Source organism: Marinospirillum celere (genome assembly GCF_900112235.1).
Classification (GTDB): domain Bacteria; phylum Pseudomonadota; class Gammaproteobacteria; order Pseudomonadales; family Halomonadaceae; genus Marinospirillum; species Marinospirillum celere.
Map to the genome: position 1 here is coordinate 1 of NZ_FOLH01000005.1, position 115,343 is coordinate 115,343.

The 115,343-nt window shown below is 50.5% G+C and carries 101 protein-coding genes, 2 pseudogenes and 1 CRISPR repeat array (1 of these 104 running past the window's edge); of the genes and pseudogenes, 67 read left to right on the forward strand and 36 right to left on the reverse strand.

Translation table 11 applies throughout. The features are described from left to right. Nucleotides 1-395: a CRISPR direct-repeat array (repeat unit 29 nt; unit sequence GTCTTCCCCACGCCCGTGGGGGTGTTTCT). Between the two features lie 117 nt (nt 396-512). Beyond that, nucleotides 513-707 (forward strand): type II toxin-antitoxin system MqsA family antitoxin, encoded by a 195-nt coding sequence (locus BM185_RS15025; RefSeq protein WP_091963942.1) that lies wholly within the window; start codon nt 513-515, stop codon nt 705-707. On the opposite strand, the gene BM185_RS11700 is transcribed toward BM185_RS15025, so the two are convergent. Next, the gene (locus BM185_RS11700; RefSeq protein WP_091963945.1) at nt 692-1,432 is read right to left on the reverse strand and encodes a YdcF family protein; all 741 of its coding nucleotides are present in this window, start codon (nt 1,430-1,432) and stop codon (nt 692-694) included. The genes BM185_RS15025 and BM185_RS11700 overlap by 16 nt on opposite strands. Continuing rightward, nucleotides 1,429-1,986: a lactoylglutathione lyase gene (gene gloA / locus BM185_RS11705; protein ID WP_342713701.1), complete on the reverse strand. Its 558-nt coding sequence runs from the start codon at nt 1,984-1,986 to the stop codon at nt 1,429-1,431. Before gloA ends, BM185_RS11700 begins: the two co-directional genes overlap by 4 nt. A 207-nt stretch (nt 1,987-2,193) precedes the next feature. Between gloA and BM185_RS11710 the strand changes: the two genes are divergently transcribed. The 13 genes and pseudogenes from BM185_RS11710 to BM185_RS11765 all read left to right on the forward strand — a co-directional run bounded on the left by BM185_RS11710 (nt 2,194) and on the right by BM185_RS11765 (nt 14,302). Beyond that, nucleotides 2,194-3,849, forward strand: a complete 1,656-nt coding sequence (locus BM185_RS11710; protein ID WP_091963947.1) for a CTP synthase — start codon at nt 2,194-2,196, stop codon at nt 3,847-3,849. Then, complete coding sequence (gene kdsA / locus BM185_RS11715) at nt 3,846-4,700, forward strand: 3-deoxy-8-phosphooctulonate synthase (RefSeq protein ID WP_091963950.1); 855 nt, start codon at nt 3,846-3,848, stop codon at nt 4,698-4,700. The genes BM185_RS11710 and kdsA overlap by 4 nt, the downstream gene beginning before the upstream one ends. Nucleotides 4,701-4,725: 25 nt before the next feature. Next, on the forward strand, nt 4,726-6,018 hold the full coding sequence (gene eno / locus BM185_RS11720) for a phosphopyruvate hydratase (protein ID WP_091963953.1): 1,293 nt from the start codon (nt 4,726-4,728) through the stop codon (nt 6,016-6,018). 142 nt (nt 6,019-6,160) lie between these two features. Beyond that, complete coding sequence (locus BM185_RS11725; RefSeq protein WP_091963956.1) at nt 6,161-6,631, forward strand: hypothetical protein; 471 nt, start codon at nt 6,161-6,163, stop codon at nt 6,629-6,631. 96 nt (nt 6,632-6,727) lie between these two features. Then, entirely contained in the window at nt 6,728-7,048 is a 321-nt protein-coding gene (gene ftsB, locus BM185_RS11730; protein ID WP_091963959.1) for a cell division protein FtsB, read from the forward strand. After that, nucleotides 7,045-7,734, forward strand: a pseudogene (ispD, locus tag BM185_RS14745) (2-C-methyl-D-erythritol 4-phosphate cytidylyltransferase); the annotation flags it as partial. The gene ftsB and the pseudogene ispD, both read left to right, overlap by 4 nt. 27 nt (nt 7,735-7,761) lie before the next feature. Further along, nucleotides 7,762-8,235 (forward strand): 2-C-methyl-D-erythritol 2,4-cyclodiphosphate synthase, encoded by a 474-nt coding sequence (ispF, locus tag BM185_RS14750; RefSeq protein WP_218149444.1) that lies wholly within the window; start codon nt 7,762-7,764, stop codon nt 8,233-8,235. Then, complete coding sequence (truD, locus tag BM185_RS11740; protein ID WP_091963965.1) at nt 8,232-9,347, forward strand: tRNA pseudouridine(13) synthase TruD; 1,116 nt, start codon at nt 8,232-8,234, stop codon at nt 9,345-9,347. The genes ispF and truD overlap by 4 nt, the downstream gene beginning before the upstream one ends. Next, complete coding sequence (gene surE, locus BM185_RS11745; protein ID WP_091963968.1) at nt 9,316-10,080, forward strand: 5'/3'-nucleotidase SurE; 765 nt, start codon at nt 9,316-9,318, stop codon at nt 10,078-10,080. Before truD ends, surE begins: the two co-directional genes overlap by 32 nt. Next, nucleotides 10,059-10,730 carry a protein-L-isoaspartate(D-aspartate) O-methyltransferase gene (locus BM185_RS11750; RefSeq protein ID WP_091963970.1) on the forward strand — a complete coding sequence of 224 codons (672 nt, stop codon included), beginning with the start codon at nt 10,059-10,061 and terminating at the stop codon, nt 10,728-10,730. The genes surE and BM185_RS11750 overlap by 22 nt, the downstream gene beginning before the upstream one ends. Next, nucleotides 10,730-11,638, forward strand: coding sequence for a DUF368 domain-containing protein (locus BM185_RS11755; RefSeq protein ID WP_091963973.1), 909 nt, complete (start codon nt 10,730-10,732; stop codon nt 11,636-11,638). The genes BM185_RS11750 and BM185_RS11755 overlap by 1 nt, the downstream gene beginning before the upstream one ends. A 124-nt stretch (nt 11,639-11,762) precedes the next feature. Then, complete coding sequence (gene rpoS, locus BM185_RS11760; RefSeq protein WP_281247345.1) at nt 11,763-12,776, forward strand: RNA polymerase sigma factor RpoS; 1,014 nt, start codon at nt 11,763-11,765, stop codon at nt 12,774-12,776. A gap of 569 nt (nt 12,777-13,345) precedes the next feature. Continuing rightward, nucleotides 13,346-14,302, forward strand: coding sequence for a DUF3943 domain-containing protein (locus BM185_RS11765; RefSeq protein WP_091963976.1), 957 nt, complete (start codon nt 13,346-13,348; stop codon nt 14,300-14,302). Here BM185_RS11765 and BM185_RS11770 read toward each other — a convergent pair. Next, nucleotides 14,299-14,838 carry a porin family protein gene (locus tag BM185_RS11770; RefSeq protein ID WP_091963980.1) on the reverse strand — a complete coding sequence of 180 codons (540 nt, stop codon included), beginning with the start codon at nt 14,836-14,838 and terminating at the stop codon, nt 14,299-14,301. The two genes, BM185_RS11765 and BM185_RS11770, sit on opposite strands and share 4 nt — an antisense overlap. 114 nt (nt 14,839-14,952) lie before the next feature. On the opposite strand from BM185_RS11770, the gene BM185_RS11775 reads away from it, so the two are divergent. Genes BM185_RS11775 through BM185_RS11795 form a run of 5 tightly spaced genes read left to right on the forward strand, consistent with a single transcriptional unit; the run spans nt 14,953 to nt 19,066 of the window. After that, a complete protein-coding gene (locus BM185_RS11775; RefSeq protein WP_091963982.1) occupies nt 14,953-17,193 on the forward strand; it encodes a YgiQ family radical SAM protein in 2,241 nt (746 codons plus the stop codon). Nucleotides 17,194-17,243: 50 nt separating this feature from the next. Next, nucleotides 17,244-17,858 (forward strand): nucleotidyltransferase domain-containing protein, encoded by a 615-nt coding sequence (locus tag BM185_RS11780; protein ID WP_091963985.1) that lies wholly within the window; start codon nt 17,244-17,246, stop codon nt 17,856-17,858. Beyond that, nucleotides 17,848-18,288 (forward strand): hypothetical protein, encoded by a 441-nt coding sequence (locus BM185_RS11785; protein ID WP_091963989.1) that lies wholly within the window; start codon nt 17,848-17,850, stop codon nt 18,286-18,288. The genes BM185_RS11780 and BM185_RS11785 overlap by 11 nt, the downstream gene beginning before the upstream one ends. Next, nucleotides 18,288-18,590, forward strand: a complete 303-nt coding sequence (locus tag BM185_RS11790; protein ID WP_091963992.1) for a nucleotidyltransferase domain-containing protein — start codon at nt 18,288-18,290, stop codon at nt 18,588-18,590. Before BM185_RS11785 ends, BM185_RS11790 begins: the two co-directional genes overlap by 1 nt. Next, nucleotides 18,587-19,066, forward strand: coding sequence for a hypothetical protein (locus BM185_RS11795; protein ID WP_091963994.1), 480 nt, complete (start codon nt 18,587-18,589; stop codon nt 19,064-19,066). Before BM185_RS11790 ends, BM185_RS11795 begins: the two co-directional genes overlap by 4 nt. On the opposite strand, the gene BM185_RS11800 is transcribed toward BM185_RS11795, so the two are convergent. The 6 genes from BM185_RS11800 to BM185_RS11825 all read right to left on the reverse strand — a co-directional run bounded on the left by BM185_RS11800 (nt 19,052) and on the right by BM185_RS11825 (nt 25,370). Then, on the reverse strand, nt 19,052-19,459 hold the full coding sequence (locus tag BM185_RS11800) for an HIT domain-containing protein (RefSeq protein ID WP_091963997.1): 408 nt from the start codon (nt 19,457-19,459) through the stop codon (nt 19,052-19,054). The two genes, BM185_RS11795 and BM185_RS11800, sit on opposite strands and share 15 nt — an antisense overlap. 14 nt (nt 19,460-19,473) lie before the next feature. Beyond that, the gene (locus tag BM185_RS14695) at nt 19,474-20,715 is read right to left on the reverse strand and encodes a hypothetical protein (RefSeq protein WP_091963999.1); all 1,242 of its coding nucleotides are present in this window, start codon (nt 20,713-20,715) and stop codon (nt 19,474-19,476) included. A 50-nt stretch (nt 20,716-20,765) separates the two neighbouring features. Then, nucleotides 20,766-21,422: a PilW family protein gene (locus BM185_RS11810; RefSeq protein WP_091964002.1), complete on the reverse strand. Its 657-nt coding sequence runs from the start codon at nt 21,420-21,422 to the stop codon at nt 20,766-20,768. Continuing rightward, nucleotides 21,419-21,877, reverse strand: coding sequence for a type IV pilus modification PilV family protein (locus BM185_RS11815; protein ID WP_091964005.1), 459 nt, complete (start codon nt 21,875-21,877; stop codon nt 21,419-21,421). Before BM185_RS11815 ends, BM185_RS11810 begins: the two co-directional genes overlap by 4 nt. After that, nucleotides 21,874-22,461, reverse strand: coding sequence for a GspH/FimT family pseudopilin (locus BM185_RS11820; RefSeq protein WP_091964007.1), 588 nt, complete (start codon nt 22,459-22,461; stop codon nt 21,874-21,876). The genes BM185_RS11815 and BM185_RS11820 overlap by 4 nt, the downstream gene beginning before the upstream one ends. 665 nt (nt 22,462-23,126) lie before the next feature. Then, the gene (locus BM185_RS11825) at nt 23,127-25,370 is read right to left on the reverse strand and encodes a primosomal protein N' (protein ID WP_091964010.1); all 2,244 of its coding nucleotides are present in this window, start codon (nt 25,368-25,370) and stop codon (nt 23,127-23,129) included. 132 nt (nt 25,371-25,502) lie between these two features. On the opposite strand from BM185_RS11825, the gene rpmE reads away from it, so the two are divergent. After that, a complete protein-coding gene (gene rpmE, locus BM185_RS11830) occupies nt 25,503-25,715 on the forward strand; it encodes a 50S ribosomal protein L31 (protein ID WP_091964013.1) in 213 nt (70 codons plus the stop codon). A 288-nt stretch (nt 25,716-26,003) separates the two neighbouring features. Next, on the forward strand, nt 26,004-27,275 hold the full coding sequence (locus BM185_RS11835; RefSeq protein ID WP_091964016.1) for a malic enzyme-like NAD(P)-binding protein: 1,272 nt from the start codon (nt 26,004-26,006) through the stop codon (nt 27,273-27,275). A gap of 69 nt (nt 27,276-27,344) precedes the next feature. On the opposite strand, the gene BM185_RS11840 is transcribed toward BM185_RS11835, so the two are convergent. After that, the gene (locus BM185_RS11840; protein ID WP_091964019.1) at nt 27,345-29,912 is read right to left on the reverse strand and encodes a penicillin-binding protein 1A; all 2,568 of its coding nucleotides are present in this window, start codon (nt 29,910-29,912) and stop codon (nt 27,345-27,347) included. 167 nt (nt 29,913-30,079) lie between these two features. Here BM185_RS11840 and pilM point away from each other — a divergent pair, with 167 nt between their 5' ends. The 10 genes from pilM to BM185_RS11890 all read left to right on the forward strand — a co-directional run bounded on the left by pilM (nt 30,080) and on the right by BM185_RS11890 (nt 44,389). Further along, nucleotides 30,080-31,165 (forward strand): type IV pilus assembly protein PilM, encoded by a 1,086-nt coding sequence (gene pilM / locus BM185_RS11845; protein ID WP_245751757.1) that lies wholly within the window; start codon nt 30,080-30,082, stop codon nt 31,163-31,165. Then, nucleotides 31,162-31,704 carry a PilN domain-containing protein gene (locus BM185_RS11850; protein ID WP_091964022.1) on the forward strand — a complete coding sequence of 181 codons (543 nt, stop codon included), beginning with the start codon at nt 31,162-31,164 and terminating at the stop codon, nt 31,702-31,704. The genes pilM and BM185_RS11850 overlap by 4 nt, the downstream gene beginning before the upstream one ends. Continuing rightward, nucleotides 31,704-32,384, forward strand: a complete 681-nt coding sequence (locus BM185_RS11855) for a type IV pilus inner membrane component PilO (RefSeq protein ID WP_177203547.1) — start codon at nt 31,704-31,706, stop codon at nt 32,382-32,384. Before BM185_RS11850 ends, BM185_RS11855 begins: the two co-directional genes overlap by 1 nt. After that, nucleotides 32,381-32,917: a pilus assembly protein PilP gene (locus BM185_RS11860; RefSeq protein WP_091964029.1), complete on the forward strand. Its 537-nt coding sequence runs from the start codon at nt 32,381-32,383 to the stop codon at nt 32,915-32,917. Before BM185_RS11855 ends, BM185_RS11860 begins: the two co-directional genes overlap by 4 nt. 13 nt (nt 32,918-32,930) lie before the next feature. Next, nucleotides 32,931-34,721 (forward strand): type IV pilus secretin PilQ, encoded by a 1,791-nt coding sequence (locus BM185_RS11865; RefSeq protein ID WP_177203548.1) that lies wholly within the window; start codon nt 32,931-32,933, stop codon nt 34,719-34,721. 45 nt (nt 34,722-34,766) lie between these two features. After that, nucleotides 34,767-35,333, forward strand: coding sequence for a shikimate kinase AroK (gene aroK / locus BM185_RS11870; RefSeq protein ID WP_091964035.1), 567 nt, complete (start codon nt 34,767-34,769; stop codon nt 35,331-35,333). Then, the gene (gene aroB / locus BM185_RS11875; RefSeq protein WP_091964038.1) at nt 35,314-36,411 is read left to right on the forward strand and encodes a 3-dehydroquinate synthase; all 1,098 of its coding nucleotides are present in this window, start codon (nt 35,314-35,316) and stop codon (nt 36,409-36,411) included. The genes aroK and aroB overlap by 20 nt, the downstream gene beginning before the upstream one ends. Before the next feature lie 114 nt (nt 36,412-36,525). After that, a complete protein-coding gene (locus BM185_RS11880; protein WP_091964041.1) occupies nt 36,526-38,139 on the forward strand; it encodes an AAA family ATPase in 1,614 nt (537 codons plus the stop codon). A gap of 301 nt (nt 38,140-38,440) precedes the next feature. Next, nucleotides 38,441-42,943, forward strand: coding sequence for a glutamate synthase large subunit (gltB, locus tag BM185_RS11885; protein WP_091964044.1), 4,503 nt, complete (start codon nt 38,441-38,443; stop codon nt 42,941-42,943). A 27-nt stretch (nt 42,944-42,970) separates the two neighbouring features. Further along, nucleotides 42,971-44,389, forward strand: coding sequence for an FAD-dependent oxidoreductase (locus BM185_RS11890; protein ID WP_091964046.1), 1,419 nt, complete (start codon nt 42,971-42,973; stop codon nt 44,387-44,389). Between the two features lie 79 nt (nt 44,390-44,468). Here BM185_RS11890 and BM185_RS11895 read toward each other — a convergent pair whose 3' ends face one another. Genes BM185_RS11895 through BM185_RS14610 form a run of 3 tightly spaced genes read right to left on the reverse strand, consistent with a single transcriptional unit; the run spans nt 44,469 to nt 46,183 of the window. Next, nucleotides 44,469-45,356, reverse strand: coding sequence for a nucleotidyl transferase AbiEii/AbiGii toxin family protein (locus BM185_RS11895; protein ID WP_091964052.1), 888 nt, complete (start codon nt 45,354-45,356; stop codon nt 44,469-44,471). After that, nucleotides 45,350-45,883 carry a type IV toxin-antitoxin system AbiEi family antitoxin gene (abiEi, locus tag BM185_RS11900; RefSeq protein WP_091964055.1) on the reverse strand — a complete coding sequence of 178 codons (534 nt, stop codon included), beginning with the start codon at nt 45,881-45,883 and terminating at the stop codon, nt 45,350-45,352. Before abiEi ends, BM185_RS11895 begins: the two co-directional genes overlap by 7 nt. A gap of 30 nt (nt 45,884-45,913) precedes the next feature. After that, complete coding sequence (locus BM185_RS14610; RefSeq protein ID WP_143089515.1) at nt 45,914-46,183, reverse strand: hypothetical protein; 270 nt, start codon at nt 46,181-46,183, stop codon at nt 45,914-45,916. A gap of 191 nt (nt 46,184-46,374) precedes the next feature. Here BM185_RS14610 and BM185_RS11905 point away from each other — a divergent pair, with 191 nt between their 5' ends. The 4 genes from BM185_RS11905 (at nt 46,375) to BM185_RS11920 (ending at nt 55,110) form a co-directional block, all read left to right on the forward strand. Further along, nucleotides 46,375-48,201 (forward strand): phosphodiesterase, encoded by a 1,827-nt coding sequence (locus BM185_RS11905; RefSeq protein ID WP_091964058.1) that lies wholly within the window; start codon nt 46,375-46,377, stop codon nt 48,199-48,201. 408 nt (nt 48,202-48,609) lie between these two features. After that, nucleotides 48,610-53,223: a glutamate synthase large subunit gene (gene gltB, locus BM185_RS11910; RefSeq protein WP_091964061.1), complete on the forward strand. Its 4,614-nt coding sequence runs from the start codon at nt 48,610-48,612 to the stop codon at nt 53,221-53,223. Nucleotides 53,224-53,233: 10 nt separating this feature from the next. After that, nucleotides 53,234-54,718: a glutamate synthase subunit beta gene (locus tag BM185_RS11915; protein ID WP_091964064.1), complete on the forward strand. Its 1,485-nt coding sequence runs from the start codon at nt 53,234-53,236 to the stop codon at nt 54,716-54,718. Between the two features lie 107 nt (nt 54,719-54,825). Beyond that, the gene (locus tag BM185_RS11920) at nt 54,826-55,110 is read left to right on the forward strand and encodes a hypothetical protein (protein ID WP_091964068.1); all 285 of its coding nucleotides are present in this window, start codon (nt 54,826-54,828) and stop codon (nt 55,108-55,110) included. A 37-nt stretch (nt 55,111-55,147) separates the two neighbouring features. Here the strand turns inward: BM185_RS11920 and BM185_RS11925 are convergent, their stop codons facing one another. From BM185_RS11925 to map, 6 genes are all read right to left on the reverse strand, one after another. Beyond that, nucleotides 55,148-55,519 carry a hypothetical protein gene (locus BM185_RS11925; protein WP_091964070.1) on the reverse strand — a complete coding sequence of 124 codons (372 nt, stop codon included), beginning with the start codon at nt 55,517-55,519 and terminating at the stop codon, nt 55,148-55,150. Between the two features lie 126 nt (nt 55,520-55,645). Continuing rightward, nucleotides 55,646-56,683: a 2,3,4,5-tetrahydropyridine-2,6-dicarboxylate N-succinyltransferase gene (dapD, locus tag BM185_RS11930; RefSeq protein WP_091964073.1), complete on the reverse strand. Its 1,038-nt coding sequence runs from the start codon at nt 56,681-56,683 to the stop codon at nt 55,646-55,648. 40 nt (nt 56,684-56,723) lie between these two features. After that, on the reverse strand, nt 56,724-57,140 hold the full coding sequence (locus BM185_RS11935; RefSeq protein WP_245751758.1) for an ArsC family reductase: 417 nt from the start codon (nt 57,138-57,140) through the stop codon (nt 56,724-56,726). 180 nt (nt 57,141-57,320) lie between these two features. Continuing rightward, the gene (gene dapC / locus BM185_RS11940; RefSeq protein ID WP_091964076.1) at nt 57,321-58,520 is read right to left on the reverse strand and encodes a succinyldiaminopimelate transaminase; all 1,200 of its coding nucleotides are present in this window, start codon (nt 58,518-58,520) and stop codon (nt 57,321-57,323) included. A 21-nt stretch (nt 58,521-58,541) separates the two neighbouring features. Beyond that, nucleotides 58,542-61,238, reverse strand: coding sequence for a [protein-PII] uridylyltransferase (locus BM185_RS11945; RefSeq protein WP_091964078.1), 2,697 nt, complete (start codon nt 61,236-61,238; stop codon nt 58,542-58,544). 20 nt (nt 61,239-61,258) lie between these two features. Beyond that, nucleotides 61,259-62,038: a type I methionyl aminopeptidase gene (gene map / locus BM185_RS11950; protein WP_091964081.1), complete on the reverse strand. Its 780-nt coding sequence runs from the start codon at nt 62,036-62,038 to the stop codon at nt 61,259-61,261. 299 nt (nt 62,039-62,337) lie between these two features. On the opposite strand from map, the gene rpsB reads away from it, so the two are divergent. From rpsB to rnhB, 15 genes are all read left to right on the forward strand, one after another. Beyond that, nucleotides 62,338-63,069, forward strand: a complete 732-nt coding sequence (rpsB, locus tag BM185_RS11955) for a 30S ribosomal protein S2 (RefSeq protein ID WP_091964085.1) — start codon at nt 62,338-62,340, stop codon at nt 63,067-63,069. A gap of 71 nt (nt 63,070-63,140) precedes the next feature. Further along, nucleotides 63,141-64,013, forward strand: a complete 873-nt coding sequence (tsf, locus tag BM185_RS11960) for a translation elongation factor Ts (RefSeq protein WP_091964088.1) — start codon at nt 63,141-63,143, stop codon at nt 64,011-64,013. A gap of 114 nt (nt 64,014-64,127) precedes the next feature. Then, nucleotides 64,128-64,868, forward strand: coding sequence for a UMP kinase (gene pyrH, locus BM185_RS11965; protein WP_091964091.1), 741 nt, complete (start codon nt 64,128-64,130; stop codon nt 64,866-64,868). A gap of 33 nt (nt 64,869-64,901) precedes the next feature. Beyond that, nucleotides 64,902-65,459 carry a ribosome recycling factor gene (frr, locus tag BM185_RS11970; protein ID WP_091964093.1) on the forward strand — a complete coding sequence of 186 codons (558 nt, stop codon included), beginning with the start codon at nt 64,902-64,904 and terminating at the stop codon, nt 65,457-65,459. Next, nucleotides 65,459-66,211: a polyprenyl diphosphate synthase gene (gene uppS / locus BM185_RS11975; RefSeq protein WP_091964096.1), complete on the forward strand. Its 753-nt coding sequence runs from the start codon at nt 65,459-65,461 to the stop codon at nt 66,209-66,211. Before frr ends, uppS begins: the two co-directional genes overlap by 1 nt. A gap of 6 nt (nt 66,212-66,217) precedes the next feature. Further along, nucleotides 66,218-67,024, forward strand: a complete 807-nt coding sequence (locus BM185_RS11980) for a phosphatidate cytidylyltransferase (RefSeq protein WP_091964099.1) — start codon at nt 66,218-66,220, stop codon at nt 67,022-67,024. Further along, nucleotides 67,021-68,205: a 1-deoxy-D-xylulose-5-phosphate reductoisomerase gene (ispC, locus tag BM185_RS11985; protein ID WP_218149442.1), complete on the forward strand. Its 1,185-nt coding sequence runs from the start codon at nt 67,021-67,023 to the stop codon at nt 68,203-68,205. The genes BM185_RS11980 and ispC overlap by 4 nt, the downstream gene beginning before the upstream one ends. A 12-nt stretch (nt 68,206-68,217) precedes the next feature. Continuing rightward, nucleotides 68,218-69,573, forward strand: coding sequence for a sigma E protease regulator RseP (rseP, locus tag BM185_RS11990; protein ID WP_091964102.1), 1,356 nt, complete (start codon nt 68,218-68,220; stop codon nt 69,571-69,573). A 91-nt stretch (nt 69,574-69,664) separates the two neighbouring features. Next, entirely contained in the window at nt 69,665-72,025 is a 2,361-nt protein-coding gene (gene bamA, locus BM185_RS11995) for an outer membrane protein assembly factor BamA (protein ID WP_245751759.1), read from the forward strand. A gap of 13 nt (nt 72,026-72,038) precedes the next feature. Then, entirely contained in the window at nt 72,039-72,557 is a 519-nt protein-coding gene (locus tag BM185_RS12000; protein ID WP_177203550.1) for an OmpH/Skp family outer membrane protein, read from the forward strand. Between the two features lie 5 nt (nt 72,558-72,562). Then, nucleotides 72,563-73,597, forward strand: coding sequence for a UDP-3-O-(3-hydroxymyristoyl)glucosamine N-acyltransferase (gene lpxD / locus BM185_RS12005; protein ID WP_091964109.1), 1,035 nt, complete (start codon nt 72,563-72,565; stop codon nt 73,595-73,597). A gap of 73 nt (nt 73,598-73,670) precedes the next feature. Continuing rightward, nucleotides 73,671-74,111 (forward strand): 3-hydroxyacyl-ACP dehydratase FabZ, encoded by a 441-nt coding sequence (fabZ, locus tag BM185_RS12010; RefSeq protein ID WP_091964112.1) that lies wholly within the window; start codon nt 73,671-73,673, stop codon nt 74,109-74,111. Beyond that, nucleotides 74,108-74,881, forward strand: coding sequence for an acyl-ACP--UDP-N-acetylglucosamine O-acyltransferase (gene lpxA, locus BM185_RS12015; RefSeq protein WP_177203551.1), 774 nt, complete (start codon nt 74,108-74,110; stop codon nt 74,879-74,881). The genes fabZ and lpxA overlap by 4 nt, the downstream gene beginning before the upstream one ends. Further along, complete coding sequence (gene lpxB / locus BM185_RS12020) at nt 74,878-76,008, forward strand: lipid-A-disaccharide synthase (protein WP_091964118.1); 1,131 nt, start codon at nt 74,878-74,880, stop codon at nt 76,006-76,008. The genes lpxA and lpxB overlap by 4 nt, the downstream gene beginning before the upstream one ends. Before the next feature lie 8 nt (nt 76,009-76,016). After that, on the forward strand, nt 76,017-76,670 hold the full coding sequence (gene rnhB, locus BM185_RS12025; RefSeq protein ID WP_091964120.1) for a ribonuclease HII: 654 nt from the start codon (nt 76,017-76,019) through the stop codon (nt 76,668-76,670). Here rnhB and BM185_RS12030 read toward each other — a convergent pair. After that, nucleotides 76,606-78,021 carry a CYTH domain-containing protein gene (locus BM185_RS12030; protein ID WP_091964123.1) on the reverse strand — a complete coding sequence of 472 codons (1,416 nt, stop codon included), beginning with the start codon at nt 78,019-78,021 and terminating at the stop codon, nt 76,606-76,608. The two genes, rnhB and BM185_RS12030, sit on opposite strands and share 65 nt — an antisense overlap. Before the next feature lie 129 nt (nt 78,022-78,150). Between BM185_RS12030 and BM185_RS12035 the strand changes: the two genes are divergently transcribed. Genes BM185_RS12035 through BM185_RS12050 form a run of 4 tightly spaced genes read left to right on the forward strand, consistent with a single transcriptional unit; the run spans nt 78,151 to nt 82,909 of the window. Continuing rightward, nucleotides 78,151-78,831: a TIGR00153 family protein gene (locus tag BM185_RS12035; RefSeq protein WP_091964127.1), complete on the forward strand. Its 681-nt coding sequence runs from the start codon at nt 78,151-78,153 to the stop codon at nt 78,829-78,831. Nucleotides 78,832-78,869: 38 nt separating this feature from the next. Further along, nucleotides 78,870-80,132: an inorganic phosphate transporter gene (locus tag BM185_RS12040; protein ID WP_091964130.1), complete on the forward strand. Its 1,263-nt coding sequence runs from the start codon at nt 78,870-78,872 to the stop codon at nt 80,130-80,132. Between the two features lie 32 nt (nt 80,133-80,164). Continuing rightward, nucleotides 80,165-81,481: an amino-acid N-acetyltransferase gene (gene argA, locus BM185_RS12045; protein ID WP_091964567.1), complete on the forward strand. Its 1,317-nt coding sequence runs from the start codon at nt 80,165-80,167 to the stop codon at nt 81,479-81,481. A gap of 6 nt (nt 81,482-81,487) precedes the next feature. Further along, a complete protein-coding gene (locus BM185_RS12050; RefSeq protein WP_091964133.1) occupies nt 81,488-82,909 on the forward strand; it encodes a sensor histidine kinase in 1,422 nt (473 codons plus the stop codon). Here the strand turns inward: BM185_RS12050 and BM185_RS12055 are convergent. Then, on the reverse strand, nt 82,903-83,502 hold the full coding sequence (locus BM185_RS12055; protein ID WP_091964136.1) for an outer membrane beta-barrel protein: 600 nt from the start codon (nt 83,500-83,502) through the stop codon (nt 82,903-82,905). The two genes, BM185_RS12050 and BM185_RS12055, sit on opposite strands and share 7 nt — an antisense overlap. 175 nt (nt 83,503-83,677) lie before the next feature. Between BM185_RS12055 and BM185_RS12060 the strand changes: the two genes are divergently transcribed. The 3 genes from BM185_RS12060 to BM185_RS12070 are packed head-to-tail and all read left to right on the forward strand — an operon-like array spanning nt 83,678 to nt 88,171. After that, nucleotides 83,678-84,010: a hypothetical protein gene (locus tag BM185_RS12060; protein WP_091964139.1), complete on the forward strand. Its 333-nt coding sequence runs from the start codon at nt 83,678-83,680 to the stop codon at nt 84,008-84,010. Between the two features lie 2 nt (nt 84,011-84,012). Then, complete coding sequence (locus tag BM185_RS12065; RefSeq protein ID WP_091964142.1) at nt 84,013-85,380, forward strand: sigma 54-interacting transcriptional regulator; 1,368 nt, start codon at nt 84,013-84,015, stop codon at nt 85,378-85,380. Nucleotides 85,381-85,384: 4 nt separating this feature from the next. After that, the gene (locus BM185_RS12070) at nt 85,385-88,171 is read left to right on the forward strand and encodes a TolB-like translocation protein (protein WP_091964145.1); all 2,787 of its coding nucleotides are present in this window, start codon (nt 85,385-85,387) and stop codon (nt 88,169-88,171) included. On the opposite strand, the gene BM185_RS12075 is transcribed toward BM185_RS12070, so the two are convergent. Then, a complete protein-coding gene (locus tag BM185_RS12075; RefSeq protein ID WP_177203552.1) occupies nt 88,161-88,826 on the reverse strand; it encodes an alpha/beta hydrolase in 666 nt (221 codons plus the stop codon). The genes BM185_RS12070 and BM185_RS12075 overlap by 11 nt on opposite strands. A 12-nt stretch (nt 88,827-88,838) precedes the next feature. Next, complete coding sequence (locus BM185_RS12080; protein ID WP_091964151.1) at nt 88,839-89,030, reverse strand: hypothetical protein; 192 nt, start codon at nt 89,028-89,030, stop codon at nt 88,839-88,841. Between the two features lie 134 nt (nt 89,031-89,164). On the opposite strand from BM185_RS12080, the gene BM185_RS12085 reads away from it, so the two are divergent. Both BM185_RS12085 and BM185_RS14880 read left to right on the forward strand, forming a co-directional pair. Beyond that, nucleotides 89,165-89,917 carry a hypothetical protein gene (locus tag BM185_RS12085; protein WP_091964155.1) on the forward strand — a complete coding sequence of 251 codons (753 nt, stop codon included), beginning with the start codon at nt 89,165-89,167 and terminating at the stop codon, nt 89,915-89,917. 293 nt (nt 89,918-90,210) lie between these two features. Next, nucleotides 90,211-90,746 (forward strand): annotated as a pseudogene (locus BM185_RS14880) (GSU2403 family nucleotidyltransferase fold protein). 43 nt (nt 90,747-90,789) lie between these two features. On the opposite strand, the gene BM185_RS12100 reads toward BM185_RS14880, so the two are convergent. Next, nucleotides 90,790-92,673, reverse strand: a complete 1,884-nt coding sequence (locus BM185_RS12100; protein ID WP_091964164.1) for an Lnb N-terminal periplasmic domain-containing protein — start codon at nt 92,671-92,673, stop codon at nt 90,790-90,792. A gap of 18 nt (nt 92,674-92,691) precedes the next feature. Further along, complete coding sequence (locus BM185_RS12105; protein ID WP_091964166.1) at nt 92,692-93,180, reverse strand: DUF3015 family protein; 489 nt, start codon at nt 93,178-93,180, stop codon at nt 92,692-92,694. Between the two features lie 229 nt (nt 93,181-93,409). Between BM185_RS12105 and ilvD the strand changes: the two genes are divergently transcribed. The 5 genes from ilvD to BM185_RS12130 all read left to right on the forward strand — a co-directional run bounded on the left by ilvD (nt 93,410) and on the right by BM185_RS12130 (nt 98,293). Further along, nucleotides 93,410-95,242, forward strand: coding sequence for a dihydroxy-acid dehydratase (ilvD, locus tag BM185_RS12110; RefSeq protein WP_091964569.1), 1,833 nt, complete (start codon nt 93,410-93,412; stop codon nt 95,240-95,242). Then, on the forward strand, nt 95,220-95,921 hold the full coding sequence (locus BM185_RS12115; protein ID WP_177203553.1) for an MliC family protein: 702 nt from the start codon (nt 95,220-95,222) through the stop codon (nt 95,919-95,921). Before ilvD ends, BM185_RS12115 begins: the two co-directional genes overlap by 23 nt. Nucleotides 95,922-96,007: 86 nt before the next feature. Further along, the gene (gene rnk / locus BM185_RS12120; protein ID WP_091964172.1) at nt 96,008-96,424 is read left to right on the forward strand and encodes a nucleoside diphosphate kinase regulator; all 417 of its coding nucleotides are present in this window, start codon (nt 96,008-96,010) and stop codon (nt 96,422-96,424) included. A 78-nt stretch (nt 96,425-96,502) separates the two neighbouring features. Then, complete coding sequence (locus BM185_RS12125; protein ID WP_091964174.1) at nt 96,503-97,075, forward strand: hypothetical protein; 573 nt, start codon at nt 96,503-96,505, stop codon at nt 97,073-97,075. 99 nt (nt 97,076-97,174) lie between these two features. After that, nucleotides 97,175-98,293, forward strand: a complete 1,119-nt coding sequence (locus tag BM185_RS12130; protein WP_091964176.1) for a hypothetical protein — start codon at nt 97,175-97,177, stop codon at nt 98,291-98,293. A gap of 1 nt (nt 98,294) precedes the next feature. Here BM185_RS12130 and BM185_RS12135 read toward each other — a convergent pair whose 3' ends face one another. Further along, nucleotides 98,295-99,224 (reverse strand): DHH family phosphoesterase, encoded by a 930-nt coding sequence (locus BM185_RS12135; RefSeq protein ID WP_091964178.1) that lies wholly within the window; start codon nt 99,222-99,224, stop codon nt 98,295-98,297. Between the two features lie 70 nt (nt 99,225-99,294). Between BM185_RS12135 and pepN the strand changes: the two genes are divergently transcribed. Both pepN and BM185_RS12145 read left to right on the forward strand, forming a co-directional pair. Then, nucleotides 99,295-101,958, forward strand: coding sequence for an aminopeptidase N (gene pepN, locus BM185_RS12140; RefSeq protein WP_091964181.1), 2,664 nt, complete (start codon nt 99,295-99,297; stop codon nt 101,956-101,958). A gap of 215 nt (nt 101,959-102,173) precedes the next feature. Next, nucleotides 102,174-103,169 carry a hypothetical protein gene (locus BM185_RS12145; protein ID WP_091964183.1) on the forward strand — a complete coding sequence of 332 codons (996 nt, stop codon included), beginning with the start codon at nt 102,174-102,176 and terminating at the stop codon, nt 103,167-103,169. A 271-nt stretch (nt 103,170-103,440) separates the two neighbouring features. Here BM185_RS12145 and BM185_RS12150 read toward each other — a convergent pair whose 3' ends face one another. The 3 genes from BM185_RS12150 to BM185_RS12160 all read right to left on the reverse strand — a co-directional run bounded on the left by BM185_RS12150 (nt 103,441) and on the right by BM185_RS12160 (nt 107,569). Further along, on the reverse strand, nt 103,441-103,965 hold the full coding sequence (locus tag BM185_RS12150; protein ID WP_245751760.1) for a type II toxin-antitoxin system HipA family toxin: 525 nt from the start codon (nt 103,963-103,965) through the stop codon (nt 103,441-103,443). A 137-nt stretch (nt 103,966-104,102) separates the two neighbouring features. Beyond that, nucleotides 104,103-104,714 (reverse strand): YitT family protein, encoded by a 612-nt coding sequence (locus tag BM185_RS12155; protein WP_091964186.1) that lies wholly within the window; start codon nt 104,712-104,714, stop codon nt 104,103-104,105. Continuing rightward, the gene (locus BM185_RS12160; RefSeq protein ID WP_091964189.1) at nt 104,711-107,569 is read right to left on the reverse strand and encodes a valine--tRNA ligase; all 2,859 of its coding nucleotides are present in this window, start codon (nt 107,567-107,569) and stop codon (nt 104,711-104,713) included. Before BM185_RS12160 ends, BM185_RS12155 begins: the two co-directional genes overlap by 4 nt. Before the next feature lie 218 nt (nt 107,570-107,787). Here BM185_RS12160 and BM185_RS12165 point away from each other — a divergent pair, with 218 nt between their 5' ends. Further along, nucleotides 107,788-108,165, forward strand: coding sequence for a hypothetical protein (locus tag BM185_RS12165; RefSeq protein ID WP_091964192.1), 378 nt, complete (start codon nt 107,788-107,790; stop codon nt 108,163-108,165). A 12-nt stretch (nt 108,166-108,177) separates the two neighbouring features. On the opposite strand, the gene BM185_RS12170 is transcribed toward BM185_RS12165, so the two are convergent. The 7 genes from BM185_RS12170 to hfq all read right to left on the reverse strand — a co-directional run. Continuing rightward, nucleotides 108,178-108,960 (reverse strand): methyltransferase domain-containing protein, encoded by a 783-nt coding sequence (locus BM185_RS12170; RefSeq protein WP_091964195.1) that lies wholly within the window; start codon nt 108,958-108,960, stop codon nt 108,178-108,180. Nucleotides 108,961-109,098: 138 nt separating this feature from the next. Further along, nucleotides 109,099-110,394, reverse strand: coding sequence for an adenylosuccinate synthase (locus tag BM185_RS12175; protein WP_091964197.1), 1,296 nt, complete (start codon nt 110,392-110,394; stop codon nt 109,099-109,101). A 37-nt stretch (nt 110,395-110,431) separates the two neighbouring features. Next, nucleotides 110,432-111,601, reverse strand: a complete 1,170-nt coding sequence (locus BM185_RS12180) for an ATP phosphoribosyltransferase regulatory subunit (RefSeq protein WP_091964199.1) — start codon at nt 111,599-111,601, stop codon at nt 110,432-110,434. 86 nt (nt 111,602-111,687) lie between these two features. Continuing rightward, complete coding sequence (gene hflC / locus BM185_RS12185; protein WP_091964202.1) at nt 111,688-112,563, reverse strand: protease modulator HflC; 876 nt, start codon at nt 112,561-112,563, stop codon at nt 111,688-111,690. Beyond that, a complete protein-coding gene (hflK, locus tag BM185_RS12190) occupies nt 112,563-113,828 on the reverse strand; it encodes an FtsH protease activity modulator HflK (protein ID WP_091964205.1) in 1,266 nt (421 codons plus the stop codon). Before hflK ends, hflC begins: the two co-directional genes overlap by 1 nt. Nucleotides 113,829-113,895: 67 nt before the next feature. Continuing rightward, on the reverse strand, nt 113,896-115,191 hold the full coding sequence (gene hflX, locus BM185_RS12195) for a ribosome rescue GTPase HflX (protein ID WP_091964208.1): 1,296 nt from the start codon (nt 115,189-115,191) through the stop codon (nt 113,896-113,898). A 33-nt stretch (nt 115,192-115,224) separates the two neighbouring features. Continuing rightward, on the reverse strand, nt 115,225-115,343 hold the 3' end of the coding sequence (hfq, locus tag BM185_RS12200) for an RNA chaperone Hfq (RefSeq protein ID WP_091964211.1). Its footprint extends 121 nt past the window's final position; the window shows 119 of its 240 coding nt (coding positions 122-240); its start codon lies off the right edge, out of view; its stop codon occupies nt 115,225-115,227.

Below are 115,343 nucleotides of genomic sequence, written 5' to 3' on the forward strand. Positions count from 1 at the left end.
GTCTTCCCCACGCCCGTGGGGGTGTTTCCGTCTACACCCGCTAGTCGGGCACCAGTAGACCGTCTTCCCCACGCCCGTGGGGGTGTTTCTGTTAGTGTTTCAGTGTTCGCACCGCTGAACGGGTCTTCCCCACGCCCGTGGGGGTGTTTCTATCAAGAGCGTCAAGCTGGCCCGATGAACGCCGTCTTCCCCACGCCCGTGGGGGTGTTTCTGATGGCGGTGATGATGCAGCAAGCCGGACGCGGTCTTCCCCACGCCCGTGGGGGTGTTTCTGCTTACATTCGATAGTCCAGTATCTCCTGTTGGTCTTCCCCACGCCCGTGGGGGTGTTTCCATCGAAGTGCCAGTAAAACTGGTCGCCAACCAGTCTTCCCCACGCCCGTGGGGGTGTTTCCGATTAACGTCCTTGACGATTTCGTACTGAGTTGTCTTCCCCACGCCCGCAGGGCTAAGCTGGTTTGTGTTCCCTGCACCCGCGGGGCATAGCTGTGTTAATAAAAGGGAGGCTATTTATGAAGTGTGTCACTTGCAAAGTCGGTTCTACTCAACCAGGCAAAACCACTGTCCGTTTAAACAGGACAGGCATTCATTATGAATTCCATGGTATCCCTGCATTAATTTGCCAAAACTGCGGTGAGTATTACCTGGACGAGAAAACCACCAAAAAGCTTCTGGTTAAGGCTGAACAAAATCAAAGAAAACTATAAACCATTCTCCCCAACCATTCATGAATCGCCTGAGTACTTTTTCTCAGATGGTAAGCTCGTGGTATCCAGCCAATCAATCCTGGTGGTGGAGCTGTGGAAAACTCTAAGGGTGCAGGTAAAACTTCAAGTCCCTGGTTTTCAAAAGCGGGGACAGCTCTGGCCAGGTGCCAGGCATGACTAACCAAAATAATCTGGTTAATACCTTTCTGTTTTAAAAGCTCAGCTGTGAACACTGCATTTTCCTGGGTGGTGCGGCTTTGTTCTTCCAGCCAGCGGGCGGTCAGGCCAAAGGCTTCCTCGAGCATTTTCTGAATTAAGTAGGCTTCACTGTAGGTCTCGCCGTGTTTGCGTCCACCAGTGATGAGTAAAGGTAGGCCAGTTTGACGTTGTAACCAAGCCGCGTAGATCAAGCGGCTGCCGCTGGCTTCGCTGGGTGAATCCTTCCAGCCAAATTCGATGCCGGAATAAGAACGGCCACCACCTAGCAGAACAATGGTCTCTTGCTGCTGAGCGGCCTCCAAGCTAAGTGGCGGATACTTTTCCAACGGCTTTGTCAGCCAGTGACTGGTCACTGGAAGGGAAAGAATCAGCAAGCTGAGGCTGCCGGTCAGAATCAAACCGGCACCCCATTTTTTCCATTTCATTAACACCAGAATCAACCCCGCCAGCACCAAGAGAGTATTGGCTACTGGTGGCAGCACCAGGTATTTAAGCAGGTTTATCATCCCAAATGTTTTTCCAGTCCTTTGGGCAGGCGGCCGGGTTCGAAGATTTCGATCCAGTAGCCGTCCGGGTCGCGGATGAAGGCAATGTCGTTCATTTTGCCGTCTTCGGGTCGTTTGACGAAGCTGACGCCCAGTTCATCAAAACGTTGGCAGGCGGTATCCAGGTTGGGTACGGAAAAGCCGATGTGACCAAAGCCTTTGGGCTCATCGTTGCCGTTATGGTAGGTGAGGTCAGCATCTTTTTCGCTGCCCCAGTTGTAGGTCAGTTCCAGCAGTGCGGGTCGTCCGAAGGTTTGTACTGTACGTTCGGCGGTATCTTGTGACCAGTTGTTGAGTTCTTCCGGGTCTAGGGCTGCCAGGAAAAACAGGGAGAAGTTCATTTCCGGGAAGTCGAGTTTGCGTACCAGAGTCATGCCCAGGATGCGGGTGTAAAAATCCAGGGTGACTTCCGGGTCTTTAATGCGCAGCATAGTCTGGTTGAAGACATAGCCTTGGGTTGCTGGATCACGTTCTTCATTCAGGCCTGGGGCGGATTCAAAGTGGCGGCTCATCATTGATTCCTCTTGGGTTTAGTGGGTGTAAATAGGATTTTTCCTGTTTTTGGTTAGCGAATAGCTTAACAAGTTCCATGTTACAAAACTCCAAAACCTTTGGAATTCACCCCGCTTCTGTTAAACTGCGCCCCCATCTAAAACTTTTCCTCCCTGTACCTTATTATCGGCCTGCAAAGGCTGGTGCTGATCTATTTTTGGACGGTGTTCATGACGCGTTACATTTTCGTGACTGGTGGTGTGGTTTCTTCCCTTGGCAAGGGCATCGCCTCGGCTTCTTTGGCAGCCATTTTGGAGGCGCGTGGCCTGAAGGTCACCATCATGAAGCTGGATCCTTATATTAATGTGGACCCAGGCACCATGAGCCCTTTCCAGCATGGTGAGGTGTTCGTGACTGAAGATGGCGCAGAAACTGACCTGGATTTGGGCCACTATGAGCGTTTTATCCGTTCACGCATGACGCAGAAGAACAACTTCACCACCGGTCGTGTTTATGAGCATGTCCTGCGTAAAGAGCGCCGGGGTGATTATCTGGGCGGTACCGTTCAGGTAATTCCGCACATTACTGATGAAATCAAAAGCCGCGTGATTCAGGGTGCTGAAGGCTATGATGTTGCCCTGGTGGAAGTCGGCGGCACGGTCGGTGATATTGAGTCCCTGCCGTTCTTGGAAGCCATCCGTCAACTGCGCGTGGAAGTCGGTTCTCAGCGCGCCCTGTTTATGCACCTGACGTTGGTTCCTTATATCAAAACTGCGGGTGAAACCAAAACCAAGCCCACCCAGCACTCGGTGAAAGAGCTGCGCTCCATCGGTATTCAGCCGGATATTCTGATTTGCCGTTCTGATGTGGAAATCGAAGCCAACGAGCGCCGCAAGATTGCCCTCTTTACCAACGTGGATGAAAACGCGGTTATTTCTCTGCCGGATGCTGACACCATTTATCGTATTCCTTCCATGCTGCATGAGCAGAGTCTGGATGAAATCGTAACGGCCAAGTTCAATCTGGATTGCCCACCTGCGGACTTGTCCGAGTGGGTGCAGGTGGTTGATGGCAAGCTGAATCCACAAAAGACCGTGAAGATTGCCATGGTCGGCAAGTACATGGAGCTGCTGGATGCCTATAAGTCGCTGATTGAAGCGATTCAGCATGCTGGCATTCGCACCCGCACCAAGGTGGAAATTGATTATGTCGATTCTGAAGAAATCGAGCGTAAGGGTACTGACCGCTTGATCGACAAGGACGCCATTCTGATTCCTGGCGGCTTTGGTGAGCGAGGCGTGGAAGGCAAGATCTTGACCGCCAAGTTTGCCCGCGAAAACAAGATTCCTTACCTGGGCATCTGCCTGGGTATGCAGGTGGCGGTGATTGAATTTGCCCGCCATGTTGCCGGCTGGGAAGATGCCAATTCCACTGAGTTCACGATGGATACGCAGCATCCTGTGGTTGGCCTGATTACCGAATGGCTGACGCCCGAAGGCAAGATCGAAACCCGCGATACCAATTCTGACCTGGGCGGCACCATGCGCCTGGGTGGTCAAGTCTGCCATCTGGAAGAAGGCACCAAAGCGCGTGAAAGCTATGCTGCGGAAAATATTGTTGAGCGCCATCGCCACCGCTATGAGGTTAACAACCAGTTTATCGGTGAACTGGAAAAAGCCGGTCTGGTGGTTTCCGGTCGCAGTGCTGACAAGGCGCTGGTGGAAATGGTTGAGCTGCCGGATCACCCCTGGTTTGTGGCCTGCCAGTTCCACCCTGAATTCACTTCGACCCCCCGTGATGGTCACCCCTTGTTTACCGGCTTTGTAAATGCCGCCCTGGATCAGAAGGCACGCCGCAAGGCCGCCTCGGGTAGTCATCCGGCATGAAGAATTTGCAAGCGCTTCAGGTTGCTGATTTAACCCTGGCCAATGACCGCCCTTTTGTTCTCCTGGGCGGCATGAATGTGCTTGAATCCCGTGATCTGGCTTTAAAGATTGCCGAACACTATGTGGAAGTGACCCAAAAGCTGGGCATTCCTTATGTGTTCAAGGCCAGTTTTGATAAGGCCAACCGTTCATCCATCCATTCCTTTCGCGGCCCTGGTCTGGATGAAGGCTTGAAGCTGCTACAGGAAATCAAGGACACCTTTCAGGTGCCGGTGATCAGCGATATCCACGAAATCGATCAGGCTGCCCCGGCTGCTGAAGTGTTGGATATTCTGCAACTGCCTGCCTTCCTGGCCCGCCAGACAGATCTGGTCAAGGCCCTGGCCGCCACCAATAAACCGATCAATGTGAAAAAACCCCAATTTATGTCACCGGGGCAGGTGGGTAATCTGGTCGAGAAGTTTGCCGAATGCGGCAATGATCAGATTATGCTCTGTGAGCGTGGCAGCTGTTTTGGTTATGACAATCTGGTCGTGGATATGCTGGGCTTTGATGTGATGAAGAAAGTCAGCAATAACGCGCCACTGATTTTTGATGTCACCCATGCCTTGCAAATGCGTGATCCTACCGGTGCGGCCAGTGGTGGTCGCCGCCAGCTGACGCCAGAATTGGGGCGAGCAGGCATCAGCCAAGGCATTGCCGGGCTTTTTCTGGAAGCCCACCCCCATCCAGATCAGGCCAAGTGTGATGGCCCTTCGGCCCTGCCGCTGGATAAGCTGGAACCCTTCTTACAACAAATGAAAGCAGTGGATGACCTGGTTAAATCCCTGCCTGCACTGAATATTGATTAAAACTAAAATTTGGAGACTTCCACTGATGGCTAAAATTATCGAGATCAAAGGGCGTGAAGTATTGGATTCACGCGGCAACCCCACAGTGATGGCAGACGTCACGCTTGAAGGTGGCTTTAAAGGCAGCGCCTGCGCACCTTCCGGTGCGTCCACAGGTTCACGCGAAGCCCTGGAGCTGCGTGATGGAGACAAAGCCCGCTATCTCGGTAAAGGTGTACTGAAAGCCGTTGCCAATGTTAATGGTGCCATCCGTGATGCTCTGTTGGGTCAGGATGCCACCAACCAGCAAGCCATCGATCAGGTTATGCTGGATCTGGATGCCACCGAAAACAAAGCCAAGCTGGGTGCCAATGCTATCCTCGCGGTTTCTCTGGCTAACGCCAAGGCTGCTGCTGCGGCCAAGGGTGTTGAGCTGTTTGAACATATCGCCGATATCAATGGCACGGCGGGTCAGTATTCCATGCCCGTACCCATGATGAACATCCTGAATGGCGGTGAGCATGCCGATAACAACGTGGATATCCAGGAATTCATGGTCCAACCAGTTTCTGCGCCGACTTTTGCTGAGGCCCTGCGTGCCGGTGCCGAGATTTTCCATGCTTTGAAAAAAGTTCTGAAAGACAAGGGCCTGAGCACTTCCGTAGGTGACGAAGGTGGTTTTGCCCCTAACCTGGCATCCAATGCCGATGCCCTGGCCGTGATCAAGCAGGCCGTCGCTGATGCTGGCTATGAATTGGGCAAGGATATTACCCTGGCACTGGACTGTGCTTCCACCGAGTTCTACAAAGATGGTCAGTATGATATGGCTGGTGAAGGTCAGAAGTTCTCTTCCGAAGGCTTCAGCGACTACCTGGCCAAGCTGTGTGAAGACTACCCGATTGTGTCCATTGAAGATGGTCAGGATGAATCCGATTGGGCAGGCTGGAAATACCAGACAGAAAAACTGGGTGACAAAGTACAGCTGGTTGGTGATGACCTCTTTGTCACCAACACCAAAATTCTGAAAGAAGGTATTGAAAAGGGTGTGGGTAACTCCATCCTGATCAAGTTCAACCAGATTGGCTCGCTGACCGAAACTCTGGAAGCCATTAAATTGGCCAAGGAAGCCGGTTACACTGCAGTGATTTCCCACCGCTCCGGTGAAACCGAAGATGCCACTATTGCCGACCTGGCCGTGGGTACTGCCGCAGGCCAGATCAAAACCGGCTCTCTGTGCCGCTCTGACCGGGTTGCCAAGTACAACCGCCTGCTGGTGATTGAAGAAATCCTCGGCAGCAAGGCGCCCTACCCTGGCCTCAAAGCCATCAAGGGCCAATAAGCCTAATAAGCTCTTTAAATCAAGCCACCCACGCGGTGGCTTTTTTGTGGAGCAGGTCACACTGACTCGCTTGCTCAAATGAGTCGTTAGTAATAATCTGTCCTGTAATGCTTTTGTATACCTTCATTTAAAGGAAACCATCATGAAATTGAAAAAAGCTTTAGCACCGCTGGCCCTTGCAGCCGCAGTAGCTCTGCCCATGCAAGCCTCTGCCATGACCCACAGCATCAGCACTGATCTTGTACGCCTTGTAGACAACAATATGGATGGCGGGATGTTCAACCTCTATTGGCAGGGGTCCTTGAGCCGAACCACAGCGATTCGTGCTGGCTATTCCACAGGTGATGATCTAAGTATTTTGGATGTCACCTTTAAAGGCTATGTTGATCGCTATCATCAAGGCGCTTTTTACGAAGCAGGCCTGACTTGGTGGGACGGTGCCAATGATGATGATATCGGCTTTATGGCTGCTCTAGGCTACGAGCGCACTCTGGCCAAGCATATTGTCGCGGGTGGCTCAGTTCAAATGGTTGCTGGTGTTGATGAGCAAGTCGCTGGGGTTGCCGAAACGCCCTTCTTTATGCCTTCACTATTCGTTACTTTTGCCTTTTAAATTTCAGCCTCCACGTGTTCATAAGCTTGCTTCAGCAAGCTTTTTTTATTGCTAGACAGCTGCTGCTTGCAAACCAAATGCGTATAATGCAGCCCCATGATCAAACTTCTCACAGTTTTTCTTGTTTTCCTGCTAGCCATCACCCAATACCGTCTTTGGTGGGGTGAAAATGGTTTGGTTGAATTGCGCCAACTACAAACCCAAGTCAGCAATCAGGAAGAAGAAAACCGTGCGCTGAGTAAACGCAATCAACTTTTGAATGCAGAAGTTGCTGAGCTGAAAGGCAAGTTGGAAGCGGTAGAAGAGCGTGCCCGTTTTGATCTGGGTATGATCGGTGAAGGTGAAACCTTTATCTGGCTGGTTGGCGAGCCACCCCGCGTCTTTGAACTCCCGGAAAATTTGGAAGAAACGCCATGACGCCTTCCCGTCTTTGGTGCCTTTTACCAGCTGCAGGTATTGGTCAACGCATGCAGGCCAACCTACCCAAGCAATATCTTCCCCTGGCAGGCAAAACTCTGCTGGAAGTCACTCTGGAAGTCATACACCAGGCCTTTCCACAAGCAGAAGTGGTTCTTCCGCTTCACCCTGAAGATCACTGGTGGCCTGAAATTCAGCAGCGCTTGAGTCTGGCTCACCCGCAACTTAAGCTTTTGACCTGCACAGGCGGTACTGAAAGAGCTGACTCGGTTTTGGCTGGATTAGAAGCACTCAGTCAGCAGGCTCAGGCCGATGACTGGGTACTGGTGCATGATGTCGCGCGCCCTTGTGTTAGCCAAAAGGAGCTACAAGAATTTTGGCAGCAGCTTCACCAGCATCCGATAGGTGGTCTGCTGGCCGCACCCGTGGCAGACACCATGAAGCGCAGTAATAGTGAAGGCCAGGTGATTGAAACCGTCGAGCGTAAGCAGCTCTGGCATGCGCTCACTCCCCAAATGTTTCGTTACCAAGTATTGAAAACAGCCCTTACTGAAGGCCTCAATAATAACCTTCAGCTAACTGATGAAGCTTCGGCAGTCGAAGCCGCCGGCCAGCAACCCTTGCTGATTCCAGGTAGCCGCACCAACCTGAAAGTCACTTTGCCGGAAGATCTTCCGTTGGCTGAAAAGATTCTGAGTGAGAAGCCTACTTCTATGCGTATTGGACAAGGTTTTGATGTTCACAAGTTTGGCCCTGGCGATCATGTCATTCTCGGCGGAGTTAAGATTCCTTATGAGCAGGGTTTAATCGCCCATTCCGATGGTGATGTGTTGATTCATGCTCTGTGTGATGCTCTGCTGGGAGCCTGCGCGCTGGGCGATATTGGTCATCATTTTCCTGATGATGACCCGGCCTATGCCGGTGCTGACAGCCGTGAATTATTACGCCAGGTGATGCAGGCCGTTACGGAACAAGGCTATCAGCTGGTGAATGCCGATATAACGCTAATTGCCCAGGCACCAAAAATGGCACCTCATCTTGCAGAAATGCTGGAAAAACTGGCGGAAGATTTACAAACCAGTATTCAAAATCTGAACATCAAGGCCACAACAACCGAAAAACTGGGATTCACCGGTCGCAAGGAAGGTATCGCCGCCCAGGCTGTGGTACTGCTGAGCAAACCATGAGCCAGGAAAGACTTGAACACCTTAAGCAAGCCCTCGCACCCGAATTACCTCTGGCCTGGCCTGCATCCCCCTGGCAGGGATTGTATCGTTTAAGCCCAGAAGATTTTCAGGTTGAAGAAGATTTGGGTTTTGAACCTGAAGGCCAGGGTGAACACCTGTTCCTTTGGGTTGAGAAAACCGGCAGCAATACGGCTTTTGTTGCTGAGGAGCTGGCAAAAAGAGCCGGCATCCATCCCCGTTTGGTCAGTTTTTCCGGGCTGAAAGATCGCCATGCGGTTACCCGTCAATGGTTTTCGCTCCACCTTCCCGGCCAAACCAACCCTGATCTTCAGCTTCTTGAAGCAGATAATTGGACGATCCTTAAAGCGGCCCGCCATCCACGCAAGTTGAAACGCGGCGTGCATCGCGGCAATCACTTTAGCCTACGGATTCGCATTGATAATGCCGATGCCTCTACCGGCCAATGGTTGGCAGAGCGTTGGAAGAAGATTCTTCAAGAAGGCGTTCCCAATTATTTTGGCCCGCAGCGTTTTGGTTTTGCCGGACAAAACCTTGATCAGGCTTGGCAATGGTTAGAACGTCAAGGTAAGGGACGCCAACCCAGCCGCCAAAAGAAAAGCCTTTGGCTGTCCAGCTTGCGCTCGGCCCTATTCAACCTTTGGCTGGCTGAACAGGTGGAATCTCAATACTGGAAGCTGGCCCAAGAAGGCAGTTGCTTCCAGCTTCAGGGTACACGGAGTTTTTTCAGTGCCGATCAAGAACCCCTGGCAGAGCTCCAAAAACGCTTGGATCGCTTGGATCTTCATACCACTGGACCTCTGGCTGGCAAGGGCAAGTCGGCAAGCCTGGGACCAGCGCTAGAGAAAGAAGAAGACTTTTTTAAACGCTGGTCTGAAGTGGTTGATTTTCTAGCCGATCAAGGCCTGCATCAAGAAAGACGTTGTCAGCGCTTACTGCCTGAAAAAGCTACCCAACAGCCAGCCGAACTAGCCTGGGAAGATCCCTGGCTAAGCTTGCGCTTTTTCTTACCGACAGGTAGCTTTGCCACCAGTCTATTACGCGAACTCATTAAGGCCGAAGATGCAGCCCATAAAACTACTTTTATCCAATGATGACGGGGTTCATGCGGAAGGCTTGGCCACCCTGGCCGATGCCGTTAAGGATCTCGGTGAAATCCAGGTCGTAGCCCCAGACCGTAACCGTAGTGGTGCCAGCAACTCACTCACTCTGGACCGTCCACTCAATCCTCAGCAGTTGAGCAATGGCTTCTGGTCCGTTGATGGAACCCCAACGGATTGCGTCCACCTGGCCGTTGGTGGTCTCTTTGGTGGTCAGCCTGATCTGGTTCTTTCCGGCATTAATCATGGTGCCAATCTGGGTGATGATGTGCTCTATTCAGGCACCGTCGCTGCAGCAACAGAAGGGCGTTTTTTAGGCTTACCAGCCTTGGCTTTCTCCTTGGCTGGCTCCAATCACCTGGCAACAGCAGCCCAGGTGGTGCGCAAACTTCTGCAGGTTTTTCTGCACAACCCCGAAGCTTTAAAACTACCAGCACGCAGTTTGTTGAACATTAATATTCCTGATGTACCCGCTTTTGCCCTCAAGGGTTATAAAATTACCCGCTTAGGCCATCGAGGTCGTGGAAACCAGCCTGTTGAAGTGCTTAATCCAGCGGGTCAAAAGCGCTACTGGATAGCGCCACCGGGTGATGCTTTAGAGGCAGGGCCAGGCACAGATTTTCATGCCATTCATCAGGGCTATGTTTCCATTACCCCGCTACAGTTTGATATGACTCGTCACGAAAGCCTTGAACAGGTAGAAGCATGGCTGAACTCTTACAACTAACATCCGAGCTCAAAGGCATAGGCTTTACTTCCCAGCGCACAAGAAACCGTATGGTTGACCGGCTGACAGAAGCTGGCATTAGTAATCAGCGGGTTTTGGAGGGTTTGCGCCAGCTGCCGCGTCATCTTTTTGTTGATGAAGCCCTATCACATCGCGCCTATGAAGACACCGCCCTGCCCATAGGTTTGGGGCAAACCCTCAGCCAGCCTTACATAGTTGCGCGTATGACGGAGCTACTGTTGGAAGTTGAGCCTGCAAAGGCTCTGGAAATAGGTACAGGCTCAGGCTTTCAATGTGCGCTGCTGGCCTGCTTGCTTCCGGAAGTTCACAGTATTGAACGCCTGGAACCCCTGCTGGAAAAAGCCCGCCAACGTTTAAAAGAGCTGGGCATAAAAAATGCACGGGTCATTCATGGTGACGGCCAAATGGGCCTAATCAAAAGTGCACCTTTTGACGGCATATTAGTAACTGCTGCACCAAAAGAAATTCCTTATGAGCTAACGGAACAACTCAAAGAAGGGGGGCGCTTGATTCTGCCTTTAGGTGATAAAACCCAGACCCTGTGTGTGCTCGACAAGAAAGATGGCTTACTGGTCCGTAAGGATATTGAGCCGGTTCGTTTTGTTCCTCTACTCCCTGGAGCCTGCTAATGCGCGCCTGGCAAATTTTTATTCGTGGCATGGCCATGGGCGCGGCTGATCTCGTACCCGGCATTTCCGGCGGAACCATCGCTTTTATTACCGGTATTTATGAGCGTTTAATCAATGCCTTAAGAGCCTTTGATTGGCGGCTCTATCGCGTTTGGAAAAACCAGGGCTGGAAGGGTGTCTGGCAAGCAGTGGATGGTTCTTTTTTAGTCAGCCTCCTTGCTGGCATATTGACGGTGATGCTGCTCCTTGCCCATCTCATCAGTTGGATTCTCACTAACTACCCCCAGCAGCTGAATGGGTTTTTCTTTGGTTTAGTGGCCGGTTCAGCTTTCATCATTTCCCGCCAGGTTGCTCAATGGACGCTATTGCGTCTGTTGTTTATGTTTATGGGCGGTATTTTTGCCAGCTTTTTGAGCCTACTCCTACCTAGTCTTGGCCAAGTCAATGAAACCACCTTCTTCTTTGCTGGAATGATTGCCATCTGCGCAATGATTTTACCCGGGATATCAGGAAGCTTTCTTTTGCTCGTTATGGGACTTTACGGCCCCTTTGTTGAGGCGATTAAAAATCTTGAAATCGTCTTGCTGCTTCCCTTTATAGGTGGCGCTCTGGTTGGCTTACTGGCTTTCTCCCATATTCTAGGCTGGTTATTTGACCACTTTAAAGCCATCACTTTTGCCACCCTTTTTGGCTTTGTGGTGGCCTCCTTGCAGCATATCTGGCCGTGGCAACTTTTACAGCGTTACCGCCTGGATGAGCAAGGCAAAGTGATTCCTTTAGACACACAAGTGTTACTGCCTTGGCATTACTTTGAAATTACCAGTGAACCCTCTAACCTGATCTCTGTCGTAACTTCTATGCTCTTAGGTTTGTTACTCGTGCTCTACCTGAGTACACGAAAAAACTAATCAAGAGTCTCCTGATATGGCATGTAAATTGCTGTTATATCTTGTAATACCTGTGTCATCGAGCAGGTGTTACAAGCAACCCTTAAGACTGAAATCAGTCGGGTTATAAATAAGGAGAAGGGTGATGGCAGACGTAAAAGCAAAAAAATTGATGACTGAGGATGAGGTTGAAACCAACTTCGAAGAATCCGAAGAACAGCTGATGGAATCTAAGGAAGAAGGTCTTCACCTTGAAGATGCGGATATCAGCGATGAAGATGCTTTTGAACAAGCACTCGAAAACGAATCCCTGACACCCAGCAGAAATCTGGATGCAACCCAACTCTACCTGAACGAAATTGGGGCCTCCCCGCTACTAACCCCTGAAGAAGAAGTCCACTTTGGACGCCTGGCTCGCAAAGGTGACGCAGCCGGACGCTGTCGAATGATTGAGAGTAACCTGCGACTGGTTGTGAAAATTGCTCGCCGCTACAACAACCGCGGCCTTTCCTTGTTGGATTTAATTGAAGAAGGCAACCTTGGCCTGATTCGGGCTGTTGAAAAGTTTGATCCTGAACGTGGTTTCCGTTTTTCTACCTACGCCACCTGGTGGATTCGTCAAACCATTGAACGCGCCCTAATGAACCAAACCCGAACCGTTCGCCTTCCCATCCATGTTGTTAAAGAACTGAATACCTTTTTGCGCACCGCCAGAGAGCTTTCGCAAAAACTGGATCACGAACCCACCCCCGAAGAAATTGCCGAACATCTCAACAAGCCTGTTGAGCAAGTCAAAAAACTCCTTGGCCTTAACGAACGCAATGCCTCTTTTGACTACCCAGCAGGCCAAAATGCCGACAAACCTCTTTTGGAAACGCTAGCCAGCGAGGAAGAGGCCGACCCGCTTAGCTCCATTCAGGATGCAGACATTTCCTTTAATGTTGAGCATTGGTTGGATGAACTTAGTGAAAAGCAGCGCGAAGTCGTTGTCCGACGTTTTGGTTTGCGTGGACACGAGGCAACCACTCTTGAAGAAGTGGGCCAGGAAATCGGCTTAACCCGTGAAAGAGTTAGACAAATTCAAATGGAAGCGCTCAAGCGTTTACGCAAAATGCTGGACCGCGAAGGCGTTGATCTGGAAGCAGTTATCTCCAGCTAATTTTCCAATCTCTCCTAGCTACCAACCGGCTGTCATCCAGCCGGTTTTTTTGTGTACGCATTTGCATACATTGATGCAGCCGATTGACAGTTTTTTCAACGAAAATTTATGATTTAAATCAAAAAAATAACTTTAACCTGCTGAAATTAAAGGGTTTAATTTTTAATACACCTCCTGTAAACCCGCCTTCCTCCTCTTTCTTTCTTATTAAAAGCTGTTAATCTGAAGATGTTGTCAAGGAGCAGGTAGCAAGATGACAAGGAAAAGGGAGAAGGGAAAAGAAGGAAGAGTGCAGGCCAAAGGAGACCAGGAAGGTCAGGCAGGAAAGCACTAAGGAAAAGTCGAGGACGACTTCTTGCCAAGCTGGCTACATTAACCATGACGGTGAGGACTCAATACCAGGATACCTGACAGGATGTTAGGTCGATATGGATAGATCAGGAAATACCCGGGCGGCTTTTAAGCCGCCCTTATTTTTTTGCCTGTGCTAGAATCTCTTCGCCTTTCTCAAAGGATCGGCCTCTTGATTTCTTAATCTCCACCCACAAAGCACTTTCTAGGCAGCAGGCATGATTTACTTGTTCAGGGTCGCTTTATTGTTTTTGCTAAGCTTTACTCACCTCCATGCAATCAGCCTAAAAGAACCTGTTTACCAACCCCAGTTTTTGGATGCTCAAACGCCTGAGCTGAACTGCCATACTCCGGCCTGCCTGCAACTTCAGCAGCTGGTTGAAGCACCAATTATTACATCAAGCGGCCAAAATGGACTGGAATGCCAATTAATTGACTGGCAACTACCACCGCGTCAAATACCAACACATCAAGCCAGTTGTTATCGTCAAGAAACCCCTGTGGACTTGAATCTCCAATTGCGCTACCAACCCTTGGTCCAAGAAACCCGCAATTTTTTCATTATGTCTTGGGGCATGATGCTGGCCATCTACGCGCTTCCTGAAGATGTTTCCAATTGGGAGCGCAGTGAAATGACACCTGATAAGTTGCCTGGCAACTGGCAAGAAAACATGCAGGAGGCTCCTGTTTGGGATAAGGATGACTGGCAACTCAACTATGTTAACCACCCCTACATAGGCTCCATGTACTACATCGTAGCTCGTAATCATGGCCTGCCCCCTTTTGAATCCTTCAGTTATTCTTTTTGGATGTCGGCGCTCATGTGGGAATTTGGTGTGGAGTCAACCGCAGAGCCTGCTTCTATTCAAGACACTTTGGTCACGCCCATAGCCGGTTCCATTCTGGGTGAAATGTTTTATGTGTGGGAGCAGCGCATTTTGGAGAATGAAGGCTTAGTACTCGGCTCGCCCTTCTTGGGCAGTACCAGCCTTTTTCTTCTGAATCCTGCAGGCACTCTTTCTGGGTTTATCAACCAATTGGCTGATGACCAAAATTTCATTAAAGAAAGCCGTGCCAGTTGGGTTATTCAATCAGGCCAGCACCCGCTTGAGCAAGAAAACACCGGTTACGTAGAGCCGGCCTGGGTAGGCTTGCAGCTGGATTTACGTTTTTAATAAACAAACATCAAAGTGGCAAAGGTTTCGTAAGTGGCATTCAACTCAACCGGGTCGACTAGCTCACTGGATGTTTCCAGCCAATAGTGACTGTAACGCCCACCCGCCTCCAGGTACCAATAATCAGCCAGCTGAACAAGCAGGCCTGCCTGCACACCCAGCCCTGGTCCTGTATCAAACTCTTCCTGTTGGTGTGAAGAATCCAAATGAAAATCCGCTAAACTGCCATTGATGCCTGCAAAGAGTTGAAGCCTAGGCCCCAGAGTAAAAAGCCGATCATAGCTGGCTCGTATAATGATGGTTTCTGCTTCAGGCCAATAATGGAAGCTCCAATCAGCATAGAAGCGGCTGGACGGCAATTGAACACCTAACTTGTAAACCGGAACCTGGGTTTGGCTTTCGGGTATCCCGGTAAAATCCACATCAAACTGGGATACACCCACTCCTAGAAAAGGCCGCACCTGCTGATCGCTACCCAAAACAACACTTGGCAGTAAAAGCATAAGGATGAGCAGAATTTTATTAAACTGCGGCATGAACTTCTCCTGAAGAATTTTGCCGAAGGATACCCTTTTTTACCTGACGCTTCATCCTGCTTCAGGTAAAATGATTTACATCAATTCTTACCTTCTCTGCTGTACCGGAATCTCATGTCCTCTAGCCTCGCTGCACCACGTAAAATCTTTGAATATCCCAAATATTGGGCCGAATGTTTTGGCACGGCACCCTTTCTTCCGATGAGCCGGGAGGAAATGGATCAGCTCGGCTGGGACCGTTGCGATATTATTTTGGTCACTGGGGATGCCTATGTTGATCATCCTTCTTTTGGTATGGCTGTGATAGGTAGGACGTTGGAAGCTCAAGGGTTTCGGGTCGGGATTATTGCCCAGCCTGATTGGCAGTCTCCAGATGACTTTATGAAACTGGGCAAGCCAGAGCTTTTCTTTGGTGTGACAGCGGGCAATATGGATTCCATGATTAACCGCTATACCGCTGATCGCAAACTACGCTCTGACGATGCCTATACTCCCGGTGGGCAGGGTGGCAAGCGCCCTGATAGGGCCAGCCTGGTTTATACCCAGCGTTGCAAGGAAGCCTGGAAAGATGTTCCTGTGATCCTTGGTGGAATCGAGGCATCATTGCGCCGCATTGCTCACTATGATTATTGGCAGGATAAGGTACGCCGCTCCATTCTTCTGGATGCCAAGGCCGACATTCTGCTTTATGGAAATGCTGAACGTGCTCTGGTAGAAGTTGCTCACCGCTTGGCAATGGGTGAAGCTGTCGATGAAATTACCGATGTTCGGGGCACCGCCTTTCTGCGCAAGGATAGTTTGCAAGACTGGTTGGAAATCGATTCAACACGAATTGATCGCCCCGGCCGAGTCGACCGTATTATCAACCCCTATGTTAACACTCAGGATACCGAAGCCTGTGCAGTCGAACAGCAGAAAGATCAGGCGGTTAACGATTTTGACCCACAAACTGAGCAAGCGCTGGAACTGCTGAATGAAGAGCAGGCCGCCGAGCGCAAGCGCCTGGAAAAAATGATTCGGGGTGAACTGCGCGATCAAAGTGTGATACGTCTACCCAGCTTTGAAAAAGTGGCCAGAGACCCTGTTCTTTATGCGCATGCCAACCGCGTACTCCATCTGGAAACCAACCCAGGCAATGCCAGAGCGCTGGTGCAAAAGCACGGTGTTCAGGATCTCTGGATTAACCCGCCACCGATTCCCCTAACCACTGAAGAAATGGATGCGGTTTTTGATCAGCCTTATGCCCGTGCACCCCATCCTGTTTATGGTAAAGCCCGGATTCCTGCCTGGGAAATGATACGTTTTTCCGTCAACATCATGCGCGGCTGTTTTGGCGGCTGCACCTTCTGCTCTATTACTGAGCATGAGGGGCGTATCATTCAAAACCGCTCCAAGGGTTCGATTTTGCGTGAGATCGAAGCCATGCGTGATCAAATTCCTGAATTTACCGGCGTAGTCTCTGATTTGGGTGGTCCTACAGCCAATATGTATCGCCTCGCCTGTAAAGATCCGGAAATTGAAGCCGCTTGCCGCAAACCCTCCTGTGTCTACCCAGGGATTTGTCAAAACCTGGACACCGACCATTCATCATTGATCGAGCTCTATAAAGAAGCCCGCAGCCTACCCGGTGTTAAAAAGGTATTGATCGCTTCAGGCCTGCGCTATGACTTGGCAGTAGAGTCACCTGAGTATGTGAAAGAGCTAGTTACCCACCATGTTGGCGGCTACTTAAAAATCGCTCCCGAACATACCGAAGATGGCCCTCTGTCAAAAATGATGAAACCAGGCATAGGCAGCTATGATCGCTTCAAGCAGATGTTTGAGAAATTCTCTAAAGAGGCAGGAAAAGAGCAGTACCTGATTCCCTACTTCATTGCCGCCCATCCAGGAACAACGGATGAAGACATGATGAATCTGGCTTTATGGCTGAAACGTAATGGTTTCAGAGCAGATCAGGTTCAGGCCTTCTATCCATCGCCCATGGCGACAGCCACAGCCATGTATCACAGTGAACGCAACCCATTAAAACGCATCAGCTATAAGAGTGAAAAGCTCTTAGCAATCAAGGGGGAACGCCAGCGCCGCCTGCATAAAGCCTTCCTGCGCTACCATGATCCCAAAAACTGGCCGCTACTTCGCACCACCCTGAAAGACATGGGGCGTGCCGATTTAATTGGCTATAGCAAAAAGCATCTGATACCGCCCACCGACCCAATTAAGGGTACACCCAAGGCTGAAGAGTTTAAGAAAAAGGCAGGTAAGCCCTTACTGACCCAACATACCGGCCTGCCACCCAGAGGCAAACCCAAGAGCAAACCCAGCAAAAGAGCCAAGGGCAGTAGCAAGAAGAAGTGACTTGACTCTACCCTTTTTGGGTACCAGTATACCCAAAAAGGGTATTGGTTATGACAGACATCTTAAAAAACGAAGAGAGCTACAGCCTCAACATGCTGGATGCACTCTTCGCCTCAACAAAACAAAAGGTTCTCGCCTTATTTTTCTGTAATCCAGAAAAAAGCTTCTTACTGTCTGAGGTGATCGACAAGGCGCAAGCGGGGTCAGGTTCTGTCCAAAGGGAGGTTCAGCGCTTAAAAGCAAGCCAACTGATAATTCTTCACAAGCAAGACAGAGAGAAGCGTTACCAGGCGAACCCTGATGCCCCGATTTTTATGGAACTATGCAACCTGTTTGCAAAAACACTAGGAAGTAAGCAACAACTTATCCAGGCTCTTCAACCCCTGGACAAGCAAATCAAACTGGCGCTGATTTATGGATCTTTTGCAAAAGGAACGGATCATGCCAACAGTGATATTGATCTTTTGCTGGTTTCCGATAACCTCACTCTGGAAGATGTTTTTAAAGCCCTAGAGCCTGCAGAAAAAAAATTGGAAAGAACAGTCAACCCGACCCTCTACACAACACCTGAATTCCAGGCTCGCAAAGAAAAGCAACACCCTTTTTTAACAAAATTACTTAATGGACATTACGAACAGCTAAAAGGACACCCAGATGACATTTGAGCAATTTGCCAACCTAGTTCGTATCGGACAACTCAAGCAGGAAGCGCCCGATAAGATTGAGCTTCAGGGTCTTGTCCACTCCGGCAAAGTACGTCTCAGCGATGCCCACAACACCAGCCTCAATCCTGAAAGTCGCTTTGATCTGGCCTACAATGCTGCTCATTCATTGGCTCTGGCAGCTTTAAGAGCAAAAGGCTATCGTTCAGAAAACCGCTATCTTGTATTCCAATGCTTGCAGCACACGCTGGACTTACCTTCCCATCAATGGCGAGTCCTGGATACTGCGCACCGTAAACGCAACCTAGCCGAATATGAAGGCAGTGTTGAAGTTGACGATCAACTTCTGGACAGCTTGCTTAGGGTTGCAGATCAACTACTGGGACAAATGTCTGAGGTAGTAGCCAGCGAAACCAAGGGGTCTGGAAAATAATGCGACTGACACCAAGAGAGATTGAAGTCATCAAAGAGGCCGTGAAGGCCGTTTTTGGGCCGGATGCTCAAACTTTTCTGTTTGGCTCACGGGTGGATGATGCTGCCAGGGGTGGTGACATCGATCTGCTCGTCAAGGTGGATCATCCCCTTGAGCAGCCTGTCTGGGATGTTGCCGGTGTCAAAGCTAAAATCATTATGAAGCTGGGTGAAGAGCAAAAAATCGACCTGGTACTGGATGCACCCAATTTAACCCGAGCCCCTATTCATGATATCGCCCTGGAACAAGGAATTGCTCTATGACCCTGCCACCAGACACCCGTAAAAGACTTGAGTTTTTAACCCGAGTCGTTGCAAAAGAAGTTAAACACCTGGATTACGCGAGCCAGCAGGCCTTCAAAACACCCCTGACCCAGCAAAAGGTCGACAACCTTGAGCAGGACCCAGAACTGGCCCTCAAAATAGAAGCCTTCACCAGCCGCTTTTGCCGATTACAAGACACTCTGGGCGATAAACTTTTGCCAGCACTGCTGAAAGCACTGGGCGAGCCTGCACAAGCCTTGCTGATTAACCTGAATAAAGCTGAAAAATACGGTTGGCTGGACTCTGCGGAAACCTGGATGCAGCTTCGGCAGCTACGTAACCAGATGATTCATGAATACATTGAAGATACCAGTACGCTCTTGGCTGCACTGACCACAGCAGCCGAAAAGCAAAAGGAACTCAACCGCTTTGCAGACAACCTGACAACACAAACCAAAAGTCTACTGGAAGAATAGCTCGCGCAATTCGGCCACCAGGCTATCCAGCTCTTTCTCAGTGTAAGCGACTGCTTCGCCCTGCCCCCAAACCGGTCCTGGCCAGGTAGCATCGGTTTTGAAACGGGCGATCACATGCAAATGCAACTGAGGCACCAGATTGCCCAGAGTGGCTACATTCAACTTATCCGGCTGGCACCAGCTTTGTAAGCCCTTACTGACCAGGCGAACCTCTTCCCAGAGCTGCTGATAATCTTCAGGTTCCAAATCCGTGATTTCAACCAAATCAGGATGAGCAGGCACCAACAGCAACCAGGGATAGCGACTGTCATTGATCAGCCTTAGCTGGCACAGGCGCAACTGACCCACAAAAATAGAATCAGCTTCAAGGCGGGGGTGAAGGGTAAAAGGCATTGGCTTAGTATCCATTAGTAATCAAAGTCCATATTCATTTGTTCAGAGGTCTCTACTTTAACCTTACCGCTACCGCCTGTATCTGAGCTGTTTCCAGACTCATCGCTAGATTTAAAATCATTTACTCCAAAATCACCATTAAACCCACTGCCACCAGCTGATTCAAAACATCGACCACTATGCGCACCTGTCTGACAGGTTTCAACATTAACATTCATATTGATATGGGGAGTACCAGAAGGAGTATAAACACCAGAGTTTGGTGCAAGAATCCAACCTGATATACCGCCAGCGCCTGCTCCCGTTCGACCATCCATGTAAATTCCATTTTCGTCAGAGCCATTGCCACCTTTGCCACCTTTGCCACCTTTGCCACCTTTGCCACCTTTGCCACCTTTGCCACCGCCTTTTCCACTCCCCCCGGAATCAGTAGTACTTGATTTATTGCTTACAATAATGAGCTGCTTGCCCCTGAGACTCTCAGATAACTCAATATCCAGTCCACCCTCTAAAACCAAAAGATTTATTTTGCCAGAATCGAGAGTATCTGGATCTAACGTGCTTCCTCCAGCAAGCGTTTGAGGCGAAAAGACATTTAAATCCAGCTGATCAAAAAAGTCTTCTTCATAGAATTTAGCTAAGTCATCAGCTGTTAAGTCTTCAAAACCCATATTCTCATCAAGGTTAAAGAGGTCATTAATAGCTTGACTTACATCATCTTCAGTTGTCTGGATATCAATTCTACCCGTCATAAAGTGGCCCGGACTAGCATTGGGATCACCTGAATAAACGCGAGCGACAAAACGACAATGCTCTTGTCCATCCGTTTCCATAAAGGGTGTTATTTGAAAATCTTCATCATTAAGTACAAACCACCAGTAAACATCAGGTAACCCCTGTCTGCTGCTAAATAGACTTTCACTGTCTGAATAGCCGCTACCCCCCATAAGAACATTGAGACCTGATGATTGAACTTGATCTTCAATGCAGCTACAAAATGTCTCTGCATCCTCAGTAGCATCACTGCAAATCCCGTTTTCTCTACCAGCACTATCAATACGCCTACGCAGAGTCAGCAAGCCTGCTTCGGCCGCAGCTTGAAGAGTTGCTGTGGGCGCGCTGGACTGAGCGCTACGAGTTTCCTGACCAGTGCGTTCAGTACTGGTAATCACTACCACTCCCACAAAGAGCATCATTAATAAAGCCAGAGCAAGAACAAAACCACCCTGCTCTTTCTTTTTGTATCCGGTAGGCATTTTTGTTCTCTCCTCAGATTTTTATTCCTAGTGCAGGCTTTACCAGGCTGTTAGCAACCATTGTTCGCACATTCTCTTAGCCGACTGCGCAGGGTTGCTATAAACCTATGCTCTGGGTAGCTTTCCAACCTACGAAATTCACTGCTATCAAATGTCAGCATGAACTTAACTGCTATAACTTGGGCAGGGTCTACATCACTACAAGCGTCATAATCTGTATTTCTTTGCTCATCTTCATGACTGTAGGCCAAGCAGGTTAGATTAAAGCTACTGATACCATAAGCAATAACCTCTTCACCTTCCCAGCTTTGTTGAGTACCTTCCACTCTGCTCACTCGGCATGCCAGCTGATTAGTTCCAGCTGGCTGGTAGTAGGTTTCATAAAACTCAGCGTCAGGAGTTTGTCCATTACAACTTCGACGCTCATCATCACCTACACGCCTCACCGAAAATTGATTGGCATCCGTTGGTGCATTATCGTCTGGCTCATTTACTAATTCTTCAGCTGTTCTTAAGCTTCTACTAATAAGACTGGTTGTAAATCTTAAGGTTTCCTGAATTTGCTCATAGTCACGCGTCAAACTCTGGGTTTGGGTCATAGCCGAAAAGCTGGCCGCTATTCCCGTCATCATCAGCGCACCCAGGGCCAAAGCCACCAGCATTTCAATCAGAGTAAAGCCCTGCTGCAGATTTTTGGATTGCATCATGATTCGCAGCCACCCTCCCTATAATCAATCAGAAGGGTCTGGATAGTTGCAGAACGGGTTGGTTGAGGTGGCTGTATTTCCAGTTCAAACCGCCAGTAGCTTTCGCCATCCTCACCTTCAAAATCAGCTACTTGGGTTAGGGCCTCAATCCCCGAAACCCAGCCTCGTTGAGAAAGAGCATGGTCTGCTCGCCAGTCATCAAGCTGATCAACCAGAAAGCTTTCAACCTCAGAGTCCGTTTCCAAGCCGCTCAAGTAACAAAGATTTGCCCTTAGCCTTTCTTGCATATCCTGGGCATAGAGGCCAGACAGGCTAAGTTGATGGGCTCTAAATGCATCTTGCTGGGAGTAGGTTTGCATCAAAACCATACCTACTAGCCCAAAAGTGATCACAAAGCTAGCCACCAGTATTTCAATCAGGCTAAACCCTTGCTCTCGGCCTGTTGCTAGCTTCATAACTCACACCCACTTTGGTTGCTGCCTTCCTCACGAATCACTATTCGGCCATTAAAACAGACATCAATGGTTCGCGTTCTGGAATTAACAGTCACCACCAGGGAAACTGGTTCATTGCTATTATCTACAGCAGTACGATTACCCAGGCGCTCAAAAATCAGCCGGTTGTCAGGAGCGTTGTTCAAGCTAACTCTTGCTGGTGAAGTTAATTCAATCGGGTTGGTTCGCCCGGTCGCTAGCGAGCTACCTTCGGCAACAAACACAGCTAAAAATGGCTGGGAAGATCCAGAACAGCTTGTTGATTCTGCGCTGCTGACGGCACAAAGGCTGAAGTCTTGGCGTCGGCGAGTGGCCTCATTGCGTGCAAAGCTTAGAGCAGCATAGACCTCGTTAGTCGCTCCAATTAAACGACTACGATCCAGCATACCCTGCCCTGCGGGCAGGGCAATACCAAATACCACCCCTGCAATCAGCAAAACAATCAAGAGTTCAAGTAGGTTAAAACCCGACTGATATCTGAAAGTTTTTAGGGATGATGGTGGTTTGCCAAACATGGAAGGAGACCCCGCAGTAAGTGCCATCATTCTCTGATGGCCAGAGCACCACTTTATTCACATAAGGACACCATATCAAGCAATCACTTACACAGGTTATCGATAATCAGCGTCCAATACCCGGGTACCCCAGGCTTTGCCTTCTCGTTCTGCTACCTCAAAACAAACAGTCCTTCCCCGCATATCCTGTAAACGAAGCAATTCTTCGTGGGTCAAACTACTCGGAAGGTAGAGTACATGCCCTGAAACATCGACGCGCCATGGGCTAGGGTCTATTCCATTCAAAGTACCGCAATAACTTGTTTCAACACTCACGGCAGTAGCAAAATAGCTGGCCAGCATTAATATAAAAAAGAGTAAAGTCTTTATCATCTAATCTGCTCCCAATACAAGCGACCTGTTGGGCGGCCCTGGATTTCAATAACCTCCGGCTTTGCTGCGCAGTCCTCTTCTTCGCAGAAAATCCCTCGGAATAGAGCCTCACTGCCACCCTGCGAGATAATTGCGGGTGAGGCTTGCCCCTGGTCATGTCCCAATGCGCTCAAATTATCTAAATAATCGCCAAGGTCTACAGGGTTATCAGGATTAACAATAAATTTGGTATCCTGCAGGTTTGCACCTGTAAATCCTAAATATATCGACTATATTCACTCAAAATCACAAAATCAAGACAAACTGCAACAATTCAAGCCCAATTAAAAAAGATCATCAGGATCTATATCCAATGACCAGCGCACTTTGCGAGCTAGCGGCGTTGTTTCTAACCAGGGTAGTAGACGCTGGATAAAACGGTGCAAGGGCGCGCGCTTGTCAGCATGCAGCAGTAGCTGCATATGGTAGCGTCCCTGGCGTCTCTCCATGGGAGCAGGCACAGGACCTAAAAGACTCACCGCTTCGGGCTGTTCAGCCAGATAGTACTTTGCTTGTTCGTTCAAAGCCTGCATAAAGGCTTCCACGACTTCTTTTTGAGGGGCTTCAACACGCCAGATGGCAAGGTAAGCATAGGGCGGCCAATTGGTTTTCCGGCGCTCATCCAGCAGTTCTTTAGCAAGGGCTTCATAACCATCAACACAGAGTTTTTCCAGTCGGGGATCGTCGCTGTGGTGTGTTTGTATGACTACCTCACCCGGTTTTTCTGCACGACCAGCACGACCTGCAACCTGTATCAATAGCTGAGCCGTTCTTTCCATTGCACGTGGATCACTGGAATAAAGCCCGTGATCAGCATCTAGTACTGTAGCCAGAGTGACATCGGGAAAGTGGTGACCCTTGGCCAGCATCTGGGTGCCCAGCAGAATACCGGGTTTGGCATGGGCGATTTGATCCAGCTTACTCTGGAGTGCGCTTCTTCCCTTGGTGGTATCTCGATCAATTCGAATAATTGGAATCTCAGGAAAGCGCTCCTGCAAGGTCTCTTCGGCCCTTTCGGTGCCGGAGCCCAGAGGGAGAAGCTCGGTATGTCCACACTGGGGACAGGCCGAAGGCAGAGGTTGTTGGGTATCACAGTGGTGACAATGCAATTTGGCAGGTTCACGGTGCCAAGTCATGCGCGCATCACAGTTTAAACAGCCAGCAATCCAGCCGCATTCAGTACACATGAGGACTGGAGCAAAGCCACGGCGGTTAAGCAGTACCAATACCTGATTGCCTGCTTTTAGATGCTTTTCGATTAGTTTTAATAGAGGTTGGGAAAAGCCACCTTCGAGTTTGCGGCTACGAATATCCAACAGTTTGGGCTGAGGAAGTTCAATATGAGCTTCCGGACGTTGACGCAAATGATGCAGTTGGTAGTCACCAGAAAAAGCATGAGCCAGGCTTTCCAGAGAAGGGGTTGCAGACCCCAAAACCACAGGTACGCCTGCCCGCTTTGCGCGTAATACAGCCAAATCCCGGGCTTGGTAGCGTACCGAGTCCTGCTGTTTAAAAGAGGCGTCATGTTCTTCATCAATGACCAACAGGCCCAGCCTGGGTAGAGGTGTGAAGATAGCTGACCGGGTTCCCAAAACAATATCCGCTTTACCCTCCATGGCTGAACGCCAGGCATTCAAGCGTTCACGATCTGTCATTCCTGAATGCAGGGCAGCAACCCGACGATTAAAGCGCTTTTGGAAGCGCCCCAGAGTTTGGGGTGTGAGGCCTATTTCCGGAATCAACACCAGCACCTGCTGACCTCTTTCCAATACTTGTTGAATCAGCTGGAGATAGACTTCGGTTTTACCACTCCCTGTCACACCCAACAGTAAGTGAGGCTGAAAACGACCCAAACTGGCAATCAACTTCTGAACAACCTCATCCTGCTCACTGGTTAATTTAAGAGGCACTTCGGCAAGCACTTCCCTGGGTCGTGGCGCAGCGACATCTAGCAACGGCAGGCCAACACCCTGGTTACTTCGACCCAGGGTAAAGCTTTCAATCAAGCCTTTTTCTTCCAAGGCCTTTAACTGAGGTAAATTAAAGCCCGCACCCAGAATATCCTTTTGCTGGGGGGCCCCAGAATGACGTTTTAGGTATTCAAGCAGGGCTTTTTGTCGGGGTGCTTTGGCCAATTCTCTGGTATCCAACCCCTGCCCTTGGACAGTTAATTGCCAACGCGGCTGTTGAGGAGGGTGCAAAGCTTGCCCTTGACGTAAGAGGGCGGGTAACGCTATTTGAACGACCTCACCTAAGGGTTGATGATAATAATTAGCGACCCAAATCAAGAAATCCAGATGCTCGGCATCAAATAAAGGTTCTTGATCCAAATAATCCCTGGCTGCTTTGAGCTTGCTAACAGGCACACTTGAGTCTTCTGTAAAGCCCACAAGAAGACCTACTAACTGTCTGTTTCCAAAGGGAACCTGAACCCGCACACCAGGCTGGGGCAAATGCTGCCCTTTGGCAGGCAGATAATCAAAGAGTCTTGGTAAAGGCGTGGGCAAAGCCAGCCGCAATAGTGGCATGTGTTTTTGCTCGGAATTGATTGGCTCGGTTAAAAGGCTCTGCTAGAATACGCCACCTAAAATTCCATTTACACCCTGTGCGGTGCCTGGCAAAAGATCAGGTGGCGGCGCAGCAGCTGATAGAGGCTCAACATGAAAGAAGGTATTCATCCAGATTACAAATACGTCAAGGCAACTTGCTCCTGTGGCGCCACCTATACTATAGGCACTACCCACGGTTCAGACTTCGAGTTGGATGTATGCTCTAACTGCCACCCTTTCTACACAGGCAAGCAAAAGCAGGCTGCAACAGGTGGTCGTGTTGAGCGTTTCGCCAAGCGTTTTGGTAAGCGTAAAGTTAGCTAAATCTACCATAGATTCAGTTAATCAAAAGCCAGGCTTCTCGCCTGGCTTTTTTTATGCTTTTGATGGTGTTGCGGTCTAAGGTCGCAGTATTAGTGTGTTGACCGCAAAACTCCGGTTTTTTGGAACGGCTGGCTGGCTAGGTGCTTGTGGCTTTTGCTGATTTTATATATGCTGATTAGACCTTAGTTCGAAGCCCAAGCTCAGCGCAAGCCACAAGCAAGCTGACCTTCGGGCCTTACCTTCATTTGTAAACAAAAACCAATTCTGCCCACATAGCGAAAACTAAAAATGTCTGAAGATCAAAAACAAGCAGCCCTGGATTACCATGCTTTTCCAATCCCAGGCAAACTGAGTGTTGAACTGACCAAGCCTACGGCAACTGCAAAAGATTTGGCACTGGCCTATAGCCCCGGTGTTGCTGAGCCAGTGCGTGAAATCGCCAAAGACCCAGAGCTGGCCTACAAATACACTGCCAAGGGCAATCTGGTTGCCGTTATCTCTGATGGTAGCGCTATTCTTGGCCTGGGTAACCTTGGCCCTCTGGCCTCCAAACCCGTTATGGAAGGCAAGGGTGTACTCTTCAAGTGCTTTGCCGGCATTAACTCGGTCGATGTTGAAGTCAATGCCGAAAGCCCCCAAGCCTTTATCGATACTGTTGCCCGCATTGCGGACACCTATGGCGGCATCAACCTGGAAGATATTAAGGCCCCTGAGTGCTTTGAAATTGAGCGCACTTTGATCGAGCAGTGCAGCATTCCTGTATTCCACGACGATCAACATGGTACAGCGATCGTGACTGCTGCTGGCATGATCAATGCACTGGAGCTTGCCGATAAAAAAATTGAAAATGCCAAGATTGTCTGCCTAGGTGCCGGTGCTGCAGCTATTGCCTGCATGAAGCTGCTGGTTGCTTGCGGCATGAAGCGCGAAAACATTTTCATGCTGGATCGTAAAGGTGTAATCCATACCGGTCGTGAAGACCTGAACCAGTATAAAGCCATGTTTGCCAACGAGACCGATAAGCGCACTCTGGATGATGCCATTGATGGTGCTGATGTGTTCGTAGGTCTTTCTGGCCCTGATCTGCTCAGTAGCGAGCAATTGGCCAAAATGGCAGCCAACCCCATCGTGTTCGCTTGCTCCAACCCTGATCCAGAAATCAAGCCAGAAATTGCCAAGGCAACGCGCGATGATGTCATCATGGCGACAGGTCGCTCTGACTACCCCAACCAGGTCAATAATGTACTGGGTTTCCCCTTCATTTTCCGTGGCGCCTTAGATGTTCGCGCTACCGCAATCAATGAAGAAATGAAGGTTGCTGCAGTCAATGCACTCAAAGACCTGGCGAAGGAACCAGTCACTCAGGAAGTGCTGAATGCCTATGAACTAGATAGCCTGGAGTTTGGTCCTGAGTATATTATTCCCAAGCCCATGGACTCCCGCCTATTGGCAGTCGTTTCGGGTGCAGTTGCTCAAGCAGCAGTTGATTCAGGTGTAGCTCGTCAGCCTTTCCCGGCTCACTACCCGCTGAAGAGCATCAAAGATGTATACGGCAACTAGTAACGACTAGCAGCCAACATAAAAAAAGCCAGGCAAATGCCTGGCTTTTTTTATAGTCATCACAAAAAGCTAGAAGAGGGCCTCGGGTGCAACAGGCGCTGCAGCATCACCACTTCCGGAGCGGCCATTCGAAGAACCGCCGCCTGATGAAGAGCTACTAGGCAGTGCATCAGGCACTCGCTCACGGTAAAAGAGCTCAAAAATAGCAGTGGCCTGATCAGGTCGAGCTCTAAGGCCGGTTTCAGGATCTATACGCACTGTTACCAAGCCACCCGGTCTATCCAGAGTCCTTTCAGGCTGACCCTCAAGAGCAACACGCATAAAATTGATCCACATAGGTAACGCCAGATTGGCACCATACTCACCCGTCGTTCCGGGTTGATCAAAACCAGCCCAGACAGTAGCGACCATGTCGCGATTAAAACCGGAGAACCAGGCATCATGTAACTCATTGGTTGTTCCGGTTTTACCGCGAATATCACTCCTATCCAGCGCCAAGGCTCTGCGCCCTGTGCCCTCGTCAATAACATCACGCAGAATCGAATGCATCGAGTAGATAGCCCTTTCATCGACATTACGCTGAGCCAGGGGATATTCAACACCTGAAAGTCTTATGCTTTCCTGGTCTGCATCGCAGTTACGACAGATACGCGGATGAACTGCCTGATAAAGGAGTTCGCCGTCATTATCAGTAACATGAGTGACCAAATGACCTTCAATACCATAACCACCATTGGCGAGAATGGCATAAGCCTGGTTCATATCAAAAGGTGTCACATTCGCACTACCTAATGACAAGGATAGATCCCGTGGCATGAGGCTGGCATCAAAACCAAACTGGGAAACATAGTTAACCGCCCGGCTGATACCCACATAGTTGAGTACCCGTATTGAAATCAGGTTACGCGAACGATATAGACCTTCACGCAAACGCGTTGGGCCATAGAAGGTTCCACTGGAATTCTGAGGACGCCAAACATCTTCCAAAGCCTCATCTTCAAAAACAACAGGTGCATCATTAATTATGGTCGCGGGGGTATAGCCTCGCTCCAAGGCAGCCAGGTACACAAAGGGTTTAAATACCGATCCAGCCTGACGTGCAGCCTGCTGAGCCCGATTAAAACGGCTTTGCTGGAAGTCAAAACCACCGACCATGGCCGTCACCTTACCGGAATCTGTCTCCATAGCGACCAGGGCTGCTTCCAGCTGAGGCAGTTGAGCCAGAAGCCAAGGCATTTCAGCTGAGTTGTTGGGTCGCAAACGGATCAAATCACCTTCAGAAGCCAGGCGATCTCCAGGCAAGGGGTTACGGTCCTTCCAGAAAGGGGAGTGATAGCGTCCGGCCCAAGAAAAGGCCTCTGCTGGTAACTCAACCACCTGACCACCGCGGCGCAGAACACGTAAACGATCTGCTTCTGCCGCCATAACGATAGCTGGCTGCAAGCCACCATAAACAGGAGTTAGGTCCAGTTCACGCAACCAATTACTATAATCCACACCCCATTCTTCTTTAAGTCGCTCAGCACGGGGGTCCGTTAAAGCTTGTTGAACCTGCTCCATACCCCCGGCCTGAGTTGCCTCCAGTTCGGCAAGCGCATCAGTTTCCAGGTACTCTTCTTCCAAAGAAAGTGGAATACCGCTACGCTCAACACCTCGCCAGCCCCGACGCTGATCGTAATCCAAAATACCCTGATTGATCGAACGGTTGGCTGCTTCCTGTTGCTTGGCATTGATCGAGGTGTAAACATTTAAACCACGGGTATAGGCCTGATCACCAAACTTATCCAGGGTAAAAATACGCGCTGACTCAGCGACATAGGGTGCATTCACTTCACGGTGAGGGGGATGGTGACGTGCTGTAACCGGGGCACGTAATGCCTGCTCGAAGCTAACATCATCAATCTTATCCAGCGCGTACATTCTGGACAGAATCCAATTACGACGAATCAGAGCACGACGCGGGTTCGCCAGCGGGTTATAAGCAGAGGGCGCTTTGGGTAACCCGGCAATCATGGCAATTTGTGGCAAGCTGAGTTCATGCAGCGGCTTGCCATAGTAAACTTCAGATGCAGCAACTATTCCGTAGGCTCTATGTCCAAGATAAATCTTATTAACATACAATTCCATGATCTCCTGCTTAGTCAGCATTTGCTCCATACGCAGTGACAGGAGAATTTCACGGATTTTTCGGGCGAAGGTACGGTCGCGCGTCAACAAATAGTTACGTGCAACCTGCATAGTAATCGTAGAGCCCCCGGATTGAATTTGCCCTGTATCCAATAATTGCACAGCAGCCCGAGCCAAACCGCGAACATCCACACCCGGATGATCATAATAGTCGGCATCTTCAGCAGCCAGCAAGGCATCAAGGTAGCGGCGAGGGATATCTTCATAATTGATGCGGGTCCGACGATGTTCACCAAACTCACCTATCAAAAGGCCTTCAGATGAGTAAATCCGCATCGGCATTTCCAGCCTTTCGCTGAGCAGGACTTCTACATCCTGCAACTGCGCCACTTCATCATGGAGTCCAGGCCAGTAATAGAGCACCACTGCGAATGCCCAAACGCCACCCAGACAAGCACCTGCCACTCCCAGCAAGAACAGGTTCCTGATGATTTTTTTCAAAAGTTGCATCGTGTACCCTCAAGCCCCTCAACTGCCATGCATTTTAAATATTTGCACAACCCATTACAATCTGATACAAAAGCTCTTAAAGCTAGGCTGAAATATTTCTTTTAACCAGACAAACTGGAAGGACACCCCAGCCAGCCACCTGCAAAATGCCAAGGATCCAGTTTATCATGCTCAGGATGCCTGAACTTCCATTTTTACGCCCCAAAAAGCAACCCTTGATTGGCGTAGATATTACAGCTTCAGCAGTCAAACTACTCGAAATCCACCCGCAAGGGAGTCGTCTACAAGTTGCCAGCTATGGCGTAGCGCCCTTGGAAAGTGGTGCCGTTAGTGATCGCAGAATCAAAGATTATAAGTCGGTTGCCCGCAGCATTAAACGGGTAATTGATCGCACTCAGCCAACCACACTAAGAACAGCCGTGGCGGTGCCTGCTGCTGCAGTGATTAGCCGCACCTTAAGTTTGCCTCGTGATCTTGACGACGAAGAAATGGAAGCACAAGTGTTGCTGGAAGCCGACCAGCACATTCCCTATGCGTTAAATGAAGTTGCCATTGATTTTCAGCGCCTTCCACCACTTAATCCTGATGATGACACCCAACCAGTGCTTTTGGTTGCCTGCCGCAAAGAAACAACTGAACAACTGGACCAGGTACTAGAAGAAGCGGGTTTAAAGCCGGTTGTCATTGATGTGGAAAACTTGGCCATTGAAAGAGCCATCCGCCTAATTCTTGATCAACTTAATGAACACCAAGCAGAAGAAGGCCAGATCGTTGCTGTTGCAGATATCGGGGCCACTACAACTACCCTAAACGTGCTCAATGATGGCGAAATTATTTACAGCCGTGATCAGATGTTTGGTGGCAAACAGCTCACTGATGAAATACAACGTCATTATGGCCTCTCACGTGAAGAGGCTGGCTTCGCCAAGAAAAAAGGCAACCTTCCTTCAGACTACTTTACTGAAATTTTGGAGCCTTTTAAAACAGCTACGATTCATCAGATTGAACGCCAACTCCAGCTGTTTTATTCCTCATCCAACTACCATGATATCGACTACCTTATTCTCGCTGGCGGCTCTTCTGTAATAGAGGGACTACCAGATATGGCCAGACATCAGCTAGGGGCAACTACATTGGTAGCCAACCCTTTTGCCAAAATGTTGCTCAGTGACAAGGTAAATGCCCAAGCTTTAGCTCAAGATGCACCTGCAATGATGATTGCCTGTGGGCTGGCAATGAGGATGGAATCATGAGCGATGGCATTAACTTAAGGCCCTGGCGGGAAGAACGTCGCCAGTTTAAACAAACTCAGTTTGTTTACTTAGCTGTCGCTACTTTGCTACTTGGTTTGTTGTTAAGTGCTTTCTGGTGGTGGAGTGGCAACCAGTCGATTCATGCCGTTCAAGAAGAAAATCAGCAAATCAGGGAGCAGTTATCTCTTCTGGATGCAGAAATCAGGGAAGTAACTGAGCTGCGTACCAAGCGCGAACAGCTTTTACAAAGAATTGAAGTCATACAAAGCCTACAGCAGGAAAGACCGGTAACTATTGACCTTTTGGATCAGCTAACCGGCAGTCTGACCGATGGCATCTATCTCACGGATGTGCGAAGACAAAGTAACCAGATTACCATTCAGGGCCATGCCACCCCCTCGCAAGCCCTTTCTGACTGGATGCGCAAGCTTTCCAAGCAGCAGCGCTTTAGGGAACCTGTTTTAAGAAGTGTCACTTCAGATGAAAGCATCGGTGCAAGCCGCTTTGATCTACTCTTACCTCTAGCGGAGGATAGATAGTGAAAAGAATTCATCTTCCCACCCAGGATTTCAAACACTGGCTTGTAGGACAATGGCGGGCCATCAAACGCCTGGAAAAAGATGATCTGGATTTGCAACGCGCAGGCCAGTGGCCCTATTTAATCAAAGGGTGTGCTCTTCTGTGCCTGTTAATTGGCGTTATCTTTGTCAGCAACTGGCTGCTGCTTGCCACTGTAAGGGAAGACCTGCAAAGCTATCAAAACGAACAGCAGCAACTTTTTGAACGCTATCAGACGCGTGCGTTTCAAGCAGCTAACCTGACAGCTTATCAACAGCAGATGCGAGTCATGGAGGCCACCTTTGCCGACCTCTTGTCAAAGCTACCGATTGAAAGAGAAATCCCCCGTTTAATCGAAGACATTCAAGATCAAGCCGATCGCCAGCGCCTTGAAGTACAGGCACTCAACCTGCGTAGCGAACAAAATCGGGACTTTTATACCGAGCTGCCTTTTGAAATTCGTGTCCGGGGTGACTTTCATCGCCTGGCCAGCTTTATGGCAGGAATTAGCAGCCTGGACCGTATTATAACCCTTCATGACTTCACCATGACCCCAGAAAAAAGGGGCCAACCAACGCAGGTCAACCTTCTCCTTCAAGCACGAACTTATCGCTATGACGAGAGTATTCAACCTCCCTCTAGCAGGAGGCAAGGGCGATGATCCAACCAAACAAACTTCTGCGTCTGGCCATCCTTTGTCTTAGCTTCTGGCTGCTAAGTGGTTGCAGCGATCAACCCAGAACAGAGGAAATCGCAGAAAAGCTTCAGGAATTCAAGGAAAGGCCCAGAGGACGCATTGATCCTCTTCCTGAGTTTCCTGAGCCTGTGATTGCCCGCTATACCCGTAGCAATCAACGTGATCCCTTTACACCCGACCGCCAACTCTTGCCTCAACTGCCTTCGCCTGCCGATTCTGCGCGGGCACCTGATCCTGATCGCCAACGCTCACCACTGGAAAAATGGAATCTGAGCGAACTGGCACTGAGGGGCATTATGCAAAAAGGTGACCAGATACGCGGACTTGTCCTGACCCCGGACAGGCAGTTGGTAACAGTCAGGGTAGGCGATTATATCGGTCGGGACCATGGCCGGATTACGGCAATTAATGCCAAGAGCATCCAGTTGGTCGAACTCATTCATGACAATCAAGGCGGTTGGCAAGAGCGCGACCAAGAGCTGACACTATCCAGGTAAAATGGCAATAACCATGACACGATTTGCAACTCAACTTAATCGCACTTGTATTTGGCTGGCATTAATTGGCTTTCTCTGCATGAGTATTAGTACGGCCAAAGCTCAAGAGCAGCAGCTAATTGATCTGGATTTCCAGCGAACTCCCAAGGATCAAGCACGGCTCCTTCTGGAATTTGCCGTACCACCCCAGTTACCCGAAAGCAGCGAGAGTCATATCGGTTTATCACTCAATTTTGCTAACACCCAAATTGCAGAAGAAATACGCAACCTTTATGACACCAATGACTTCAACACCCTGGTTAGCAGTTTAAGCCTGGACCAGGAAGGTCGGGACGCTTTGGTTAGTATCGAAGTGGATACCAGTTTTAGCTACACTCTGCATCAGCAAGATAACTGGTTAATCGTAGATATCTCGCCACGCAGCCAAACCGCCTCGGATACAGGCCGCACCAGCCCCAGGCGCATCCAATACACTGGCGAACCCATGACCCTGAGCTACCAGAACATTCCGGTTCGTGAACTTTTAAAAGAAATGGCCAGTTTTCTGGATCTTAATTTGATTGCCGGGGAAAACGTGCGGGGCAACATCACTTTGGAACTGAATGAAGTTCCGTCCGATCAAGCCCTAGACCTGATTTTAACTACCAAAAACCTGGCCAGCCGCCAGGTCGGCAATGTACTTTTAGTTGCTCCTTCAGAAGAGCTGGTCGCCCTGCAACAACAGCAGGCCGAAGCCCGTAAATCCGACCTGGCCGTTGAACCCCTGGTGGATGAGTTCATTCGGGTTCATTTTGCCAATGCTGAAGACCTGCGTACCTTTATCCTGGGCGACCAACAAGCCTCTAACGTTCAGCAACCCGCTTCCATAGCTTCAGGGCTCTTTGGTGGAGAGCTGATGCAAGAACCCACTACAACTAACGACCGACGCTTTCTATCCGATCGCGGACACCTAATGGTCGACAGGCGTACCAATCAGGTTTATGTCCGGGATACCGCCGAGTATGTCGAACGCATCCGCACCATCATTGAAACCCTGGATGTTCCTGTCGATCAGGTCATGATTGAAGCGCGAATTGTTGTTGCTCGAACTGGCGTCAGTGATGAACTAGGAGTCACCTGGGGTGCCAGCCGCACTTCAGGAGGAAGTGCTAGTGGTTTTGCAACTGAGCGGGGGCGCATAGGGCCTGGCAACCGAACTGAATTTGAAAGCACAGGTTCCGGGCGTCGTGGAGGTTCACTGGATTTCAATCCACAAACCGGGCTGGGCATAGGCTTCGTCAATAATAACTTTTTGTTGGATTTGGAGTTGGCTGCACTGGAAACTGAAAACCGCAGTGAGATTATTTCTCAACCGAAAGTTATCACTTCTGACCGAGTTCAGGCCACTATCCGTTCCGGCGAACAAATTCCTTATCGCAAAGTAGAAGATGGTACAGTTTCGGTTGAATTCCAAAATGCCGAACTGGTCTTGGAAGTTCTGCCACAAATTACCAGTGATGGCCGCATTCTGATGAAGCTGCAAGTCAACAATGACTCCAAGGGCGAAGAAACCGCTGACGGCTTCACAATCAATAGTAATTCCATCAACACCCAGGTACTTGCTAACAACGGTGAAACCATCGTTATCGGTGGGATTTTTACCTCACAAACACTGGAGTCCGTTGCCAAAACACCTATATTGGGAGATCTTCCTTTGTTGGGCTGGCTATTCCGGCGTTCCTTTCAAAGTCAGGAGAAGGTAGAATTGCTCGTATTCATTACACCTAGAATGCTGAGCAACAGCCTGACAGCAACAGGGCAGTAAACGTCAGCTCAGCCAGCTAAACCTTGGTTAGGAGTTATTTTCAGGATGCAGAGTGAAGACACCTGCACAACCAACATCATTCTTGTCGGCCCCATGGGAGCTGGCAAGAGTACGCTTGGACGCCTGCTGGCTCGTGCGCTGAAAAGGCCCTTTTATGACTCTGACCAAGTCATCGAAGATCGTTGCGGCGCTGCCATCCCCTGGATCTTTGATCTTGAAGGTGAAGAAGGCTTCCGAAACCGTGAAAGCCAAATTCTGGCAGAGCTGACACAACTTCAAGGAATCGTCCTAGCCACTGGTGGTGGAGCAGTACTGCGCTCGGAAAATCGAGCACGTCTCATGGAAGGCGGCCTGGTGATCTTCTTACGTACAACAGTAGAACAACAGCTTGCCCGCACACGTAAGAGCACCAATCGCCCCCTATTACAAACCGCCAACCCTCGCCAGCGTCTGGAAGAAATGCGTTTGCAACGCGATCCCCTCTACGAAGAAACAGCCCACCTGACGATCAATACTGATCAGCGCCCTCCGCGCCAGGTGGTCATGGATATCAAAAAACAACTTCTTGATCACTTGGATAACAGAGATACCCATGCAAAGTCTGCAACTTGATCTGGGTGACCGTAGTTACGCCATCCACATCGGCTCAAAACTGATCAGCCGGGGCGACCTCATCACCCCCTTGCTTGAAGGCAAACAGATATTAATCGTGACCAACACCACGGTTGGCCCTATTTACCTGGAAACCCTCAAGGCAGGCCTACTCGAAAGCCGTGCAGATCTAGAAATCGAAATCTGCATCCTGCCTGATGGTGAGGCCTATAAAGACATTGCCCATCTGGAAAAAATCTGGAACCGACTCCTCGAAGCTGGCTTTAATCGCAAAGCAACTCTGCTGGCGCTGGGTGGTGGTGTCATTGGCGATATGAGCGGCTTTGCAGCTGCTTGCTACCAACGTGGCGTTAACTTTATTCAGCTGCCGACCACCCTACTCTCTCAAGTTGATTCTTCAGTCGGTGGAAAAACCGGTGTCAATCACCCTTTGGGTAAAAATATGCTGGGAGCCTTCTGGCAACCCCGCCTGGTTCTGGCAGATACCAGCAGCCTGCAAACACTACCCAAACGCGAACTTGCTGCCGGTATGGCTGAAGTCATCAAATATGGTCTACTTGGTGACAGCGAATTACTGCTGTGGCTGGAAACCCATATTCAAGGTCTGATGCAGGGGGATGAGCAGCTGCTGACCGAAGCCATTGCTCGCTCCTGCCAGTGTAAAGCAACGATTGTCGCTGAAGATGAGCGCGAAGCAGGGCAACGTGCTCTTCTCAATCTCGGCCATACCTTTGGCCATGCCATAGAAACCGAAATGGGTTATGGTCAATGGCTGCACGGCGAAGCTGTTGCTGCAGGCATGTGGCTGGCTGCCGATTTATCGCGACGTCTGGGATGGCTGGAAGCCAGTGATTGCGAAAGGGTAGAAAAGCTCTTGAAAGCGGCCCAACTACCGGTTCGGCCACCCAAAGAAATGACGGTTGACCAGTTTCTTAAGCATATGGCCGTCGACAAAAAAAATATTGATGGACAACTACGCCTGGTACTTCTTGAACACCTGGGCAAGGCCAAGCTGCACAGCTTGACCGAACTGGAAGAACTGAAAGCTTGTCTTAACTCTGCGCTTGGTAAAGCTTAACTAGCAGTTGCTTACAAAAGGCTACCTGCTGATGACCAGCAAGCGTTACAGTAACAGCTCTGATATGATTTAATTTTTATTTTTGCATCCCAACTAGTCTAGGGAGTCGCTGGCATGCCATCCAGGGAACCGTCACTCAGCAATTCGGATACTTCTAGCTCCGCTGAAGTAGTGCAATTGCTGGAAAACATCAACGATCAAGCGGTTTTTTATCCAGGCCGCCAACATGGCAAGCATCTTGACCTGCTGCTCCATTTGAGCCGCTACAGCAACCTATTGCTAACCATTACAGGTCCTACAGGAAGTGGTAAAACACATCTTAAAAACAAATTGAGAGAGCAGCTGGATTCAGGGGTTACTGCTGTCAATCTGGATGCAAGCAAGGTTGGCAAAGCACCCAAGCTGCTCTCAGCCCTTGAGTCAGCCCTGCGCCTGGAAATACCACCACGCGCTGACAACCGCCAATACCTGGAAGAAATCCGTAACCACACGCAACTACTCACTGAAGATGGTGGTAGCTGTCTGCTGCTGATTGATAATGCTGAAGAGCTGGACCAGGGCGCACTGGATCTACTTTTGGAGCTGGCAACCACCAGCAATGATAGCCGCCGTCCCCACCTGGCCCTATTTGGCCGCGATGAGCTGCTAAAAAGGCTTCATGATCGTGATAACCAGGCGCGCTTTGAATCCGTGGGCCACCATCTACCTCTGGAAGCCTTTGGCGAAGTAGAAGCCCGCGGTTACCTTGAGCATCGTTGCAGAAGTGTGGGGCTTGAGCATTTACCGCTAAACGACAACCAGTTCCGAAGAGTTTACAAGGCAGCTCATGGCTGGCCAGGGCTCTTGAATAAAGCCCTGCTCAAGGAACTTAATGAATCTGGCCCCGCTGAAGACACTCTAGCAGAAGTGGCGAAGCCAGCTAAAAAAACCGCCGCACCCAAAAAGCAAAAGACACGCAAAACACCCCTCTGGCCAATTTTTGGCGCTGCAGTTCTAATTGCGGGTCTAGTGGTGGGCTTTCTTTATTATGGTGACCTAAGCGATGACACCAGTGTTTCACCCACCGCTACAGGGTTGATTTCCAGGTCCCAGCAAATTCGCCAAGATTCTTGGGAAGGCCCCTTGGGTGAAAGCAGCCAAGTTATTGAAGAACTGGAAAGGCGCGTTGAAGACCTGCCCCCACTGGAGGAAGAAGTTGCTGAAGACCTCAGCACCGCAGAACCTCTGCCCGAAGAAGCCGCTGAAGCAGACACCCCTGATGCCACACCTCCAGTTGAAACAGGCGATCAACCGATCGATAGTCCTGATGACGCACCACCAGAAATGGCTGAGCTGGACGAACCCGTGTTTGATCCTCAACCGCTTCAGCAGCCTGAACCTGCCATAGAAGAAGAAACAGCTGAGCAGGAAACCGAGGGTTTCACTGACAGTGGCCACCGCAGAGAAGCCTGGCTGATCGACCGCCCGCCCAATAATTTCAGCCTCCAACTACTAGCCAGCTCAGAGGAGGCCACTGTACGCAACTTTATCGAGAATCAGGATAACCCGGAAAACTTTGCTTATTACCAGCGCGATCATGCTGGCAGCCCCTGGGTTGTGGTTTATGGTGACTTTTCCAACCGAGCCCAAGCCGAAGCAGCCCGAGAAGACTTACCTGCAAGCCTGCAAAATCTTCAACCTTGGTTGAGGCGCTTCAACAGTATCCAAGGCGACTTAAATAATCGCTAACAGGCTCCTGTCTTAACAAAAAAGCCGCCTAATCAATGGCGGCTTTTTTGTGGGCTAGCAAGTGCACCAATCGAAAGCAAAAGCTGTCCGGCGCACCAAGCCTATTCTCAAGACCCAGACTAAAAACCATAAAGAATAAATATTTTAAAATAAATTCCAAAAAAGAATCAATCAACAAAAAAACCAGCCTTTTCGACCATTTTTCGTTTGTTCCCTATCCCTGCCTGCGTGTAATATCCACTGCATACCAAAATAACCGGCATACCCCTTGCCGATTTTGCATAACGCGAGAGTCCAGACCATGAACGCACCTCTCCAGAATCCATCAGCAACTGCACCCAAGCAGAGCAAAAATCCAGGCCTTCACCAAAAGGGTGAATTTAAGGATAACTGTGGCTTTGGCCTGATTGCCCAGATGCACGGCGAAGCCAGCCATGACCTGCTGAAAACTGCGATTGAATCTCTGACCTGCATGACCCATCGGGGTGGCATTGCCTCGGATGGCAAAACCGGTGATGGCTGTGGCCTGCTGATTAAAAAACCCGACTCCTTTTTGCGCACTCTGGCTCAGGAACACTTTGGTCAGGACATGAATGAGCGCTATGCCGTAGGCAAGGTGTTTCTGCCACAGGATGCAGCCCGCGCCCAAAAGGGTCGCCAGGCGCTAGAGCAGCAGATTCATGCTCAGGGGCTGGAAGTTGTCGGCTGGCGGGTTGTCCCTACCGACCCTTCAGTCTGTGGCGAAATTGCCCTGGCCTGTATGCCGCAGTTCGAGCAGCTTTTCGTCAATGCACCTGAAGGCATGGAAGAAAAGGAACTGGGCGTTAAGCTGTTTATGGCTCGTCGCCGTGCGGAAATGGTGATGAAGGGCGAGGAGGACTTTTATGTCGCCTCCCTGTCCAGCAAGGTGCTCTCCTACAAGGGCCTGACCCTACCAGTGGATCTGCCTAACTTCTACAAGGATTTAAGTGACGAACGTCTGGAAACCGCTATCTGTGTGTTTCACCAGCGCTTTTCCACCAATACCGACCCCAAGTGGCCGCTGGCCCAACCCTTTCGATACCTGGCTCACAATGGCGAAATCAACACCATCGAAGCCAACCGGAATTGGGCCAATGCACGCAAGAAGAACTTTAAAAACGACTGGCTACCCGATATCGACACCCTGGACCAGATCGTCAACACCCAAGGTTCTGACTCCTCCAGTATGGACAATATGCTGGAAGTCCTGCTGACCGGTGATATGAATCTCTTCCGCGCGGTACGCAAAATGATTCCCCCGGCCTGGCAGAATGTTCAGACCATGGACGGCGACCTGCGCGCCTTCTATGAATACAACTCCATGCATATGGAAGCCTGGGATGGTCCGGCGGGCCTGGTGATGACCGATGGCCGCTATGCCCTATGCATGCTGGATCGCAACGGCCTACGGCCGGCCCGTTTTGTAATCACTAAAAATGGTTATATCACCCTGGCTTCAGAAATTGGCGTTTGGAACTACAAACCCGAAGAGGTACTCCAGAAAAGCCGTGTCGGCCCAGGCCAGATCCTGGCCGTAGATACTCTGACCGGTGATATCCTCCACACCAAGGATGTCGACGACAAACTTAAAGCTGCCAACCCCTACAAGCAGTGGCTACGCGAGCAGTCCACCTATTTGGAGTCCACCCTGACCGAAACTGGGCCGCGCTTTGAAGCTTTGGAGCGTCAGGAACTAGCCACCTACATGAAGATGTTCAATATCAGCCTGGAAGAGCGCAACTCTGTGCTGCTTCCGCTGGCTGATTCGGGTCAAGAGGCTGTGGGCTCCATGGGTGATGACACCCCCATGGCGGTGCTGTCGAAAAAAGTGCGCCATGTCGCTGACTTCTTCCGTCAGAAGTTTGCTCAGGTCACTAATCCACCCATCGATCCACTGCGGGAATCCATCGTCATGTCGCTGGAGACCATTATCGGTCGCGAGATGAATGTCTTTGAAGAAAAGCCCGAGTATGCCAACCGCATTATTCTGACCACACCGGTTCTTTCTCCGCGCAAATTCAAATCCCTGGTGGAAGACCCGCGCCCCGGTTTTGAAGAGCATTTCATTCAGCTGCAGTTCAACTCTGCTGAAGAAGGTTTGAAGCAGGCATTGGAGCGTATTTGCCAGGAGGCTGAAAATGCTGTGCGTGCCGAGAAGGTGCTGCTGGTGCTCTCGGATCGCAACCTGGAAAAAGGCAAGATTCCGATCAATGCAGTCATGGCCACTGGTGCGGTGCATCACCGCCTAATGGCCAAGGGCCTGCGCTGTGATGCCAACCTGATTATCGATACCGGCTGGGCACGTGATTCCCACCATATGGCGGTACTCTTTGGTTTTGGTGCCACTGCCATCAACCCCTGGTTGAGCTACCAGGTGATTGCTGACCTGCACCGCAGCGGTGAACTCCAGGGCGACCCTGGCGAAACCCGCCGTGCCTATCGCAAAGGCATTCAAAAAGGCTTGATGAAAATCCTGTCAAAAATGGGGATTTCCACCCTGCCGTCTTATCGTGGCTCCCAGCTGTTTGAGGCTGTGGGTCTGGATGAAGAGGTGGTGGACCTCTGCTTCAAGGGTGTTGCCAGTCGCCTTCAGGGTGCTGGTTTTGCCGATCTGCAAATGGATCAGGAACTGCTGGCCGAAAACGCCTGGCGTAAATCAGGCCGAGTCACTCAGGGTGGCCTGCTGAAGTATATTCATGGTGGTGAATACCATGCCTATAATCCAGATGTGGTCACCAGCATGCAGGAAGCCGTACAAACCGGTAGTTATGAGGCCTGGAAACGCTTTGCACGGCTGGTCAATGAACGCCCTGCTGCCACCCTGAGGGATCTACTCAAGCTGAAAAAAGCCGAGCAGCCGCTCTCCCTGGATGAAGTGGAAAGCGTCGAAGAGCTGCTGCCCCGTTTTGACTCGGCTGGCATGTCGCTGGGTGCCCTATCCCCTGAAGCCCATGAAGCCCTGGCTCAGGCCATGAATGAAATGGGGGCCCGTTCCAACTCAGGTGAAGGGGGTGAAGACCCCGCCCGTTACGGCACCAGCAAGTCGTCCAAAATCAAGCAGATCGCTTCAGGGCGTTTTGGCGTGACACCCGGTTACCTCGTCAATGCTGAAGTTTTGCAAATCAAGGTTGCCCAAGGGGCCAAACCGGGTGAAGGCGGGCAGCTGCCCGGTGGCAAGGTCAATGCGCTGATTGCCCGGTTGCGCCATTCGGTGCCCGGTGTCACCTTGATTTCACCGCCACCCCACCACGATATCTATTCCATTGAAGATCTGGCCCAGCTGATTTTCGACCTCAAACAGGTCAACCCCAAAGCCCAGGTTTCAGTGAAACTGGTCTCGGAACCCGGCATCGGCACCATCGCTACTGGGGTCGCCAAGGCCTATGCCGATCTAATCACCGTCTCCGGTTATGACGGCGGCACCGCGGCTTCTCCACTGACCTCCATCAAGTACGCTGGCTCACCCTGGGAGTTGGGTCTGGTTGAAGTGCAGCAAGCGCTGCGCATCAATCACCTCAGAGACAAAATCCGCCTGCAAACAGATGGTGGCCTGAAAACCGGTCTGGATGTGGTCAAGGCGGCGATTCTGGGTGCTGAAAGCTTTGGCTTTGGCACCGCGCCCATGGTCGCTTTGGGCTGTAAATACCTGCGAATTTGTCACCTCAACAACTGCGCTACCGGGGTAGCCACCCAGGATGAAAAACTGCGTGAAGAACACTTCCGCGGCACTGTGGAAATGGTCAAAAACTATTTCCGCTTTATTGCCGAAGAGGTTAGGGGAATTCTCGCCGAACTGGGTGTGAAAAAACTCACCGATCTGATTGGTCGTGTGGATCTACTGGAAGTTCTGGAGGGTGAAACCGAGCGTCAAGGCAAGCTGGACTTCAGCCGCCTGCTGGGTAACGATGCCGTGCCTGCTGATGCACCGCAATTCTGCCAGATCACCCACAATGATCCCTTTGATAAGGGTGAGTTGGCCGAGCGAATGGTGGCTGAACTGCAAGAGGCCTTGGATAACAAGACCGGTGGCGAGTTTAGCTTCACTCTGACCAATTGCGACCGTTCCATCGGTGCACGAATTTCCGGTGAAATTGCCAGTCGCTATGGCGATGAAGGTCTGGCTGATGCGCCCATCCAGTTGCAGCTTAAAGGCGTGGCCGGGCAAAGCTTTGGGGTCTGGAACGCCAAAGGCTTGAATATGTATCTGGAAGGGGATGCCAATGACTATGTCGGCAAGGGCATGAACGGCGGCAAGCTGGTGTTGGTGCCCCCTGCTGGCAGCAGTTTTGCCAGTCACAAAACTTCGATTATGGGCAATACCTGCCTTTACGGCGCTACAGGTGGTCACCTCTATGCCGCTGGAAGGGCTGGGGAGCGCTTTGCGGTCCGCAATTCCGGTGCCCTGGCCATTGTTGAAGGCGCAGGCGACCACTGCTGTGAGTATATGACCGGCGGCCTGGTCTGTGTGCTCGGTGATACCGGCTATAACTTTGGTGCCGGCATGACCGGTGGTTTTGCCTATGTGCTGGATCTGGAACGCACCTTCGTCGACAAGTACAACCACGAACTGGTCGACCTCCACCGCATTAACACCGAACAAATGGAAGTTTACCGTAACCATCTACGCAGTCTGGTCCAGGCTTTCGTTGAAGAAACCAACTCGGCCTGGGGGCGCAAAATTCTGCAGGAATTCTCTGACTTCATTCGTCACTTCTGGCTGGTCAAGCCCAAAGCGGCCAGTGTCAGTGACCTGCTGAAAACCACACGTCAAAGCGCCCAGTAACCGTCAGGATAAATTGAGGAAAAGAGCATGGCTGAACAACTCAACAATGACTTCCAGTTTATCGATGTCGGTCGCCAGGATCCGGCCAAAAAGCCTGTGACCCTGCGTAAAAAGGCCTTCATTGAAATTTATGATGCTTTTGAAGACAAGCAGGCCAAGACCCAAGCCCACCGCTGCCTGGATTGTGGCAACCCCTATTGTGAGTGGAAGTGCCCAGTACACAACTACATTCCCAACTGGCTGCAGCTGGCCACCGATGGCAACATCATCGAAGCCGCCGAACTCTGCCACGCCACCAACACCCTGCCCGAAGTCTGTGGCCGGGTCTGCCCCCAGGATCGCCTCTGTGAAGGGGCCTGTACCCTGAATGATGGCTTTGGTGCTGTCACCATCGGCTCAGTGGAAAAGTACATCACGGAAAAAGCCTTTGCCCAGGGCTGGCGGCCTGACATGAGCCAGGTGGAATGGACCGACAAGAAGGTCGCCATTATCGGTGCTGGCCCGGCCGGTCTAGGCTGTGCCGATGTGCTGGTGCGCAATGGCGTCAAACCGGTGGTATTTGATAAATACCCGGAAATTGGTGGCCTGCTGACCTTTGGCATCCCCGAATTCAAGCTGGAAAAAACCGTGATGAGCCGCCGTCGGGAAATCTTTGAAGGCATGGGTATCGAGTTTCGCCTGAATACCGAAATAGGCAGCGATGTCAGCATGGAAAAACTGCTGGCCGATTATGATGCTGTATTCATGGGTATGGGCACCTACACCTATATGAAAGGCGGCTTTCCCGGTGAAAACCTGCCGGGTGTTTATGATGCCCTGGATTTTTTGATTGCCAACGTCAATCGCAACCTGGGTTATGAAAAAGATCCGGCTGACTTTATCAGCATGGAAGGCAAAAAGGTGGTGGTGCTGGGTGGCGGTGACACTGCGATGGACTGTAACCGCACCTCGATTCGCCAGCAGGCCCGCAGTGTGACCTGTGCCTACCGCCGTGATGAAGAAAACATGCCGGGTTCACGCAAGGAAGTGGAAAATGCCCGTGAAGAAGGTGTGAAATTCCTTTTCAACCGCCAGCCCATTGCCATCGTGGGCGAAGACAAGGTCGAAGGCGTTAAAGTCGTTCGCACCCAAATGGGTGAGCCGGATGAAAACGGCCGCCGCAAACCCGAAGTTGTGCCGGGTTCCGAAGAAATTCTGCCCGCCGATGCCGTCCTGGTGGCCTTTGGCTTCAAGCCCAGCCCAGCCGACTGGTTTGCCCAACACCAGATCAACACCAATGACTGGGGACTGGTCGAAGCCCCTGAAGAAGCCCGCCACCCCTTCCAGACCAGCAATGAAAAAGTCTTTGCCGGGGGTGATATGGTGCGTGGCTCCGACCTGGTCGTCACCGCCATCTGGGAAGGCCGTCAGGCTGCCGAAGGGATCTTGAGCTACCTCAAAGTCTGATCCTTCACCCGCAATAAACCACCAAAGGAGCGCACTGCGCCCCTTTGGTCATTTCCAAACACTCAACTATCTTTTTGAACTAACCCATATCAAATGGATTTTTTGGTGTGCCATCATGAAGTAACTCAGACGCGATGGCATTTACCTCACCCTGAACGTATGCCCAATACTCTGGATTATCTAAGGTTCTCTCTTTAATTTGCTTAGGGATAAAACGGCTCATTTCCATGTTGAAGTCATTGCGTACTTCGTCTTCCGACATTAGCTTGGCTAACGCAGTAGACAGCGCCTGTCGAAAGTCATCTGGTTGCTTGTGTCTTGCGTTGAGTTTCTTTTCAACCAGTGCCCTGGATAAATCAACCCCACGCTGCTTAATCCAAACAATATCCCAGATATCACGAGGCTTGATACGCCTTGCTCGATAGGCTAAGGCAATAAGCTTATCGGCCAGAGTTTCTTTTAGTGACTGAACAGGAACCAAGATGCCTTCAGTTGGCACAACAAGGTCGTAATGATTGATTAACGGACGCTTTTCGATATCGAATGAGGGTATTGCACAGACATCAATATGCATTTTTTGTCTTGGTAAATCAGGACGATTTGGCTCTTTCACGATACTAATCTTCCACGAAACAGTATCCCCTTGCTGCTCACCAGAGGGCTTGTTGACCCAAACTTCGGTTTCGTACTTATTTTGAATATAGGTCTGTATTTCAGACTCCAGCCCCTCAAACTCGGATGGTTTGAAGTCATGGCCACCGTTGAAATCAAGGTCTTCTGACAGCCTGCTGCTGTTGTAACACATGCGTAGTGAGGTGCCACCAATAAAGGTTAATCGCTGCATAATCCCTTGCTTGATCAGCACATCCATAATGTCATGATGCAAGATCTCTTTTTCTATCACAGGGGTTACTGCTGCATAGTCAGGGTTTGACTGGACGATTTGGCGAATTTGTTGCTTCAGCATACCTGGCTCTCCAGCATGTGTAGATTCCGGCGGCAGTGCTTGAGATCTGCAATCGCTTGTGCTTTGTCAGCGCGATACATTTTAATGTCGGGGTCATAGTACAAATGAGGTGCGATTTTTTCGACTGGCTGCTTAGTGTGGGTCAGTTCGATCACGCCGTAAGGCGTATCAAAACAACCACTTCGACCTTTAGTCACTACCGTGACTCTGCCCATCACAATTTGTGAAATATCGCCGGTATGACTGAGCTGACTTTCCAGGCTGATGTAGTTCAATACACTACTACGCAACTTTTTGATGATTTTATAAATAGCCGTCTCGGGCTCTGGTGGTGTAATTCTACTTTCATAAAAGCCTTTCACCACTCGCCTTAGCAAGCCCTTCTTTACGCTAGCTGTAAGGAACTTTCTAAAAGCCGGGTCACAAGGCACACCCAGCATAAAAGCAAGCTCAGTTGCACTGTGAACGCCGCCGCCAGCGTTCACCGCTTTCGCTAATGCCTTGAGTAGCTCATCAGACTTAGCCATAGGTCTACACCAAGTTACCTAATAAAGAACTTAGTGTAGACCTGAAATTAGACTGGCGCAAGACATTGGTCTACAAAACATTACCTTATTAGTAATAATCTGTATACCTAAAGGTAAGCATACAACCCTTAAACCCACCAAAACTGAACGATAGAAGCCCGCCACCCCTTCCAGACCAGCAATGAAAAAGTCTTTGCCGGTGGCGATAGGGTGCGCGGCTCCGACCTGGTCGTCACCGCCATCTGGGAAGGCCGTCAGGCTGCCGAAGGTATTCTTTCCTACCTGAAGGTTTAAAGCCATCGCTTGCCCCTGGGGTTTATTTAGCTGTACTGGGGCAAACGAATCACTAATCCTCTTCTCCTAAGCCTTTCAAGGCTTAGGTTTCAGTTTAAATAGTCATTACTATTTTTGTAAGCAGTTTGTCATCAACTTGTTTTTCTAATGTCACCGTCTCAAGTGCATCCTCCATTCAAAGACGAAAACCAGGAAGAATGATGAAACTAACTGCAACAACAGAAATAAGAGCTAGAGCTAATGATCAAGCCGCCACCCATTTGCAGCAAATTCTGCAACAACGTCGGCTTATTTCTCTTTACCAACCCATCGTCGACCTCCGGCAAAGAAGTATTCATGGTTGGGAAGCTCTCAGTCGCGGCCCTTTTGAGAGCCAATTGCATCATCCGCTAGCTTTGTTTCAGCAAGCTAGAGAAGAAGATTTATTGGTGGCACTAGAGCAACTAAGCAAGGAAAGAGCTATTGAAGGTTTTGCCCATCAGGCTTTGCCTGGAAGGTTATTTCTTAATGTTTCGCCTGATCTGTTGGTTCAGCCAAAGCATCAACCCGGTCAAACCCTTGCTTTATTAGAGCGCTATGGTCTAGATCCTAAAAAACTAGTTATTGAGTTAACCGAGCAACAACCCACACATGATTATGATCTCATGAGACAAGCTATCGATTACTATCGAGATATGGGGTTTAAGATTGCTCTGGATGATTTGGGAAGTGGTTATTCAGGTTTACGCCTTTGGTCCGAACTGCGTCCTGACTATGTCAAAATAGATCGACATTTTGTACATCAAGTAAAAAATGATAGGGTCAAACAAGACTTTCTACGCTTTATTAACAATATGGCTCGTTCTTTGGGCACCCAAGTTATTGCTGAAGGTGTCGAAACACTTGCTGAGCTTGAAGTATTACAAGAATTGGGGATAGAGTTGGTACAGGGGTATTACTTTTCTCGCCCTCAATCTCAGCCCGTCAGCGAGCTATCGATAAACCTGCCTGGTACCCATTCACCACAATCACCTCTGATCAATCAAGAGGAACAAGCAAAAGCATTGTTATGTAAGGTTCGCTGTATTCAACCTGATATGAGCGTGGCTGAAGCTGTGGAAATCTTTCGTCAGGATGAAGAACTTTTTTCCTTGCCAGTGGTTGATCATCAAAACCGACCCAGAGGCTTATTACTGCGCAATCAGCTCATGTCAACTCTACTACGCCCTTTTGGACAAGAGCTGAATTACCGCAAGCCCGTCAGCAACCTAATGCATGATCAACCCTTGATTGTTGAAGCAGAGTTAAGTCTTGAAGAGGTTAGTCAACAGATTATCGATCGCCGAAGAGAGCACCTGGACGATGACTTTATCATCACCTGTTGGGGTAAATATCTGGGAATCGGTCAAGTCGTTGATTTATTACGCACCATGACTGAGCTCAAAGTACGCAATGCTAGGCAAGCCAACCCACTTACTCTGTTACCGGGAAACGGGCCGATTCAGGAAACTCTAGATACCTGGCTGCAAAGGCGTCAACCACTGGTCGTCTGTTACCTGGATCTGGATAACTTCAAGGTATTCAATGATACCTATGGTTATGCGCTGGGTGATGAATTACTGAAAAGCTTGGCATCTAGTTTACAGAAATCCCTGCATCCGCATGAAGATTTCATAGGACACATAGGTGGCGATGACTTTGTTGCCATCTGTCGCAGCTGGGATTGGCAGGAACGCATGCTGCGTGTACTGCATGATTTCTCTCACCATTCACTAGAATTTTACAGTGAAGAAGACCGTGCTGCTGGCGGCATTCATGCGGATGATCGCTTCGGAGTTCGGCGTTTCTTTTCTTTTGTGGGTGTTTCTATTGCAGCTCTTAGCACTAAAGGTAGAGATGGAGTCAATGCTCACATGTTGGCAGCAGACGTCTCCCATCTAAAGCATTTTGCCAAGCAAGTGGATGGATCCAGTCTAGTGCTACAAACGGAAGAAGGGCAAAAAGTTGTTTGGCCTAGTGACTCTTTGCCTCATGGCTACCAATAATTTGTATTTTGCCTTACTGGTCAACAAGACCTGCAATCGCACTAAAAAAGTGCATTTTTTGTATAAGCACCAAAATAGAACCTCTCCTGCCTATTGATTTCTTTTTCTTATCAATAATTACTAAGTAATTCCCAAAGGTTTTCACAGATGAAGAAAATCCCCTTTTTTTGTCTTTTTTTGTTTGTCTATCGACTTTAGATGGATGTAATATCCGCTCTCACCAATAGAAAACGGTATAGGCATTGCAAATTTTGCATAACGTCTCCCTCACCCATCTTAGGAGACGGCAAAGAATCACCGGCATTCACCTACCCCCCGAATGCCCTGAGTGACCACCAAGAATGACCACACCCGGATCAATACCTATAAAAATATCCAAGCTTACTGACTCACTAACGGAAAAAGACAATGAACGCAGAAACCAAAAAGCCTGAAGGTCTTTACCGCCCAGAATTGGAACATGACAGCTGTGGTATCGGCTTTGTGGCCAATTTGAAAGGCAAGAAAAGCCATCAAATCGTCGAAGATGCTCTGTCCATGCTGACCTGCATGGAGCACCGGGGCGGTACCGGATTTGATGTTAAAAGTGGCGATGGTGCCGGTATTCTGATTCAGATTCCGGATACCCTGCTGCGTAAAGCCTGCCAAGCAAAAGGCATCACACTACCCGAAGCCGGTGGCTATGGTGTGGGCATGGTATTTTTCCCTCAGGATAAGCAAGATCGGCAGACTTGTCGCAATCTGCTCGAATCCAATATCAAAAAGCTGGGCATGAAGCTTTTAGGATACCGTGAAGTTCCTACCGACAATGCCACCCTCGGCCAGGCTTCTATAGATAACGAACCTCACATTGAGCAGGTCTTTATTGCTCCTTCGGAAGGCTTGGACCAGCAAGCATTTGAGCGCCAGCTCTATGTACTGCGCAAACATACTTCCTTTGTTGTTGCGCGCAGCATTCCCAATGCCGAAGAAAACTTTTACATCGCCTCCATGTCCACCCGCACCCTGGTTTATAAAGGCCAGCTGACGACAGCTCAGGTGCGTGAGTACTACCTGGACTTGCAGAATGAGGACTGCACCACGGCCTTGGCGATGCACCACAGCCGTTTTTCAACCAATACCTTCCCAGCCTGGCGTCTGGCCCAGCCCTTCCGCTATCTGGCACACAATGGCGAAATCAATACCGTCAAGGGCAACATCAACTGGATGCGCGCACGTGATGAGCTGCTCTCCTGTGAGGTGTTCACGCCCGAAGAGCTGAAAATGCTCAAGCCCATCTGCAACCATGCCCAGTCAGACTCTGCGAATATGGATATGGTGCTGGAGCTGCTGGTACTGGCCGGTCGCCCACTGGAAAAAGTCATGATGATGATGATTCCCGAAGCCTGGCAGAAGCAGGAGGATATGGAGCCGGTCAAACGTGCTTTTTATGAGTACTATGCCTGCATCATGGAACCCTGGGATGGTCCTGCCTCGGTAGCCTTTACCGATGGCAAGGTGATTGGTGCCACTCTGGACCGCAACGGTCTGCGTCCTTCACGCTACCTAGTCATGGACGATGACACCCTGGTCATGGGTTCAGAAACCGGCGCTCTGGTGGTCGATGAGTCCCGGGTCCTGATGAAAGGTCGCCTGCAACCGGGTCGTATTTTTATTGCCGACCTGGAAGAAGGTCGTATTATCAGTGATGATGAAGTCAAGGGTCAGGTTTGCACCAGCCAGCCCTATGGTGAGTGGCTGAAGAAGAACAAGATCATTCTGGAAGAGCTGCCCGAGTCTCCGATTGCTGAGCGCCCCCACGGCCCGAAAAGCCTGCTGCGCCGCCAACAAGCCTTTGGTTACTCCCAAGAAGATTTGGATGTCATCTTCACCGACATGGTGGGTACTGCCAAGGAGCCTCTGGGTTCCATGGGTGCCGATAATCCTCTGGCGGTCTTGTCCGATCAGCCTCAGCATCTGGCCAACTACTTCAAACAGTTCTTTGCCCAGGTCACCAATCCGCCGATTGACCCGATTCGTGAAGAAATGGTCATGTCCTTGCAGACCTACGTCGGCAAGTCACTGAATCTCTTGGATGAAACCCCCGAGCACTGCCGGATGGTGGAAATCAAGCAACCGGTTCTGACCAATGAGGAGTTACGTAAACTTCAGCATCTGGATCACAACCACTTTCAGTCCACGACCATTGATATCACCTTCCGTGCCACTGGAAAGAAGGGTGAGCTGAAAAAAGCGCTGGATCGTGTTTGCCGCCATGCTCGCGATGCAGTGGATGATGGTTATTCGATCCTCATTCTTAGTGATCGCAAGGTCAATACCGACCATGCTGGAATTCCCTCGCTGTTGGCCGTAGCAGCAGTTCACCACTTTTTGATTCGTGAAGGCCTGCGTTCTTCAACCGGCATCGTGGTTGAGGCTGGCGATGTGCGTGAAACCCACCACTTTGCCACCCTACTGGGCTATGGTGCCGCTGCGGTCAATCCCTACCTAGCTTTTGAGTCTCTTTATGCCCTACAAAAAAGTGGCGCCATCAGCGAAGATTGGGACCAACAAGAGCTAGTCAAGCGCTACACCGAAGCGGTGAACAGCGGCCTACTAAAAATCTTCTCTAAGATGGGTATTTCCACGCTTCAGTCCTATCAGGGTGCGCAGATTTTTGAAGCCCTGGGTTTAAGCTCTGAAGTGATCGATACCTACTTTGCAGGCACCATTAGTCGCATTGAAGGTCTGGGTTTAGATGAAATTGCTGAAGAGCGCCTGATAACTCACCGTCAGGGTTATCCTGACCGGGCTCCTGGGGCGGATCTACTCCACCTGCGTACCGGTGGTGATTACTTCTGGCGCAAATCAGGTGAGCGGCATCTGTTCAACCCCAAGGTTATTCGCCTGCTGCAACATGCCAGCGCCACCAACAGCAAGGAACTCTTCACTGAGTACACCCAGGCAGTTGATGAGCAATCCAAGGCAGCCTATACCCTGCGCGGCCTGCTGGAAATGAACACTGACCGCCAACCTGTACCTCTTGAGGAGGTAGAATCAGCGGAGAAGATCTTCAAGCGTTTTGCCACCGGTGCTATGTCCTTTGGCTCTATTTCCTGGGAAGCCCACACCTGTCTGGCAATCGCCATGAACCGCCTGGGCGGCAAGAGCAATTCAGGCGAAGGCGGTGAAGACCCCATTCGTTACCAGCCGCTGGAAAACGGCGACTCCATGAAGTCGAAAATCAAACAGGTCGCCTCTGGTCGCTTCGGTGTCACCAGCCATTACCTGACCAATGCTGAAGAGCTACAAATCAAGATGGCTCAGGGTGCCAAACCCGGTGAAGGTGGTCAGCTTCCCGGTCACAAGGTGGATGCCTGGATCGGTAAAACCCGGATGGCAACACCCGGTGTCGGCCTGATTTCGCCCCCACCGCACCATGATATCTATTCCATTGAAGATCTGGCGCAGCTGATTTATGACCTGAAAAACGCCAATCGCGAAGCGCGGGTGAATGTGAAGCTGGTCTCTCTGGCTGGCGTGGGCACGGTTGCCACGGGTGTCACCAAAGGCTATGCCGACGTCGTACTGATTGCCGGTCACGATGGCGGCACTGGGGCGTCACCTCTGAGTTCCATTAAGCATGCCGGCCTGCCCTGGGAGCTGGGTCTAGCAGAAACCCACCAAACGCTGGTTCGTAACCGTCTGCGCAGCCGTGTCACCCTGCAGGCCGATGGTCAGATGAAAACCCCTCGGGACCTGGCCGTTGCCACCCTGCTGGGTGCCGAGGAATGGGGCGTGGCCACGGCTGCGCTGGTGGCGCAAGGCTGCATCATGATGCGCAAGTGCCACACCAACACCTGCCCAGTAGGGATTGCCACTCAGGATCGTGAGCTGCGCGGCCGCTACAACGGCCAGGTGGAGCACGTGGTCAACTTCTTCAAGCTGATGGTGGAAGGCCTGCGCGAAATTATGGCCGAACTGGGCTTTCGCTCCATCAATGAAATGGTGGGTCAGGCTCAGTGCCTTAAAGTCCGTGATCTGGGTGATCACTGGAAACTCAAGAATCTGGATCTGTCTTCTCTGCTTTATAAGCAGGAGCCCCATCCTGGTGACAGCCTCTACAAAACAGTGGAGCAGAAGCACCTGATTGACGACATTATTGATCGCAAGCTGATCAAGGATGCTCAGGCGGCACTGGAAAGCCAGCAGCCAGTCAGTCTAGAGTACAGCATTGAAAATACGGATCGCAGTGTCGGCGCCATGCTCTCTAATGAGATTTCCAAGCGCTATCATGCCGAAGGCTTGCCCGAAGACACCGTTAAGGTGCACTTCAAAGGCTCAGCTGGCCAGAGCTTTGGCGTCTTTACCGCTTCGGGCGTGCGCTTTGATCTGGAAGGGGACGCCAATGACTATTTTGGCAAGGGCCTGTCCGGTGGCAAACTGGTGGTCTTCCCCAATGCCCAAGCTCCCTTTAAAGCCGAAGACAACATCCTGATCGGTAATGTCGCCCTCTTTGGCGCCACCCAGGGTGAAGCCTTTATTCATGGCCTGGCCGGTGAGCGCTTCTGTGTTCGTAACTCAGGTGCCACTGCCGTGGTCGAAGGCGTAGGCGACCATGGCTGTGAATACATGACTGGCGGCTGTGCGGTCATTCTCGGTGAAACCGGGCGCAACTTTGCTGCCGGCATGTCCGGCGGTGTCGCCTATGTCCTGGATCGCTCAGGTCAGCTGGATGCCCGTTGCAACAAAGAAATGGTTCGTCTTAGCCCAGTGGAAACAACCGAAGAACAGGCGCGCCTCAAAGCACTGATCGAAAGGCACCTAGAGCACACCAACTCTGAAGTCGCCAAGGAACTGCTGGCCAACTGGGACAAGTCTCTTCAGGAGTTTGTCCGAGTGATGCCGGTCGATTACGAGCGGATGCAGGGTTATATGCAACAGGTGCGTGAAGAACAACAGCTCGATGATGACTACCAGGTGGCCCAAGAAGCCTTCGACCTGCATCTGAAAAAATTGGCCGAAAAGAAAGCGACTGCCTGAGGAGATAATCATGGGAAAAGTAACTGGATTTATGGAGTTTGATCGCGCTCTGCCCGCTGACCGCATTCCGGTAGAGCGCTTAAATGACTGGCAAGAAATACACACCGAAATGCTGGAAGAGGATATCCGCACCCAGGGTGCCCGCTGCATGGACTGTGGTGTGCCCTTCTGCCATGCTGGCGACTCGGCCTCTGCCCCTCAAGTGGGTGGCTGCCCGGTCAACAATCTGATTCCTGAATGGAATGATCTGATTTACAAGGGTCGCTGGCGGGAAGCGCTGGATCGCCTGCACCAGACCAACAACTTCCCGGAGTTCACTGGCCGGGTGTGTCCTGCACCCTGTGAAGATTCCTGCGTGCTGGGCATCAATGCACCACCCGTCACCATCAAGCACCACGAAAACTCAATCATCGAGAAAGGTTTTGCCGAAGGCTGGGTACAACCTAACCCACCGGCCGAGCGGACGGGCAAGAAGGTCGCTGTGATTGGTTCCGGGCCTGCTGGCCTGGCCGCTGCCGCCCAGCTGAACTCAGCGGGTCATAGTGTCACTGTTTATGAGCGGGATGATCGTCTGGGTGGTCTTTTGATGTACGGCATTCCCAACATGAAGCTGGAAAAGCCTATTGTTGAACGCCGCCTGCAGCTGATGCGTGAAGAAGGCATCGAGTTTGTCACCAACACCGAAGTGGGCAAGGACATCAGCGCCGAAGAGCTACAAAAGCAATTCGATTCTGTTCTTTTGGCTACTGGCTCTACCGTACCTCGCGATTTACCCATTGAGGGCCGCGAGCTTAAGGGCGTCCACTTTGCTATGGACTACCTGGGCTCCAACACCAAAAGCCTGCTGGATTCCGAGCATCAAGACGGCAACTACATTTCCGCCAAGGGCAAAAAAGTTGTCGTCATCGGTGGCGGTGATACCGGGACCGACTGTGTTGGCACAGCCCTACGCCAGGGTTGTGAAAGCGTGATTCAGCTGGAAATCATGCCCAAGCCACCCCTGGAGCGTGCCGCCGACAATCCCTGGCCGGAATTCAAGCGCACCCTGAAGGTGGATTATGGTCAGGCTGAAGCCATAGCTGTTCAAGGTGAAGACCCTCGCCAGTATTTGCAGCTGACGCAAAAGCTGACAGGCGAAAACGGCCAGGTGAAAAAGCTCCATCTGACCGGGATTGAATGGAAAAAAGATGATCAGGGCCGCATGGGACCTCAGCCAGTCGCAGGCAGCGAGCGGGAAATTGAAGCCGATCTGGTGCTGCTGGCCATGGGCTTTTTAGGGCCTGAAGGGGGACTACTGGAGCAGTTCGGTGCTGACAAGGATGCTCGTTCCAATGCCAAGGCTGACTATGGCAACTATCGCACTTCAGTGGATGGTCTCTATGCTGCCGGTGACTGTCGTCGTGGTCAGAGCCTGATTGTCTGGGCCATCAACGAAGGACGAGAAGCAGCACGGGAAATTGATCGGGATCTAATGGGCAGCACCCAGCTACCTTAATCCCATCCAGAAAAAGCGGCCAACTCAATAAAGAGAAGGCCGCTTTTTCACCTTGCCAGGATTGAGCAAGGGTGTATGCTGGTGCAAAATCATTAAAGGAGAACAACATGTCTTATCCCCGCCTTGTTGGCGTTACGCCAGACGGCCAGAAGGTCGAGTTACCCGCCCTGACAGAAATCCAGATCAACTGGGAAGAAGGGCTGCCAGCAGCCTTGCTGATCAACCCTGAGCACCTGAAAGGCAACAGCCTGTCACTGGAAGTCGGTAGCCTCGAAGACGAAACCGATCACATCGAGGAATATGGTGTTTTGGTACTGAAGCCGGGTGCCTGCAATCTCGTTGATATTGAAATTGAAAATCACCGGATGGATGACGCAGACGAGGAAGCCTAAAAAGAGTTATTAGGCTACTTGGAGACTTCCGACTGCATTAGTCGAGGTCTTCAACCTCTTCAATGACCTGGGCGAGTAGCGGAGCCTGATCGTCCAGATCAAAAACCATGAACGCAGGTTCAATACGGATGAAGTCATCAAAGAGCGCCCGGTCGATGTCTTCCGGCCAAAGGCTGTCATCTTCTTCCCAGGAAAAAAGTTCATTTTCCAAAATATCCAGGTAGCGCTCAGCAATCAGCTTCTCCAGATCTTCCTCTTCTTCCAACTCAGGAATCAGATAACTGGTCGACTCTTGATTGACCTCTTCCAGGGTCACCTCATCTTCTCCAGCGTCACTGATGCTATTGATCCAGTCGACAAAAGGCTGCCTGAGTTTGACACTGATAGCCGAGCGGTTAAGCATCTTCATGATGTTTCTCCAGAACAGGAAAGACTACAAGATTGTAGGCTTGCATTATGCGCACTTGCGCACTGGAAGCCAAGGGAGATCAACGAATAAATAGCCAGGCTGAAGCTTCAACCTGGCTATTCAGAGTTAGTTGTTGGCGTGTAGGGCTTCATTCAACTCGACAGCTGAACGATTGGCCAAACACTCAACACGACCGGAGATTGAATTGCGGCGGAAAAGCAGGTCGTCCTGGTTGGCCAGAGCACGTCCAGCAACCACACTGACTTCAGCACCCTTGTCATCCAGCAGAGTAATCTTGGTGCCCGCAGTGATGTAGAGGCCTGCCTCTACCGTACAACGGTTACCCAAAGGAATACCGATACCGGCATTGGCACCGATCAAGCACTTTTCACCCACTGAAATGATGATATTACCACCACCTGACAGAGTACCCATGGTCGAACAGCCACCGCCCAAGTCAGAACCAGCACCGACAAAGACACCCGCACTAATGCGGCCTTCGATCATGTTGGGGCCTTCCGTACCGGCATTAAAGTTAACAAAACCTTCATGCATAACAGTAGTGCCCTCACCCAGATAAGCACCCAGGCGTACACGTGAAGTATCAGCAATTCGCACCCCTTGAGGGACCACGTAATCACACATGCGTGGGAATTTATCGACACTTTCCACGGTCAGTATCTTGCCTTCCATACGCGCCTGCAGCTGGCGCTGGGTTAGCTCTTCCAGATCAATGGCACCGTCACTGGTCCAGGCAACATTTTTCAACAGACCAAAAGCACCAGTCAAATTGACATCGTGCGGCTTAACCAAACGGTGTGACAGCAGGTGAAGCTTAAGATACACCTCGGGCAGGCTGGCAGGATCTTTATCCTCTTCCAGCAGAGTCACCACGATAGGGCGATGACTGCGTTTGAGCTGTTGGGCAATGACAGCCAAGTCCAAACGATGGGCTGCATCCAAAGCTTCAGACAGCTGGTCCAGTCGATCAGCAGGAACAGACAGAGGCTGGTTGCCGCCTTCATAACCCGTTGCTTCAACTAGCGCCTGAACCACCTCTGGATCTGGATTAACCAGTGGCTGTGGATAGTAAACTTCCAACCACTCACCCTGGGTATTTTGGGTGCCAACGCCTATACCACAGGCAAAAAGTTTATTGCTCATCTAGCCTTCCTCATTAAAGTATTGGAAATGAAATCAGTGATCAGAGTCCAAGTAGCTGTTGTTGCCACTCATCTGTATCAAAGCCGACCAGAAGCTGATTACCGGTCTCTAAAACCGGGCGCTTGATCAGACTGGGATTATCCTGCATCAATTGCAGGGCCAGGTCCTGGTTAATGGCTTCACGCTGTTCTTCTGGCAGCTTGCGCCAAGTGGTCCCCCTGCGATTGACCAGCGGTTCCCAGCCCAAGCGGCTAACCCAACCTTGTAAAGTTGCCTGGTCAATTCCTGCTTTTTTATAGTCATGAAAGGTGTACTCCAGCTGATTAGCATCCAACCAGGTACGGGCTTTTTTCATGGTGTTGCAATTAGGTATTCCGTAAAGAGTCAGCATTTTAACCTTTTTTCCTACTAAAAACTTGGCTAGATTGGTGCGGGCTAAGCATTTGTCAGGACGCATGAATACATCCCTGTAAGCTCTGACTACAACATCCTGTTGTAAACAGCCTGACAAAAGTTACCCCACACCGCCTGCACGGATATCGATAAACCCTGTGGGAGCTCATTCCATGAGCGATTTTTTACATCTTATCGTCCACAGAGTGAACTCCTGGAGGAGCTTGCTCGCAAGCGATGGCTTTTAACAGCCTGCCTCGATAAATCGCCTTAACCTTTTGGCCCCTTCAATGCATTCCTCCAGCTCTGCCACCAGCGCAATGCGAATGCGATTTTCAGCCGGATTCACGCCATCCACTTCCCGCGACAGATAACGCCCAGCCAGAACGGCCAGGTTTTCCTTTTCCAGCAATCGCCGGGTGAAGGTTTCATCATCAATCGGGGTTTTAGGCCAGAGGTAAAAACCAGCATCCGGGCGCTGAACTTCCATGACCGGCTCAAGAATTTCCAGCACGGCATCAAACTTCGCCCGGTAGAGGTCACGATTGGCTTGAACGTGTTCCTCATCCTTCCAGGCAACAATGGAAGCGGTTTGGTGATGGGGCGGCATGGCACAGCCGTGATAGGTCCGGTAGCGCAGAAAGCTTTTCAAAAGCTCGGCATCACCGGCCACAAACCCGGAACGTAGCCCCGGCAAGTTGGAACGTTTGGACAGGGAGTGAAACACTAGGCAGCGCTTGTAATCCTGACGTCCACTTTCGGCACAAACCTGCAAAAGCCCATGGGGTGGCTGGCTTTCATCAAAATAGATTTCTGAATAGCACTCATCAGCACAGATAATAAAATCATATTTATCTGCCAGTTCTAAGAGAAGCTTTTGCTGGGCAACGGGCAGCAAAGCCCCCGTGGGATTACCTGGTGAGCAGATAAATACTAATTGTGTTTCTTGCCACACCGCTTCAGGTACTTGGGCAAAGTCTGGCTGAAAGCCATTTTCAGCTGTGCAGTTTAAGTAATGGGGCTGACCACCGGCAAGCAGGGCCGCACCCTCATAAATCTGATAAAAAGGGTTGGGCATCACCACCTTGGCGGGGCGGGTCGCATCAACCAGGGTCTGCACGATGGCAAAAAGGGCTTCACGGGTGCCATTAACCGGCAAGACCTGGGTTTCAGGGTCCAGCGGCTGGGAGCCCAGCTGAAAGCGCCTGAGGCACCAGTCTGCAATGGCTTGGCGTAGAGTCAGATCACCCTTGGTTGCCGGGTATTTACTGACACCTTCCAGCGAATGTCTTAGCGCAGTCAGCACCAGCTCAGGAGCCGGGTGTTGGGGTTCACCAATGGTAAAAGCAATGCGTTTCAAATCAGCCGGTGGCTGAATTCCCGCCGTAAGCTGAGCCAGTTTTTCAAATGGATAGGGGTGTAATTTATCCAGATCGGGATTCACAGAAGATCTCCGCAAAAGGGTTCAATAACCGGGTTGACGTGCCTGGCGATCCAGCTCTTCACACAACCGAGCTTGGAGGCGATGACAGAGTTCAGGATCAGACAGCGGTGTTCCATCCTGGTGAGTGATAAAAAAGACATCCTCTACCCGCTCACCCAGGGTGGCAATTTTGGCGTTTTGTAGCCAGAGGTCAAATTCCACAAAAATTCGGCCAATGCGGGCCAGGAGGCCAGGGCGGTCGGGGGTAATGACTTCAACCAGGGTTCTTAGGTTGCTGGGATCATTACTGATATAAACCTGAGTGGCCAGGTTGAAGTGTTTCAGCTGCCGAGGTGTATGGTGTTGGACCAAGGCTGGAAAATCTTCCGGGCTGTTTAGCTCCTTGATTAATTCCAGGCGTATCTCTTCCAAGCGTTCAGGGCTGCGTGGCACCTCTCCATCCTGCTCTAGGACAATCAGAGTGTTCAAGGTAAAGCCCTGGCGGCTGGTCGAAATACGGGCATCATGGATAGAAAGGCCCAAACGATCCATGATAGCTGCCGTAGCGGCGAAACCAAAGGCGGCATCTCGGGTATGAATAAATACCTTGGTGCCCCCTTCACTCATGTCCGTTGCCGGAGCCGCAACCAGAACCAAGGGCTGACCTGGTTCCTGCTGTTCCAAAATTCCCTGAGTATGCCAGGCCACTTCGCTGGGGGCATCCTGGAGGAAGTATTCATCATCCAGGGTTTTCCAGAGTTCACGCACCCGCTGCTCATTCACGTCCAGACTGCGCAAGAGCGTCATGGCTTCTTCCTGGGTTTCCAGGACTCTTTCCGTGGGGTCGATGGGGTTTTCCAAGCCACGGCGGAAGGCGCGATGAGTTTCGGTATAGAGTTGGTTCAGCAACGCCGCTCGCCAACCATTCCAAAGACTGGGGTTGGTGGCATTGATATCAGCAACGGTCAAGACATACAAATAATCCAGGCGCACCTGATCACTGACCTGTTCAGCAAAGTGGCTAATCACGTCAGGATCAGATATATCCTGTTTTTGTGCGGTCATAGACATCAACAGGTGATTTTCGACCAGCCAGCTCACCAGGTGAGTATCTCTTTTCGACAATTGATGGCGCTCACAAAAATCCCTGGCATCTTCAGCACCCAGTTCCGAGTGATCACCACCGCGGCCCTTACCAAGATCATGATAAAGCCCCGCCAGCCAAATCACTTCCAATTTGGGTAGCTGCTGAATCAGGCGGGTCGCCAAAGGGTAGTCTTTACCATTGCTGGCATCCCGAAAGCTTTGCAGAAAACGCAACAGGCGCAGCGTATGGGCATCCACTGTGTAGACATGAAATAAATCATACTGGGTTAGGCCCACCGCATGACCAAATTCAGGCAGATAACGACCCAGCAGGCCATAACGACTCATGCGGGTGAGCTGCAGCGCGACATCACCGGAAGAACGGAGCAGTTCCATAAACAGGCTGCGGGCACCCAAGTCTCGTCGAAAGGACTCATCTACCAGATGACGATGATCGCGCAGGGCACGAATGGTTGAAGCCCGAACACCTTTAATAGAGGGATTTTCAGCCATCAACAGAAAAATTTCTATGAGCGCAAAAGGATGGCGTTCAAAGACATTATCGCCCAGGTGCTCGATCAATCCATTGCGAATATGAAAGCGCTTGTTGAGTGGTTCCAGACTGACTTCTTCATCTTTTTGCAGCAGTGCTTCTTCAAAATGCTGCAAGAGCACATCATTGAGTTCTGTTAGGGTGGTGACGACTCGGAAATAGCGCTTCATGAATTGTTCGATCGCCAAGCGATTTTCACTATCCAGATAGCCAAAGAGCACAGCCAGCTGTCGCTGGTAATCAAACAGCAGTCGGTCTTCCGGACGGCCAGCCAAAACGTGCAGAGCGTAGCGCACCTGCCAGAGAAAACACTGACCCTGCTCCAGAATGCGCATTTCTGTTTCCGTCAGAAAACCTTCATTCAACAGGTCTTCAAGTGAATGGGCATTAAAATGGCGCTTGGCTACCCAGCCGATCATCTGGATATCGCGCAGGCCGCCCGGAGAGCTTTTGATATTCGGCTCCAGGCTATATTCGCTATTGTTGAATTTGTAATGCCGGGCAATCTGCTCTTGCCACTTGGCTTCAAAAAACTTTGCTGAAGGCCACATGCATTCGGTGCTTAAACGCTGCACCATCTCTTGGCGCAGGCCATCACTGCCAACCAGGGTGCGGTTTTCAAGCAGGTTGGTGACAACTGTAATGTCAGCCCTAGCTTCACGTTCACAGTCATTCAGTGAGCGTACGCTATGCCCGACATCCAGCTTGAGGTCCCAAAGCAGGGTAATAAAATCTGACAGAGGCTCTCGGTAGGGAGTGTCATCATCATCTTTGAGCAGAATCAGCAAGTCGATGTCGGATTTGGGGTGGAGTTCACCTCGGCCATAACCGCCCACGGCGATCAGAGCAATGCGGTCATCGGGCCAGGCAAACTGCCGCCAGACGATGGCAAGTAGCTGATCCATTGCCCAGGCCCGACCATAAACCAGGTCGCGAATATCTGCACCATCGTAGAAAGCCTGATCCAGACGCTGGTTTATCAAGCCCAGGGCTTTTTTAAATAGAGGAATGGGGGGCGCTGTCTTGGCCGTTAGCTGCTCCTCCAGCTTGGCAAAGTCAAAGAGTGTCGGCTTGGGCCTGAATTCATAATTAACGCTCATGCTCCCCTGCCCCCTATTGCCTAAGCAAAATCTTCTTCATTACGACGTGTCAAAACCTCAACCCCTGTCTCAGTTACCAGAAGGGTATGCTCCCACTGGGCTGACAGGCTGTGATCCTTGGTCACCACCGTCCAACCGTCTTTCATCAATTTGCAGTGACGCTTGCCTGCATTGATCATCGGTTCTATGGTGAAACACATACCCGGCTGCAGCTCAACATCCGTCTTTTCGTTGTAGCCATCATAGTGAAGCACCTGGGGATCTTCGTGAAAGACCTTGCCGATGCCATGCCCACAGTATTCCTGAACCACTGAAAAGCGTTCTTTTTCAGCCATCTTTTGAATGCATTGGCCAATTTCTGACAGGCGAGCACCGGGTTTAACCAGGGCAATGGAAGCGTAGAGGCTCTTTTGAGTAAATTCGACCAAACGCTTTGCCATAATCGTGGGCTCACCCACATAAAACATTTTGCTGGTGTCACCATGGTAGCCATCTTTGATGACGGTAATATCAATATTGATGATATCGCCTTTCTTCAACTTCTTGTTGTCATCTGGAATACCATGACAAATCACATGGTTGACTGAGGTGCAGATTGACTTGGGAAAACCATGGTAATTCAAGGGCGCAGGAATAGCCCCTTGCTTCTCAGTAATATAGGCATGACAAATGCGATCCAGCTCACCTGTGGTGACGCCGGGTTTAACATGCTCTTCCAACATTTCCAAAACTTCGGCTGCCAGGCGCCCGGCAACACGCATTTTTTCAATTTCGTCAGGGGTTTTAATGGTGATCATCATCACAAAACTCTTGATAAATACAAGCAACAAACAAATGCGGGCTTTATGTAGACGCAGGACTATGCTATAAAGTGCGCGCTCAAATTAACCCCCGAAGGATACGGCAAGGGTCAGCCGAAGGCAAACCCACCCACCCCTTCACTCTCAAGGGTTATTTGCGCATTGAACCTCCCACTTAGGGAAAAAAACGTCACACATATACCGGCACAGTCATCTGGGTGCCCGCTTCCTGAATCAGGGAAAGGGTTGATGTCTGGGGTGTATGGAGGCCTAACCCGTACAATTTCGGAGTAAATTTCATGGCACAAGTATCCATGCGTGATCTGCTGCAAGCTGGCGCCCACTTTGGTCACCAGACCCGTTACTGGAACCCCAAGATGGGCAAGTACATCTTTGGTGCTCGCAACAAGATCCACATCATCAACCTCGAAAAAACCGTTCCTGCCCTGAACGAAGCCATTACCTTTGTTGAAAAACTGGCTTCCGGCAAAAACAAAATTCTATTTGTTGGCACCAAGCGTGCTGCTGCCAAAACCATCCGCGAAGAAGCTGACAAGGTAGGCATGCCTTATGTCAACCACCGCTGGTTGGGCGGCATGTTGACCAACTACAAAACCATTCGTCAGTCTATTCGCCGCCTGCGTGACCTGGAAACCCAGCAGCAAGACGGTACCTTTGACAAGCTGACCAAGAAAGAAGTGCTGATGAACCAGCGCGAAATGGAAAAACTCGAGCGCTCTATCGGCGGCATCAAAAACATGGGCGGCCTGCCTGATGCTCTGTTCGTCGTTGATGTTGATCACGAGCGTTTGGCCATTAATGAAGCCAACAAGCTAGGCATTCCTGTTATTGGCGTTGTTGATACCAACTCCGATCCTGATGGCGTAGACTTTGTCATTCCTGGCAACGATGATGCCATCCGTGCCGTCAAGCTCTACGTTGGTGCCATTGCTGCTGCCTGTGGCAAAGCTAAAGAAGCGGCCACTGACGAAGAACTGGTTGAAGTAGCTGAAGAACCAGCTGCCGAGTAAGTCTTTCCAGGCCCGTTGCTATCCATCCTTGCAACGGGCTTCTCTACAAGTTTCCAAGGGGTCCTATTATTATGGCAACGATTACTGCCTCCCAGGTAAAAGAACTGCGTGAACGTACCGGCCTAGCCATGATGGAGTGCAAAAAAGCACTGCAAGAAGCTGACGGCGATATCGACCAGGCCATTGAAAACCTGCGTAAATCTTCTGGCTTGAAAGCCGCCAAGAAAGCCGGCCGTGTTGCTGCTGAAGGCGCTATTGCCACCCGTGTTGCCGCCGATGGCAGCTACGGTGTAATGATTGAAGTTAACTCCGAAACCGACTTTGTTGCTCGTGATGACAACTTCCTCGGTTTTGTAAACCAGGTTGCTGACCAGCTGCTGGCAACCCGCGAAACCGACGTTAGCAAACTGACTGCCGGTGACCTGGAAGCAGCGCGTGAAGCTCTGGTTCAAAAAATTGGCGAAAACATTACCGTACGTCGTGCCAGCTTGGTAGAAGCCGGCGACGGTGGCCTGGTCGGTCACTATGTACACGGTGGCCGTATTGGCGTACTGACTGTCCTGAAAGGCGGTGACGCTGAAGTGGCTAAAGATGTTGCCATGCATGTTGCTGCGGTTAATCCTAAAGTTTGCCGTCCTGATGACATGCCTCAGGAAGATCTGGACAAAGAAAAAGACATCATTCTTGCCCAGCCTGACATGGCCGGTAAGCCAGCTGAAATTGCTGAAAAAATGGTCGGTGGCCGTCTTAAGAAGTTCCTGGCTGAAAACAGCCTGACTGAACAAGCCTTTATCAAGAACCCTGACCAAACGGTTGCCCAGTTTGCTAAAGCAGCAGGCGCTGAAGTCATCAGCTTCAATCGTTTTGAAGTGGGCGAAGGCATCGAGAAGAAAGAAGAAGACTTTGCCGCTGAAGTTGCCGCTCAGGTTGCTGGCAACAAGTAAGAGTCTGGCGGCCTGCGCAGTCGTGGCCGCAACCCATAAAAACGTGCTGGGCTTACCCAGCACGTTTTTGTGCAACTGAACACCTGAAAACCCTTCCTGCTATGGAGACCTCACATGGGCACCAATGAACGCAACGCCAAATACAAGCGTATCCTTCTAAAACTCAGTGGTGAAGCACTGATGGGTGAACAGGATTTTGGTATTGACCCCAAGGTACTGGATCGCATGGCATTGGAAATCGGCCAGTTAGTCGGTATCGGTGTTCAAGTTGGCCTGGTGATCGGTGGCGGCAACCTCTTCCGGGGTGCTGCTCTGAATGCGGCAGGTATGGAAAGGGTCACCGGGGATCATATGGGTATGCTGGCCACTGTCATGAATGGTTTGGCCATGCGGGATGCTCTGGAAAGAAGCAATATTCGCACCCGGGTTATGTCAGCCATCCCCATGAGTGGTGTGGTTGAGCACTATGACAGACGTTCAGCTATCCGCTACCTGACTTCAGGTGATGTAGTGATTTTTTCAGCGGGAACCGGCAACCCCTTCTTTACCACCGATTCAGCGGCCTGCCTTCGTGGCATCGAAGTTGATGCCGATGTTGTCGTCAAGGCAACCAAGGTTGACGGTGTTTACGACAAAGATCCCGTCAAACATGCTGATGCCATCAAGTATGATCGCCTGACCTATGATGCCGCCCTGGATCAAAAGCTTGAAGTTATGGATCTAACAGCCATTTGTCTGGTTAGAGACCAATGCATGCCAGTGCGCGTCTTCAATATGAACAAACCAGGAGCACTGCTCAATCTGGTGGTTGGTGGGCAGGAAGGCACCCTCATTGACCAGGGCCCCATCCAATAATTTCTTCAGTCAGCAAATCAAGAGGCTAAAACCGTGATTAATGAAATCAAGAAAGATACCCAGGAGCGCATGGACAAGAGCCTGGAATCCCTGCAAACCGCTTTCAACAAGATTCGTACCGGCCGTGCTCACCCCAGTATCCTCGACTCCATCAAGGTCGATTACTATGGTAGCGATGTTCCTATTGGACAAGTTGCCAATGTTAACGTTGAAGACAACCGCACCCTAGTCGTCATCCCCTGGGAAAAAACCATGGTTCCCGTGGTTGAAAAAGCCATTATGACTTCTGACCTGGGACTCAACCCCAGCACAGCCGGAAGCAATATTCGTGTACCCATGCCGGCCCTAACCGAAGAAACGCGTAAAGGCTATATCAAGCAGGCGCGTGGCGAAGCAGAAAATGCCCGCATCGCTGTCCGCAATATTCGTCGTGATGCCAACAACCACCTGAAGGCGTTACTGAAAGACAAAGAAATCAGTGAAGATGAAGAGCGTCGCGCTCAAGACGAGATCCAGAAGCTAACCGATCAGCACACGGCTGAAATTGACAAGCTACTGGCTTCCAAGGAAGAAGACCTGATGCAGATCTGATGAAGAATTCAGCTGAAGCCTATCCACAGCTAGAACAGCTGCCGCGACATGTTGCCATCATTATGGATGGTAACAATCGCTGGGCAAAAGCCAGAAAGCTTCCGGGTGTTGCTGGTCACCGAGCAGGCGTCGAGTCGGTTCGTGCTGTTATCGAAGTTGCCTTGCGTCAGGGTATTGAAGCCCTGACGCTTTTTGCTTTTTCCAGTGAAAACTGGAAGCGCCCTGAGGATGAAGTCACCCATTTGATGGAGCTCTTCCAATGGGTACTAAAAAAAGAAATCAGGCGTCTGAACAAGTATGAAGTTCGCCTAAAAATCATTGGTGACCGCTCCGCTTTCAGTAGACAGCTTCAGCAGTTGATGGCAAGGGCTGAAGCAAGAACAGCCGCTAACAAGCGCATGACCCTGGTTGTTGCTGCCAATTATGGTGGCCGCTGGGATCTCCTCCAGGCCACGCGCAAACTGGCCCAGACTGTTGCTCAAGGCCAACTACAAGCAGAAGATTTGAGCGAAGAACATATCCAAGCAGAACTGAGCCTTGCTGAACTGCCTGACCCTGACCTCTGTATTAGAACCAGTGGCGAGCAGCGCATCAGTAATTTTTTGCTCTGGCAACTGGCTTATGCTGAACTGGTCTTTGCCAAAGAGTTCTGGCCAGACTTTCGCCAGGATGCCTTTTTTGCCACCCTACAAGAATTTTCCCAGCGCCAAAGGCGTTTTGGGGGTCGTGAAGAGCAGCCAGCAGAGGAATAACCCCCCATGCTCAAACAGCGTTTGATTACCGCCATTATCCTGGCCCCTCTCGCCCTCTGGGGTCTTTTTGGGTTGGAAGGCTTCGCCTTTGCCTTGTTTACCGGTGCCGTTATTTGTGTTGCCGCCTGGGAATGGGCACGGCTTTCCGGCCTGCCCCGTCCTGGCCACTATCTTTACCCGCTGGGTATCGGCCTCGCCCTCTGGGGCGCCTGGGGCCAACCTCACCTGCTGCAGCAAATGCTCTGGGCAGGTGTCTTCTTTTGGGTTTTTGCCCTGACCCTGGTGATGACCTACCCCAAAACCGTCAGTTGGTGGCGCTGCCCTGCCCGCCGGGCAATTATGGGCATTTTTGTGCTTATCCCGGCCTGGTCTGGCTTCGTACTGCTGCGGGATACAGGCAGCTTTTGGCTTCTCTATGTGCTACTGATCGCCTGGGTTGCTGATATTTTTGCTTATTTTGCCGGTCGTGCTTTTGGCAAACACAAGCTGGCACCAGCAGTCAGCCCAGGCAAGTCCTGGGAAGGCGTTGCTGGCGGCTTGGTTGGCACCACACTACTGAGCCTAGGCGCTTCCTTTTATCTGGATTTGTCACCGGCAAACTCACTGACCCTGTTGCTGATTACCTTAGTGATTACCGGTGTCTCCGTAGTGGGCGACCTCACCGAAAGCCTGGTTAAACGGGAAGCTGGCATGAAGGATTCCAGCAATCTATTGCCCGGTCATGGCGGTTTTATGGATCGAATTGACAGCCTGACCTCCGCTGTTCCTGTCTTTGCTTTTTGCTTGCTATATATCGCCGGGGGCTCGCTGTGATTCAGGTCTCCTTGCTGGGCGCAACAGGCTCCATTGGTGAATCCACCCTGGATGTTCTGGCCCGCAATGCGGACCGTTACCAGCTTTTTGCCGTTTCCGGCTATCGACGACTGGATCAGCTGTTTAATATCTGCTGTCAATTCCAACCCAGTTATGCGGTCGTTCCCCAAGAGTCAGCAGCCAGCTTTCGTCAACGCCTGGCTGATCAAGGCCTGGCTACCGAGGTTCTGGAAGGTGAAGAGGGCTTGGCAACTATTGCCAGCCATGAAGCCGTCCAGGTCGTGGTTGCTGCCATTGTCGGAGCAGCGGGCCTTCTGCCAACCCTGGCCGCAGTTGAAGCCGGTAAACGAATTCTGTTAGCTAATAAGGAAGCTCTGGTTGTTGCTGGTGCTCTATTTATGGATGCCGTTCGCAAACATCAAGCAACCCTGCTGCCTGTTGATTCAGAACACAATGCTATTTTTCAATGCTTGCCCGACCACTTTGGTAAGCAGCCCCTGGCTGACCAGGGTATTGAAAAACTCCTGTTAACAGCATCTGGTGGCCCCTTTCGTGGCTGGTCATTAAGTGATCTGGCAGGTGTTACGCCAGCACAGGCAGTGGCGCACCCCAACTGGTCTATGGGCCAGAAAATTTCTGTGGATTCAGCCACTCTGATGAATAAAGGCTTGGAGTTAATCGAAGCCTGCTGGCTGTTTAACCTTCAACCGGCCTCGATTGAAGTAGTTGTTCATCCACAAAGCATCATTCACTCTCTGGTCAGCTACCGGGATGGATCTGTTCTTGCACAACTCGGTAATCCTGACATGCGCACGCCTATAGCTCATGCGCTTGCCTGGCCTGAACGCATCGACGCTGGTGTGGCCCCTTTGGATCTGATGACTGCCGGTGCACTGCATTTTGAGCAACCGGATGAGCAAGCTTTTCCCTGCCTGAATCTGGCTCGCCAGGCTTTCATTTCTGGAGGAACGGCAGCGGCCACTCTCAATGCCGCCAATGAAGTTGCTGTTGAAGCCTTTTTGCAAAAAAGACTGGCCTTCAATCAAATTCCTGAGCTGATTGAAGAGGTCCTTCAGTTAACCAACATCCAGCCTGCAAACAATCTGGATATTTTGTTGTCAGAAGATCGTCATGCCCGAGACGTGGCTGGACGCTGCCTGACCCGATTTAGCAAACCCTAACTGAGTCTGACCATGGATTTTTTACACAGTCTTCTCGCTTTGATCGTCACTCTGGGTGTTTTAATCACCTTCCATGAATACGGACACTTTTGGGTTGCCCGACGCTGTGGCGTCAAGGTACTCCGATTTTCTGTGGGCTTTGGTAAGCCTCTGGTTCGCTGGTATGACAAACAGGGAACCGAGTATGTAATCGCCGCCCTGCCTTTGGGCGGCTATGTAAAGATGCTTGATGAACGCGAAGCCGAGGTTCCGGAAGAGCTTTTAGAGCAATCGTTTAACCGTAAACCTGTCGGTCAGCGCTTTGCCATAGTCGCGGCTGGTCCCTTGGCTAATTTCCTGCTTGCCATAGTCGCCTACTGGTTTCTTTTTGTAATCGGCACCAGTGTGCCTGCACCGGTCGTAGGCCAGGTTACCGATGGCTCACCTGCTGCTGAAGCTGGCCTGCAAAGTGGTGATGAAGTTCTCAAGGTGGGTAATCGGACAACGCCCAGCTGGCAAGAAGTGGGCCTGGGCTTACTCAATCACATGGGTGAAACCACAAGCATTGCCCTTGAAGTCCAAAACACAAGAGATACCTCATCCCGTCAGCTGGAGCTTCAGGTTGAGCGCTTCCTGTCCGGACAGGATCAACCGGACCCCTTATCCAGCCTAGGCATTCAGCCCTGGCGACCCGATGTTGAGCCTATTCTGGCCAATATCCAGAATTCCAGTCCAGCTCAAGAAGCCGGGCTACAGCCAGGCGACAGGGTTGTTGCTGTCAATCAGGAAAACATAGAGAACTGGCAGCAATTGGTTGATCAATTGCAAGCTAACCCAGGCCGTGAGTTGGAATTGACTCTGGACCGCCAGGGTGAGCGGCTCAGAGTTATGGTCACCCCGGCCACTCGCCAGTTGGATGATGGCCGTGAAGTTGGCTTTATTGGTGCTGGCGTGCAAATGCCGGAATGGCCTGAAGACCTGCTTAGAGAACAACGCTTTGGACCTGTAGCTTCGCTTTGGCGGGCCACTGAAAAGACTGGGGAAATGAGCTGGCTGACCCTGAATGCCATTGGCAAAATGGTCACTGGGCTGATCAGCCCAACTAACTTGTCAGGGCCCATCACCATTGCCCGAGTGGCCAGTGATTCTGCTAAATCAGGCTGGGAAAGTTTTATCACCTTCCTGGCTTATGTCAGCATCAGTCTGGCCATTCTCAATCTGCTTCCCATCCCCATTCTGGATGGCGGACATCTGGTTTATTACGCCATAGAAGCTATCAGAGGCAAGCCGGTTTCAGAACGCGTGCAGGAAATGGCAGCACGTTTTGGGCTTCTAATTCTTGGCAGCCTGATGCTCATGGCTTTTTACTTCGATCTGCTAAGGCTCTAGCACTTGTTAGCCTAGGGCTATTTCCTATATCGTTGCGCACTTGAGTTTTTGTATTGCTTAACCAGTCACTCACCAATGGATCACTAACAGCGTGAAATCTTCTAGTACCCTAGCCTGCATTACCAAAAGCCTTACCGGCCTGGCACTAGGCCTTGGCCTGCTCTTGACGACCGGTCCTGCCTTTGCGCAAGAGCAAGAAATAGTCATTGAAGATCTGCGCATTCAAGGTTTGCAGAGGGTCTCGCCAGGCAGTGTTTTTGCCGAATTACCTTTGCAAACGGGTGATCAAGTGTTGCCCAGCGAAGTTTCATCAGCAGGCAAGAGGCTTTACGCCACCGGCCTTTTTGATGATTTAAAAATCTTTGAAGACAGAGGTGTCATCACCTTTGAGCTCAAAGAAAGACCCACACTCAATGAACTAGTGATTGAAGGTAATCAGAAGGTTTCCAGTGATGACCTGAAATCCGGCTTACGTCAGGCAGGTCTCCAAGAAGGCCAGATTTTTCAACGCTCCACTCTGGATCAGATCAAACTAGAATTACAGCGGATGTACCATGCCCAGGGCCGCTACAATGCCCGTATCGAGAGCACCGTTGAAGAACTGCCTCGCAACCAGGTTCGTGTCCGCCTGGATATTACCGAAGGCAGTGTCGCCACCATCAGACGCATTAATATCGTCGGTAATGAAGCTTTTGACAATGAAACCCTGGTACGTCGTTTTGAGCTTCAAGAAGACCGCGGCTGGACTCTCTTTTCTTCAGCCGATCAGTATTCCCGTGAGCGTCTCAGTGGTGATCTGGAACGCTTGCGCTCCTGGTATCTGGACCGTGGCTATCTGCGCTTTAACATCGAGTCCACCCAGGTCTCGATTAGCCCGGACAAGCAGGATGTTTTTATAACCGTCAATGTCCATGAGGGTGAACAGTATACAGTCAGCGAAGTGGAGCTGGCTGGTGACCTGATACTCGAAGAAGACCAGCTGCGCCCTTTGCAACGCTTGCAAGCCGGTGACACCTTCTCACGCAGTGCCATGACCTCGACCAGTGAAACCATGCGCCGCCGCTTGGGTATTGAAGGCTACACCTTTGCAGAAGTCAGTGGCCGCCCTGAAATTGATGATGAAAATCTGGAAGTAAAAATTACCTTTCTGGTTGAACCAGGCAGTCGCATGTATGTGCGCAAGGTGAACTTCCGAGGCAATACCGGTACCCAGGACGAGGTTCTTCGCCGGGAAATGCTACAAATGGAAGGGGCGTCTGCCAATACTGATCTTATTCAAGCCTCCAAAGCCCGCCTTGAGCGCCTGGGCTATTTCAGCCAGGTTGAGGTAGAAACCTCACCGGTTTCTGGCAGTGACGATCTAGTCGATGTGAACTTTACCGTTGAAGAGCAGCCCTCCGGTTCTATTTCGGCCAGTGTGGGTTATTCGCAAGCCAGCGGCATCGTTTTTGGTGCAGCCATTTCTCAACGCAACTTTCTGGGTACGGGCAGCACTGTTAGCTTTAATGCCAATAAGAGTGACTTCCGGACCAGCTACAATTTTTCTTATCTCAACCCCTACTACACGATCGATGGTGTTTCGCGGGGCTTTAATGTGTTTTATCGAGAAACAGACTTTGATGCTTTGGGTGTCACCAATTTTGCAACCGATGCCTATGGCGGTAATGTCACCTATGGCTACCCAATCAGTCATGATAGTCGTCTAAGCCTCTCCGTTGGTTTTGATAAAACAGGTATTCGAGCCAACCAAAATGCAGACCAAAGCTATGTCATTAATGAAATTGACAACTTCAATGAACTCTACGGACTGGATTTCCTCAACTACAAATTGACCGGTCGCTGGACTCAGAACAAGCTAAACCGGGGTATTTTGGCAACAGCTGGCAGTTACCAGAGGGTCAGTCTGGAAGTCGCTATCCCTGAATCCGATTATGAGTTCTACAAGGTAGAATACCGAGGACAACGCTACTTTCAGCTTGCCGATGATTGGTCACTGAAATTCCGCACTGAAATTGGCTATGGTGATGGCTTGGGCAGTGACTTTGACCGCCTGCCCTTTTATGAGCATTATTATGCAGGTGGTTTGAACTCAGTACGTGGTTATCGTACCAGCCGCCTCGGACCCAGAAACTCTGCAGGCAATGCTTTTGGTGGCAACCTATTGACTGAGGGTTCCGTAGAGTTGATTTTCCCGCTATGGTTTGTTGAGGATAGACGTTCCATTCAAACCAGCTTTTTTGTTGATGGCGGCAATGTCTTTACCACCCGGTGCTATGGCCAAAGTACTTGTGAACGAGGCTTTGATGAAAACGAGCTTCGCTTTTCAGCTGGCGTCAGCTTGACTTGGCTGACTGCCATAGGTCCTCTGGCCTTCAGTATTGCTGAACCCCTGAATGACCAGGATGGTGATGAAACTGAATTCTTCCAGTTCTCTATCGGACAAGTCTTTTAAACAGGAGCTAACAGTGTTTAATAAAAAAACTCTACTAACCTTAGTATTCATTAGCAGCCTGGCACTCAGCCTGCCAGCCTTTTCAGCAACGGCCCAGAGAATTGCTGTTCTGGATCTGCAAGAAGCTATGATGTCAACCGATAAAATCAGCAGGGCGTTTGAAGAAATTGATCGTCAGCTTAGCAGTGAAGAAAGCCGTATTCGCCAACTAGCTGAAGAAGGCCGCAGCCTTCAACAGCGCCTACAAAGAGATGGCGATGTAATGAGCGAATCAGAAAGAACACGGCTGACTCAAGAAATGCAGCAAAAAGTGCAGGAATACCAGCAAAGAGGCAATCAGCTACAGCAGCGCCAACAGCAAATGCGCCAGCAGGTCGTCAATGACAATCGCCCTCAGCTTGAACGCGTTGTCAACGAGCTGCTTGAAGAACACAATATTGATATTCTTCTTGACCGTCAGGCCGTCCACTTTGCAAAACCTCAGTTTGATCTAACGCCAGTGGTTGCAGACAAGCTGAACGAGCTGGAATAAAACACATGAAAACTTTTACGCTGGCTCAGCTTGCAGAATTTCTCGGAGCAGACCTAAAAGGGGATGCTCAATTGGTTGTAAGAGGGCTGGGCACTCTGGAAGCAGCAGAAGCTGACCAGGTCAGTTTTTTGAGCAACCCCAAATATGTGTCTTTTCTTAGCATAACAAGAGCTGGGGCTGTATTGATTAAACCCGAGCAGGTTGCCGACTTTTCTGGCAATGCTTTGCTAATGAGTAACCCCTACCTGGGTTTTGCTCGCTTAACACACTTGTTTGATGATCCCCGCCCCTCAACTGGTGAACGTCACCCAAGTGCGATTATTGATCCTCAAGCCCAGTTGGACCCGAGTGTACATGTCGGTCCAGGAGCCGTGATAGAGGCAGGCTGTAAACTAGCTGCCGGTGTTGTCGTCGGTGCTCAATGTTATCTGGGTAAAGACTGTGAGCTGGGTGAAAATACGCTTCTTAACCCACGGGTTACGCTTTATCGACGGACACAAATAGGCAAAGACTGCATCATTCATTCTGGTGCAGTCATCGGTGCCGATGGTTTTGGTTTTGCTCCAACAGGCCAGGGCTGGGAAAAAATTGCCCAGCTTGGCAGGGTAGTGATTGAAGACCAGGTTGAAGTGGGAGCCAACACCACGATTGATAGAGGTGCCCTGGGTGACACCCACATAGGGCGTAACGTCAAAATCGATAACCAGGTGATGATTGCACATAACGTGCAGGTTGGTGAAGGAACAGCCATGGCTGCTTTTGTAGGCATTTCCGGGTCCACCAAAATTGGTTCTAATTGCCTGCTTGGCGGCAGCTCTGGCTATGCAGGACATATCAGCATTTGCGATAATGTCCAGATTACTGGCATGGGCATGGTAACAGGTAATATTACTGAGCCTGGCACCTACTCATCAGGTACCGGCCTCCTACCCAGCAACCACTGGCGTAAAAGTGCAGTACGCTTCCGCCAGCTTGATGAGCTCAGCCAAAAAGTTCGTCGCCTGGAAAAACGATTAGATAACCAGGACGACAATTCGTAACCCGCCTGATCTCGGGCACTCTATCCAGTTTAGGCCCCAATAATTGGGGCGTTATTACAGAGGCATAAAATCCATGGTCATGGATGTAAATGAAATCAAGCAGTACTTACCCCACCGCTACCCCTTCTTATTAGTTGACCGGGTCACTGAAATTGAGCTGGGTAAATCCATTGTTGCCTATAAAAATATTACCGTTAATGAGCCCTATTTTCTGGGCCATTTTCCCGAGCACCCTATCTTCCCGGGCGTCTTGATTATTGAAGCCATGGCACAAGCTGCCGGTGTTCTTGGCTTCAAAACGGTTAATAAACTTCCCAAAGACGGCCACCTTTACTATTTTGTAGGTAGTGAAAAAACTCGCTTTAAACGTCCTGTCGTTCCGGGTGATCGCCTGACCCTGGAAGCTAGGGTATTACGTGAAAAACGTGGTATTTGGGTCTTTGCTTGCCGTTCTCACGTTGATGGTGAAACGGTTTGTGAAACTGAAATCACCTGTGCGGAGAAAAAGGTTTGAGCCTCATTCACCCTACGGCCCTGATCGACCCAGCAGCAAAAATTGCTGCTGATGTTGAAATTGGCCCTTACAGTATTATTGGTCCAGACGTTGAAATAGGATCTGGCTGTAAAATTGGCCCCCACGTAGTGATCAAAGGCCCGAGTGTGATCGGTGCGCGCAATCGTATTTTTCAGTTCGCCAGTGTTGGGGAAGATTGCCAGGACAAAAAATACAAGGGTGAACCTACCCGCCTAATTCTGGGTGATGATAATGTCATCCGGGAAGGCGTCACTATTCACCGGGGCACTGTCCAAGACCAGCAACTAACCCAAATTGGCAGCCGCAATTTGTTCATGGCCTATTCACATGTCGCCCATGATTGTATTGTTGGTAATGATTGTATCCTTGCCAACCAAGCTACTCTGGCGGGTCATGTAACCCTAGGTGATTTTGTCATCCTAGGCGGCCTTTCTGCTGTTCACCAGTTTAGTCGTGTTGGCTCTCATGCTATGTGCGGTGGTGGCTCTATCATCCTCAAGGATATTGCTGCTTACACCATGATTAGCGGACACCCCGCCGAGAGTCACGGCATTAACTACGAAGGCCTGAAGCGTCGCGGCTTCTCCAAAGAAGCCATGCAGGCGCTGCGCTCTGCGTATAAAACCGTTTTTCGTCAAGGCCTGAATCTCCAGGATGCCATCGCTGAACTGGAAACCAGCAACCCTCTGCCTGAAGTTCAGGTGTTTATTGATTCCATCAAGAACTCTCAACGCGGCATCACCCGGTGAAGATTTACCTTGTTGCTGGGGAGTTGTCCGGGGACCTACTGGGTGCCTCCCTCATTCCCGCCCTGCGCCAGCGCTACCCAAATGCGGAGTTTCGCGGTCTGGGTGGTGAAAAAATGCAGTCTGAAGGGTTAACCAGTCTTTATCCTTTGGAAACCCTCTCGATCATGGGCTTGGTTGAGGTCATCAAGCACCTACCCAAGTTAATTAAGGTCAGAAAACACCTTTACCAGGATGCGCTGGAATGGGGTGCTGACTTGATGATTGGCATAGATGCCCCTGACTTCAACCTGGGTCTGGAAAAGAAGCTTCGAGCCAAGGGCCTAAAAACCGTTCACTATGTCAGCCCCTCGGTATGGGCATGGCGTCAGGGACGTATCAAAGGCATCAAAAAAAGCTGTGACCTGATGCTCACCCTTTTGCCCTTTGAAGCTGACTTTTATCAGCAGCATCAAATGCCGGTTACCTTTGTTGGCCACCCCACCGCTGACCGCTTACCCTTAGAGCCGGATCGCCAGCAGGCTCGTGCCGCTCTGGGTTTGAACAGTGAACAAGAGGTCATCGGACTGCTACCCGGTTCACGCGGCGGTGAAGTCAGTCGCCTGGCCCCCGTGTTCTTACAAACCGCCCAGCGACTCCAAGAGACTCACCCAGATCTTGTCTTTTTGCTTCCTGCGGCAACGCCCGTTCGCCAGCAGCAACTGGAAGTGCTTTTGCAGGAATATCCTGTCAAGAACCTACAACTGCTGACTGGCCAAGCTGATCAGGTACTTCAGGCAGCCAATGCCTGCCTTTTGGCCTCCGGAACCGTCACGCTCGAAGCCTTGTTTTGTAAGTGCCCAATGACAGTCAGCTATAAGGTCGCTCCACTGACCTGGTGGATGGGCAAGTTCTTATTGAAAACCCCTTGGGTTAGCCTACCCAATTTACTGGCTCAAAAGGAACTGGTGCCTGAGCGTTTACAAGAGCAGGCGACACCAGAGCAGCTTCAAGCTGATCTACAGGCACTGCTCAGCAGTTCAGCTGGCGATCAACAGCGTCAGGCCTTCTACGATCTTCATCAGCAGCTTCAGCAGAACGCCAGCCAAACTGCGGCTGAAGCCATTGCCCAATTAATGCACGCAGGTTGAAGGCTGCTATGGCCAAAACACCCCTTCCCCCCTTAACCCATGAAGAAATTCCCTATACCGGGAAACTCTTAGCCGGAGTTGATGAAGTAGGACGTGGACCCCTGGTTGGATCGGTTGTAGCTGCCGCAGTGATTCTGGACCCTGAAAAGCCCATCAGTGGCCTTATGGATTCTAAAAAACTGAGCGACAAAAAGCGCCAAGCGCTGGCTCTGGACATACGTCAGCACAGCCTGGCCTGGGCTTTGGGCGAAGCCAGCCCGGTCGAAATTGATCATCTGAATATTTTGCAGGCCAGTCTGTTGGCCATGCAACGCGCAATAGATGCACTGCAACCCGCTGCGGAGTATTTGCTGGTGGATGGCAAGCATCTACCCAAAAACCTTCAGCAAGCTGCTCTGGCGGTTATTCAAGGTGATGCCCGCCACCCAGCGATATCGGCAGCGTCCATTCTTGCCAAGGTACACCGGGATCAGCAACTGCTTGAGCTTCATGCCAGCTATCCTGAGTATGGTTTTGATCGTCACAAGGGCTATCCCACTCCGGTCCACTTAGCGGCTCTAAAAAAACTAGGTCCGCTCCCTGAACATAGGCGCAGTTTTAAACCCGTCGCTCAGTGCCTGGCTCACCCGTCCACAGAGCTTGCGCCCAACGCCCCAGATTAAACAGCAGTTCCTGACGCAGGCTCGTTAACTGCTGAGCAATTTCCTGGGGCACTTCTTCTCCAGCCAATAACAGCTGATAACCCTGAAGATCCCCTATTCCCTGAATCAGCTGCATGGCCAGACGCCGGTCACTGGTTCTTTGCGGCTCTACCTGTTCCAGCAAAAGCTCCAAGCGTACCAAAGCCGGATAACGCTGAATCCAAATGTCTGCTTCCATGGGTTGTCTTGGAAAACGCAAGTGCGCCTTTGCTCTATCCAACAGCTGTTGGGGTTTTTCAGCTGCAAAGTCACTGGTCATACACTGGCTTTGATAAAGGCTGGAAACCAGTTTCAAGCCCGCTTGACCTGTCCACTTTTGCTGCCAAAGCTGGCGGTAGTCGCTTCGCCGTTGTGCATAGCCCAGGTATTGATGACGCCAGTTTTCTGCAAAAGTCTGCTCAAGGGTTAAAGATTGCAGGACTCGATCCGCATGGCTGGCCGTCACCCAGGGAGTAAAGGCTTTCAGCAGTTTTTTAACATCTACTCTTGCTTGATGAAGGGGGGCTGAAGGACAAACTCTTTGCTGAACAACCAAAATACCCTGCAAACGAAACAGAGCACGCTGTGCCAGTTGCAGCTCTAGCTCGTCAGCAGCAAAGGCCCACTTCTCATGACAAAGAATCCACTCATTCAGTTGGTGGTTGGCCAGCTCGTTTAATGCCTCAAAGCTGGTTTGCTGCTCCAGTTTGGGAGCCTGGTATTTCCTGGGCACCTGAAGCAACCGCAAACCTCTTTCAGCCTTACTGGAAACAGCAGGATGCAGGCAGAAGTGTTCGGCCAGTTCTTCAGCCAGGGTAAACAGCTGTTCAGCCTGACCTTCTTTAAGCTCCAACTCCAGTTCACAAAGATTGTCTTGCTGGCCTGTAGGTAAAATCACCTTGCCTGAATCAGCAGCCACTTCAACCCTTAACAGGCTTCCAGCAATCTGCTTCTCCAGCAGCCAACTCCGGCGCGTAAAATCCGTTGTAAAAACCGGTTTCAACTGGTTTTTCCATTCTGGCCTTAGACTCTTCTCCGGCAAGAGCTCCAATTTAAGCTCAGGTCCCTCCACTTGGACTTCCCACTCCCCCCTTTGACTTAACGCACCCTGAACCTGGCCACTGGTTTTAAGTGTTTGCACCCACTGCTGGCCTGTATTGCGAAGACGTAAGGCTGACCGGGTTTTGTGAAGGTCTAGAGCAGGCGTGTCAAAGTAGGTGTTTTGAAGGTGCTGAGTTTGTGGAGTGGCCGCACCCAGGTGAGTCAAGATGGAGTCCAGACGTGGTAAATCCTGTGGCTGCATGGAAAGCTTGAGTTCTATTTCCTCGGCCATGCTCTCTCCTAGCGTCAGTGATTGTTAAAAATTTGTGACAAACAGATGGCCAGACTTCTATAATGCAGCCAGCTATAACACTTGGTTTCTCATTATATCGACCTGCATCCACCCCACAAGGTGTTCAGTATGCCATCGAGCAATCCCTTCTCCCGGCTATTTGCCCGCTCCCCTTTTGGTCGTCTGCAAGAACACATTGCCAAAGCCTATGCCGCCAGCGAACAACTTCAGCCTTTTATGGCTGCGGTGCTCGCTAACAACTGGGAAGAAGCCGCCCAGGTCCGTGAGGTTATCTGCCAGCTTGAGCATGAAGCAGATGATTTAAAAAAGGAAATTCGTCGCAATTTACCTAACAGCTTGTTCATGCCGGTTTCCCGAAGCGATTTGCTGGAACTGGTCAGCCTGCAAGACAAACTGGCCAACCGGGCCAAAGACATCTCTGGTTTGATGTTGGGCCGGCAAATGCAAATTCCCGACCCCCTGGCAGAGCCCCTTCTTCGGTTTGTACGCACAGGTATCAAGGCGGTCGAACAGGCCCAGCAAACCATCAATGAAATAGAAGAGCTGCTTGAGTCTGGCTTTGGTCGCCAAGTTACTGAATTATTAACAGGAATGATCGATAAGCTGGATCAGCTTGAACATGAAGCAGATGAACAGGAAATCCTAATTCGTGCCCAGCTCTTCAGTCTTGAAAAAGACCTGCCACCCGTTGATGTAATGTTTTTGTACCGAATTATTGACTGGATCGGTGAGCTTTCTGATCGCGCTCAAAGGGTCGGTGGTCGCCTGCAAATTCTCATGGCCCGTTAAACCCGACTCGTCCATAAAGCATAACGAAGGGATACTCTATGTCGATCATCCTAGAGCATGGCAACACCTTTATCCTGCTTGCCTGCCTTTTTGGTTTTTTTATGGCCTGGGGAATTGGAGCCAATGACGTTGCCAATGCCATGGGTACTTCGGTGGGCTCCGGGGCCATCACCATCAAGCAAGCCATCATCATTGCCATTATTTTTGAGTTTGCCGGTGCCTGGCTGGCGGGTGGTGAAGTCACGTCAACCATTCGCAGAGGAATCGTTGATGCGGATGTTTTTGTCAACAACCCCGAATTACTGGTCTTCGGGATGCTTTCAGCCTTGCTGGCCGCTGGCATTTGGCTATTGGTTGCCAGCTACTTTGGCTGGCCGGTATCCACGACCCATTCGATAGTCGGTGCCATTGTCGGCTTTGCCGCAGTGGGCATTTCCTTTGACTCGGTACATTGGGGTGGTGTTGGACGCATCGCCATGAGCTGGGTAACTTCACCGCTTTTGGCAGGTACTCTGGGCTACTTACTCTTCCGAAGTGTACAGAAGCTAATTTTTGAATCACCAGACCCTTTTGCTGCAGCCAAGCGCTATGTTCCTGTTTATATTTTCTTTGTTGGCTTTATTGTTGCGCTGGTCACTCTCACCAAAGGTCTGACTCACCTGGGCCTTGACCTGACGCCTCCAGAGTCTTTTCTTTATGCCTGCCTTTTTGGCCTGCTATTAGCCCTGCTTGGGGCCTGGTTGGAAAAGGGTATTCAGCGTGAAAAGGTGGCCGGGCAGTTACAACTGGCTAATGTCGAAAAAGTCTTTGCCCTGCTGATGGTCTTTACCGCCTGTGCGATGGCCTTTGCCCATGGCTCCAATGATGTTGCCAATGCCATAGGCCCTCTTGCCGCCATCATAGGTGTTGTGCAGGCCGGAGGTGAGGTAGCCGCTCAGGTTGCCACACCCAGTTGGGTTCTCTTGATTGGTGCCGGTGGCATAGTAGCGGGTTTAATTATGTATGGGCATCGTGTCATAGCGACTGTTGGCAGCCATATTACCGAACTGACTCCCAGCCGGGGCTTTGCTGCCACTCTGGCCACTGCAACAACCGTTGTTCTGGCTTCAGGCATGGGGATGCCAATTTCCACAACCCACACCCTGGTTGGTGCCGTCCTTGGAGTGGGCTTGGCCCGTGGCTTGGCGGCGCTTAATCTACGCGTGGTTGGTAATATTTTTGCTTCCTGGCTGGTCACTCTGCCAGCAGGGGCCTTCTTATCCATCATCATTTTCTTTATTCTCAAGGCAACCTTTGGTTAAACTGAGTTTTTGCACAGTGAGTGAGCCTTGCCTTGTCTGATTCCAGCTTCAGCCAGTCCGTTTACTGGTTCCGTCATGCATCACCCTACATTAACGCTCACCGGGGGCGTACTTTTGTCATCCATCTGGATGGTGAAGCCCTGCGTTCATCGTACCTGGATGAACTCATTGCAGACTTAGCTCTGTTAAGTTCTTTGGGCATTCGCCTGGTCATCACCTATGGTCTCAGGCCGCAAATCAGAGAAAGCTTTAAAGATCATCAAGTCGAATGGCAAGAACACCAGGGCCGACTGATCGTCAATGGTGAACGCCTGCCACTAGTCTTCAAGGCAGCTAGCACCCTGAGAACCGAGCTGGAAGCACGCCTGTCCATGGGCCTGCCCAATTCACCGATGCAGGGTGCCGGCTTAAGGGTATTAAGTGGCAACCTGGTGACCGCTCGCCCTCTGGGAATCAGAGAGGGAATCGACTTGCATTACACGGGTGAAGTCCGGCGTGTTCATGTAAAAAGCATTAACAACCTGCTTGATCAAGGTGCCCTGGTGCTTTTACCTCCTTTGGGCTATTCAGCCACCGGAGAAACCTTTGATCTGGACGCCGAAGAAGTAGCTACGGCCGCCGCCATCCATTTAGGTGCTGACAAACTAATACTCTTGGGTGAAGATGAAGGCCTTAAGGACCCTGCTGGCAAACGTGTCCGTGACCTCAGCCCAGATGAGGCAGAAAGCTGGCTTACCAGCTTACCTGCCCATTCCACCCTGCATCGCCATTTGCAGGCAGCCTGCAATGCTTGCTTAAGAGGTGTAGCCAGAGCCCACTTACTGAGCTTTCAGCGCAGTGGCGCCCTTTTGCAAGACCTCTTTACCCGTGATGGTGACGGCACACTCATTACCCAGCAGGGCTATGAAAACCTGCGTCAGGCAAGAATTGAAGATGTCGGTGGACTCCTGGCTCTGTTGCGTCCTTTAGAAGAAACGGGTGTTTTGGTCCGGCGTTCGCGTGAACTTTTGGAAGCTGAAATTGAGCGCTTCACAGTCATCGATCTGGATGGCAGCATCATTGCCTGTGCCGCCCTCTACCCTTACCCTGAACAGCAACAGGGAGAGTTAGCCTGTGTTGTTGTTGACCCCAATTATCGCCAAGGTCAGCGGGGTGATCGCTTACTGGAAAGAATCCAAAAACAAGCCCGCGCCCAAGGCATCGAACAGCTGTTTGTGCTGACCACCCATACAGCCCATTGGTTTCTGGAACGCGGCTTTCTACCGGCCAATGTCGACCAGCTGCCTGCTGCGCGAAGGGACCTCTACAACTGGCAACGTAACTCACGGGTTTTCTACAAGACACTCTAAAGGCTTATGCCCAAAATACGTCTACCCAACCTGTCCTTGCTACAACTGGTACTCCTTGGCTTTATGCTGGTCATACTGCCGTTAGGTCTTCTGGTTTACCAGGCATCAGATACCTACCGCGAGCTCTCAGCTCAAGCGGGATTAAGTGCACGGGAAGCAGTAGCCTTTACACGCAGGGCCCAAACCCTATCCAACCTGGCCTTGGATATGGAAAGAACCACCCGCCAATATCAGGTCATGCAAACCCCGGCACTGCTGGAGCTTTTAAATAACCAGCAGCAGAGCTTTGCACGCTTGCTGCAGCAGGAATTTATTCTTTTTCCGCCCTTGTCAGCCAAAGAAGAAATGAAGGCTCTACTGATGTGGATGGACACCCTACCCACTCAGCAGTCAGAACCTTTTGAGCAACTGGCCGCCCTAACCAGCCAGTTAGAAGTACAAACACGAGAAGCCGTTGATCAACATCTCGGAGAATTCGAACAAAAAGTTGAAATCCTGCAAAAACAGCTGGTCGGACAGCTCTTACTGCTGACCAGCCTCTCTTTAGCCCTGATACTCTTTTTTACCTGGCGTCTACTCAGGCCCATCGGTTATCTGGAACGTCGCATCGCTTCCCTGGCCAGCTTGAGACCACCCAGCCATTTCAAAAAACTCAGAAGTGGGCCTAGCGAACTGATCAAGCTCGACCAACGCTTAAACTGGTTGGAACAGCAACTGCACGAAATTGAAAACCAAAAACAACAGTTTTTACGACATATTTCTCATGAACTGAAGACACCTCTGGCAAGCATTAGAGAAGCGGCTGACCTTTTACATGAACAGCTCCTTGGAGATCTCAATGAAGATCAACAAGAGGTAACTGAACTGCTCGAACAAAATAGCCGTGCCCTGCAAAAGCTGATTGAACAGCTGCTTAGCTACAACCAGTTAAAACAAAACAAACCTGTTCGTTTTGAGAAGGTTGCTCTAGACCCCTTGCTTGATGAAGTTTTGTCCAGTTATCAATTACAGCTGCAACAGCGTCAGCAACCTATTCAGCGCATCAATACCCAACTGGAACTAGAAACAGAGCCTGATCTGACCAGAAAAGTGATCGACAATCTGATTTCCAATGCCATTCACTATGGTGACCCCCAGGTAGCAATAACCATCAGAGCTGGCTGCGAACATCAGCAACAATGGATTGAAGTTGAAAATGCAGGCCAGAAAATTCCTGAACAAGAGCGCCAGCATCTTTTTGAAGCCTTTTTTCAGGGAAGCTCACGAAGGCGCGGCAGTATCAAAGGGTCTGGGATAGGGCTTTCCATAGCAGCAGACTGCATGAAAAGCTTAAATGGCAAACTGGAACTTAAATATTCGAAGGATGGTGTTAACTGCTTTCGACTGAGCTGGCCGCTACCAGACCAGCTCAATCCCAGGAATCAATAGTGGAATTCTATGGCCACTCCAGCGATAGAAAACTCCTGTTCGTAGTCGTTGCCATTTGAAGTTTCTATATCGTAATTGAACTGTTCGACATAGCCAGCAATACTAAAGCTATCACCCATGGGGATACGCGCACCCAGGCCCAAACGAGTACTTAGCCCGGTACCACTATCACTATTACCCCAGCTGTTTTCCCAGCGAGCAAAGCCCACGCCTAAACCGGCCAAAACATAGGGCTGCACTACTGGGAGGGGTAAGTCCAAACGTAAAGAATAGGAAAAATTACCAGCACTAATCTCAAGTGAAGAACTTGGCTCATAGGTGCCCAGGTGGTGGTAGGCAAATTCTGTACTTAGAATCCGATTCCTTTTTCTACCCATGTAAGCCCCCCAGCTTCCTTCTGTCTCACCTTTTACAGCAGACCCCCAGAGGCCATCATCCTCATCATAAGTGACACTGTGTAGTCCAATTCCAAAATAGCGCTCATATTTGGGGGCATTCTGCGAGTTTCCGTTTGCTAGTGCACTAGGTGCCAGAATCAAGCCAAAAAGGCAAAGAGCTACACTAAGGGACAAGGTTCTCAGTCCAAGATTCATTATTATTACTCCATTAATTCTATTGTTTTCAATCCAAACGTTTCATTCTATAAATAGGTAGCGGATGAATTTTACTGAATAAAAACAAGGAATAAAATAACATTTTAGAATTGGTTCTTTGCCTTGCTCAGGATCTGGCAAAATAACCCAAACTTTTCTTTAAGAGCTCAAGACTGTGTCCAAAAACAGACAATTTTTTGCCCTAGTGCTCCTGCCTATACTGCTTTCAGGTTGTATGCTGCATCCAACACCCAAAGGCACAGCCCTGCCTGCAAGCTGTCTGCAGGAAAGTGCCAAACATCAGGAGCAGAAACAAGCCTTGCATGAGTGCCAACAAAGCCAGCAAACCCTGCAGGATGAAATTGATCGCTTGCAAGCAGAACTGGAAAAAGCCCGCCTGGCCCATCAGCTCTTGAAAAAAGAGCATCAGGAGCTACAAGAAAAGGTGGATGCTTTGACAGATATAGAGCGCAGCCTTTACGAACGCAGACTCGAACAAAGCGAGTAACCATGAAGCTGATCCCGGAAATTCAACCCACGAACAACCCAGCCAGAATCCTCTTGGTTGATGATGACCTCAGCCTTTTAAAACTCCTATCTTTACGGCTGGAAGCGGCAGGCCATCAGGTCACCACGGCAATTAATGGCAAAGAAGCTCTGGAATCTCTTCAGGAAGCCATCCCTGATGTAGTGCTTTCTGACTTGCGTATGGATGAACTTGATGGCTTGGCGCTCTTTGAAGAAATCCAACAAAACCATCCTGGGCTACCTGTTATCATTTTAACGGCACATGGCACCATTCCTGATGCCGTCGAGGCAACACGGCAGGGTGTCTATGGTTTTTTGACTAAGCCCGTTGATAAAAAAGAACTTTTTTCTTTAATCGACAAGGCAACAGCCCATCGGCAACCCGAAGCTTATCCTTCCTGGCATGCTCCGCTTCTGGCCCGCAGTGAAATCATGTCTGAAATATTGGCCCAGGCTCACAAGGCCGCCCAAACTGATATAAATTTACTGATCACCGGAAGTGCTGGCACTGGGAAAAAATTGCTTGCCCAATGTATTCACCAAGCCAGTAATCGAGCCGATCAAGAGCTCTACTACCTCAACTGCAACAGCCTTCCTGAAGAGCTTTTGGCCATCGAGTTATTTGGTGAAGCAGGGCAAGAGGCGTCAAACCAGGGGCTTTTAAGCAAGGCCAAAGGTGGCACTCTTTATCTTGAAGACCTGGACTGCTTACCCAAAAACCTACAAACCCAGCTTTTACATAGCCTTCAAAATAAGACTTATTACCCTGTTGGCAGCACTGAACCTCTACCCTTGAAAGTGAGACTGCTTGCCAGTAGCCGACTCACTGCCAGGCAGCTACTGGAAGATGCCAACCTCAGAGAAGATCTCTACTACCTAATCGCGGTGATCAACCTGCAACTTCCAGATTTAAGTGAAAGAGCTGAGGACCTGCCTCTTTTAGCGACACATTTTCTCCATAAGGTTGCTGCTGACTCGGGCCATCAGGTCAAAGAATTTTCACCGGAAGCCATGCAGTTGCTTGCTGCAGCACCCTGGCCGGGCAATATTCGTCAACTGATTAAAGTTATTGAGCAGTGTGCCATTCTAAGCCAAACGTCCAGAATCAGCTCCAGTCAGGTTGCTGCTGCTCTCGATAAGGAAACCCGAGCCCTGCCCTCCCTGAATGAAGCCCGCTCTGAGTTTGAACGTAACTATCTGATCAAAGTGCTCAAGCTTGCTGAAGGCAAGGTCACTGAAGCTGCGCGTCTTGCTGGACGCAACCGCACAGATTTCTATAAACTGCTCAACAAGCACAACCTTGAAGCAGCCCGCTTCAAGGAGGAAGCGAAACGACAAAAACAGGGCTAAAGACTTGTGCCAGAAAATTCTTTTGTGGCTCTTACTGACGTGCAGCCTCGCGACTCAAGCAGCAGGGCCTAACACCAGCCCTCTTTCAGTTGGTTGGCCAGAGCAGGCCTGGATCACCCGTGAAAGCCAGCACTTTATTGTTCATGCTCCCAGCAACCTTAAAGAATACCTGCCTCGAGTCGCCAAGCTGGCAGAGAATGCCCATCAGCAACTCAGTGTAGAGCTGGACTGGCAACCCAAAGCCAAGACACACTTGGTGCTCACCGATGATTATGACCTGGCCAACGGCTGGGCCAGTATTTACCCCTTTAATCAAAATCGGCTCTATATCAGTCATCCAGATCGTTTTACCAATTTGGAAGCCTATGACGACTGGTTAAGACTACTGATCGAGCATGAATACACCCACACCCTGCATCTGGATCAAGCTGAAGGGGGTCCAGCAGCCCTGCGCCAGGTCTTTGGCCGGGTCCCGCTATTTTTTCCGCACCTCTTTCAACCCCTCTGGCTTCTGGAAGGCTTGGCAATGCGGGCTGAAACAGATCACGAAGCAGGTGTCGGCCGGGGACAAAGTAGCCTGCAAGCTCTCCGCATGCGAGCCGAAGTAGAGGCAGGCCTTATCTCCTTATCGCGTGTTAGCGGCCAGAATCGTGACTGGCCACCCGACCAGGCTTATCTCTATGGCGTCTATTTCTATCAGTTTTTGGATGAAACTCTAGGACCAGAAGCAGTCCAAACCTGGCTACAAACCTATAGGCGTAACCTCTTTCCTTTTTTACTGAATTCCACTGCCCGTCGCTCCCTGGGTAAAAGTTTTCCTGAACTCTGGGGTGACTATCAACACTGGCTGGAAGAACGTTTTACGCCCTTAAATTCACCCTACCCTCAAGGCCATCCACTAACCACTAAAGGCCTCAATGAAGCGCCACCAGCCAGCAATGGCAAGCAGGTTTACCGTCTAGAGTCCAGCCGCCATGGTCCAACCCGCTTACAACTTCACCAACCCGGTCAAGTTACAAAAACCCTGACCCGACTTGAAGGCCAGGGGCTGATTGATGTTAACCAGCAGGGGCAGGTAGTAATCAGCCGCTACCAACAACGCCGTGACAACCGCCTCTACAGTGACCTTTGGCTTTGGGATGAGCAGAGCGGTTTAAAGCGTCTGACTTCTGGCCAACGCTATCGCCAGGCACGCTGGCTAGGAGAGGAGGAATTACTGGCTCGGAAGCAAGTGGCTGGTATTTCCAGCCTGGACCTTTTGGATCACCAAGGTAGATTCAAGAAAACCCTCTGGCAGGGGAAAGAGAGGGAGGTTTTGGGTGATTTCAGCGTTTCTCCCAATGGTCGCTACCTGGCGGCCAGCTTGAAACCGCCAGGTCAAAGCTGGCAATTGGCGTTATTGGACCTCACTAACGGCTCTTGGCAGCTGTTGACGCACAACAACAGTCTTCAGGGGCAACCCAGTTTTTCACCCGATGGCCAAAGCCTTCTTTTCACGGCCGATTACACGGGTGTTTACAACCTTTACCGCTGGAACCTGGAAACAGGCACAAGCACACAATTGACCGATCATAATCTGGGCGCTTTCACCCCCGTAGAGCTGGAAACCGGGGAGCTGATCTTTCAAAGCTATTCCAGCCAGGGCTATGACCTCCACTACCTGACAGCAGATGAACTCTTGAAGCAGCCTGTTCAGCTCGACAGGCTTCCTTTGCTTCAGCCTCGTGAAGCACCGCCTGAAACCCAGCTCAGCAATGAACGGGCCTATCGGCCCTGGTCCAGTTTAAGGCCTCGTTATTGGCTACCGGTTTTTTATGCCGATAACGACCGAACAGAATTAGGCTTGATGACCAGTGGTGCTGATGCTCTGGGCCGTCATCAGTATGATCTTTTGGCTGCCTGGGACACCCGCATTGATGAGCCTTTTGGACGCTTCAGTTATCAATTGGATAATCGTTATCAGGTTTTGCTAGCCAGAGAACTCAAACACTACAGCAGTGCAGACGGGCTACCGGTACTTAGCCGCCATCAAGATAGTATTAGCCTGGCAAGATTGAATCTTTGGAATTGGGATCAGGATCGCTTGGCTATTCACCTGGGACTTTTTTTGGAGCAAGAAAAAGATCTTTGGCGTCATCAGGACCTGGCATCAGGATCCACTGACTTTCGACAGGATCTGGGCTTGGCCCTGCATTGGGATAGACGCTACAGCTCTCAGGACAACATCAGCCCCACGCGAGGCTTCCAGTGGTTGCTAACGACAGAAACTCATGAGGGCTTGAGTAATGATCGTGCGGGGCAACGCTACCAATTTGATGGCAAGCATTACTGGCATCTGGGTCAATCCCATGCTCTGGCACTACGCTTAGCTGCTGCTTATGCTGAATCGGAAGCACAACCCTTTTGGTTGGGCAGTGATTCAGGCTTAAGCCCCCAGGCTCTATTTGGACGGGATACCTATGCTTTACGGGGCTACTCCAAAGACCAGTTCACCACCAACCAGTTCGCCCTGACCAACCTGGAATATCACTTCCCACTAGCACGCATCCAACAAAATTGGGGCATCTACCCTCTAGGTATCCGTGACATTTATGGGCAAGTCTTTGTTGATCACGCTGAAATTGACTCTACTTCCGAAAGCCATGGCTATACTGGTTTTGGCGCACAAATCACGCTGGAACTGGTGATCGGCTTTCAAGCTCTGCTACCGGTTGAAATAGGCTACGCACTGGGCCTGGATCAAGAACAAGGCGAGGAACAATGGTGGGTCAAGGCAGGGGTCAGCTTCTAGGCAAGACTGTGTCCAACCACTCCAGCAGTCCTTGCCGCCAATTTCTTTGCATCAGCATACGAATATGGCCGGCTTGTTCATCTTGCCAATAATCCTTGGGCTCCTTGGCTAAATGATAAAGACGCTGACCATGAGAGCAGGGAATGATTGGATCGCCGCAGGAGTGCAGAAACAACAAAGGGACCTCTGGTAAATCCTGAATGTGCCTTTCTGGGCTATAGCGATCCGTGATTGTCCAGGACAAGGGGTATTGGAAAGGCCAGGTTATCCAGCTTTTGGCAAGTTTTTCCCGTGCTATGCGCCGATACCCCGAAAAGGCGCTATCGATCACCAGCCCGCTGATTTGCTCGCCTTCTTCAGCGAGAGCAACCAGAGTCAAGGCCGTGGCACCACCGATACTTTGGCCCACCACAACCAGTGGTAAGTCCTTGCTTTCAGCTTCAGTCAACGCCTTCTTCAAGCCAACGTGGGCATCCTGATGCACCCCGGAAATACTGGGGCTGCCTTCTGACTTCCCATAGCCACGATAATCCAGAATAAAAAGATGCCAACCTTTTTCAGTCATCCAACTGAGCGTAGGAAAGTGCGAACTAATATTTTTCGCATTACCATGCAGAAAATAAATAATTCCCTGGGCTTGCTGGTCACCTCCCAATTGTGGATCCAGCTACCAACCATGGAGGGTATTGCCAGCCTCATTTTCCAGAAAAACATCTCGATGAGGCATATCCAACTGCTCCGGTGTTCCGCGCAGTTCTGTTTCAGGCCAGTAAAATAAGCGCCCACAACCAACCAAACTGAAAGATACCAGAAGGATCAAGAACCCCTGCATAGCTCTATTCAAAAAAATCGCAGCCATTCAAGCTCCTCTAGGTAGCTTAGATCCCATTAAACCTTTCACTGGCTTAATGAAAATTAGATATACACCAGCAAAAAGGCCACATTATAATCTCACGTTTTGCACTTACCACTACTGACCAGGAAGGAACCGTTATGGACAAATCGACACCGCTACCACTGCTTTTCCCCGTAAAATCTCTGGCTGCTGGCCTAGCTTTTGCCTTTATCAGCACTCCACTCTATGCAGAATGTTCCGCAGCAGAACGTGCAGAAATGATTCGGGCAGGCTTAACTGCACAAGAAGTCAAAGAAGTATGCCCACCCATTGCAGAATCCCAGCCTGCCAGTGAATCACAAAGCCAGCCTACCCGAAGGTCGCAAGCTACGCCTCAATCTAAAGAAGTTGAGTTGAAGCGTTTTCAAATTGGACTAGCCAGCTATTCTTCTGCTATTTCTCATACGGGCTGGTGGGATGACTATGCCTTTTCTGGTTTAGCTTTTTTCGCTTCTATTGCATTCAACGATAATGTTGCTATTAGAGGCCTCATTGCCTCAACTGAGGAGAAGGATGACACCAGCTTAAGCATGGACACAGGAGAAGTCAGCCTTTTACTTGGCACTGGCCTAGCCACTCGTGGTGGAAAATTTTATGCCAGCATTGGTTACTTTAACGATGAGGTATCAAGCAAAACATCCTATTATGACTGGTATTGGGATGAATATTACACTGACAGTGCCGACTATGAGTTCAGTGGCTTACAGTTTGGTATAGGTGGTGGTTATAACTGGACACACATTGCTCTCGATCTTTGGCTCAATATTAAAGATTCCACAGACTTTGAAGATATGTTTGGTGTAGAAGCTGCTGCCGTTTCGGCTGGACTAGGGATTTCTGGCAGGTTCTAGGGCATTCACCCCGAAATTGATTCGACTTCCACAAGCCAGGGCTATACCGCTCTCGACGCACAAATCACTCTGGAACTGGTGGTGGGTCGAGGCAGTAGACAGCTTCTGACTTGATTTAACTAATTTTATCAAACAAAATTACAAAAATTAGTTAAAAAGAATCTTGCCATGAAAATTAAAGCACTTACTTCTGAAGAGCCCAGAGTACTGATAAATGCCACTCAGATTTTTGAGTCCTTGCAGTCATAGCTGGAGAAGAGTTTGACCTACTGGCTACAGATGATCTGGATGTCATGCTCGATCACCGACAGGGATTGCAAATAGCTACCGCTATCAAGCAACACACACTGTTAAGTATTCTGAAACAAGCTGTACCTGATTTAGTCAAGGTGTCCAGTGCTTCAAATCAATACAGTGCCATCACAGCTGAGGGCTACATGATTGACCTGGTGACTCAGGCAGGGCACCCCATGAAAGGCCAAGACTTCAACCACTGCTGCAAAGTGATGACCTGCAGCCCGTGGAAATTGAGTCTTTAAAATGGCTAGCATCTGCACCTGCTTACACAGCAACCGTTTTTGATACCCAGGGTTACCCTTTGCACCTGGAAACAGTGGACCCCAGAGCTTTTGCACTACATAAATGGTTTATAGCCCAACAACCTGAGCGGCAAGCTATCAAAAAAGAAAGAGACCGCCAACAAGCAATTGCTGTCTCTCAGCTAGTGCGTAATTACCTTCCTGGGTTAGCCTATGCCAAAGCATTACAGCGCATTTTTCCTGGACGAATTAATGAAATGCAACAAGATTTAGATGATTATTCATTTTGATTTACTTATAGATAGCCCATCATTTGCTCTCAGGTTAGTGTTGTCACCAGAAGTAATCTAAAGTCAGAGCTGCATCCACATCACCTGTATATCTCAGTTGGGAAGTCACTCCGAAGGACTTGGTAAAAGCGCGCGATGCATTAACTTCTACTGCAGGATTCCAGGAATCTGACTCCAGAGCATACCTCTGCCCTAGCTGTAGCCAGGCGTTAAGGTCACCAAAACTCTTTCTGAGTCCAATCAACGGTTCAAGTTCAAGTGGCTCACCCTGTAAGGTCACATGAAGATCCATACCAAACATAAATAAGCCATCAAAATAATCGTAGGCACGAAACAGCCCACCTGTGAAATAGGGGTCATAAAATTCAAGGCCCTGATCCTTGCCGTTGACGCCTGTTTTCAAATGCCATGCATAGAAGCTTTCTCCAGGAGCAATATGACGTGACGTAACCATATTTCTTATTCGGATAAATTCCAACTTGGAAAGGTAGCCACCTCTTCCACCCTCATACCTTAAGTCGAAATCAAATACGACCAACTCGCCACCCTCAAGACTATTCTTTCCAACCTTGTCCAGGTAAAAAGGTGACCAACGTAGTACCAAGCTGGATATTTCGTCACTCCCAGCCACGCCAAAGGCAAAGCGCATTGGCCGCGTCCCCTCTGCAGGTGAAGGCAAGTCATCCGGGGGTTCAAAACGCAAGGAGGTATTAGCTGGCAGCTGAATACGACTATAAATGACCTGTCTTCTTTTCTCTTTTAAATAAGCTTCCTTCTCATCTGAATTCTGAGCTGAAAGCAAGTACTCATAATAGGAGAGCAGAACAGATAATATATGAATCCTGGCGTTCTCATCGAGTTTTTCAAACGCGGAAGTATCACCCCTTATCCAGGAATCCAAAGCCGAACGCTCATAAATATCTAACTGGTTATACTTTGCAAGAAAAATCCTTTGAAATGATGGGTGATAGACAACTTCTTTGATGATTGAATTTTCCTGATCGGCATCACGTACCTTGTGAAACATTTCAACTGGTGAGTACCACAACACAGAGTTATTAATGTAGCGTTCGTCTTCAGTAACCAATGTCAATAGCTCAGCAATACGGTACGCGCAATTTTCAGTTAAAAAGTAATAATTAAACTTATTGCCATGTACTTCCCACAGGTGCGCCATCATGAGTCGAGCAGAAAAATCATCCAGCTCCAACTGATAATCCCAAATATCTCTGTATTCCGTTCGCGAGTAAACCAAGTCCTGAGAGTAAAAGTGACCGTCAGAAAATCCGGATAAATAGCGGCCAGTCAAGCCTTTATATATGTAAACAGCAGTTAACTCATCTTCCGGTACCATCGCACCAAAATTAAAGGTCAAATCCAATAATCGTCCACCTTCTTCCGTATTAACTCTGAGCAATGAATGTCCGAAGGTAGATGCAGGGTTGCCAAAATAACCACTGACCAGAAGGATGCTTATGCTTTCAATTTCATCCGGCTTAGCCCAGGACAAAAACCTTTCACAACCCTGTTGTTTATTACTATATCCGGGGATATCTAAATACTGGCTCAACCAAAGAAAGCGTGCTGGAAACTTACATAAAATGTCCTGCTCCTTTCCTTGAGAGTATAAAAGTTCATATTTATCGATCAAAGTTTCCATCTCAGATCTTGGATCAATATTACCCCTATCACTCAAAAAAAACTCACTACTCACAACCTTGCTTTCAGGTTTTCCATGTGGATCTTGATGCAAAAGCCTGAGCCAAGTTGACTTCTGATATAAAGCCAGCTCCATAGCTTGGCCCCATAGATTTTCTACTGACTTATCATCAGCGTAAGCCTGAATGGATAAAAAAAATAAAAAAGAGAAAAATATAATTTTAGTAATCATCATAAAAAATGGCGGACTTGAGTCCGCCATTTCCATCAAAGTAATGTTCAAGACTTAAATAGAAGAGCAATCCTGTCCTGTTACCTGATGTAACTGACCATGCAGTTGATCTGCTAATTCATAACGAGTTTTGGAAGAATAGCTAGGCTGAGCAACTGATTCCGCAAATTGACCGCGCAGCTCGGAACCAACACTTGCGTGTACATCTGCAGGGCAGCCAGCAACGCTCAACAAAGTAGCAAAATGCTCACCCTGGCCTTGTGCAAGATCATTTTCCAACTGGGGGTAAGACTCATAAATAAAAGCTGCAGTGCGCGCCTGGCCACCTTTACATGTATCCGGGGATGACAGTTGTGAACTGACTGCCGTGGTACCCAAGTCCCAAGTGATGTTAGTAATTACCGCCACCACACCATGGTTTGGAGCAATAAGGCCACCCAAGCCGCAATCGGTATAAATTTCTGCAAAGTCACGGGCTTGAGCATTTCCCATGCCAAAAATCAGACCTACTGACAAAGCTGCTGTAGCAACAATCTTTTTCATGATTAGTTTCCTTAGTCTTAATTTCCAATATAGTTCCCTGCTTGTCCTACTGCAAACAAGCGGGGTAAATTAATCACATTTCCGCCATGTATTCAAGCTTTCTCAACCCTAATCTTGAATTCATATCAATCAAGCTATTTCAAAGAATCTTTACTTAAGTATTTCTGTAGAGCCTCACTCAAGCTAGAATATGCGCAACCGACAACAAACCCTTTTTCAGAGGTTAGCCATGCCCACTTACCGTTCCCGCACTACTACCGAAGGCCGCAATATGGCTGGTGCTCGTGCCCTTTGGCGCGCCACTGGCATGAAGGATGATGACTTTCAAAAACCCATCATCGCTGTTGCCAATTCCTTCACCCAGTTTGTGCCCGGTCACGTCCATCTGAAGGATATGGGCCAGCTGGTCGCTCGCGAGATTGAAAAAGCGGGTGGCGTTGCCAAAGAATTCAACACCATAGCCGTGGATGATGGTATTGCCATGGGCCATGATGGCATGCTCTATTCCCTGCCCAGCCGTGACCTGATTGCCGACTCGGTGGAATACATGGTCAACGCCCACTGTGCTGATGCGCTAGTGTGTATTTCCAACTGTGACAAGATCACCCCTGGCATGCTGATGGCTGCTATGCGCCTGAATATTCCGGTGATTTTTGTATCCGGTGGCCCCATGGAAGCGGGTAAAACCAAACTGAGCGAGCACGGCCTGGACTTGGTTGATGCCATGGTTATTGCTGCCTCGGATGCCAGTGATGAAACCGTCGCTGAATATGAGCGCTCTGCCTGCCCGACTTGCGGCTCCTGCTCTGGCATGTTCACTGCCAACTCCATGAACTGCCTCACTGAAGCTCTGGGTCTTTCTCTGCCTGGCAATGGCACCACCCTGGCCACCCACTCCGACCGTCGCCGCCTGTTTGAAGAAGCCGGACAACGTATCGTCGAGCTGGCCAAGCGCCATTATGAGCAGGATGATTATTCCGTACTACCGCGCTCCATTGCCAACCAGGGTGCCTTCACGAATGCCATGGCTCTGGATATCGCCATGGGCGGCTCCACCAATACCATTCTGCACCTGCTGGCACTGGCCCAGGAAGCTGAAGTGGATTTCGACCTCAGTGATATTGACCGCCTATCCAAACAAATTCCGCAGCTTTGCAAGGTGGCACCCAATACCCAGAAATACCACATTGAAGATGTTCACCGCGCTGGTGGGATTTTTGGCCTCTTGGGCGAGCTGGATCGCGCTGGTCTGTTAAATACTGAGCTGGCCACGGTGCACAGCAAAACCTTTGCTGAAGCTCTGGAAACCTGGGATATTCTGCGCAAACCCACGCCTGAAGTCCTCGAGTTCTACCGGGCTGGACCTGCAGGCATTCCAACGCAGCAAGCTTTCAGCCAATCCACCCGCTGGAACAGCCTGGATGCTGACCGTGAGAATGGCTGTATTCGCAATCTGGAAAATGCCTTTTCTAAAGAAGGCGGCCTCGCTGTACTCTACGGCAATCTGGCTGAAGACGGCTGTGTGGTCAAAACCGCCGGGGTCGAAGATGAGCTGCTGGTTTTCCGAGGCACTGCCCATGTCACTGAGTCCCAAGAGGAAGCCGTTGCCAATATTCTGGAAGGTAAGGTCAAGGAAGGCGATGTGGTGATCGTTCGCTATGAAGGCCCCAAAGGTGGCCCAGGCATGCAGGAAATGCTCTACCCCACCAGCTACATTAAATCCAAGGGCCTGGGCAAAGCTTGCGCGCTGCTCACCGATGGTCGCTTCTCTGGAGGCACTTCCGGGCTGTCTATTGGCCATGCTTCTCCCGAAGCAGCAGCGGGTGGTGCCATCGGCCTGGTTCAAAACGGCGACTCCATTCTGATCGATATCCCCAACCGTCGTATCGATGTGGAAATCAGTAATGAAGAACTAGCCCAACGCCGTGCCGAACAGGATAAGAAAGGCTGGAAGCCTGCCAAGCCACGTGATCGCAAGGTGTCTGCGGCTCTGAAAGCCTATGCATTGTTGGCCACTTCAGCCGACAAGGGTGCTGTCCGTGATCTGTCGAAACTGGATTAAGGCAACAACCCTCGGCCTGCTGACCAGCCTCTTGCTGGTCGGCTGTGCCAGTGGGCCGCAGCAAGCTACTTTTGAAGAGGCTACAGAAACCAGCGTTTGGGTCTGTGATGACCAGGATGTCATGCAGACACGCCACACCGACAATCAACTTTGGCTACAGCTACCCAACTCGGATTCCTGGCTTGAACTTAACCGAGGTCGCTCCGCCTCTGGCAGCCTCTATGAAAATGCCCAGGACACTCGCTTCTGGTCTCAGGGTGAAAGAGCAAGGGTATTTACGCCACACCAGGAATGGAGTTTCTGCCATCTGGAAGCACGCGGTGCTCACGATGAGGTGGATGCCACCGCCTTGATTGCAGGCACGGATAACTCCCCAGATGCCCTGACCTTGCGTGCAACTGGTCACCATCCTGGCTGGCTATTGGAAATTCGCCAGAAGGGCGAAGGCAGCCTGAGCTTTAACTTCGGTACAGAGACTCACGACCTGACTGGGATCGAACAGACCCATCAGGATTTGATTGTCCGACGTTACCAAGCCCAGCTTCCAGATGGCGAACCTTTTCAGTACCAGGTAGAAAATGTGATGTGTATTGACATCAAATCCGGAGAGCCTTTTCAGCACCGGGTTGAAATGACTTTCCAGGGACAAACCTACAGGGGTTGCGGACAAAGTTTTTAACAGCTAATCTTGCCAGTAATTAAATCTTACCTGACACCCCCGCAGCCCTGGTTGCGGGGGTGTTGTTTTTATTGAAGGAAAAAACAATGCTAGCCAAACTTCACCTACTCATGAACGAACTGGATCATGCCCGCTTGGAACGGCTGGTGGATTCCCCTGAATACAACAAGATGCCTGTCGCCCAGGCCCTGGCTGAACGCCTGGATAACGCTGATATAGCAGCACCCGAAGAAATTCCTGCTGACCTGGTCAGCATGCATAGCCGTATCCGCTTTCGCGACTTAAAAGCCGACCTCCTGATGGAAAAGGAATTGGTCTACCCGCATAATTTAAAACAAGATGCCACCGACCAGCTTTCGGTTATGGCACCCCTGGGAGCCGCTCTTCTTGGCGCACGTGTCGGTGAAGAAGTTCACTGGCAACTTCCCAATGGCAAGGATGCGGCCTTGATGGTTGAAGAAATCCTCTACCAGCCTGAACAGGCGGGTGAACTCTATCGCTAAAATACCTTATAAATCTGTACTTGCATAAAAGCTGACCACCAGTATATTTACGTTCGCTTAAATTAAAAGGAACTCATCATGAAAAAACAATTAACTCTAGTAGCAGTAGCCAGCTTGTTAATGGCGTCCCATAGTTTTGCTCAAACACCTAGCTACAACTACGTTGAAGGTGGCTTAGCTCTCTATCCCGGTGCAACCGATGCAGACCAGACCTTTATTGGTCCAACCGGTCGTGGCGCTATGGAACTGGAAGAACTCACAGGTATAGATAACCTCTTTGCCTATGGCGGCCTTACTTACCTGACTGATGATTTCGATTACACCAATTTTCATGCTGGCATTGGATATGCCCACTTCCTTGATGCTCAAACCAGCGTCTGGGGTGGTGGTAACATCGAATATCAAAAACTATCTTTTTCTGGCTTTTCCAGTAGCGATACTTCTATTGCTCTACGCGGTGGAATTCGCCATCAACTCAACCAAGACCTAGAAGTCGGTGGTGGACTCAGGCTGGTTACTGGTGATTGGGACTATTTAGGCCTTAGCGGTACAGCACGCTACCAGCTGCAAGACAACCTTTATGCACTTGCTGAGGTTGATATTTGGGATGGCGATGTAGGTGTTATCGGCGGTGTTGGGATGACCTTTTAATAGATCCTAAAGACACACTCTTCGTAGCCTGGAATAAGTTGTCTTTTACAGTAAACTATCCCCTTTTTTGGAAGCCACTTTAAAAAAGGGGATAGCAGCATGGCAAAGCAGCACCTTCAATTAACAACCTTTGTTCTGGTCCTGATCTTAATTGCAGGCTGCAGTTCAACCCCCACTGCCAGTACTGATCCAGGCAATCATCAATATACTCAAACCCCTTGCTGGCTCCATACGCCTTACAGCAGTCAAGCACAAGGTGTCATTGCGATTACTGCTGAGTTCGGTTCAGGTGATACCAAGGCCCTCAGTCGTGAAATGGCTGTAGCCTCGCTAGCCGAAGTGTATAACCTGTCTACTCAAGGGCTGGATGAGCAGGACATCTACCAGAACACCATCTCACTAAGCGGTCATTCTATTGGCCTGGCACCTACTTGGACTCATGCTGGTCAACATATCAGTTACGCCTACCTCGCTAACACTCAAGCCGATCACTGGGTTTTAAATTCCTGCGCACAACCCCGCTGTCAGCCTGAGCGCTGCTCTCCCAGCTGGCTCTGTGAAGAAAATACCAACCATTACTTATCAGCAGTGACCGTGAGCCAACTAGCGGCCACACAAAGAGAACAATATCGCTTCTTATTTGAAAATGCTTTGGCACAGCTGCGAACAACTCATGGCGTCAAGGTTGAAGCCAGCCGTGCGCAGTTGCATACCCGTAGTGGCAGTGCTCTGAATCTAAGCAGCTATTTACGCGAGCGTGAGCACTCCTCTTTTCAGTTCAGTGAAATGAGTGGTTCTGTACCTTTGGTATTGACCGACTCTTGCCGTTACGACACTACTCTTTATGGACGCCTAATGCTCAAAGGTGTTACCAATCCTCATGCTGATCTCCTACCTATTAATCAAGACTGGCATCTGGATTTAAGTAGCCCAGGAGAAGGCATGGCTGTGGGCCATTTTTCCGGCATGCTGTCACACAACCTGATTTCTTTGAGAATTGAATATGCACTGCGTAATGCTTTACTGGAATTGGCGCGCAGCCATCAAGTACAAATTACCAGTGACCAGTTGCACATTAACAACCTGGATGGCGGCTACTATTCAATGGAATTGGTGACTGAAGACACCCAAATGCAAATGCGCGTCAGGGTCCGAAGTGTCCGTTTCCTGGGCACTTCGGATGACCCTGACGTCTATGTGCTGGTGGAAGGAATGTAAACTACCCGTCCTGGTTAATTTTGGTGATCAACTCCTGAAGCACCTGTTCGGCCTGGTCATTTTCAACCTGACAGGTGCCTGCATTCAAATGACCACCGCCGTTGTAGTTAAGACACAACTCACCCACATTGGTATTGGACGTTTTGTTCAAAATGGATTTGCCAATTGCAAAAACGGTGTTCTGCTTTTTCAAACCCCACATTACATGGATGGAAATATTGCACTGGGGGTACAAGGCATAAAGCGTGAAGCGATTGGTTGCATAGATGGTTTCCTGCTCACGCAAATCCAAGACCACGAGATTGCCGTGCACACTGGCACATTTTTGCAACTGCTGCCGCGCCTTGCTGTCATGCTCAAAATATAGCTGAGTGCGCTCCTTAACATCCGGCAGTTCCAGAATCTGCTCAATACTGTGGTTACGGCAATAATCAATCAACTGCATCATCAATTGATAGTTGGAAATACGAAACTCCCGGAAGCGACCCAAGCCAGTGCGTGCGTCCATAATGAAGTTCAGCAGTACCCAGCCTTCCGGGTTCAAAACTTCATCTTCAGTGAAGTTGGCCGAATCTCCTTTGTCCACAGCCTCCATCATGTCATCCCAGCGTGCTGGGAAAGCCTTGTGTCCGCCATAGTAGTCAAACACCACCCGCGCAGCTGAAGGAGCATCCGGGTCAATAATATGATTATCGGCCTTGTTTTCGTTGCGCAGGGTTTCACTCAAATGGTGATCAAATGCCAGATGGCAACCAGGCACATAAGGCAGGTTGGTGGTGATGTCTTTGCCCGTGATTTCGACCTTCCCATCCTGCATATCCTTGGGGTGTACGAATTGAATATCATCAATCAGATCCAGGTGCTTCAAAAGAGCGGCACAGACCAAACCATCAAAATCGCTGCGCGTCACCAGACGATACTTTTCTGACATGGAAGTCTCCTGTTAAGTTACACTGTTTTAAAAATAACACCCTTTGTTAACCTTTTCGAGGCAAATCAGGATGAATCAGGCAGTTTCTACCCAGGCTCCGCTAGCTCCCCAGACCGTGCATCTGAAAGACTATCAGCCCCCCGCCTTTCTGATTAACCAAGTAGAGCTGAATTTTAAGCTGGAACCCTCGGCAACTCTGGTGACCAGCCTCCTTCACCTGCAACGTAATCCAGCGCATCCAGATGGTCGCGCACCCCTGGTTCTGGATGGCCAGCAACTCAAGCTACTGAGTGTAGAAGTTGATGGTCAACCGCTAGCTGCCAGTGATTACCAGGTAACCGAAAACCACCTGACCTTGCCTCAGCCACCGGCTGAATTTGTTCTGCAAACCCAGGTAGAAATTGATCCCGCCAATAACACTGCTCTGGAAGGGCTTTACCTTTCCAGTGGCAATTTTTGCACACAATGTGAAGCTGAAGGCTTTAGACGCATCACCTACTATCTGGATCGTCCCGATGTTCTCGCCCGCTTCACCACCCGAATAGAAGCCGACAAAGAAGCCTTCCCGGTACTGCTTTCGAATGGCAATCCTACAGAAAAAGGTGAGTTGGACAAGGGCAAACATTATGTCATTTGGGAAGATCCCTTCCCCAAGCCCTGCTACCTCTTTGCTTTGGTTGGCGGTGACCTGCATCCGGTTAAAGACAGCTACACAACCAGCAGCGGCCGTAAAGTAGCACTGGAAATCTGGGTTGAAAAAGAAAATCTACACAAGTGCGACCATGCGCTTGAGTCCCTGAAAAAAGCCATGCGTTGGGACGAAGACACCTATGGGCGCGAGTATGATCTGGATATCTACATGATTGTTGCCGTCAATGACTTCAACATGGGCGCCATGGAAAACAAAGGCCTGAATATCTTTAATTCAGCCTGCGTGTTGGCCGACCCCAAAAGTGAAACCGATATGGCCTTTCACCGGGTCGAAAGCGTGGTTGCCCATGAATATTTTCACAACTGGTCGGGTAACCGTGTCACCTGCCGGGATTGGTTTCAACTTTCCCTGAAAGAAGGCTTTACCGTTTTTCGAGATCAACAATTCAGTGCTGACCAACACTCACCCGCCGTTGAGCGCATCCAGCATGTTGCCTTGCTGCGCACTGCCCAGTTTGCCGAAGATGCCAGTCCTACCGCGCACCCTGTAAGGCCAGATAGCTATATAGAAATCAATAACTTCTATACCCTGACAGTCTATGAGAAGGGCTCAGAAGTGGTACGCATGCTTTCAGAACTGGTCGGCTGGGATACTTTTCGTAAAGGCAGTGATCTCTACTTTGAGCGCTTTGATGGCCAGGCCGTCACCGTCGAGGATTTTGTTAACTGCATGGCGGAAGTTTCCGGCCTGAATCTGGACCAATTCCTGATTTGGTACAGCCAGGCTGGCACCCCTCAGGTAAAAGCAGAAGGCCGCTATGATGCCGAGCAAAAAACCTTCACGCTGACCCTGAAACAAGAGACACCACCCACACCTGGGCAAAAAGATAAACAACCCCTGCTCATCCCCATCAAAATGGGTCTGGTCAGCCGTACTGGCCATCCCCTGCCTCTGGAGATAGATGGTGAATTCCACGGTACTGAAACTGTACTCCAGCTGAATAAAGCTGAGCAAAGCTTCACCTTCCATCATTTGGAAAGTGAACCCCTACCTTCGCTTTTGCGTGGCTTTTCTGCGCCAGTTAAGCTCAGCTATGCCTACAGCAAAGAAGATTTGGCCTTTTTACTACAACATGACCCAGATGGCTTCAATCGCTGGGATGCAGGCCAGCAACTGGCCTTGACCACACTGCAAGAGCTAATCAGCGCCCAACAACAGGGACAAGATCTGGAGCTGGACCCTCTCCTGATCAATACCTGGAAACAGCTCCTTGAAGGTCAGCCTGAAGATCCACTGATGCTTGCAGAGCTGCTGCAACTGCCCTCAGAAGCCTATATTGCCGAACAGTATGAATGTGTGGATATTGATGCCATTCACATTGCCCGCGACTATGCACGCAAAACCCTGGCAACAGCGCTCTACCCAGAGTTTTTGCGCCTCTATCATCTCTATACCAGTGACCAACCCTGGTCTGCTGAGGCTCAACAGCTGGCTGCGCGCCGCCTGAAAAATACCTGCCTGAGCTTCCTGGTCGTCACCGATGCAGCAGAAGCCTTGCAGCTGGCCGAACAGCAGTTCCAGCAAGCCGATAACATGACTGACCAGCAGGCTGCACTGACTTGCCTGGCCCATGCCGAAAACAACCAGCCCGGTGATGCTGCGCTGCAAGCCTTTGCCCGCCAGTGGGCACGGGATCCTTTGGTCATGGACACCTGGTTCAGCATTCAGGTCACCCGGCCCCACCCAGACGCTTTAGATCGTGTTAAAGCCCTGCTGGAACATCCAGCCTTTTCGATGAAAAACCCCAACAAGGTACGTGCCGTCCTGGGCGCTTTTGCTGGTCAGAATCGGCACAATTTCCACCGGCGCGATGGTGCTGGCTATCAGTTGCTGGCAAACGCCGTCATCGAACTGAACAAAACCAACCCACAAATTGCTTCCAGACTGGTTTTACCCCTGACCCGCTTTCAAAAACTGGATGACTTCCGCAAGGGTAAAATGAAAGAAGCCCTGGAACGCATTCAGCAAGAAAAACTCAGCCCGGATCTTTACGAAGTTATACAAAAAGCACTGGTCAGTTAAGAAGTTTCAGGCCCTTGATATGCTGACATAAATCACTTTCACAGGGCCTTGTAGCCAATGATTAATACTTTAGTCTAACAAGCTAAATAGAAGTCATTGACAAGACATAAAAAACCATGCGAGTCTGCATACAGCGGTCAGGGTAAGACCCGCCGCCCCTTGAACCTGAAACGAAATTGATTTCGATCAACAACTAATAAGAAGGTACTTACGCTATGAAATTGCGTCATGCTCTCGCGGGCACAGTTGCCCTGCCCCTCGCCCTTGCTGTTGCTTCCGCTAATGCTGCTACCATCGTTGATAACGATCAGCAGCGCCTAAACATTGGTGGTTTTGTTGTTGCCCAGGCTTACTGGGAAATGCCTGACGAAGGTGAAACCAACTATGGCATGGATCTGGGTACTTCTCGTATCAACGTTATGTATACCCAGAAAACTGATGCTGGCGATATCACCTACTACTATGAGCAAAACATCGCCAACAACTCTCTGCGTCACGCAGCCATCATGTGGGACGGCTGGGTTGCTGGTCAAACCTGGTCTGGCTTTGCCAACTTGACAGGTCTGGGTGAAACCCTGGATGCCAATGGTAATGCCATTACTTCTTCCTGGGCTGCTCGTAATGCTCTGCTGGGTAAAAATATCGACCTGGGCGACGGCATGAGTGTTGGTGTTTTCCTGGAAGACCGTGGCCAAAACAGTGGTAACGATGCAGGTGCTGGCGGCACTGCAAATGCTTCTGTGATTCCTGACCTGACCGCCAACTTCAAGGGTAACTTTGGCGGCATGGACGTGTTCTTTGCTGGTCAGCTCTACAATGTAGATGATGCAACTGATGCAACTGATGCTGAACAGAAGTTCCGCTTAACTGCTGGTCTGAACATGCCCCTGAATGATCAGATGAAAATTAATGCGGCCTTCACCAGTGATGAAGACAACTACAATGCCGTTTCTGGTGCCTTCCAAATGAAGCTCAGCGAAGACCTGCGCACCAACGTTGTCTTCGAACACTACATGGATGACGGTGATGACATGGACTACAGCCAGCTGTGGCTGAATGCCATCCATACCACAGCTTCTGGCTGGGAATGGGGCGGTGAGTTCCAGATGGTCTTTGCTGATGACAATGCCTCTGTAACTGCTCCAGCTGCAGGTGCCGCTGTAGTTGACGGTGATATGACTTTCCGTGTACAAGCTCGCTACGCTTTCTAAGCTAACGCTGGTTTAAAACCAGCTGGCTTTAAGCGTTAAAGCATAAACCCCCGCTCTTTGAGTGGGGGTTTTTTGTTAGCCCCTGTGGGAGCGCAGTCCTCTGCGCGATCAGAAGAAAGTGCATCAGGTGCTTTCTATAAAGCGATTATCGCGAACGGAGTTCGCTCCCACAGAAAGTTCGCTTCCACAGAGTGGGGGCCCACTCTGTGAGCGATCAGCGATGATCCAAACCCCACTCCTCACCCACAGAGCGGCCACTTACACTAGAGCCTTAGTCCAACAACCCCTTATTATCCTGCCAGGTGATATTCAGCTTCTGCTCAATCAATCGGATGGTTTTTTGGCTAACATCCAGCTCTTTAGCCAGGCTGGGGAAACTGCTTAAGGGTTCAATGACTCCCTCTATCGCTCGCTGAGCTTCTTTCCAACTGGCAAAGCTGGCTGCTTTGGCGAGGCGTTGAATCGCTTTAAGTGATGGTTTTTTGCCATAACCTGCAAAGGCGGTTGCCTGTTCCCCATAAGGGTGAGGGCTAAAAGTGACATCATAAAAAGGAGCGGGCATCCAGCGCCCAGAATCTTCTTGCAGGAAGGCCCAGTTTTTACTGTGGTCATCCTGGCTACAGGCAAAGAGGTTAAAGATAGCCCGCTTGAATTGCAGCTGCCCTGCTACAGGACTTTTACACACCAGGCTGGTAGCTTTGATCAGGTCTTCATAATCCAGGCTGGGAGTGCGAAAATCAGCATCCAGAAGCCCGCAAGCGGTATGCATAGGCTGCTTCGCACAAGCCTTCTTCATGACCCAGCGCCAGCTGCCGGGAGGTAAACTTAATCAACCAGGCTTCATCACCTGCTTCAGGATGGGTTCTACAGTGATCTAGCAGAGTGGAAGCTCACTGTTGGAGCTTTCTGTGAAAGCGATTATCTTCCTTCTTTCTAACTCACACCCTGGTAGCGTCCAGGTTTGTGGTTGAGGGTTAGGATAAGATTGAGGATGGCAGCACCGGCAATGGAAAGCAGGACTTTATCCAGAGGAAGGACGAGCAGAGCACCAAAGACGATACAAAAATCGACGCCCATTTGGAATTTCCCCGCACGAATGTTGAACCTGTCCTGCAGGTAAAGAGCAAGAATGTTCACCCCGCCCAGGCTAGCTCGGTGCCGAAACAGCATTAACATGCCTAAACCGATGCACATCCCACCTAATAGTGCCGCATAAGCTGGAGCCACCTGTTCAAAGCTTACCCAAAGCGGGGTGAGTTCGGCAAACAGGGAAACCAGGCCCACAGCGGCAAAGGTTTTCAGGGTGAACTTCCAGCCCATGCGCAAAAATGCCAGGACATAAAAGGGCAGATTGAGCACAAAGAAAACGGGGCCAAAGCCCCATTCAGTCATATACTTGACCAGAAAAGCCAAGCCAGCCGTACTGCCCGTTAGCAGCTCTGCCTGGCCGTAGAAGGTAATACCTAGCGCGACCAGGGGTGTCGCCGTAATCAGCGCCAGGGCATCTTCCAACAGGCTGTGATGGCGGTGCTTGTCTTCTATCACAGTTTTCTCAGCTGTTCCTGCTGCTCTTTCAGTTTATTGCAGGCCGTTTCAGCTTCAGCCAGTTTGGCTTTTTCCTTATCGACCACTTCAGCGGGGGCCTTGCTGACAAAGCTTTCGTTGTTGAGCTTACCTGCCGTGCGCTGCATGTCTTTTTCCAGACGTTCAATTTCTTTGTCCAGGCGGGCGATTTCCGCATCCTTGTCGATAAAGCCAGCCAGCGGCAGGTGGACCTCCATTTGTCCAACCAGCTGCATGGAACTCATCGGCAGGCCTTCATCACCAGTCAGTTGGATGGATTCCAGTTTGGCCAGTTTTTGCAGGAAAAGTCGATTTTCCTGCAGGCGGCGCTGGTCTTCAGCCGAGGTGTTGTGCAGCAGCAGGGGCAGGGGTTTGCCAGGGGCCAGGTTCATTTCGGCGCGCAGGTTACGAACGGCCAGGATCACGCCCTTGACCCATTCCAGGTCAGCAACGGCCAACTGATCGATTTTGCTGGTATCTGCCTGGGGCCACTGAGCCAGCATCAGGCTTTCACCTTCCACACCGGCCAAGGGCTTGACCCGCTGCCAAATCTCTTCAGTGATAAAGGGAATCATCGGATGACCCAGGCGCAGGATGGCTTCCAGCACTCTGACCAGGGTACGGCGGGTGCCACGCAGTTCTTCGGCACTGGCTTCTTCATTCCAGAGTACCGGCTTGGAAAGCTCCAGATACCAGTCGCAGTAGTCGTTCCAGACAAACTCATAGAAGGCATGGGCGGCCAAATCAAAACGATAGCTGCTCAGGTGTTTGGTCACGGAAGCTTCGGTTTCCTGCAGGCGGGAAAGAATCCAGCGATCTGCCAGGGTCAAATCTACCGGTTCGTTATTAACGCCACAGTCTTCGCCTTCGGTGTTACTCAGCACATAGCGAGCGGCATTCCATAGCTTGTTGCAAAAGTTGCGATAGCCTTCCAGACGCTTCATATCCCAGTTGATATCCCGCCCCGTGGTGGCCATGGCCAGCAGGGTGAAACGCAGGGCATCAGTGCCATGGGCGCTAATGCCTTCAGGAAAGGCTTTTTTGGTTTGTTTGGCGATCTTCTCGGCCAGTTTGGGCTGCATCAAGCCGCTGGTGCGTTTTTCCAGCAGGGTTTCCAGATCGATACCATCAATCATGTCCAGCGGATCAAGCACATTGCCCTTGGATTTGGACATCTTCTGGCCGTTGTCATCACGAATCAGGCCGGTGACATAGACGGTTTTGAAAGGCACCTGATCGGTGAATTTCAGGGTCAGCATGATCATGCGTGCCACCCAGAAGAAGATAATATCAAAGCCGGTGACCAGCACGCTGGAGGGATGAAACGCCTTGAGTTCTTCAGTTTGCTCAGGCCAGCCCAGGGTCCCAAAGGTCCAAAGACCTGAGCTGAACCAGGTATCCAGCACATCAGTATCCTGCTCCAGGCTGACTTCGCTGCCCAGGTTGTATTTCTGGCGCACGGCCTCTTCGCTTTGACCGACATAGATATTGCCCACTTCGTCATACCAGGCGGGAATCCGATGCCCCCACCAGAGCTGACGGGAAATACACCAGTCCTGAATGTCACGCATCCAGGCGAAGTACATGTTTTCGTACTGCTTGGGTACAAATTCGATATCGCCCTTTTCCACCGCAGCGATGGCAGGCTCTGCCAGAGGGGCAATTTTGACAAACCATTGGTCGGTCAGCAGGGGTTCTATCACCACGCCGGAGCGATCACCATAGGGCAGGGTGTTGTTGATCTGTTCGACCTGCTCCAGCAGGCCGAGGGCCTCCATTTCGGCAACCAGCTTTTTGCGGGCTTCAAAGCGATCCAGACCCCGGAAGATTTCCGGTAGCGTGGGATCAACGGCTTCATTCGGTGTGCCGTCCAGGTTGTAGACTTCAGCCTGGTCACGTATCGCAGCATCAATGGTCATAACATTGATCAGCGGCTGGTTATGGCGTTTGCCCACCTGATAGTCATTGAAATCATGCGCCGGGGTGATCTTCACGCAACCCGAGCCTTTTTCCATATCGGCATGGTCATCGGCGACCACGGGGATACGGCGACCGACCAGCGGCAGAATCACCTCTTTACCGACGATGGATGCATAGCGTTCGTCTTTAGGATTGACCGCAACACAGGTATCGCCCAGTAGAGTTTCCGGACGAGTAGTCGCAACCACAAGATAGTCCTTGCCATCAGCGGTTTTAGCGCCATCCGCCAGCGGGTAACGGAAATGCCAGAAATTGCCTTGCTGATCCTTGTTTTCCACTTCCAGATCGGAAATAGCGGTATGGAGTTTCGGGTCCCAGTTGACCAGGCGTTTGCCACGGTAAATCAGGCCTTCATCGTAAAGGCGAATAAAGACTTCCTGTACAGCCTTGTAGAAGCCGTCATCCATGGTGAAGCGTTCTCTATCCCAGTCCACAGAGGCACCCAAACGGCGCAACTGGCGGGTAATGGTGCCACCGGATTCTTCTTTCCATTCCCAGACTTTTTCCAGAAACTTGTCGCGCCCCAAATCATGACGGGTTTTGCCTTCTTCAGCAGCCAGTTTGCGCTCCACCACCATCTGGGTGGCAATCCCGGCGTGGTCAGTACCCACCTGCCAGAGGGTGTTTTTCTGCTGCATCCGCTGCCAGCGGGTCAGGGTATCCATAATGGAATCCTGAAAGGCATGACCCATGTGCAGACTGCCGGTGACATTGGGCGGTGGAATCATGATGCTGTAAGACTCGCCCTGACCGGAAGGACGAAAATAGCCCTTTTCTTCCCACTCCTTGGCCCAGCGCTTTTCAATGTCTGTGGGTTGATAGGTCTTGTCGAGTGAAGCTTCTGGCTTGCTGGTCATGGAATTCCCGTTTAAGACTTGGTTCTTGATCAAAAGAGGTAAGAATGGGCGTGATTATAGCTTTTTTGGCGCTTCGGGTGCACTCTTTGCATAGGTTTGAACTGGAACACAGAATTTTTTGACGCCAGGGTCTAAACTTCAAGTGTTTAAGGTTCCATGCAACAAAAAAACGCTGTAACCTAAATACCTAGTAACTAAACGTAACGGAATCAACCAGCATGCATGATGCGAATGTTTCACTCAGTCTTCATCCACCTGCATTAATGCGGGGTGCTGTGCGTGTTGAAATTGGTCAGTTGACTGCTGTTATCTTGCAACGCCTGCTGCAAGAACAGCCCATGGTTGCTTTACCCAATGAAACCCTACAGGAATACCTGGAAAACCTGGGTTTGGACTTCCCTGATCCGCTACAAATGCGTGCATTGGTCAAACAGTTACGTGAAGATATGCGCCTGGTGGGTGTGGATAACCCTATTTTGCAGGTTGGTGGCGGCCTGATGCTGAACCGCCACGTCCATGTTGTCTGTGATGAAGATGAAGGGCCTGATCTGCTCGATATTATCTACACCGGCCTTATCCCTCACCAAAGGCATTAAACAGCTTAAGGGCTAGCTTGGTTTCTTGGCATGAACCAAAAGATAGCGCCCCAGTCGCCAATAGGGTTCCTTCTGGCAATACTTTTTCTCTAGCTGTAACAAGCGCTCCGGCTGGGCTTCAGGTGGCAGTTGCAGTCTTAAATAATCGTTGAAGACTCTCACCCCAGTTTTACTGATAATCTCAAACCCCGCTTTCTCTAACCAGCACAGAACCTGATCAGGCTGCAGGGGTGAAATCGGTGTCAGACGAGTGCCTTTTCCCTTCCCCTGCATTTCTCCCTGCAAGGCCCTTTGCCAGTTGCCACGGAGAATATTGGTAAACATCAGGGCATCGGCATTAAAAAACATCAAAGACAAATAGCCACCCGGCTTCACGCGGGAAAGCAAGAGTTCGAGGGTTTCTTGGGGTTGATATAACCATTCAAGGACAGCATGACAAACCACCAGATCAAAGGTCTGCTGGTGATCAGGCAAGCACTCACTTAAATCCTGGATTGAAGCGGCCAGGGTTTCTACCCCAGCTCGCTTTAGGCGTTTGTTTGCATAGGCGAGCATTTCTTCAGCCGGTTCGGCCAAGAGAACATCATGCCCCTTGCGAGCCAGCCAGGCACTGATCTGGCCCAAGCCACCGCCTGCATCCAGCACCTGCAAAGGTGGCCCATCCAGAGGCAATTCAGCCAGCATCCGATCACGGAGGATTTTTAAGCGCAGACGACCCTTGGGTGTGCCGTAGATATTACGGGCAAACTTTGCGGCAAGACCTTGGAAGGATTTGTCTTGTTGATACCCACTCATCTCAACCCTGCTGAATTGGCTAGAGCGGGCAGGGTAGTGTTTGTCAGGCTGTCCACAACAGGAGGTTGTGGCCAGAGCTTACAGGGACGTATTCACGCGTCCTGACAAACAGCTACCCTTGCCACAGCTCAATACTGGTCAAACCTTAAACGGATCACGCAGAATAATGGTTTCTTCGCGGTCCGGGCCGGTAGAGATGATATCAATCGGTACACCCACCTGTTCTTGCAGGTAGTTGATGTAGCTACGTGCATTTTCTGGAAGGTCTTCGAGTTTTTTAGCACCCACGGTGGATTCACTCCAACCTGGCAGTTCCTTATAAACAGGGGCTACTGCGGCAAAGCCTTCAGCATCAACCGGGCTGGCAATTTCATTGCCATCTTTGTCTTTATAGGCTGTACATACTTTGAGCACATCCAGACCATCCAGAACATCCAGCTTAGTCAGGCAGATACCTGAAACTGAGTTGATTTGTACGGCATAGCGCAGGGCGACGGCATCAAACCATCCACAACGACGAGCACGGCCAGTGGTGGTACCAAATTCGTGGCCTTTTTCAGCCAGGTGCTCACCATCCGCATCGAATAATTCAGTCGGCATAGGACCAGAGCCCACACGGGTGGTGTAGGCCTTGGTGATGCCCAGAATGTAATCCAGGTAAAGAGGACCGAAACCAGAGCCGGTTGCAGTGCCGCCAGCGGTGGTGTTAGAGCTGGTAACAAAGGGATAGGTACCATGATCGATGTCCAGCAGTGAACCCTGGGCACCTTCAAACATGATGTTGGCTCCCTCAACGCGCAGCTTGTGCAGGTAAGCCGTAGTATCTGTAATCATCGGGCGCAGTTCATCAACATAGGCCATGCACTGTTCCAGCACCTGCTGGAAGTCAACCGGTTCTTCTTTGTAGTAGTGCTGGAGTACAAAGTTATGATAGTTGAGTACTTCACCCAGCTTGGCAGCAAAACGCTCGCGGTGCAGCAGGTCGCCCAAACGCAGACCACGACGGGCCACCTTGTCTTCGTAAGCAGGACCTATGCCGCGACCAGTGGTGCCGATTTTAGCTTCACCACGGGCTTTCTCACGCGCATTATCCAGGCGAACATGGTAGTTCAGGATCAGGGGGCAGGCAGCGGATAGCTTCAGGCGCTCACGCACAGGTACGCCGCGTTCTTCCAGCATTTGGATTTCCTTGATCAGGGCATCAGGAGCCAAAACCACGCCATTACCTATTACGCAGGTTACTTTTTCGCGCAGAATACCGGAAGGAATCAGGTGCAGGGCTGTTTTTTCGCCATTAACAACCAAAGTGTGGCCTGCGTTATGACCACCCTGAAAGCGAACGACGGCCTGGGCCTCTTCAGTCAGCAGGTCAACGACCTTACCCTTACCTTCATCACCCCATTGGGTTCCCAGAACGACAACATTATTACCCATGTTCAGCTCTCTATTTCTTGATTAACTATGCTTTGAATTAGCCTGCTTTTACCTGCCAGCGACCCTGATGATATTCAATCTGGGCACTCGCTTCTGCTGGCAGCTCTGAACCTTGCAGGGCCATGACAATCCGCTTGCCGGAAGATCGTAACTCCTTCAGCAACTGACGACCTTGAGGGTCGCGTTGGCATTCAACGGGGGCAGCAATCAAGCCAGTAGCTGCCTGGGGTTGCTGCAAAGCAGCCAAAACTTTTAAATCGGTGGAAAAGCCTGTTGCCGGACGCGCACGGCCAAAGACTCCACCTATCTCATCATAGCGCCCGCCTTTGGCTAATGCCTGCCCTAAATGAGGCACATAGGCTGCAAAGACCAATCCGGTATGATAGTGGTAACCGCGAAGTTCAGATAGATCCAGGTAAAGATCCACTTCAGGGTAGAGGTCGGTCAGGGCCGTAGCCAGTTCGCGCAGTTCAGCCAAGGCCTCTTTGACAACTTCAGGAGCAGTAGCTAACTCTTGATCCGCCTGATCAAGCACCTCAATACCACCATTAAGGTGCGCCAAACGCTGAAGTAGTTGGGCTGCGGGTGACTTAATGCCACCCAAAAGCTGATCCAGTTCACCCAAACGCTTGTGCTGCAAAATATCAAACAACTTTTCTTGCTGAGGCTCATTCAAACCCGCTTCTGCAAGCAGGCTGCGGTAGATGCTGACATGCCCCAAATCCAGACAAAGGTTTTTTGCCCCGGCTGCCAACAAGCTTTCTGTCATCAAGCAAAGGATTTCCAGATCGCTATCAGCACCGGCATGACCAAAGAGCTCTGCACCCAATTGTATGGGAGAACGCGAACCCAAGAGATTGTCTGGACGGGTTCTAACCACTTCAGTGGAATAGCAGAAACGAGCCACACCTTCCATCCGCATGGAGTGCGCATCCATACGTGCCACCTGGGGGGTTACGTCAGCACTGACACCCATCATGCGGCCGCTTAGCTGATCAGTTACCTTGAACGTCTGAAGGTCCAGGTCATGCCCTGCCCCGGTCAGCAAAGACTCCAAAAACTCCACTTTGGGAGGAAGTACCAGTTCATAACCCCAGCTGTGAAAATGATCCAATAGCTTACGACGCAGGCTTTCGATTTGACGCGCCTGTGGGGGTAAGACTTCATCCATGCCATCTGGCAGCAGCCAGTGATCGGCAAAACTCATCAGTTTCTCCAGAGCAGTTTCAAAGCTGTATTTTAACGCAAAAAAACCGAGGGCAAGGCCCCCGGCTCAGCATTTCAAACACCGACTTAGCGACGGCCTTCAGAGGTTTCCAGATAGCGGAAAAATTCACTCTTCGGACTGACAACCATGATGTCTTCTTTGCTGCTGAAGGCTTCACGGTAAGCTTGCATCGAACGCAGGAAGCTATAGAACTGACTGTCCTGATTGAAGGCTTCAGCATAGATGTTCGCTGCTACAGCATCACCTTCACCACGCAGGATTTCAGCATCCCTTTGCGCCGTTGCCAGAATAACTTCACGGTTACGATCTGCTGCAGCACGTATCCGTTCAGCCTGCTCCTGACCCTGGGCACGATACTCGCGAGCTTCACGCTGACGTTCAGTACGCATCCGCTCGTATACCGAGTTGGATACTTCCGTAGGCAGGTCAATCTGCTTGACCCGCATATCCAAAATGGAAACACCCATTTCACGTAAAAGCGCTTCGTTTAGCTCTTCAATGGGACGAATCATCAGTTCGTCACGCTGCTCACTGACAATCTCGACCAGCGTACGACGACCAAATTCATTCCTGAGACTCTCATCCACCCGCGGGGCGATGAGGCGCATTGCGGACTGTTCATCACCAGCAGTGGCCTCATAGTAACGTGTGGTGTCTTCAATTTTCCATTTCACAAAGGAATCAACGATTACCCCTTTGCGGTCACCCGTAAGGTAACGAGAAGGGCGCGCATCCAGTGTTTGTACACGGGTGTCGAACAAACGCACCGTGTTATAAACAGGGATTTTCCAGTGCAAGCCAGCTTCAATATCACTTTCCACCACTTCACCAAACTGGAGGCGGATCGCACGCTGGGTTTCATTAACCACGTAGAGACTGCTACTGGCAAAGACGGCAGCACCGGCGAGGACGCCAAGTGCAATAAAAGAACGTGCATGCATTAGCGACGGCCCTCCCGACGAATGTTACTGCTACTGCTGTTATCCTGACGCTCACGAATGCGTTCAATGATTTGATCAGTCAGTTGGTCCAGCTCATGATCACTGGAAGGTGCAGAACGGCTAGAAGAACCGCCAGAACCACTCATCAAGCGATCCAGAGGCAAGTAAAGCATGTTGCCTGCACCCTCATCAGTATCCAGGAGTACCTTGCTGCTGTTAGACAGCATTTCCTGCATAGCGTCGATGTACAAACGCTCGCGGGTTACTTCAGGTGCATTGCGATACTCTGTCAACAGAGCCAGGAAGCGCTGAGACTCACCATCGGCCCTAGCTTCAACAGCATCACGATAACCCTGAGCTTCTTCACGAATACGTGCCGCACGACCTTCCGCCTCAGGAATTACTGAGTTTTCGTAAGCCCGCGCTTGGTTGATGGTTCTTTCGCGGTCTTCACGAGCACGAATAACATCGTCAAAGGCTGACTGAACAGCATCAGGCGCTGAAGTACCCTCAATGTTCACTGTTTGCAGTCTTAGGCCCAGGCCAACGCGACCTTCAAGCGCTTCTTCCATCTCGCTATCCAGCAGACCCAGATTGGTGACATAACGCTGGAGACGGTCAAAAACACCGCCAGCAAGGAGTTCGCGACCTTCAGTCAAGATATCAATCAGGTTGGTTGTACCCACTTCATGACGCAGTGAGGAATCCAAAGCATATTCAAGACTACGCTCAGGTGCCCTGACATTGACCAAATAAGCCTTGGGGTCTTCAACGATATACTGCACAGAAATGGCGACCTTAACGATGTTTTCATCGCGGGTCAGCATGCTGGCTTCCTGGCTGATTGAGCGTATCCGGGTCACATTCACCTTGGTGACCTGGTCAAGTATTGGAGGATTCCAATGCAAGCCTGGTGTGACCGTTTCATGATATTTACCTAAGCGAAAAACCACGCCGCGCTCGGCCTGATCCACCAGATAAAAACCACTGGCAAACCAGATAGCCAGCACCAGGACAGCAACCAGGGCAGTCAGGCCATAACCACCAAACTTGCCTGGGGTTTTACCGGAACCGCCGCCACCTTTACCGCCCTTACCACCGAATAAGCCACCTAGCTTATCCTGCATCTTCTTTAGAGCTTCATCCAGATCAGGGGGCCCCTGATCACGACCAGGACCGCCGTTGCCACCGCCATTACCAGGCTTACGGCCACCGCCACTCCAAGGATCGTGTTGATTGCCACCACCGGGCTCATTCCACGCCATAGTTTTCTATCTCCACTTAAGGAAAGTGTTTAAATTTGCGCAATCCTACCTGAAAATTGACTTCAGGTCATGGTTTTGTCGACCAGTCCAGCTCATCGGCTCCGATATCCAGTGAGGATAAAAGCTGATTGAAATCTTTTTCAGGTAAACGCAGCTGCAAGTGACAGTTACCTGCTTCGTCATAGTGCTCCTGGAGCACACCACCCCGATCAAACAGCTTGGCTCGCAAGCGGGTTGCTTCAGGCGCAAGACATAGCTCACCTTCGACCAAGCGCGGCACCAGGAGTTCGTCAATCGCCTGCAAAAGCAGATCCGTTCCTGCGCCTGTTTGGGCCGAAAGCCAAACCTGAATTGGCCTGCCCTCTTCATCGCGATCGATGCGGGGCTCCTGCTCTAGCAGGTCCAGCTTATTGAAAACCAATAGAGCGGGTACTTCACCAGCATGAATTTCATCCAGAACTTCCTGGACCTGAAAAATATTATCTTCTCTCTCCTGGCTGGCGGCATCGACAACATGCAGCAGCAGGGTTGCTTCGGAAGCTTCCTGCAGAGTTGCCTGAAAGGCTTCCACCAATTTATGCGGTAGATGACGGATAAAACCAACAGTATCTGCCAGGATCACTGGGCCAACATCCCCAACGTCTATTCGTCTCAGAGTGGGGTCCAGGGTTGCAAACAATTGGTCGGCCGCATAAACACCTGATTCAGTCAGGCGATTAAAAAGGGTCGATTTGCCGGCATTGGTATAACCAACCAGGGACACGGAAGGAATCTCAGCCTGAAGTCTTGCCCGGCGACTGTTTTCACGCTGGGTACGTACCTTTTTCAGGCGACGATGGATACCACTGATTCGGGCGCGCAACAAACGCCGATCCGTTTCCAGCTGAGTTTCACCCGGCCCTCTCAGACCGATACCCCCCTTCTGGCGTTCCAAGTGGGTCCAGCCTCTAACCAGGCGGGTACTCATAAACTCAAGCTGGGCCAACTCCACCTGCAATTTACCTTCATAGGTTCGTGCACGCTGAGCAAAGATATCCAGAATCAGTCCGGTACGATCGAGAACCCGGCACTGTAAAGCCTGCTCAAGGTTACGCTCCTGGGAAGGCTTGAGACTGTGGTTAAAAAGCACCAGATCAGCCTCTTGTTCGCGTACCGCCTGGCGTACCTCTTCTAGTTTACCCTCACCAATAAAGTACTTAGGTGAAGGCTGGGAACGGCTACCTTGAATCAAGGCGACAGCTTCGCCCCCTGCGGAACGTACCAACTCCTGAAATTCCTGAGAATCTTCACGGTCAGCTTCTTCCTGCATGTCCAAATGGACAAGGACGGCTCTATCGCCGCCCTTTTCACGTTCAAAAAACAATCAGCAACTCCGGGGATTCATACCTTGCGACACTCAGGATTCTTCACCTTCGTCCTGAGCAGGAAGACGGACATTACGGGTAGGCACCACTGTCGAAATGGCATGCTTATAGACCATCTGGCTTACCGTATTGCGCAGCAGAATGACAAACT

What these genes read in the sequence shown, in the direction of transcription:
- BM185_RS11945 (WP_091964078.1), bottom strand. Translation starts at nt 61,238, where the DNA reads ATGAGCGTTAATTATGAATTCAGGCCCAAGCCGACACTCTTTGACTTT.
- BM185_RS12145 (WP_091964183.1), top strand. Translation starts at nt 102,174, where the DNA reads ATGAAATTGCGTCATGCTCTCGCGGGCACAGTTGCCCTGCCCCTCGCC.
- BM185_RS11785 (WP_091963989.1), top strand. Translation starts at nt 17,848, where the DNA reads ATGACATTTGAGCAATTTGCCAACCTAGTTCGTATCGGACAACTCAAG.
- hflC (WP_091964202.1), bottom strand. Translation starts at nt 112,563, where the DNA reads ATGCATGCACGTTCTTTTATTGCACTTGGCGTCCTCGCCGGTGCTGCC.
- BM185_RS12170 (WP_091964195.1), bottom strand. Translation starts at nt 108,960, where the DNA reads ATGAGTGGGTATCAACAAGACAAATCCTTCCAAGGTCTTGCCGCAAAG.
- BM185_RS11755 (WP_091963973.1), top strand. Translation starts at nt 10,730, where the DNA reads ATGCGCGCCTGGCAAATTTTTATTCGTGGCATGGCCATGGGCGCGGCT.
- gltB (WP_091964061.1), top strand. Translation starts at nt 48,610, where the DNA reads ATGAACGCAGAAACCAAAAAGCCTGAAGGTCTTTACCGCCCAGAATTG.
- BM185_RS11725 (WP_091963956.1), top strand. Translation starts at nt 6,161, where the DNA reads ATGAAATTGAAAAAAGCTTTAGCACCGCTGGCCCTTGCAGCCGCAGTA.
- BM185_RS12125 (WP_091964174.1), top strand. Translation starts at nt 96,503, where the DNA reads ATGAAAAAACAATTAACTCTAGTAGCAGTAGCCAGCTTGTTAATGGCG.
- BM185_RS11775 (WP_091963982.1), top strand. Translation starts at nt 14,953, where the DNA reads ATGTCCTCTAGCCTCGCTGCACCACGTAAAATCTTTGAATATCCCAAA.
- BM185_RS11780 (WP_091963985.1), top strand. Translation starts at nt 17,244, where the DNA reads ATGACAGACATCTTAAAAAACGAAGAGAGCTACAGCCTCAACATGCTG.
- BM185_RS12055 (WP_091964136.1), bottom strand. Translation starts at nt 83,502, where the DNA reads ATGAATCTTGGACTGAGAACCTTGTCCCTTAGTGTAGCTCTTTGCCTT.
- BM185_RS11840 (WP_091964019.1), bottom strand. Translation starts at nt 29,912, where the DNA reads ATGCAACTTTTGAAAAAAATCATCAGGAACCTGTTCTTGCTGGGAGTG.
- BM185_RS11915 (WP_091964064.1), top strand. Translation starts at nt 53,234, where the DNA reads ATGGGAAAAGTAACTGGATTTATGGAGTTTGATCGCGCTCTGCCCGCT.
- hflK (WP_091964205.1), bottom strand. Translation starts at nt 113,828, where the DNA reads ATGGCGTGGAATGAGCCCGGTGGTGGCAATCAACACGATCCTTGGAGT.
- BM185_RS11880 (WP_091964041.1), top strand. Translation starts at nt 36,526, where the DNA reads ATGCCATCCAGGGAACCGTCACTCAGCAATTCGGATACTTCTAGCTCC.
- BM185_RS12105 (WP_091964166.1), bottom strand. Translation starts at nt 93,180, where the DNA reads ATGAAAAAGATTGTTGCTACAGCAGCTTTGTCAGTAGGTCTGATTTTT.
- BM185_RS11835 (WP_091964016.1), top strand. Translation starts at nt 26,004, where the DNA reads ATGTCTGAAGATCAAAAACAAGCAGCCCTGGATTACCATGCTTTTCCA.
- BM185_RS11790 (WP_091963992.1), top strand. Translation starts at nt 18,288, where the DNA reads ATGCGACTGACACCAAGAGAGATTGAAGTCATCAAAGAGGCCGTGAAG.
- BM185_RS12080 (WP_091964151.1), bottom strand. Translation starts at nt 89,030, where the DNA reads ATGGCTGCGATTTTTTTGAATAGAGCTATGCAGGGGTTCTTGATCCTT.
- BM185_RS11795 (WP_091963994.1), top strand. Translation starts at nt 18,587, where the DNA reads ATGACCCTGCCACCAGACACCCGTAAAAGACTTGAGTTTTTAACCCGA.
- BM185_RS15025 (WP_091963942.1), top strand. Translation starts at nt 513, where the DNA reads ATGAAGTGTGTCACTTGCAAAGTCGGTTCTACTCAACCAGGCAAAACC.
- BM185_RS12175 (WP_091964197.1), bottom strand. Translation starts at nt 110,394, where the DNA reads ATGGGTAATAATGTTGTCGTTCTGGGAACCCAATGGGGTGATGAAGGT.
- pyrH (WP_091964091.1), top strand. Translation starts at nt 64,128, where the DNA reads ATGGGCACCAATGAACGCAACGCCAAATACAAGCGTATCCTTCTAAAA.
- BM185_RS12180 (WP_091964199.1), bottom strand. Translation starts at nt 111,601, where the DNA reads ATGAGTTTTGCCGATCACTGGCTGCTGCCAGATGGCATGGATGAAGTC.
- rnhB (WP_091964120.1), top strand. Translation starts at nt 76,017, where the DNA reads ATGGCCAAAACACCCCTTCCCCCCTTAACCCATGAAGAAATTCCCTAT.
- rpsB (WP_091964085.1), top strand. Translation starts at nt 62,338, where the DNA reads ATGGCACAAGTATCCATGCGTGATCTGCTGCAAGCTGGCGCCCACTTT.
- BM185_RS11895 (WP_091964052.1), bottom strand. Translation starts at nt 45,356, where the DNA reads ATGCTGAAGCAACAAATTCGCCAAATCGTCCAGTCAAACCCTGACTAT.
- tsf (WP_091964088.1), top strand. Translation starts at nt 63,141, where the DNA reads ATGGCAACGATTACTGCCTCCCAGGTAAAAGAACTGCGTGAACGTACC.
- ftsB (WP_091963959.1), top strand. Translation starts at nt 6,728, where the DNA reads ATGATCAAACTTCTCACAGTTTTTCTTGTTTTCCTGCTAGCCATCACC.
- gloA (WP_342713701.1), bottom strand. Translation starts at nt 1,986, where the DNA reads ATGATGAGCCGCCACTTTGAATCCGCCCCAGGCCTGAATGAAGAACGT.
- BM185_RS11850 (WP_091964022.1), top strand. Translation starts at nt 31,162, where the DNA reads ATGAGCGATGGCATTAACTTAAGGCCCTGGCGGGAAGAACGTCGCCAG.
- kdsA (WP_091963950.1), top strand. Translation starts at nt 3,846, where the DNA reads ATGAAGAATTTGCAAGCGCTTCAGGTTGCTGATTTAACCCTGGCCAAT.
- BM185_RS11765 (WP_091963976.1), top strand. Translation starts at nt 13,346, where the DNA reads ATGATTTACTTGTTCAGGGTCGCTTTATTGTTTTTGCTAAGCTTTACT.
- BM185_RS11825 (WP_091964010.1), bottom strand. Translation starts at nt 25,370, where the DNA reads ATGCCACTATTGCGGCTGGCTTTGCCCACGCCTTTACCAAGACTCTTT.
- truD (WP_091963965.1), top strand. Translation starts at nt 8,232, where the DNA reads ATGAGCCAGGAAAGACTTGAACACCTTAAGCAAGCCCTCGCACCCGAA.
- lpxD (WP_091964109.1), top strand. Translation starts at nt 72,563, where the DNA reads ATGAAAACTTTTACGCTGGCTCAGCTTGCAGAATTTCTCGGAGCAGAC.
- pepN (WP_091964181.1), top strand. Translation starts at nt 99,295, where the DNA reads ATGAATCAGGCAGTTTCTACCCAGGCTCCGCTAGCTCCCCAGACCGTG.
- BM185_RS12150 (WP_245751760.1), bottom strand. Translation starts at nt 103,965, where the DNA reads ATGAAGAAGGCTTGTGCGAAGCAGCCTATGCATACCGCTTGCGGGCTT.
- rpoS (WP_281247345.1), top strand. Translation starts at nt 11,763, where the DNA reads ATGGCAGACGTAAAAGCAAAAAAATTGATGACTGAGGATGAGGTTGAA.
- BM185_RS11905 (WP_091964058.1), top strand. Translation starts at nt 46,375, where the DNA reads ATGATGAAACTAACTGCAACAACAGAAATAAGAGCTAGAGCTAATGAT.
- BM185_RS11890 (WP_091964046.1), top strand. Translation starts at nt 42,971, where the DNA reads ATGGCTGAACAACTCAACAATGACTTCCAGTTTATCGATGTCGGTCGC.
- aroB (WP_091964038.1), top strand. Translation starts at nt 35,314, where the DNA reads ATGCAAAGTCTGCAACTTGATCTGGGTGACCGTAGTTACGCCATCCAC.
- BM185_RS12050 (WP_091964133.1), top strand. Translation starts at nt 81,488, where the DNA reads ATGCCCAAAATACGTCTACCCAACCTGTCCTTGCTACAACTGGTACTC.
- dapD (WP_091964073.1), bottom strand. Translation starts at nt 56,683, where the DNA reads ATGAGCAATAAACTTTTTGCCTGTGGTATAGGCGTTGGCACCCAAAAT.
- rnk (WP_091964172.1), top strand. Translation starts at nt 96,008, where the DNA reads ATGCTAGCCAAACTTCACCTACTCATGAACGAACTGGATCATGCCCGC.
- BM185_RS12030 (WP_091964123.1), bottom strand. Translation starts at nt 78,021, where the DNA reads ATGGCCGAGGAAATAGAACTCAAGCTTTCCATGCAGCCACAGGATTTA.
- BM185_RS11700 (WP_091963945.1), bottom strand. Translation starts at nt 1,432, where the DNA reads ATGATAAACCTGCTTAAATACCTGGTGCTGCCACCAGTAGCCAATACT.
- eno (WP_091963953.1), top strand. Translation starts at nt 4,726, where the DNA reads ATGGCTAAAATTATCGAGATCAAAGGGCGTGAAGTATTGGATTCACGC.
- BM185_RS11820 (WP_091964007.1), bottom strand. Translation starts at nt 22,461, where the DNA reads ATGATGGCACTTACTGCGGGGTCTCCTTCCATGTTTGGCAAACCACCA.
- BM185_RS12035 (WP_091964127.1), top strand. Translation starts at nt 78,151, where the DNA reads ATGCCATCGAGCAATCCCTTCTCCCGGCTATTTGCCCGCTCCCCTTTT.
- BM185_RS11810 (WP_091964002.1), bottom strand. Translation starts at nt 21,422, where the DNA reads ATGATGCAATCCAAAAATCTGCAGCAGGGCTTTACTCTGATTGAAATG.
- BM185_RS11800 (WP_091963997.1), bottom strand. Translation starts at nt 19,459, where the DNA reads ATGCCTTTTACCCTTCACCCCCGCCTTGAAGCTGATTCTATTTTTGTG.
- BM185_RS11920 (WP_091964068.1), top strand. Translation starts at nt 54,826, where the DNA reads ATGTCTTATCCCCGCCTTGTTGGCGTTACGCCAGACGGCCAGAAGGTC.
- pilM (WP_245751757.1), top strand. Translation starts at nt 30,080, where the DNA reads ATGCTCAGGATGCCTGAACTTCCATTTTTACGCCCCAAAAAGCAACCC.
- BM185_RS11860 (WP_091964029.1), top strand. Translation starts at nt 32,381, where the DNA reads ATGATCCAACCAAACAAACTTCTGCGTCTGGCCATCCTTTGTCTTAGC.
- BM185_RS14695 (WP_091963999.1), bottom strand. Translation starts at nt 20,715, where the DNA reads ATGCCTACCGGATACAAAAAGAAAGAGCAGGGTGGTTTTGTTCTTGCT.
- BM185_RS12040 (WP_091964130.1), top strand. Translation starts at nt 78,870, where the DNA reads ATGTCGATCATCCTAGAGCATGGCAACACCTTTATCCTGCTTGCCTGC.
- fabZ (WP_091964112.1), top strand. Translation starts at nt 73,671, where the DNA reads ATGGTCATGGATGTAAATGAAATCAAGCAGTACTTACCCCACCGCTAC.
- ilvD (WP_091964569.1), top strand. Translation starts at nt 93,410, where the DNA reads ATGCCCACTTACCGTTCCCGCACTACTACCGAAGGCCGCAATATGGCT.
- BM185_RS14610 (WP_143089515.1), bottom strand. Translation starts at nt 46,183, where the DNA reads ATGGCTTTAAACCTTCAGGTAGGAAAGAATACCTTCGGCAGCCTGACG.
- BM185_RS12165 (WP_091964192.1), top strand. Translation starts at nt 107,788, where the DNA reads ATGCATGATGCGAATGTTTCACTCAGTCTTCATCCACCTGCATTAATG.
- BM185_RS11770 (WP_091963980.1), bottom strand. Translation starts at nt 14,838, where the DNA reads ATGCCGCAGTTTAATAAAATTCTGCTCATCCTTATGCTTTTACTGCCA.
- surE (WP_091963968.1), top strand. Translation starts at nt 9,316, where the DNA reads ATGCAGCCCATAAAACTACTTTTATCCAATGATGACGGGGTTCATGCG.
- aroK (WP_091964035.1), top strand. Translation starts at nt 34,767, where the DNA reads ATGCAGAGTGAAGACACCTGCACAACCAACATCATTCTTGTCGGCCCC.
- abiEi (WP_091964055.1), bottom strand. Translation starts at nt 45,883, where the DNA reads ATGGCTAAGTCTGATGAGCTACTCAAGGCATTAGCGAAAGCGGTGAAC.
- BM185_RS11815 (WP_091964005.1), bottom strand. Translation starts at nt 21,877, where the DNA reads ATGAAGCTAGCAACAGGCCGAGAGCAAGGGTTTAGCCTGATTGAAATA.
- uppS (WP_091964096.1), top strand. Translation starts at nt 65,459, where the DNA reads ATGAAGAATTCAGCTGAAGCCTATCCACAGCTAGAACAGCTGCCGCGA.
- ispF (WP_218149444.1), top strand. Translation starts at nt 7,762, where the DNA reads ATGCGTATTGGACAAGGTTTTGATGTTCACAAGTTTGGCCCTGGCGAT.
- rpmE (WP_091964013.1), top strand. Translation starts at nt 25,503, where the DNA reads ATGAAAGAAGGTATTCATCCAGATTACAAATACGTCAAGGCAACTTGC.
- BM185_RS12135 (WP_091964178.1), bottom strand. Translation starts at nt 99,224, where the DNA reads ATGTCAGAAAAGTATCGTCTGGTGACGCGCAGCGATTTTGATGGTTTG.
- rseP (WP_091964102.1), top strand. Translation starts at nt 68,218, where the DNA reads ATGGATTTTTTACACAGTCTTCTCGCTTTGATCGTCACTCTGGGTGTT.
- BM185_RS12160 (WP_091964189.1), bottom strand. Translation starts at nt 107,569, where the DNA reads ATGACCAGCAAGCCAGAAGCTTCACTCGACAAGACCTATCAACCCACA.
- BM185_RS11980 (WP_091964099.1), top strand. Translation starts at nt 66,218, where the DNA reads ATGCTCAAACAGCGTTTGATTACCGCCATTATCCTGGCCCCTCTCGCC.
- BM185_RS11935 (WP_245751758.1), bottom strand. Translation starts at nt 57,140, where the DNA reads ATGCGTCCTGACAAATGCTTAGCCCGCACCAATCTAGCCAAGTTTTTA.
- BM185_RS12085 (WP_091964155.1), top strand. Translation starts at nt 89,165, where the DNA reads ATGGACAAATCGACACCGCTACCACTGCTTTTCCCCGTAAAATCTCTG.
- BM185_RS11710 (WP_091963947.1), top strand. Translation starts at nt 2,194, where the DNA reads ATGACGCGTTACATTTTCGTGACTGGTGGTGTGGTTTCTTCCCTTGGC.
- BM185_RS11865 (WP_177203548.1), top strand. Translation starts at nt 32,931, where the DNA reads ATGACACGATTTGCAACTCAACTTAATCGCACTTGTATTTGGCTGGCA.
- BM185_RS11925 (WP_091964070.1), bottom strand. Translation starts at nt 55,519, where the DNA reads ATGAAGATGCTTAACCGCTCGGCTATCAGTGTCAAACTCAGGCAGCCT.
- gltB (WP_091964044.1), top strand. Translation starts at nt 38,441, where the DNA reads ATGAACGCACCTCTCCAGAATCCATCAGCAACTGCACCCAAGCAGAGC.
- map (WP_091964081.1), bottom strand. Translation starts at nt 62,038, where the DNA reads ATGATGATCACCATTAAAACCCCTGACGAAATTGAAAAAATGCGTGTT.
- BM185_RS12130 (WP_091964176.1), top strand. Translation starts at nt 97,175, where the DNA reads ATGGCAAAGCAGCACCTTCAATTAACAACCTTTGTTCTGGTCCTGATC.
- BM185_RS12100 (WP_091964164.1), bottom strand. Translation starts at nt 92,673, where the DNA reads ATGGAAATGGCGGACTCAAGTCCGCCATTTTTTATGATGATTACTAAA.
- BM185_RS11750 (WP_091963970.1), top strand. Translation starts at nt 10,059, where the DNA reads ATGGCTGAACTCTTACAACTAACATCCGAGCTCAAAGGCATAGGCTTT.
- BM185_RS12065 (WP_091964142.1), top strand. Translation starts at nt 84,013, where the DNA reads ATGAAGCTGATCCCGGAAATTCAACCCACGAACAACCCAGCCAGAATC.